The organism is Sphingopyxis sp., assembly GCF_965279725.1.
In the GTDB taxonomy this organism is placed as follows: domain Bacteria; phylum Pseudomonadota; class Alphaproteobacteria; order Sphingomonadales; family Sphingomonadaceae; genus Sphingopyxis.
This window is the reverse complement of the sequence record NZ_CBDIIL010000002.1, coordinates 57,152-172,494: the sequence shown is the minus strand read 5'-3', so window position 1 is coordinate 172,494 and position 115,343 is coordinate 57,152. Positions and strand designations below refer to the sequence as shown.

The 115,343-nt window shown below is 61.6% G+C and carries 98 protein-coding genes, 3 tRNA genes, 2 pseudogenes and 1 riboswitch (2 of these 104 running past the window's edge); of the genes and pseudogenes, 63 read left to right on the top strand and 40 right to left on the bottom strand.

Annotated features, from left to right (window positions below; genetic code table 11):
- The 5 genes and pseudogenes from ACQY6T_RS05190 to ACQY6T_RS05170 form a co-directional block, all read left to right on the top strand.
- A protein-coding gene (locus ACQY6T_RS05190) for a carboxyl transferase domain-containing protein (RefSeq protein WP_428629225.1) crosses the window boundary here: on the top strand, window positions 1–587 show its end. 1,012 nt of this gene lie to the left of the window's left edge; only the last 587 of its 1,599 coding nucleotides appear in the window; its start codon lies off the left edge, out of view; its stop codon occupies window positions 585–587.
- A 76-nt stretch (window positions 588–663) separates the two neighbouring features.
- Complete coding sequence (locus ACQY6T_RS05185) at window positions 664–1,110, top strand: endonuclease domain-containing protein (protein WP_428629223.1); 447 nt, start codon at window positions 664–666, stop codon at window positions 1,108–1,110.
- Window positions 1,107–2,951 (top strand): acetyl/propionyl/methylcrotonyl-CoA carboxylase subunit alpha, encoded by a 1,845-nt coding sequence (locus ACQY6T_RS05180; protein WP_428629221.1) that lies wholly within the window; start codon window positions 1,107–1,109, stop codon window positions 2,949–2,951. Before ACQY6T_RS05185 ends, ACQY6T_RS05180 begins: the two co-directional genes overlap by 4 nt.
- A gap of 131 nt (window positions 2,952–3,082) precedes the next feature.
- Window positions 3,083–3,531: pseudogene (locus tag ACQY6T_RS05175) on the top strand (MaoC family dehydratase).
- Window positions 3,532–3,617: 86 nt separating this feature from the next.
- Window positions 3,618–4,469 (top strand): HpcH/HpaI aldolase/citrate lyase family protein, encoded by an 852-nt coding sequence (locus ACQY6T_RS05170; protein ID WP_428629218.1) that lies wholly within the window; start codon window positions 3,618–3,620, stop codon window positions 4,467–4,469.
- An 8-nt stretch (window positions 4,470–4,477) separates the two neighbouring features.
- Here ACQY6T_RS05170 and ACQY6T_RS05165 read toward each other — a convergent pair whose 3' ends face one another.
- From ACQY6T_RS05165 to hisI, 5 genes are all read right to left on the bottom strand, one after another.
- Entirely contained in the window at window positions 4,478–5,989 is a 1,512-nt protein-coding gene (locus ACQY6T_RS05165) for a phospholipase D-like domain-containing protein (protein WP_428629215.1), read from the bottom strand.
- Between the two features lie 45 nt (window positions 5,990–6,034).
- A complete protein-coding gene (locus ACQY6T_RS05160; RefSeq protein WP_428629212.1) occupies window positions 6,035–7,837 on the bottom strand; it encodes an acyl-CoA dehydrogenase C-terminal domain-containing protein in 1,803 nt (600 codons plus the stop codon).
- A gap of 53 nt (window positions 7,838–7,890) precedes the next feature.
- Window positions 7,891–8,322, bottom strand: coding sequence for a MerR family transcriptional regulator (locus ACQY6T_RS05155; protein WP_428629211.1), 432 nt, complete (start codon window positions 8,320–8,322; stop codon window positions 7,891–7,893).
- Window positions 8,323–8,388: 66 nt separating this feature from the next.
- Entirely contained in the window at window positions 8,389–8,928 is a 540-nt protein-coding gene (locus ACQY6T_RS05150; protein ID WP_428629209.1) for a hypothetical protein, read from the bottom strand.
- Complete coding sequence (hisI, locus tag ACQY6T_RS05145; RefSeq protein WP_428629206.1) at window positions 8,915–9,295, bottom strand: phosphoribosyl-AMP cyclohydrolase; 381 nt, start codon at window positions 9,293–9,295, stop codon at window positions 8,915–8,917. The genes ACQY6T_RS05150 and hisI overlap by 14 nt, the downstream gene beginning before the upstream one ends.
- A gap of 142 nt (window positions 9,296–9,437) precedes the next feature.
- On the opposite strand from hisI, the gene purF reads away from it, so the two are divergent.
- The 3 genes from purF (at window position 9,438) to ACQY6T_RS05130 (ending at window position 12,082) form a co-directional block, all read left to right on the top strand.
- A complete protein-coding gene (gene purF / locus ACQY6T_RS05140; protein ID WP_428629203.1) occupies window positions 9,438–10,895 on the top strand; it encodes an amidophosphoribosyltransferase in 1,458 nt (485 codons plus the stop codon).
- A gap of 4 nt (window positions 10,896–10,899) precedes the next feature.
- Entirely contained in the window at window positions 10,900–11,634 is a 735-nt protein-coding gene (locus tag ACQY6T_RS05135; RefSeq protein ID WP_428629202.1) for an SDR family NAD(P)-dependent oxidoreductase, read from the top strand.
- A gap of 61 nt (window positions 11,635–11,695) precedes the next feature.
- Window positions 11,696–12,082 (top strand): hypothetical protein, encoded by a 387-nt coding sequence (locus ACQY6T_RS05130; protein ID WP_428629199.1) that lies wholly within the window; start codon window positions 11,696–11,698, stop codon window positions 12,080–12,082.
- A 99-nt stretch (window positions 12,083–12,181) separates the two neighbouring features.
- On the opposite strand, the gene ACQY6T_RS05125 is transcribed toward ACQY6T_RS05130, so the two are convergent.
- The 6 genes from ACQY6T_RS05125 to ACQY6T_RS05100 form a co-directional block, all read right to left on the bottom strand.
- A complete protein-coding gene (locus ACQY6T_RS05125; RefSeq protein WP_428629197.1) occupies window positions 12,182–13,357 on the bottom strand; it encodes a serine hydrolase domain-containing protein in 1,176 nt (391 codons plus the stop codon).
- Between the two features lie 20 nt (window positions 13,358–13,377).
- Window positions 13,378–14,658 (bottom strand): class I SAM-dependent methyltransferase, encoded by a 1,281-nt coding sequence (locus ACQY6T_RS05120; protein ID WP_428629194.1) that lies wholly within the window; start codon window positions 14,656–14,658, stop codon window positions 13,378–13,380.
- Window positions 14,659–14,693: 35 nt separating this feature from the next.
- The gene (locus tag ACQY6T_RS05115) at window positions 14,694–16,079 is read right to left on the bottom strand and encodes a cryptochrome/photolyase family protein (protein WP_428629191.1); all 1,386 of its coding nucleotides are present in this window, start codon (window positions 16,077–16,079) and stop codon (window positions 14,694–14,696) included.
- Entirely contained in the window at window positions 16,076–17,035 is a 960-nt protein-coding gene (locus ACQY6T_RS05110; protein ID WP_428629189.1) for a metal-dependent hydrolase, read from the bottom strand. The genes ACQY6T_RS05115 and ACQY6T_RS05110 overlap by 4 nt, the downstream gene beginning before the upstream one ends.
- Window positions 17,036–17,127: 92 nt before the next feature.
- Window positions 17,128–18,165 (bottom strand): 2-oxoacid:ferredoxin oxidoreductase subunit beta, encoded by a 1,038-nt coding sequence (locus tag ACQY6T_RS05105; protein WP_428629186.1) that lies wholly within the window; start codon window positions 18,163–18,165, stop codon window positions 17,128–17,130.
- The gene (locus ACQY6T_RS05100) at window positions 18,162–20,024 is read right to left on the bottom strand and encodes a 2-oxoacid:acceptor oxidoreductase subunit alpha (protein WP_428629183.1); all 1,863 of its coding nucleotides are present in this window, start codon (window positions 20,022–20,024) and stop codon (window positions 18,162–18,164) included. The genes ACQY6T_RS05105 and ACQY6T_RS05100 overlap by 4 nt, the downstream gene beginning before the upstream one ends.
- Window positions 20,025–20,223: 199 nt before the next feature.
- Between ACQY6T_RS05100 and ACQY6T_RS05095 the strand changes: the two genes are divergently transcribed.
- Both ACQY6T_RS05095 and ACQY6T_RS05090 read left to right on the top strand, forming a co-directional pair.
- The gene (locus ACQY6T_RS05095; RefSeq protein ID WP_428629180.1) at window positions 20,224–21,171 is read left to right on the top strand and encodes an alpha/beta hydrolase; all 948 of its coding nucleotides are present in this window, start codon (window positions 20,224–20,226) and stop codon (window positions 21,169–21,171) included.
- Window positions 21,168–21,644: an RNA pyrophosphohydrolase gene (locus ACQY6T_RS05090; protein WP_428629177.1), complete on the top strand. Its 477-nt coding sequence runs from the start codon at window positions 21,168–21,170 to the stop codon at window positions 21,642–21,644. The genes ACQY6T_RS05095 and ACQY6T_RS05090 overlap by 4 nt, the downstream gene beginning before the upstream one ends.
- On the opposite strand, the gene ACQY6T_RS05085 is transcribed toward ACQY6T_RS05090, so the two are convergent.
- Window positions 21,605–22,294: a uracil-DNA glycosylase gene (locus ACQY6T_RS05085; RefSeq protein WP_428629174.1), complete on the bottom strand. Its 690-nt coding sequence runs from the start codon at window positions 22,292–22,294 to the stop codon at window positions 21,605–21,607. The two genes, ACQY6T_RS05090 and ACQY6T_RS05085, sit on opposite strands and share 40 nt — an antisense overlap.
- Window positions 22,295–22,317: 23 nt before the next feature.
- Here ACQY6T_RS05085 and folK point away from each other — a divergent pair, with 23 nt between their 5' ends.
- From folK to galE, 4 genes are all read left to right on the top strand, one after another.
- The gene (gene folK / locus ACQY6T_RS05080; RefSeq protein ID WP_428629173.1) at window positions 22,318–22,839 is read left to right on the top strand and encodes a 2-amino-4-hydroxy-6-hydroxymethyldihydropteridine diphosphokinase; all 522 of its coding nucleotides are present in this window, start codon (window positions 22,318–22,320) and stop codon (window positions 22,837–22,839) included.
- Between the two features lie 43 nt (window positions 22,840–22,882).
- Window positions 22,883–22,958 (top strand) — tRNA-Lys (locus ACQY6T_RS05075).
- A 223-nt stretch (window positions 22,959–23,181) separates the two neighbouring features.
- The gene (locus tag ACQY6T_RS05070) at window positions 23,182–24,198 is read left to right on the top strand and encodes an NAD-dependent epimerase/dehydratase family protein (RefSeq protein ID WP_428629171.1); all 1,017 of its coding nucleotides are present in this window, start codon (window positions 23,182–23,184) and stop codon (window positions 24,196–24,198) included.
- A gap of 35 nt (window positions 24,199–24,233) precedes the next feature.
- The gene (galE, locus tag ACQY6T_RS05065) at window positions 24,234–25,250 is read left to right on the top strand and encodes a UDP-glucose 4-epimerase GalE (RefSeq protein WP_428629169.1); all 1,017 of its coding nucleotides are present in this window, start codon (window positions 24,234–24,236) and stop codon (window positions 25,248–25,250) included.
- Here galE and ACQY6T_RS05060 read toward each other — a convergent pair.
- The 6 genes from ACQY6T_RS05060 to ACQY6T_RS05035 all read right to left on the bottom strand — a co-directional run bounded on the left by ACQY6T_RS05060 (window position 25,247) and on the right by ACQY6T_RS05035 (window position 35,738).
- Entirely contained in the window at window positions 25,247–25,819 is a 573-nt protein-coding gene (locus ACQY6T_RS05060) for a TMEM165/GDT1 family protein (RefSeq protein WP_428629167.1), read from the bottom strand. The two genes, galE and ACQY6T_RS05060, sit on opposite strands and share 4 nt — an antisense overlap.
- Before the next feature lie 16 nt (window positions 25,820–25,835).
- Window positions 25,836–26,012: riboswitch (yybP-ykoY riboswitch) on the bottom strand.
- Entirely contained in the window at window positions 25,991–26,275 is a 285-nt protein-coding gene (locus tag ACQY6T_RS05055; protein ID WP_428629164.1) for a hypothetical protein, read from the bottom strand. Its footprint overlaps the riboswitch before it by 22 nt.
- Window positions 26,275–30,504, bottom strand: a complete 4,230-nt coding sequence (locus ACQY6T_RS05050; RefSeq protein ID WP_428629161.1) for a translocation/assembly module TamB domain-containing protein — start codon at window positions 30,502–30,504, stop codon at window positions 26,275–26,277. The genes ACQY6T_RS05055 and ACQY6T_RS05050 overlap by 1 nt, the downstream gene beginning before the upstream one ends.
- The gene (locus ACQY6T_RS05045) at window positions 30,504–32,795 is read right to left on the bottom strand and encodes a BamA/TamA family outer membrane protein (RefSeq protein ID WP_428629159.1); all 2,292 of its coding nucleotides are present in this window, start codon (window positions 32,793–32,795) and stop codon (window positions 30,504–30,506) included. Before ACQY6T_RS05045 ends, ACQY6T_RS05050 begins: the two co-directional genes overlap by 1 nt.
- Before the next feature lie 197 nt (window positions 32,796–32,992).
- Window positions 32,993–34,177, bottom strand: coding sequence for a nucleotide sugar dehydrogenase (locus ACQY6T_RS05040; RefSeq protein WP_428629156.1), 1,185 nt, complete (start codon window positions 34,175–34,177; stop codon window positions 32,993–32,995).
- Between the two features lie 97 nt (window positions 34,178–34,274).
- Window positions 34,275–35,738 carry a protein adenylyltransferase SelO gene (locus ACQY6T_RS05035; RefSeq protein ID WP_428629154.1) on the bottom strand — a complete coding sequence of 488 codons (1,464 nt, stop codon included), beginning with the start codon at window positions 35,736–35,738 and terminating at the stop codon, window positions 34,275–34,277.
- Window positions 35,739–36,140: 402 nt separating this feature from the next.
- Between ACQY6T_RS05035 and ACQY6T_RS05030 the strand changes: the two genes are divergently transcribed.
- The 18 genes and pseudogenes from ACQY6T_RS05030 to ACQY6T_RS04945 all read left to right on the top strand — a co-directional run bounded on the left by ACQY6T_RS05030 (window position 36,141) and on the right by ACQY6T_RS04945 (window position 56,322).
- The gene (locus tag ACQY6T_RS05030) at window positions 36,141–37,550 is read left to right on the top strand and encodes an O-antigen ligase family protein (protein WP_428629151.1); all 1,410 of its coding nucleotides are present in this window, start codon (window positions 36,141–36,143) and stop codon (window positions 37,548–37,550) included.
- A 51-nt stretch (window positions 37,551–37,601) separates the two neighbouring features.
- Window positions 37,602–38,321, top strand: coding sequence for a polysaccharide biosynthesis/export family protein (locus tag ACQY6T_RS05025; protein ID WP_428629149.1), 720 nt, complete (start codon window positions 37,602–37,604; stop codon window positions 38,319–38,321).
- Between the two features lie 39 nt (window positions 38,322–38,360).
- Window positions 38,361–38,648 (top strand): annotated as a pseudogene (locus ACQY6T_RS05020) (Wzz/FepE/Etk N-terminal domain-containing protein); the annotation flags it as partial.
- 93 nt (window positions 38,649–38,741) lie between these two features.
- Window positions 38,742–40,532 (top strand): GumC family protein, encoded by a 1,791-nt coding sequence (locus ACQY6T_RS05015; protein WP_428630379.1) that lies wholly within the window; start codon window positions 38,742–38,744, stop codon window positions 40,530–40,532.
- A complete protein-coding gene (locus ACQY6T_RS05010; protein WP_428629146.1) occupies window positions 40,513–41,715 on the top strand; it encodes a hypothetical protein in 1,203 nt (400 codons plus the stop codon). Before ACQY6T_RS05015 ends, ACQY6T_RS05010 begins: the two co-directional genes overlap by 20 nt.
- 38 nt (window positions 41,716–41,753) lie before the next feature.
- Window positions 41,754–42,782: an N-acetylneuraminate synthase family protein gene (locus tag ACQY6T_RS05005; RefSeq protein WP_428629144.1), complete on the top strand. Its 1,029-nt coding sequence runs from the start codon at window positions 41,754–41,756 to the stop codon at window positions 42,780–42,782.
- Window positions 42,782–43,300, top strand: coding sequence for a KdsC family phosphatase (locus ACQY6T_RS05000; RefSeq protein ID WP_428629142.1), 519 nt, complete (start codon window positions 42,782–42,784; stop codon window positions 43,298–43,300). Before ACQY6T_RS05005 ends, ACQY6T_RS05000 begins: the two co-directional genes overlap by 1 nt.
- Before the next feature lies 1 nt (window position 43,301).
- Window positions 43,302–44,114 (top strand): SDR family oxidoreductase, encoded by an 813-nt coding sequence (locus ACQY6T_RS04995; RefSeq protein ID WP_428629140.1) that lies wholly within the window; start codon window positions 43,302–43,304, stop codon window positions 44,112–44,114.
- Window positions 44,111–45,568, top strand: a complete 1,458-nt coding sequence (locus ACQY6T_RS04990; RefSeq protein ID WP_428629137.1) for an aldehyde dehydrogenase family protein — start codon at window positions 44,111–44,113, stop codon at window positions 45,566–45,568. Before ACQY6T_RS04995 ends, ACQY6T_RS04990 begins: the two co-directional genes overlap by 4 nt.
- Before the next feature lie 2 nt (window positions 45,569–45,570).
- A complete protein-coding gene (locus ACQY6T_RS04985; protein ID WP_428629134.1) occupies window positions 45,571–46,338 on the top strand; it encodes an acylneuraminate cytidylyltransferase family protein in 768 nt (255 codons plus the stop codon).
- Between the two features lie 7 nt (window positions 46,339–46,345).
- Complete coding sequence (locus ACQY6T_RS04980) at window positions 46,346–48,289, top strand: transketolase C-terminal domain-containing protein (protein ID WP_428629131.1); 1,944 nt, start codon at window positions 46,346–46,348, stop codon at window positions 48,287–48,289.
- Window positions 48,290–48,348: 59 nt separating this feature from the next.
- On the top strand, window positions 48,349–49,644 hold the full coding sequence (locus tag ACQY6T_RS04975; protein ID WP_428629129.1) for a lipopolysaccharide biosynthesis protein: 1,296 nt from the start codon (window positions 48,349–48,351) through the stop codon (window positions 49,642–49,644).
- Window positions 49,574–50,317, top strand: a complete 744-nt coding sequence (locus ACQY6T_RS04970; RefSeq protein ID WP_428629126.1) for a methyltransferase domain-containing protein — start codon at window positions 49,574–49,576, stop codon at window positions 50,315–50,317. Before ACQY6T_RS04975 ends, ACQY6T_RS04970 begins: the two co-directional genes overlap by 71 nt.
- A 43-nt stretch (window positions 50,318–50,360) precedes the next feature.
- Window positions 50,361–51,083 (top strand): class I SAM-dependent methyltransferase, encoded by a 723-nt coding sequence (locus ACQY6T_RS04965; RefSeq protein WP_428629123.1) that lies wholly within the window; start codon window positions 50,361–50,363, stop codon window positions 51,081–51,083.
- 275 nt (window positions 51,084–51,358) lie between these two features.
- Entirely contained in the window at window positions 51,359–52,843 is a 1,485-nt protein-coding gene (locus tag ACQY6T_RS04960; RefSeq protein ID WP_428629120.1) for a hypothetical protein, read from the top strand.
- Window positions 52,836–54,155: an O-antigen ligase family protein gene (locus ACQY6T_RS04955; protein WP_428629118.1), complete on the top strand. Its 1,320-nt coding sequence runs from the start codon at window positions 52,836–52,838 to the stop codon at window positions 54,153–54,155. The genes ACQY6T_RS04960 and ACQY6T_RS04955 overlap by 8 nt, the downstream gene beginning before the upstream one ends.
- A complete protein-coding gene (locus tag ACQY6T_RS04950; RefSeq protein ID WP_428629116.1) occupies window positions 54,152–55,192 on the top strand; it encodes a glycosyltransferase family 4 protein in 1,041 nt (346 codons plus the stop codon). Before ACQY6T_RS04955 ends, ACQY6T_RS04950 begins: the two co-directional genes overlap by 4 nt.
- Window positions 55,189–56,322, top strand: a complete 1,134-nt coding sequence (locus ACQY6T_RS04945; protein ID WP_428629113.1) for a glycosyltransferase family 4 protein — start codon at window positions 55,189–55,191, stop codon at window positions 56,320–56,322. Before ACQY6T_RS04950 ends, ACQY6T_RS04945 begins: the two co-directional genes overlap by 4 nt.
- 17 nt (window positions 56,323–56,339) lie before the next feature.
- Here ACQY6T_RS04945 and ACQY6T_RS04940 read toward each other — a convergent pair whose 3' ends face one another.
- Complete coding sequence (locus tag ACQY6T_RS04940) at window positions 56,340–57,797, bottom strand: exopolysaccharide biosynthesis polyprenyl glycosylphosphotransferase (RefSeq protein WP_428629111.1); 1,458 nt, start codon at window positions 57,795–57,797, stop codon at window positions 56,340–56,342.
- Window positions 57,798–57,991: 194 nt separating this feature from the next.
- Between ACQY6T_RS04940 and gmd the strand changes: the two genes are divergently transcribed.
- Entirely contained in the window at window positions 57,992–59,029 is a 1,038-nt protein-coding gene (gene gmd, locus ACQY6T_RS04935; protein ID WP_428629108.1) for a GDP-mannose 4,6-dehydratase, read from the top strand.
- Window positions 59,029–59,874: a GDP-mannose 4,6-dehydratase gene (locus ACQY6T_RS04930; protein WP_428629105.1), complete on the top strand. Its 846-nt coding sequence runs from the start codon at window positions 59,029–59,031 to the stop codon at window positions 59,872–59,874. Before gmd ends, ACQY6T_RS04930 begins: the two co-directional genes overlap by 1 nt.
- Before the next feature lie 18 nt (window positions 59,875–59,892).
- Here ACQY6T_RS04930 and ACQY6T_RS04925 read toward each other — a convergent pair whose 3' ends face one another.
- On the bottom strand, window positions 59,893–60,657 hold the full coding sequence (locus tag ACQY6T_RS04925) for a metallophosphoesterase family protein (protein ID WP_428629102.1): 765 nt from the start codon (window positions 60,655–60,657) through the stop codon (window positions 59,893–59,895).
- Between the two features lie 127 nt (window positions 60,658–60,784).
- Here ACQY6T_RS04925 and wecB point away from each other — a divergent pair, with 127 nt between their 5' ends.
- The 12 genes from wecB (at window position 60,785) to ACQY6T_RS04865 (ending at window position 72,628) form a co-directional block, all read left to right on the top strand.
- Window positions 60,785–61,921: a non-hydrolyzing UDP-N-acetylglucosamine 2-epimerase gene (gene wecB / locus ACQY6T_RS04920; RefSeq protein WP_428629099.1), complete on the top strand. Its 1,137-nt coding sequence runs from the start codon at window positions 60,785–60,787 to the stop codon at window positions 61,919–61,921.
- Window positions 61,911–63,206, top strand: a complete 1,296-nt coding sequence (gene wecC / locus ACQY6T_RS04915; protein WP_428629096.1) for a UDP-N-acetyl-D-mannosamine dehydrogenase — start codon at window positions 61,911–61,913, stop codon at window positions 63,204–63,206. The genes wecB and wecC overlap by 11 nt, the downstream gene beginning before the upstream one ends.
- 45 nt (window positions 63,207–63,251) lie before the next feature.
- Window positions 63,252–64,058: a class I mannose-6-phosphate isomerase gene (locus tag ACQY6T_RS04910; protein WP_428629094.1), complete on the top strand. Its 807-nt coding sequence runs from the start codon at window positions 63,252–63,254 to the stop codon at window positions 64,056–64,058.
- A gap of 46 nt (window positions 64,059–64,104) precedes the next feature.
- Window positions 64,105–64,671, top strand: coding sequence for an ATP-dependent protease subunit HslV (gene hslV / locus ACQY6T_RS04905; RefSeq protein ID WP_428629091.1), 567 nt, complete (start codon window positions 64,105–64,107; stop codon window positions 64,669–64,671).
- A gap of 4 nt (window positions 64,672–64,675) precedes the next feature.
- Window positions 64,676–65,977, top strand: coding sequence for an ATP-dependent protease ATPase subunit HslU (gene hslU, locus ACQY6T_RS04900; protein WP_428629089.1), 1,302 nt, complete (start codon window positions 64,676–64,678; stop codon window positions 65,975–65,977).
- Between the two features lie 143 nt (window positions 65,978–66,120).
- A complete protein-coding gene (locus ACQY6T_RS04895; RefSeq protein WP_428629086.1) occupies window positions 66,121–66,987 on the top strand; it encodes a helix-turn-helix domain-containing protein in 867 nt (288 codons plus the stop codon).
- Window positions 66,988–67,102: 115 nt separating this feature from the next.
- Window positions 67,103–68,047 (top strand): tetratricopeptide repeat protein, encoded by a 945-nt coding sequence (locus ACQY6T_RS04890; RefSeq protein ID WP_428630378.1) that lies wholly within the window; start codon window positions 67,103–67,105, stop codon window positions 68,045–68,047.
- Window positions 68,001–69,005 (top strand): tRNA lysidine(34) synthetase TilS, encoded by a 1,005-nt coding sequence (gene tilS / locus ACQY6T_RS04885; protein ID WP_428629083.1) that lies wholly within the window; start codon window positions 68,001–68,003, stop codon window positions 69,003–69,005. The genes ACQY6T_RS04890 and tilS overlap by 47 nt, the downstream gene beginning before the upstream one ends.
- Before the next feature lie 81 nt (window positions 69,006–69,086).
- Entirely contained in the window at window positions 69,087–71,033 is a 1,947-nt protein-coding gene (ftsH, locus tag ACQY6T_RS04880; protein ID WP_428629080.1) for an ATP-dependent zinc metalloprotease FtsH, read from the top strand.
- A 126-nt stretch (window positions 71,034–71,159) separates the two neighbouring features.
- Window positions 71,160–71,483 (top strand): hypothetical protein, encoded by a 324-nt coding sequence (locus ACQY6T_RS04875; protein ID WP_428629079.1) that lies wholly within the window; start codon window positions 71,160–71,162, stop codon window positions 71,481–71,483.
- Between the two features lie 33 nt (window positions 71,484–71,516).
- Entirely contained in the window at window positions 71,517–72,002 is a 486-nt protein-coding gene (locus ACQY6T_RS04870; protein WP_428629077.1) for a hypothetical protein, read from the top strand.
- A 65-nt stretch (window positions 72,003–72,067) separates the two neighbouring features.
- Window positions 72,068–72,628: a DUF3800 domain-containing protein gene (locus ACQY6T_RS04865; RefSeq protein WP_428629075.1), complete on the top strand. Its 561-nt coding sequence runs from the start codon at window positions 72,068–72,070 to the stop codon at window positions 72,626–72,628.
- 52 nt (window positions 72,629–72,680) lie between these two features.
- On the opposite strand, the gene rpoZ is transcribed toward ACQY6T_RS04865, so the two are convergent.
- Window positions 72,681–73,025, bottom strand: coding sequence for a DNA-directed RNA polymerase subunit omega (gene rpoZ, locus ACQY6T_RS04860; protein WP_428629073.1), 345 nt, complete (start codon window positions 73,023–73,025; stop codon window positions 72,681–72,683).
- 139 nt (window positions 73,026–73,164) lie between these two features.
- Between rpoZ and ACQY6T_RS04855 the strand changes: the two genes are divergently transcribed.
- The gene (locus ACQY6T_RS04855; RefSeq protein ID WP_428629071.1) at window positions 73,165–74,361 is read left to right on the top strand and encodes a phospholipase D-like domain-containing protein; all 1,197 of its coding nucleotides are present in this window, start codon (window positions 73,165–73,167) and stop codon (window positions 74,359–74,361) included.
- On the opposite strand, the gene ACQY6T_RS04850 is transcribed toward ACQY6T_RS04855, so the two are convergent.
- Window positions 74,358–74,996, bottom strand: a complete 639-nt coding sequence (locus ACQY6T_RS04850) for a class I SAM-dependent methyltransferase (RefSeq protein ID WP_428630377.1) — start codon at window positions 74,994–74,996, stop codon at window positions 74,358–74,360. The genes ACQY6T_RS04855 and ACQY6T_RS04850 overlap by 4 nt on opposite strands.
- A gap of 189 nt (window positions 74,997–75,185) precedes the next feature.
- Here ACQY6T_RS04850 and ACQY6T_RS04845 point away from each other — a divergent pair, with 189 nt between their 5' ends.
- Window positions 75,186–76,460: an MFS transporter gene (locus tag ACQY6T_RS04845; RefSeq protein ID WP_428629069.1), complete on the top strand. Its 1,275-nt coding sequence runs from the start codon at window positions 75,186–75,188 to the stop codon at window positions 76,458–76,460.
- Here the strand turns inward: ACQY6T_RS04845 and ACQY6T_RS04840 are convergent.
- Window positions 76,457–78,784 (bottom strand): CDC48 family AAA ATPase, encoded by a 2,328-nt coding sequence (locus ACQY6T_RS04840; protein WP_428629066.1) that lies wholly within the window; start codon window positions 78,782–78,784, stop codon window positions 76,457–76,459. The genes ACQY6T_RS04845 and ACQY6T_RS04840 overlap by 4 nt on opposite strands.
- A gap of 142 nt (window positions 78,785–78,926) precedes the next feature.
- On the opposite strand from ACQY6T_RS04840, the gene ACQY6T_RS04835 reads away from it, so the two are divergent.
- Together ACQY6T_RS04835 and ACQY6T_RS04830 are read left to right on the top strand one after the other, a co-directional pair.
- Window positions 78,927–79,805 carry a LysR substrate-binding domain-containing protein gene (locus ACQY6T_RS04835; protein WP_428629063.1) on the top strand — a complete coding sequence of 293 codons (879 nt, stop codon included), beginning with the start codon at window positions 78,927–78,929 and terminating at the stop codon, window positions 79,803–79,805.
- Window positions 79,806–79,904: 99 nt separating this feature from the next.
- Window positions 79,905–80,612 carry a class I SAM-dependent methyltransferase gene (locus tag ACQY6T_RS04830; protein ID WP_428629061.1) on the top strand — a complete coding sequence of 236 codons (708 nt, stop codon included), beginning with the start codon at window positions 79,905–79,907 and terminating at the stop codon, window positions 80,610–80,612.
- 115 nt (window positions 80,613–80,727) lie between these two features.
- Here the strand turns inward: ACQY6T_RS04830 and ACQY6T_RS04825 are convergent.
- Window positions 80,728–80,802, bottom strand: a tRNA-Thr gene (locus tag ACQY6T_RS04825).
- Window positions 80,803–80,920: 118 nt separating this feature from the next.
- Here ACQY6T_RS04825 and ACQY6T_RS04820 point away from each other — a divergent pair.
- Window positions 80,921–81,049 carry a hypothetical protein gene (locus ACQY6T_RS04820; protein WP_428629058.1) on the top strand — a complete coding sequence of 43 codons (129 nt, stop codon included), beginning with the start codon at window positions 80,921–80,923 and terminating at the stop codon, window positions 81,047–81,049.
- Here the strand turns inward: ACQY6T_RS04820 and ACQY6T_RS04815 are convergent.
- Together ACQY6T_RS04815 and ACQY6T_RS04810 are read right to left on the bottom strand one after the other, a co-directional pair.
- Window positions 81,039–81,353, bottom strand: a complete 315-nt coding sequence (locus ACQY6T_RS04815) for a DUF1905 domain-containing protein (RefSeq protein WP_428629055.1) — start codon at window positions 81,351–81,353, stop codon at window positions 81,039–81,041. The two genes, ACQY6T_RS04820 and ACQY6T_RS04815, sit on opposite strands and share 11 nt — an antisense overlap.
- Before the next feature lie 2 nt (window positions 81,354–81,355).
- Entirely contained in the window at window positions 81,356–82,294 is a 939-nt protein-coding gene (locus ACQY6T_RS04810) for a peptidylprolyl isomerase (protein ID WP_428629052.1), read from the bottom strand.
- A gap of 74 nt (window positions 82,295–82,368) precedes the next feature.
- Here ACQY6T_RS04810 and ACQY6T_RS04805 point away from each other — a divergent pair.
- Window positions 82,369–82,459 (top strand) — tRNA-Ser (locus ACQY6T_RS04805).
- A gap of 25 nt (window positions 82,460–82,484) precedes the next feature.
- Here the strand turns inward: ACQY6T_RS04805 and ACQY6T_RS04800 are convergent.
- Window positions 82,485–83,576, bottom strand: a complete 1,092-nt coding sequence (locus ACQY6T_RS04800) for a flavin reductase (RefSeq protein WP_428629049.1) — start codon at window positions 83,574–83,576, stop codon at window positions 82,485–82,487.
- 118 nt (window positions 83,577–83,694) lie between these two features.
- Entirely contained in the window at window positions 83,695–84,675 is a 981-nt protein-coding gene (locus ACQY6T_RS04795; protein ID WP_428629046.1) for an NAD(P)H-dependent flavin oxidoreductase, read from the bottom strand.
- A 195-nt stretch (window positions 84,676–84,870) separates the two neighbouring features.
- On the opposite strand from ACQY6T_RS04795, the gene ACQY6T_RS04790 reads away from it, so the two are divergent.
- The 6 genes from ACQY6T_RS04790 (at window position 84,871) to ACQY6T_RS04765 (ending at window position 91,663) form a co-directional block, all read left to right on the top strand.
- Window positions 84,871–86,040 carry an acyl-CoA dehydrogenase family protein gene (locus ACQY6T_RS04790; RefSeq protein ID WP_428629044.1) on the top strand — a complete coding sequence of 390 codons (1,170 nt, stop codon included), beginning with the start codon at window positions 84,871–84,873 and terminating at the stop codon, window positions 86,038–86,040.
- Between the two features lie 106 nt (window positions 86,041–86,146).
- Window positions 86,147–87,241 carry an acyl-CoA dehydrogenase family protein gene (locus tag ACQY6T_RS04785; protein WP_428629042.1) on the top strand — a complete coding sequence of 365 codons (1,095 nt, stop codon included), beginning with the start codon at window positions 86,147–86,149 and terminating at the stop codon, window positions 87,239–87,241.
- Entirely contained in the window at window positions 87,238–88,443 is a 1,206-nt protein-coding gene (locus tag ACQY6T_RS04780) for an acyl-CoA dehydrogenase family protein (RefSeq protein ID WP_428629039.1), read from the top strand. Before ACQY6T_RS04785 ends, ACQY6T_RS04780 begins: the two co-directional genes overlap by 4 nt.
- A gap of 13 nt (window positions 88,444–88,456) precedes the next feature.
- Complete coding sequence (locus ACQY6T_RS04775) at window positions 88,457–89,239, top strand: SDR family NAD(P)-dependent oxidoreductase (RefSeq protein WP_428629037.1); 783 nt, start codon at window positions 88,457–88,459, stop codon at window positions 89,237–89,239.
- A gap of 28 nt (window positions 89,240–89,267) precedes the next feature.
- Complete coding sequence (locus ACQY6T_RS04770; RefSeq protein ID WP_428629034.1) at window positions 89,268–90,518, top strand: acetyl-CoA C-acetyltransferase; 1,251 nt, start codon at window positions 89,268–89,270, stop codon at window positions 90,516–90,518.
- Between the two features lie 14 nt (window positions 90,519–90,532).
- The gene (locus ACQY6T_RS04765) at window positions 90,533–91,663 is read left to right on the top strand and encodes a CaiB/BaiF CoA transferase family protein (protein ID WP_428629033.1); all 1,131 of its coding nucleotides are present in this window, start codon (window positions 90,533–90,535) and stop codon (window positions 91,661–91,663) included.
- Between the two features lie 4 nt (window positions 91,664–91,667).
- Here ACQY6T_RS04765 and ACQY6T_RS04760 read toward each other — a convergent pair whose 3' ends face one another.
- Both ACQY6T_RS04760 and ACQY6T_RS04755 read right to left on the bottom strand, forming a co-directional pair.
- On the bottom strand, window positions 91,668–92,378 hold the full coding sequence (locus ACQY6T_RS04760) for an acyl-CoA dehydrogenase family protein (RefSeq protein WP_428629032.1): 711 nt from the start codon (window positions 92,376–92,378) through the stop codon (window positions 91,668–91,670).
- Window positions 92,375–93,514: an acyl-CoA dehydrogenase family protein gene (locus tag ACQY6T_RS04755; RefSeq protein ID WP_428629029.1), complete on the bottom strand. Its 1,140-nt coding sequence runs from the start codon at window positions 93,512–93,514 to the stop codon at window positions 92,375–92,377. Before ACQY6T_RS04755 ends, ACQY6T_RS04760 begins: the two co-directional genes overlap by 4 nt.
- A gap of 51 nt (window positions 93,515–93,565) precedes the next feature.
- On the opposite strand from ACQY6T_RS04755, the gene ACQY6T_RS04750 reads away from it, so the two are divergent.
- Window positions 93,566–94,369, top strand: a complete 804-nt coding sequence (locus ACQY6T_RS04750; protein ID WP_428629027.1) for a crotonase/enoyl-CoA hydratase family protein — start codon at window positions 93,566–93,568, stop codon at window positions 94,367–94,369.
- Window positions 94,370–94,371: 2 nt separating this feature from the next.
- Window positions 94,372–95,154, top strand: coding sequence for a tyrosine-protein phosphatase (locus ACQY6T_RS04745; RefSeq protein WP_428629024.1), 783 nt, complete (start codon window positions 94,372–94,374; stop codon window positions 95,152–95,154).
- A 5-nt stretch (window positions 95,155–95,159) separates the two neighbouring features.
- Here the strand turns inward: ACQY6T_RS04745 and ACQY6T_RS04740 are convergent, their stop codons facing one another.
- The 7 genes from ACQY6T_RS04740 to ACQY6T_RS04710 all read right to left on the bottom strand — a co-directional run bounded on the left by ACQY6T_RS04740 (window position 95,160) and on the right by ACQY6T_RS04710 (window position 102,492).
- Complete coding sequence (locus tag ACQY6T_RS04740) at window positions 95,160–96,494, bottom strand: amidohydrolase family protein (RefSeq protein ID WP_428629022.1); 1,335 nt, start codon at window positions 96,492–96,494, stop codon at window positions 95,160–95,162.
- Between the two features lie 53 nt (window positions 96,495–96,547).
- Complete coding sequence (locus tag ACQY6T_RS04735) at window positions 96,548–97,279, bottom strand: HAD family hydrolase (protein WP_428629020.1); 732 nt, start codon at window positions 97,277–97,279, stop codon at window positions 96,548–96,550.
- Between the two features lie 103 nt (window positions 97,280–97,382).
- Window positions 97,383–98,303: an aminotransferase class IV gene (locus ACQY6T_RS04730; protein WP_428629017.1), complete on the bottom strand. Its 921-nt coding sequence runs from the start codon at window positions 98,301–98,303 to the stop codon at window positions 97,383–97,385.
- 48 nt (window positions 98,304–98,351) lie between these two features.
- On the bottom strand, window positions 98,352–98,780 hold the full coding sequence (locus ACQY6T_RS04725) for a hypothetical protein (RefSeq protein WP_428629015.1): 429 nt from the start codon (window positions 98,778–98,780) through the stop codon (window positions 98,352–98,354).
- A 46-nt stretch (window positions 98,781–98,826) separates the two neighbouring features.
- Entirely contained in the window at window positions 98,827–99,456 is a 630-nt protein-coding gene (locus ACQY6T_RS04720) for a phosphatase PAP2 family protein (protein ID WP_428629012.1), read from the bottom strand.
- Window positions 99,457–99,551: 95 nt separating this feature from the next.
- On the bottom strand, window positions 99,552–100,949 hold the full coding sequence (gene lpdA, locus ACQY6T_RS04715; RefSeq protein ID WP_428629009.1) for a dihydrolipoyl dehydrogenase: 1,398 nt from the start codon (window positions 100,947–100,949) through the stop codon (window positions 99,552–99,554).
- 208 nt (window positions 100,950–101,157) lie between these two features.
- Window positions 101,158–102,492: a pyruvate dehydrogenase complex dihydrolipoamide acetyltransferase gene (locus ACQY6T_RS04710; RefSeq protein WP_428629008.1), complete on the bottom strand. Its 1,335-nt coding sequence runs from the start codon at window positions 102,490–102,492 to the stop codon at window positions 101,158–101,160.
- Between the two features lie 161 nt (window positions 102,493–102,653).
- On the opposite strand from ACQY6T_RS04710, the gene ACQY6T_RS04705 reads away from it, so the two are divergent.
- Entirely contained in the window at window positions 102,654–103,109 is a 456-nt protein-coding gene (locus ACQY6T_RS04705; protein WP_428629005.1) for a universal stress protein, read from the top strand.
- Window positions 103,110–103,218: 109 nt separating this feature from the next.
- Here the strand turns inward: ACQY6T_RS04705 and ACQY6T_RS04700 are convergent, their stop codons facing one another.
- Genes ACQY6T_RS04700 through phaR form a run of 3 tightly spaced genes read right to left on the bottom strand, consistent with a single transcriptional unit; the run spans window position 103,219 to window position 107,632 of the window.
- Window positions 103,219–105,519: a ribonuclease R family protein gene (locus tag ACQY6T_RS04700; RefSeq protein ID WP_428629002.1), complete on the bottom strand. Its 2,301-nt coding sequence runs from the start codon at window positions 105,517–105,519 to the stop codon at window positions 103,219–103,221.
- Window positions 105,520–107,046 carry a proline--tRNA ligase gene (gene proS / locus ACQY6T_RS04695; RefSeq protein ID WP_428629000.1) on the bottom strand — a complete coding sequence of 509 codons (1,527 nt, stop codon included), beginning with the start codon at window positions 107,044–107,046 and terminating at the stop codon, window positions 105,520–105,522.
- Window positions 107,047–107,095: 49 nt separating this feature from the next.
- On the bottom strand, window positions 107,096–107,632 hold the full coding sequence (gene phaR / locus ACQY6T_RS04690; RefSeq protein WP_428628999.1) for a polyhydroxyalkanoate synthesis repressor PhaR: 537 nt from the start codon (window positions 107,630–107,632) through the stop codon (window positions 107,096–107,098).
- Window positions 107,633–108,113: 481 nt separating this feature from the next.
- On the opposite strand from phaR, the gene ACQY6T_RS04685 reads away from it, so the two are divergent.
- Both ACQY6T_RS04685 and ACQY6T_RS04680 read left to right on the top strand, forming a co-directional pair.
- A complete protein-coding gene (locus ACQY6T_RS04685) occupies window positions 108,114–111,347 on the top strand; it encodes a TonB-dependent receptor domain-containing protein (RefSeq protein ID WP_428628996.1) in 3,234 nt (1,077 codons plus the stop codon).
- A 909-nt stretch (window positions 111,348–112,256) separates the two neighbouring features.
- Window positions 112,257–115,343, top strand: partial view of a TonB-dependent receptor domain-containing protein gene (locus ACQY6T_RS04680; RefSeq protein ID WP_428628993.1) — the 5' portion only. The gene runs 147 nt beyond the window's last position; the window shows 3,087 of its 3,234 coding nt (coding positions 1–3,087); the start codon lies at window positions 112,257–112,259; the stop codon falls past the right edge of the window.

The window sequence follows — 115,343 nt, the reverse complement described above, 5'->3', positions numbered from 1 at the left end:
GCATCCCGGTCGCGATCCTCGCCAACAATGGGGTTTTGTTCAGCGAATCCGCGGTCAAGGGCGCGCATTTTATCGAACTCGCCCAGCAACGCCGCATCCCCCTGCTCTTCCTCCAGAACATCAGCGGCTTCATGGTCGGGGGCAAATATGAGGCCGAGGGGATCGCCAAGCATGGCGCGAAGCTGGTCACCGCAGTCGCGACCGCGACGGTTCCCAAGATCACCGTGCTGATCGGCGGCAGCTTCGGCGCGGGCAACTACGGCATGTGCGGCCGCGCCTACTCGCCGCGTTTCTTGTTCAGCTGGCCTAACAGCCGGATCAGCGTGATGGGCGGCGAGCAAGCCGCATCGGTGCTGGCAACCGTCCACCGCGATGCGGACAAATGGACGCCCGAGGAAGCTGAAGCGTTCAAGGCGCCGATCCGTCAGAAATATGAGGATGAAGGAAATCCTTATCACGCCACCGCGCGCCTGTGGGACGACGGCATCATCGACCCCGCCCAGACGCGCGACGTGCTCGGGCTGGCCTTTGCCGCAACGCTGAACGCCCCGATCGAGGATCGCGGCTTCGGCGTGTTCCGGATGTAATGATGCGGCGGCGTCTCTCGGTCCTCCCCGGCACGGGGAGGGGGACCATGCGAAGCATGGTGGAGGGGCACCCTCGGTGATCACCGGCCCGCGCGACACGCTCAAACGCGCACGCAAACTGCGTAGCGAGATGAGTTTGCCCGAGACGATACTCTGGCGTGCGTTGCGGCACAGGCCAGGCGGCTTCAAATATCGCCGGCAACATCCGGCGGGCATTTATGTCCTCGACTTCTACTGCGCCGCCGTTCGGCTGGCGATTGAGGTCGATGGGCAAACACATGACGGCGCGGTCGCAAAGAAGAGCGATGCAGCGCGAACCGAATTTTTACGTTCGCAGCATGTAGCGGTGCTGCGAGTTCCCGCGACTGCGGTTTTGAATGACTTGGAGGCAGTGGTGACACGAATTGTCGAGATTTGTACGGAGCGAGCGGTGAAGATCGCGCAGCGTAAAGGCAATACGCCTGTACCCCTCCACCATCCTGCGGATGGTCCCCCTCCCCGTGCCGGGGAGGATCGTCCATGATCACCTCCCTCCTCATCGCCAATCGCGGCGAAATCGCTTGTCGCATCATTCGTACCGCGCGCGAGATGGGCATTCGCACCGTTGCGGTCTATTCGGACGCCGATGCCAAGGCGCTGCATGTGCGGCAGGCCGACGAGGCGGTGCATATCGGGCCGTCGCCGGCGCGCGAATCCTATCTGGTTGGCGAAAAGATCATTGCTGCCGCGAAGGCGACCGGCGCCGAGGCGATCCATCCGGGTTACGGCTTCCTGTCGGAGAATGCCGCGTTGGCGCAGGCGGTGATCGACGCCGGGTTGATATGGGTCGGCCCCGACCCCTCGTCGATCACCGCGATGGGTGTGAAAGACGCCGCCAAGAAATTGATGGCCGAAGCCGGAGTGCCGGTGACCCCTGGCTATATGGGTGAAAATCAGGATCCCGCTTTCCTCGCCGAACAAGCCGCCGAGATCGGCTACCCCGTCCTGATCAAGGCGGTCGCGGGCGGCGGCGGCAAAGGCATGCGCAAGGTCGATGACCCCGCGGATTTCATCGACGCGCTCGCCTCGTGCCAGCGCGAGGCCGCGGCGTCGTTCGGCAACGACCATGTGCTGATCGAGAAATATATCCTGACCCCGCGCCATATCGAGGTGCAGGTGTTCGGCGACACCCACGGCAATGTCGTCCACCTTTTCGAGCGCGACTGCTCACTGCAACGCCGCCACCAGAAGGTGATCGAGGAAGCCCCGGCCCCCGGCATGGACGAGATCACCCGCGAGGCGCTGTGCGCCGCCGCGGTGCGCGCGGCGCAGGCGGTCGACTATGTCGGCGCCGGAACGATCGAATTCATCGCCGACGCCAGCGAAGGCCTGCGCGCCGATCGCATCTGGTTCATGGAAATGAACACGCGCTTGCAGGTTGAGCATCCGGTGACCGAGGAGATTACCGGAGTCGATCTGGTCGAATGGCAGTTGCGCGTGGCTAGCGGTGAGCCGTTGCCGCTGCGGCAGGGTGAGCTCAGCATCGACGGCTGGGCGATGGAGGCGCGGTTATATGCCGAGGATCCGGCGAAGGGCTTCCTGCCCTCGATCGGCACGCTCGAACTGTTTCAGCTGTCCGAGGCGGATGGCGGGCGCATCGACACCGGCGTCTATGAAGGCGCCGAGGTCTCGCCTTTCTACGATCCCATGATCGCCAAAGTCATCGCCTATGGCGAGGATCGCGAGGAAGCACGGCTGACATTGTCGGAGATGCTCGAGGACTGCGCGATCTGGCCGGTGAAGACCAATTCGGCTTTCTTGATCAATGCGCTCGACCATCCCGATTTCATCGCGGGCACCGTCGATACCGGCCTGATCGGCCGCGACGGTGACGCAATGACCGCCGAACCTGTGCCGTCGGAGCAAGCCCTGACCAATGCCGCGATGGCAATGATGCCGCGCTCGCTGCAATCGGGCTTCCGCCTCAATGCGCCCGATGTTCGGTCGGCGTCCTTCCTGCTCGACGGCAAGCGCATCGAGGTCGAACTGCATGGCCCGGGTGCCGAACAGCCGGCGCCGGCGATGCTCGTCGCTGAGGGTGGTTCGGTCTGGCAACTCGCGCCGTGGCGCGCCAATGCCAGCGCGGGCGCCGCCGCCGGCGACGGCGCGATCCTCTCGCCGATGCCCGGCAAGGTCATCGCGGTCGAGGTCGCGGCCGGGGACAAGGTGACCAAGGGCCAGAAACTGCTCACCCTTGAAGCCATGAAGATGGAGCATAGCCTGACCGCGCCGTTCGACGGCGTCGTGGCCGAGCTTAATGCGAAACCGGGCGCGCAGGTGCAGGTTGAGGCGCTGCTGGTGCGGATTGAGGCGGCGAGCGAATAGTCCCTATTCTTCGTCACCCTGAACTTGTTTCAGGGTCTATGGCCCAGCGTCAAAATAGACTCAGCGCCAGACGAGAGAACAGGCGATGGATGCTGAAACAAGTTCAGCACGACATATTTCGGAGTTGAGAGATGGCTGGCAAATATTTCGATGAATGGACCATCGGCGACACGCTGACCCACGAAATCCGCCGTACCGTGACCGAGACCGACAATCTGCTGTTCACGGTGATGACGCATAATCCGCAGCCGCTGCACCTCGACGTCGAAGCGGCGAAGGCGTCGGAGTTCGGCCAGATCCTCGTCAACGGCACCTTCACCTTCAGCCTGATGGTCGGGCTGTCGGTCGGCGACACGACGTTGGGGACGCTTGTCGCCAACCTCGGCTATGACAAGCTGGTGATGCCGAAGCCGGTGTTTATCGGCGACACGCTGCGCGCGACGAGCGAGGTCATCGGGCTGAAAGAATCGAAATCGCGGCCCAATGCCGGGATCGTCACCTCCTCCACCGCTGTATCAACCAGCGCGATGAACTTGTCTGCCAGTGCGAGCGTTCGACGCTGGTTCAACGAAAACCATAAATCCGCGTTCGGTTCGAGCGAAGTCGAGAACCGTTTGCCCCTTCCGTGTCTCGACTTCGCTCGACACGACCGGCATAGTTGAACCTATGAGACTACGTTCCCTCCTTTTCGTCCCCGGCGACCGGCCCGAACGCTTTGCCAAGGCAGCCGCGTCGGGCGCCGATGCGATCATCCTCGACCTCGAGGATTCGGTGTCGCTGGCGAACAAGGATATGGCGCGCCATGCGATCGCCGATTATCTGGGGGGAACACGCGAAGTGGTCACGCTGGTGCGGGTCAATCCGCTCGACGGCCACCTGACCGCCGCCGATATCGCCGCGATCATCGCCGCGCAGCCCGACGCGATCATGTTGCCCAAGGCGGAAGGCGCGCCGAGTATCGCGCAGCTCGACCTGATTCTGCGCAGCGAAGGCGCCGCCGAAGCGTCGCTGCCTCCCATTCTGCCGATCGCTACCGAAACTGCCGCGGCAATCTTCACCCTTGGCAGCTACCGCGAGGCGAAAGACCGCCTGCTTGGACTGACATGGGGCGCCGAAGACTTACCCGCCGCCATTGGCGCTACCACCAGCCGCGAAGCCGATGGCAGCTATACCGCGCCCTATGACGTCGCCCGCGCGCTAACGCTATTCGCTGCGCATGCAGCGGGCGTCGCCGCGATCGACACGGTATTTCCGGCGATCAAGGATGAGGCTGGCCTTGCCGCCTACGCCGCCCGCGCCCGACGTGACGGCTTTACCGGGATGATGGCGATCCATCCCTCGCAGGTCGAACCGATCAACGCCGCCTTCACGCCCAGCGCCGAAGAAACGGCGCGCGCGCAGGCGATCGTCGATGCGTTCGCCGCCAATCCGGGCGTCGGGGTGCTTCAGGTCGATGGCAAGATGGTCGATGCGCCGCATCTGAAACAGGCGAAGCACATACTGTCGCTGGCGGACTGACTTGATCGTCAGCCGACGTTGCGCCGAAACGGCCGGTGGCGTTTCATCCAGTCGCGCCCGCGATGCCAACTTTTCTTCAAGCCGCGCTCGGCAAAGCCTTCGAACATTGCATCGGGGCTTGTCGGGTCGAGCACTTCATTTTCGGCAATGAATTCATCGAGCGGTCCGGGGGCAACCAGATCGAGCAGTTCGAGAGAACGCCCGTCACCGCGTAGCGCCTCGATCGTGCCGATCAACGATCCCGTCTGTTCGAACGTCGCCGCGACGTCGGCGTCGGCCACGTCCAGATGCTCGGCGATCAACGATTCACGAAGGCGGGCGATGGTCGGCTCGACGCCTTTATTGGCCGGAAGCGCGGCGTCGATGGTGACGTCGCATTCGCTATCGAGTCCCATCGAGCGATTGTTCAGGTTCGACGATCCGATGCGCAGCAGCCGGTCGTCGACGATCGCGGTTTTGGCGTGCACATAGATTGGTGCGCCGCCTTTCGTGTGCGGCACATACACCTTCAGACGATCGCCGTGCCGGGATTTCGCGATGCTACGGACCAATTGCACCCGCGCCGCGTCCATCGCCATTTGTTCGAGCCAACCATCGGCGGTGATCGGCATCACCATCACGAATTCAGGCGGGTCGTCCTCTTCGAGCCGAGCCGCAATCGCCGCAGCAATGGCGCCGCTCGTGAAATATTGGTTTTCGAAATAAATGAAACGCTGCGCCGCGGCGATCATGTCGAGATATAATTGCTCATTCTCGCGCACTTCGGCCCGGCCATCATAAGCCGCGCTGGTGCGCGAAACAGCCACATCGACATTGGTGAAATCAGCGGCAAGATCGTCGGGCCAATTCTCGCCTGTACCGCTCAGATCGCGCAGCGGCTTATGTGTCGCGCGCTGCCAACGTTCGTTGCCAAGATCGGCCAGCGCCGCCCCGATCGGACCCGACAGGATCATCGTAGAATCATGCCATGGCATATAGCGTTTGCCACTGGGACCGGTGCGCCGCGGATCATCGTCAACATGATCGCGGGTATCCCATCGCGCCGAACTGACGTCGATGCCCCCACAAACCGCCAGATGATCGTCGAAAACCGCTACCTTTTGATGGTGACTGCATCCCACCGGATGCGCGCTATCGAGACGGAAGCTGATCGATTTCGTCATTTTCCAGCGAAGGACCATGCCGACGATCGACGGGACAAAAAAATGCTTCAACCCACCGAAGTTCCAGCGCAGAATATCGATGTCGCGATCGGGCTTCTCTTTCGCGAGGCGGAGCAGATAATCGCCCAGCGGTTCGCCCTTGCCCGTTTTGTCAGGGGTCAGCGCAATGCGCGGATCGAAATCCCAGCCGATGAGGAGGATGCGCTGCTTGGCATCCGCCATCAACTGTTCGAGCAGCTTATAGTAATCAGCAGCATCGACGATCATCCGTGCCTTGTCGGCACGCTCGATCCGCCAGCAATTGCGCCCTTCGACGACGATCGGGACCGAATTGCTTTTGCTTGCGGGCTTACTCATCGCCGCCGACACCTAGGGCGGCGACGATGGTTGCACAAGGCAAGATCAAGCTGCGTAAAATTGCTCGGGCGTCAGCGCCATCATCGCCTCGCTGCCCGCTTCGATCTTGCGGCGCAGTGAGCCCGCATCGGGTAGAAAACGCTCGCCGAAATGACGCGCGGTGACCAGCTTGGCTTCGAGGAACGCCTTGTTGCCGCGCTCTTCGTCGAGCGCCTTCCCTGCCGCCTCGGCCATCATCAGCCACATCGAACCCAGCGCAACGATGCCCATGATGTGCATATAATGATGCGCGCCGGCGCCGATATTGTTCGGGTTCGCTATACCGTTCTGCATGAACCACATCGTCGCGGCCTTGAGTTCTCCATTCGCCTTTTCGAGGCGACCGGCGAAATCCGCCAGCGCCTCATTGCTTTTGGCGCGCGCGCATTCTTCGTCGATGATGCCAAAGAAAGCCTGGACGGCGCGGCCGCCATTCTGCGCGAGCTTGCGGCCGACCAGATCCATCGCCTGAACGCCGTTCGCGCCTTCATAGATCATCGTGATGCGGGCATCGCGGACATATTGCGACATGCCCGTTTCCTCGATGTAGCCATGACCGCCGAACACCTGCTGCGCGTTGGTCGCGACGTCATACCCCTTGTCGGTGCCATAGCCTTTGATCACGGGAGTGAGCAGGCTGACCAGATCGTCGGCGCGCTGACGTTCTTCTTCGGTTTCGGCGACGTGGGCCAGATCGACCTGCAAGGCGCCCCACAGACACAGCGCGCGCAGCCCCTCGACGGTCGCCTTGGCGTCCATCAACATGCGACGCACATCGGGATGAACGAACAGCGGGTCGGCCTTTTCCTGCGGATCGGCGGGGCCGGTCAGCGCGCGGCCCTGGCGGCGGTCCTGGGCGTAGGCGACCGCGTTCTGGAACGCGATGTCGGCCTGCCCCAATCCCTGGATACCAACGCCGAGACGCGCGGCGTTCATCATCACGAACATCGCGGCAAGTCCTTTGTTCTCCTCGCCGACCATCCAGCCCTTGGCGCCATCATAATTCATCACGCAGGTCGAATTGGCGTGGATGCCCATCTTGTGTTCGATCGAGCCGCATTGCAGCGTGTTGTGATCGCCGAGCGACCGGTCTTCGTTCACCAGATATTTCGGCACGATGAAGAGGGAGATACCCTTGACGCTGTCGGGCGCATCGGGAGTCTTCGCGAGAACGAGGTGAATGATGTTGTCGGTGAGGTCATGCTCGCCCGACGAAATGAAAATCTTGGTACCGGTGATTCCATAGCTGCCATCGCCGTTCGGCACCGCGCGGGTGCGGATGAGGCCCAGATCGGTGCCGCAATGCGGCTCAGTCAGGTTCATCGTCCCGCCCCATTCGCCCGAAATCATCTTGGGCGCATAGAGCGCTTTTTGCTCGTCCGAGCCCTTGACGAGAATCGCCGCGACCGCGGCTTGGGTCAGCCCCGGATACATGGCGAAGGCCTGGTTCGCGGCCATCCGATATTCCTCGACCGGGAAACCGACGACATGGGGCAACGCCTGCCCGCCGAATTCTTCGGGCTGGGTCAGCAAGGTCCAGCCGGCATCGCAATAGGCCTTATACGCTTCCTTGAAACCGGCTGGCGTCGTGACGCTGCCGTCCTCGTTACGGGTACAACCTTCCAGATCACCCGACTGGTTGATCGGGAACAGCACTTCTTCACAAAATTTGCCGGCCTCGGTCAGCACCGCCTCGACCATGTCCGGGCTCGCATTGGCAAAACCGGGCAGGTTCGCATAGCGCTCGATCCCCAACACGTCGTTGAGGAGGAAAAGGCTGTCTTGCACGGGAGCGCGATAGACGGGCATGGGGTATCCTTCTGAAAATCAGTTTCGCAATGTCAACTTGCCTGGGGAGAGGCTCAACCGACCTTTTGGCCGGCGTCGACTTTCTTCACCATATCGATGAACCGCGACAATTCTTCGACAGCGCTATCAATATCGTCGCGCTGACGCCGCAACAAGCCGATACGCTGTTCACATTTCTCGATCGTGACTTGGCGCTGCGTCTTGCGCCCGTCGCCCACGTCGTAAAGGTCGATCATCTCGCGAATATCGGCAAGGCTGAAGCCCGTCCTCTTCGCGCGCAGAATCCACGCCAGTCGCGCGCGGTCGCGTTTTGAATAGATACGCGACAGCCCCTTGCGCGACGGGCTGATCAGCCCTTCATCTTCATAGAAACGCAGCGCACGCGCGGTGACGCCGAACTCGGTCGACAAGTCGGTGATGCTGAATTGCTCGCGCCCCAGATGATCGGGCGTATCGATATGGGCGTGGCCATATGGTTCGGTCATGTCGATGAAACTAGTTTCCGTTGACGTGAACGTCAATACCGGCAAATCAGCCTATATTCGGGCCAGTCAGACCCCGCAGGGCTGTTGCATGTTGCCCTGTCGATCGCGGATCTGCAAGCGTCGCGCATCGTCGGCCGACCAACTGGCGCGCGGCAGGCGCAAACCCGACAGCGAAGCCCGGGCGGGGCACAGGCGATCGCATTGCGACGGCAGGTTTCCGGGCAGACGCAGCTCGTCCTCATGCTCGTCCACCCGCGCTTCGCAATCCTCGACACCTGCGAAACGCAGCCGCCAGCCGCTGTCCTCGCGCGTCATCGTCCCGCGCGCAGTGCATGAAAGTCCGGGACCATAAGCGGCGGTGACGGCAAAACGCCACTGCCCGGCGCCATCGGGGACGACACACATCGCGTCGCGGCCCAGATCGTGGGTGCGTTCGAATACGCCGACCGGCGTCGTCGCGTCGGGCCGCACAACACCGCGTTCGCGCGCCGCCTGTTCGAGCGGATTGTCGGCGTCCACCCCCTGTCCGTTTTCGACGGTAGCCGGTCGGTCGCATCCGGCGAACAGCAACGCCGCGAGCGCCAGCGCCGCGCTAGCCCTGCGCATCGTCGGCCAGAAAGGTCAGACGGCCGTCGATCTCAACGCGGCGATAGAAGCAGGTTCGGCGCCCGGTGTGGCACGCGGGCCCGGCGGGCGTTACACACAGCAGCAGCGCGTCCTGATCGCAATCGACGCGCATTTCGACCAGCGCCAACCCGTTGCCCGAGGTCTCGCCCTTGCGCCACAGCGCCGACCGCGAGCGCGACCAGAAATGCGCCTGCCCGGTAGCCTGGGTCCGTTCGATCGCTTCGGCGTTCATATGCGCGACCATCAGCAGCACGCCGGTGTCGGCATCGGTGACGATGGCCGTCACCAATCCGGCGGCGTCGAAACGCGGGAGAAATCGGTCGGTCGTGTCGCGCTGATCTTCCATGACGCGCACTTTAGAGCAGAAGCCGGACCCCTGTCATCCCGTCGTTCGTGTGCTGGATGACAATATCGTGAATATGGGGGGCGACATTTGCGATTACCGACCCTATATGCGCGCCAGTCACTGCCCTCGCTGCTGGACCATCATGCTCACCACAAACCCTTTTGACGACGACAAACTCCGCGAGGAGTGCGGCGTCTTTGGTATTCATGGCGCCGACAGCGCCGCGGCGGTTGTCGCGCTCGGCCTGCACGCCCTGCAGCACCGGGGACAGGAAGCCGCAGGCATCACCGCCTTCGACGGCAAGGAATTCCATACCCACCGCGCGATGGGCCATGTCGCGGGCAATTTCGATCGCGACGAGATCATGCGCCAGTTGCAGGGCGGGTCGTCGGTCGGCCATGTCCGCTATTCGACGACCGGCGAGACTGCGCTGCGCAACGTCCAGCCGCTGTTCGCCGATCTTTCCACCGGCGGCTTTGCGGTGGCGCATAACGGCAATATTTCCAACGCGACGGCGCTTAAGAAGGTGCTCGTCCGCCGCGGTTCGATCTTTCAATCGACCAGCGATACCGAGGTCATCATTCACCTCGTCGCAACGTCTAGCTATCGATCGCTGATCGACCGTTTCATCGACGCGCTGAAGCAGGTCGAGGGCGCCTATTCGCTCATCTGCCTGACCGCCGAAGGCATGATCGGTTGCCGTGATCCGCTCGGCATCCGCCCGCTCGTGATCGGCAAGCTCGGCGATGCGCATATTCTGGCGTCGGAAACCGTCGCTCTTGACGTCGTCGGCGCTGAGTTTGTCCGTTCGGTCGAACCCGGCGAGCTTGTCATCATCCGCGATGGCCAGCTGACCTCGCATCGCCCCTTCGCCGCGCAGTCGGCGCGCCCCTGCATCTTCGAATATGTCTATTTCTCGCGCCCCGATTCGATCGTCGACGGCACCAGCGTCTATTCGGTGCGCAAGGCCATCGGTGCCGAGCTGGCACGCGAAAATCCGGTCGACGCCGACCTGATCATCCCCGTCCCCGATTCGGGTACGCCCGCTGCGATCGGTTACGCGCAGGAATCGGGCATCCCGTTCGAACTCGGGATCATCCGCTCGCATTATGTCGGCCGCACCTTCATCCAGCCGGGCGACAAGGTTCGCCATCTGGGCGTCAAGCTGAAGCACAACGCCAACCGCGCCCTGATCGCGGGCAAACGGGTCGTGCTGATCGACGATTCGATTGTGCGCGGCACCACCAGCCTGAAGATCGTGCAGATGATGCGCGATGCCGGCGCCGCCGAAGTGCATATGCGCATCGCCAGCCCGCCGACGCAGCACAGCTGCTTTTACGGCGTCGATACCCCCGAACGCGCCAAGCTGCTCGCCGCGCAGATGACCGTCGGTCAGATGGCAAATTTCATCAATGCGGACAGTCTGTCTTTCGTGACGATCGACGGTCTCTATCGTGCGCTGGGCGAAGCGAAGCGCAGCGACGATGCGCCGCAATATTGCGACGCCTGCTTTACCGGCGATTATCCGACCACGCTCACCGATTTCGATGAGCATGGTCTGGAGGATCAATTTTCGCTGCTTGCCGAACGGGTTGTCTGACACCATGACTATCAAGACTGAAGAACTGGCGGGCCAGGTTGCGCTCGTCACCGGGGCGAGCCGTGGCATCGGCGAAGCGATTGCCGAGGCATTAGCGGCGCGCGGCGCGCATGTCGTGATCACCGCGCGCACCGCGGGCGGACTCGAAGCGCTCGAAGACCGTATCCACGCTGCAGGCGGCGGCGCGACGATCGCCCCGCTAGACCTGACCGACGGCGACAGCATTGCGCGGCTCGCCAGCGCGATGGCCGAACGCTGGCAGCAACTCGACATGATCGTGCTCAACGCCGCGATGCTCGGGACGTTGACACCCGTGGCGGCGATCGACGGCAAGGAATTCAACAAGCTGCTGACGCTCAACCTGATCGCACAGCAGGCGCTGATTGCTAATTTCGACCCGTTGCTCCGCCGCGCCGCGAACGGCCGCCTGCTCGCCTTGTCGAGCGGCGTCGCCCGCGAACCCCGCGCCTATTGGGGAGCCTATGCCGCATCAAAAGCGGCGTTCGAAACGCTGGTAACCAGCTACGGCGCCGAGATGCGCAATATTTCGACCGTCCGCACCGCGATCCTCGATCCGGGCGGCACCCGCACCCAGATGCGCGCCCGCGCCTATCCCGGCGAAGACGCAAAGAGCATCAAGGAGCCTGCGGCAGTCGGCGAGTTTGTCGCCAGGCTGATGGTCGACGGCTTCGACAGCACCGCCTTCCACGCTTTGCCCAAGGTCATGGAAAAGGCTTAACGCCATCTTTGTTTTCCTGCACTAAGGCAGCCAGACAAGACGGGTTTGCAAGGGCGCTGGAATGACCAAGGATATTTTGCGATCGGCGATCGCGACGGTGATCGGTATCGTCGTAGCATTCGGGTTGATCTGGCTGGCGCAATATGCCGGTAGCGAAATCTCTCCCGCCGAATTTGATCTCGACACCGGCGAAATCTTGATTCCAATCGGGTCGACGATCGCGTTGATTGTCGGCTGGTTCGTCGGCACCTTCGCAGGCGGCTGGCTCGCGATGCGGATATCGGCAGGAACCGGTGCTGGCTGGATAGTGGCAGGGTCGGTGATCGGCGCCGCGCTCTATCGCGCTGTGACACTCGCCGACACTTGGTGGATCATGGTGCTTGGCGTCGCAGTGCCGCTCGCCGCGGTTTGGCTAGCCCAGCGCGCGACGGCGATCATCGCCGACTAAATGGCCGTCGTCCCCGCCCAGGCGGGGGTCGCTAGCGGCCTTTTCTTGCATCGCTGCGCAAACCTCCAGTGACCCCCGCCTTTGCGGGGGCGACGGTACTTACTTCGCCGCTTCCTTATCCACCGCCGTCTGCACGCTCTTGTAAAACGCTTCGCGCGCCGCGCCGACACCCTCGGGGTCGGTCGCCGTCGGCCAGTTGCCGTTGGACGCGATCACCAGCTTGCGCTTCGGATCGATGAAGATCCCCTGGCCAAAAATGCCCTGCGCCGCAAAGCTGCCGTCGTCGTTCGTCCACCACTGATAGCCATAGCCGCGCCCGGGCAGGTCGATGCTCGCCTGTTTCGTCGTTGCGGCGGGCAGCCAGTCGTCAGGCAATACCTTCTTCCCGCCTGCGACGCCCCCATTCAGGATGAACTGACCGAACCTCGCATAATCCTTGAGGCTGGCCGACATGCAACAACCACTGATCTCGTGACCTGTAGCGCCGAGCATCCAAACCGCGTCCTGCTTCATGCCGAACGGCTGCCAGACCTTTTCGGACAGATATTGCGACAGCGTTTTGCCAGTGGCGCTGGATACCAGCACGCCGATCAAATTGGTCTCGCCAGTCTTATAAACCCACTTCGATCCCGCAGGCGCTTCGCGCGGCAGGGTCTTCATATAACTGACGGTAATGTCTTCGCCGGCGACGGGTTTCTGCATGTTGAACTGCGCCACATCCGATTTGGGATCGGTATAATCCTCGTTCCATTTGACCCCGGAAGTCATCGTCAGCAACTGCCGGACGCTGACATCATCGTAGGCGGAACCCTTCAGCCCGGGGATATAGATGGTGACCTTGTCGTCCAGGCTCTTGATAAAGCCGTCCTTGACCGCAGCGCCGACGAGCGTCGCGGTAAAGCTTTTGGCTACCGAAAAGCTGGTCCAGCGACCCGCTGCGCCATAACCGAGCGCATATTTTTCAAGGCGAATCTTGCCGTCCTGGACGATGATGAGGCCCGCGTTGCGCTGCTTCGCCATATAGGCGTCCACTTCGCTACCAAGGTCGATCGGCTGCCCCTGCGGCAGCGGATAGACGGCATCGCCCGCTTCGACCGTGTTGACCACCACCTTGGGCACGGTTTCCATCGTGCGAAACGCCGCGTCGCGTTGATCCTGAGTCCAGAACAGCACATTCATATCCTTTGGCAGCGTGTCAGTGGTTTGGGTGGCATCGGATGCATTGCACCCCGCTGCTGCGGCGCACACGAGCACCGCCGCCAAATATCGTCGCATAGACTTCCTCTCCCCTGTTCTCAGGCCGTTTTTTCAAGCGTGACTTGGGCAACGTCGATGCCGCCGCCGCGAAAACCGCCTTCGCAATATTGCAGATAATAACGCCAGAGCCGGACAAAACGGTCATCAAAACCCGACGGCAACTGGTCGGCGGCAACCGCCGCATCAAAGCGCTCGCGCCACTGGCGCAGCGTTTCGGCATAATCGTCGCCAAATCGGTGGACGTCGCCCCACGCCAGCCCCCGCGCCTCGGCTAGCGCCCGAAAACGGCTTTCGGACATCAGACAGCCGCCGGGAAAAATATACGCCTGGATAAAGTCGCTGCTGGCCGCATAGCGTTCGAACAGCGCGTCATTGATCAGAATATACTGGATCGCGGCCTTACCACCCGGGCGCAGCAATTGCGCGATCGCGTCAAGATAGGCGGGCCAATAGGCCTCCCCCACCGCTTCGACCATCTCGACGCTCGCGATCGCGTCATATGGGCCTTGCGCGTCGCGGTAATCGCATATTTCGATATGCGAGCGCCCCGACAGGTCGATGGCGGCCAAGCGGGCGTCAGCGACTTCGGCTTGCGACGGCGACAGCGTAATCCCGGTGTAAAGCACGTCGTGGCGCTCGACCGCGCGCTCAGCGAGCGCCCCCCAGCCGCAACCTATTTCCAGCAAGCGGCTACCCGACCTAAGGTCAAGCCGATCAAGGATCGCGTCGATTTTTGTCGCTTGCGCCTGGTCGAGCGACTGGGCCGGATCCGCGAACAGTGCACTCGAATAATTCATCGCCTGATCGAGCCACAAGCGATAGAAATCATTGCCTAAATCATAATGGGCATGGATGTTTCTTTTGGCACCGCGACGGTCATTGCGATTCAGCACATGGGCGAGCTTGTTCAGCCAGCGCAATGGCCCACGCGCGCGCGCCACATCGCCGAGCGATTCGCCGTTACGCATGAAAAGGTCGAACAGCGGCACCGGATCGGGCGAGGTCCACTCGCCCGCGTCCCAAGCGCGATACCAGCCCACCGATCCCGACATCGCCAGCCGCGCCAACGAGGCCCAGCTGTGCAGGTGGACGATCGCCACCGGCCCCGCGCCGCGACCACCCAGCAGACGCACGCTACCGTCGGGCAAATGCGCCTCGATCGTGCCGAGTGCGAGCCCGAGATCGATCCGGTCGAGCAGGCGGTGAAACAGTCCCGCGGGCGCGAACGCCAGCAGCCGTGCCAAAGCTCCACCGCTGCGGTAGGCGCGATCGGCGCGAAGCAATTGCTTGCCGCGACGCGGGCTGACATGCGTGTTCATAGCGTCTTCCTGCCCCAAAGTCCGGCGTCTGACAATCAGGTGCCGTGCGCCTTCATGACGTCATATGCGGTCAGCGCCCGTTCACGGGCTTCGCGGTGGCCGATGATCTTGCCAGGATAAGATCGTGGGCGCTGTCCGAAGGTTTCAGGATCGTGGATCGCGGGTTCGGTCAGCTCAGCAAGCTCAGGCACCCATTGGCGAATATAGCCCGCAGCATCGAACTTCTCCGACTGCGTGAGCGGCGCCATGATGCGCGGGAACATATTGCTGTCGACGCCGCTGCCCGCCACCCATTGCCAGTTTACCGCGTTCGACGCGTAGTCGGCATCGACCAGCGTATCCCAAAACCATTGCTCGCCGCGGCGCCAATCGATCAGCAGATGTTTAATCAGAAAACTCGCCGCGATCATCCGCACCCGATTGTGCATCCAGCCGGTCGCCCACAACTGGCGCATCCCGGCATCAACGATGGGATAGCCGGTCTGGCCCTGCTGCCATGCGGCGAGATCGGCATCGGCCCCCGCGTCGTCGCGCCACGGCAGATGGTCAAAGGCGCCGCGCGCACTTTGGCCGCCATAGTCGGGAAATTGCAGGATGATGTTCTGCGCATAGTCGCGCCAGCCGATCTCGCCCAGAAACACGTCGACCGAGCCCCCGGCATCGGCGGTGCAGTGCCACACAGCGGCGGGCGATATTTCGCCGAAATGCAGATGCGGCGACAGGCGCGAACTGCCCTCTTCCGACGGCAGGTTACGGCGGCGATCATAATCCGACGCCGTATCGATGAAGTCTGCAACACGTCGGCGCGCGCCTGCTTCGCCCGGCTGCCATTCGGCGGCGAAGCCCGTCGCCCAATCGGGCTTGGTCTGCAGCAAACCCCAATCGCCCAGCGCATCCGAAGCCGGCCATTGTTCCGGCGCGGCAATGTCGCGTGGGCAATTTGACGGGTTGGGCGGCGGCATCCGCTCTTTCAGCGCGCGCCAAAAGGGGGTGTAAATCTTGTACGGTGTGCCGCCACCGGTCGTCAGCGTCCCGAGGGGCAACAGATAATTGCCATTATGGCAAATCAGTTCGAGCCGTTTCGCAACGGCCTTTTCGGCATTGCGCCACCACGGTTCATGGTGGCGGAGGCAATGCACCACCTTCGCACCCGTTTCCTCAGCAATTATCGCCAGTTGATCTTCACACTTGCCGCGGCGCAAGATCAGGCGAGACCCCTTTTCGCGCAGACGGGAGTCGAGGCTTGCCAAGCTATGATGCAGCCACCAACGCGACGCAGCGCCCATCCGGCGATGCTTGGGCGTCTCATCGTCGAGGATGAAGACCGGGATGACCGGACCATCGGCCGCCGCCGCGATCAACGCTGCCTGATCCGACAGGCGCAAGTCGCGGCGGAACCACAGGATGACAGGCGCCGTCATTCTTCGTGGGTTGCGGTGTCGGGCGCGGTCAACCGGACCTGGAACCGGTCCTGCGACAGCGGATGCATGAAACGCTGGTCGCGCAGCAGGATCGCATCGCCGTCGGCCTGCCCCACCGGCATTCGCGACCAGAACAGGAACGCGCGGGCATCGGGATCGCCCATCAACCATGTCTTGAGACGCGGATCGTCCATACCCGTAGTTAATCCGCTAATATCCAGCGTCCCGCCCATACCGGGCGTGAAACTGCCGCTCCCATAGCGCTCGGTGGTGCGCCAGAAGATATCGCGTTGCCAAAACGCCAACGGCGGCGGGCTGGCGACGACCAGCGCGTCGAGGTGTCCGCTCGCCGCCAGCGCGCTAGCGGTCGTCCGTTCAGCAGCGCCCGTGATCAAGCCATTGGCAAAAATATAAGCGCAAACCGCTGTGAAACCGATCCACGCCGGTCGCTGCCAGTTCGCCGCCCCGCCCCGCTCGCGGCGCAGCGAAATCCACACCGACAGGCCCAACGCAATCCATATCCACAAATCGATGATGAACAGCGTGTCGCCGTAAAACCAGCGATGGCTGAACGGTTCGAGCAGGCGGATGCCATAATTGTTGAGCCAGTCGAGCGCCGGATGGCTGAGGCAGCCGATGTACGCCAGCGCCAGCAGCCAACCCTTGTCGATCGGTAAGCGCCCCGCCGGCCTTTTGCCGCGCCGATCCTGCCAGCGATCGAACGCCAGCATCGCCGCCCAGAGCAGAATAGGCAGGACAATCAGCGCGATCGGGCCATGCGTAATTCCGCGGCGAAAGCCCAGGTGCTGAATGCCGTCGAGCCAGGCCAGACACGCAGCATCGATGTCGGGCACGTTTGCCGCCAGAATCAGCGTCGGGATTGCCAGCCCGGTCTTCTTCTTGAGCCCCATTTGGCCGAGTACCGCGCCGACAAGGCTGTGCGTTAGATTGTCCATTGCAGCTTGGTGGCGCGGATCCGGTGCCTTTGCAACGCGTTATGCGGACCGGTTCACGGTTTCACGCCATGGCCACCGAACCCTCGCCGCGACTACAGCTCGGGGCCGCCTTCGGTCACCGTCCAGGTCTGCCCTTTTTTCAACAGGCTTTGCAGGTCCGCGGTCTTGCCTTCGCGCGCCGCTGCATTCTGACGCCAAACGTCGGCCTCAAAGGTTGGACGCGGATCGTCGTATAGGACGCCCAGAGCCATGGGGAACTCGCCAAACGGCATTTCGACGAGCATATGCGCGACGCTGCGGTTGGTGACGTCATGGACGATCACCCCCGCGGCCTGCCAGTCGCCATCGACGACATCGACGGTTTTAAGGTGCAGCGCCTCGGCGTCGAGCGCGATCCCCTTGGTGCCTTTTGCGAACAGCATGGGCTCGCCATTCTCGAGCCATAGTTGGCGATCCTCGGCGCCCTTCGGCGCAGCAAAATCCTCGAACACGTCCTTGTTATAGACGATACAGTTCTGGAAAATTTCGATAAAGGCCGCACCCTTGTGCGCATGAGCGGCCTTCAACACTTCCGGCAGTTTCTTCGATATGTCGAATCCGCGCGCCACGAAGCGAGACCCCGCACCGAGCGCAAACGCGGCAGGCTGCGCCGGACGATCGACCGACCCATAGGGTGTCGACGGGCTGGTCGTCCCAACCCGGCTCGTCGGCGAATATTGCCCCTTGGTCAGGCCGTAAATCTCGTTGTTGAACAGCATGATCTGGCAATCGAGATTGCGGCGGATCAGGTGCATCGTATGATTGCCGCCAATCGACAGCCCGTCACCATCGCCGGTGACGATCCACACGTCGAGGTTCGGATTGGCGAGCTTCAGCCCCGTCGCGAATGCGGGCGCGCGCCCGTGGATCGTATGGAAGCCATAGGTTTCCATATAATAGGGAAAGCGCGACGAGCAGCCGATGCCGCTGATAAACACGGTGTTTTCGGGCGCGGTGCCGATTTCGGGCATCGTGCGCTGCACCGCCTTCAGTATCGCATAGTCGCCGCACCCGGGGCACCAGCGCACTTCCTGGTCGGTTTCCCAATCCTTGAGCGTCGTGGTGCGGGCGATCGTCGTCATCTCGTTCATGCTAGTGCCTCCTCGATGGCGGCTTCGATCTCTGCAATCGTGAAAGGCTGTCCTGACACCTTATTCACCGGCTTGGCATCGACCAGATACTGGTCGCGCAGCACGGTCTTCAATTGGCCGGTGTTCATTTCGGGAACGATGACCTTGTCATAGCTTTTGAGCAGCTCGCCCAGATTGGCGGGCAGCGGCCAGATGTGGCGGATGTGGATATGGCTGACGTCGAGACCCTCAGCGCGCTTGCGGCGCACTGCCTGATGGATCGGGCCAAAGGTCGAGCCCCACCCGACGACCGCGAGCTTGCCGCTCTCGGCGCCGAGTTCGACGATCTGATCGGGAACCTTGATGCCATCGATCTTCGCCTTGCGGATGTCGGTCATCGCCTGATGGTTCGACGCCTCATAATTGATGTGGCCGGTGTCGAGTTCCTTCTCGATCCCGCCGATGCGGTGGAGCAAGCCAGGCGTGCCCGGCTTGACCCACGGACGCTTGAGATTTTCATCGCGGCCATAAGGCTTGAACCCGCCTTCGGGCACTTCGGTCAGGAATTCGACCGGGAACGCCTCGTAAGTCGTCAGGTCAGGCACCGCCCACGGCTCGGCCGCATTGGCGATATAGCCGTCGGTCAGCAGGATCACCGGGGTCATATATTGCACCGCGATGCGGACCGCCTCGATTGCGCAATCAAATGCGTCGCCGGGCGAGCGTGCCGAGATCACCGGCATCGGCGCGTCGCCGTTGCGGCCGTAAACCGCCTGATACAGATCCGACTGCTCGGTTTTGGTCGGCAGGCCGGTCGATGGACCGCCGCGCTGCGAATTGACGATGACGAGCGGCAGTTCGGTCATGATCGCGAGGCCCATCGCCTCGCCCTTCAGCGCGATGCCGGGGCCGGACGAGGAAGTGACGCCGAGCGAACCGCCATAGCTGGCGCCGATCGCCGAACAGATCGCGGCAATTTCGTCCTCGGCCTGAAAGGTCGTGACGTCATATTCTTTGAGCCGCGACAAATGGTGCAGAATCGCCGACGCGGGCGTGATCGGATAACCGCCGAAAAACATCGGCAGCTTGGCAAGCTGCGCCCCCGCGACCAACCCGAGCGCGATGCCCTCGGCGCCGGTCAGCGTACGGTAGAGGCCGGGCGCGGCAGGCGCCGGATCGACATGATGCTGCTTGAGCGGCCCGGCCAGTTCGGCGGTTTCGCCATAAGCATGGCCAGCATTGAGCGCGGCGATATTGGCGGCGGCGAGATCCGGCGACTTGGCGAACTTCGCGTTTAGCCAATCGACCAGCGGCGCACGGTCCCGATCGAACATCCAGAGCGCAAGCCCCAGCGTCCACATATTCTTGCAGCGCAGCGCTTCCTTGTTGCCAAGGCCGAACGGCTTCACCGCATCCATCGTCAGCTGGCTGATGTTGAGTTTCAGCAACTGCCATTTGGCCAGGCTGCCGTCGTCGAGCGGATTAGCGTCATATTTCGCCTTGGCGAGGTTGCGGTCGTTGAACTCGCCCTCGTCAGCGATGATCAGGCCGCCCTGCTTCAGCGACGGGACATTTGTCTTTAGTGCCGCCGGGTTCATCGCGACCAGCACGTCCGGGGCATCGCCCGCGGTTTCGATCGCCGACGATCCGAAATTGATCTGGAATGCCGAGACTCCGAATAATGTACCCTGCGGAGCGCGGATTTCGGCAGGAAAATCGGGGAAGGTGGCGAAATCATTGCCCGCCAGCGCCGAAGACAGCGTGAACTGACCACCGGTCAACTGCATCCCGTCGCCGCTGTCGCCTGCAAACCTGACTACCACTGCATCCGAAAGGGGGGACGGCCGTTTGTCGGTTTCGTCCACTACCGCTGTCGCCATTTTATCTTCTGCCTCAATTTTTGCGAACCTGTGACAAGGGCCTAGGCCGCTCTATCGCAAGCCGCAATTCAGAAAAAATTGTGCGCCGCAAACTTCAAACGCTCGAATCGGTTGCCAATTGCCATTGAATTATCCTCCGCGATGCCGAATAGCTGCGCGAACAAGATGCCGCACAAGCGGTTAAGAGGGGACGAGCAGGATGACCGACGGCACCACCCATTATACGCGCCCCGACGTGGCGGCGTTCCTCGCGTTACTGAACGCGCAGGAAGGCCCGAAGATGGAGGAGTTGCCCGCAGAGGCGGCGCGCGAGATGTTCCGGATGATGGGCCAGATGGCCGACGTCCCTCGCGGCGAGATCGCCAAGGTCGAGGATCGGACAATCCCGGGGCCAGCAGGCGACATCGCGATCCGTATCTATGACAATCGTCCGGACCGCGAGCCGGGGCCGGTGATGGTGTTTTATCACGGCGGCGGCTGGGTGATCGGCGACCTCGACACGCACGACGCCTTTTGCGCTGAAGCCGCGCGCTTGCTCGACATGCCGGTCATTGCGGTTGATTATCGCCTTGCTCCCGAACACCCCTTCCCCGCCGCACCGATCGATTGCGAGGCGGCGACGCGCTGGGTCGCGGATCATTTCCCCTGCACCGGACTGGTGCTGTCGGGCGAAAGCGCCGGCGGCAACCTGACCATCGCAACCGCGCTGACCCTGCGCGATCAGCCTGCGTCAAAGCCGGTGATCGCGATGCACCCGATCTACCCCGCCGTCACGACGCATGACGATTGGCAAAGCTATCGCGACTTCGGCGAAGGCCATCTGCTGACCACCGGCAGCATGACCTGGTTCGGCAATCATTATGCGGCCGACCCGGCGGATTATCGCGCCGCGCCGCTCGCTTTCCCGGCAGAAGGTCTTCCCCCGACGCTGCTGATCACCGCGGGCCTCGACCCGCTACGCGATCAAGGCCGCGCCTATGCTGCCAAGCTGATCGAAGCGGGAGTGCCGACAAGCTACCGCGAAGCGACGGGCAGCATCCATGGTTATATCAACCTGGCGCAAGGTATCCCAAGCGCGAAGGACGATATCCGCGGCGCGTTGACGGTCTTGAAAGCGATCGTCGCTGAAGCTAGCGGGACCGCATGATCGACCCTGCCACCCTCCCTTATCGCCCCTGCGCCGGGGTGATGCTCGCCAATCGCGATGGGCGGATATTCGTCGGTCAGCGACTCGATACGTCGAGCGAGGCGTGGCAGATGCCGCAAGGTGGAATCGACCCCGGCGAAGATGCTGAAATGGCGGCGATCCGCGAGTTGGGCGAGGAAACCGGCATCCATGGCGGGTTAGTCGAAATCATTGCGCGCAGCCGCGAGGAATATTTCTATGACTTGCCGGACGCTCTGGTCGGCAAAATGTGGGGCGGCAAATATCGCGGCCAGCGCCAGCACTGGTTCCTGATGCGCTTCATGGGCGACGACAGCGATGTGAACATCGCGACTAAGCATCAGGAGTTTCGGGCCTGGAAATGGGCCGAACTGAACGAGATCGAAAAGTTGATCGTGCCGTTCAAGCGGGTCCTCTACCGTGGGCTGGTCGAGGAATTTGGTCCGCTGGTCTGATCGCGCAGCGCCAGCGCTGTACGAAACACATTGCCGAACATCTGCGGTGTCAGACGCCCGGTGTTCGTGTTGTAACGCGAGCAATGATAGCTATCGATCAGTTGGCGTCCGTCAGCCAGCGCGTGAACCGCGCCGTGCGTGAACGGGTGCATCGCCAGCCGTTCATTTGCCGAACGCAGCACGGCATCATGCGCGATCCGGCCCAGCGCGATGATCACGCGAACACCGCGCAGCGCTGCAAGCTGCTGCTCGAAGAAGGTGCGGCAGGCAGCAATCTCCTGCGACGTCGGCTTGTTCTGCGGCGGCAGGCATTTGACGCTGTTGAGAATGATCGCGCCGTCGAGCCTCAGCCCGTCGCCGCTCCGGCGATCGTACTGCCCCTCGCTCAGACCGAATTCGGCGAGCGTCGCGAACAGCAGATCGCCAGCATAGTCGCCGGTGAAGGGACGCCCGGTGCGATTGGCGCCATGCTTGCCGGGGGCGAGTCCCACCAAAGCCAGCCACGCGCCCGGATCGCCAAACGCATGGACCGGCGCGTTCCACCAATCAGGATATTCGGCACGGCACGCGGCGCGAAACGCCACGAGCCGCGGGCAGCGTGGGCAATCGGGCGAAGGCTCCGTGCCGGGCAATGGACTTACAATTTCCACACAGCTGGGATAGGCGCGGGGTCATGACCAGCGCAATGCCGATCCCCCTTTACGCCATCGGCCTCGGGTCGAACCGGCGCCATGCGCGCTTTGGTGATCCGCGCGCCGTGTTGCTTGCGGCGCTCGCGGCGCTCGAAAGCGACGATATCGAAGCGGTCGATGCCAGCCCGATCATCGCCAGCGATCCGCTCGGCCCCTCGCGTCGGCGGTATGCGAACGCCGTCGCGCTCGTCGCCTCGATGCTGCGCCCGCCCGAAATGCTTGACCGTCTGCAGGCCATTGAAGCGAGCTTCGGACGCCGTACTGGCCAGCGCTGGAGCGCGCGAACGCTCGACCTCGATATTCTGCTGTGGTCGGGCGGCATCTGGTCCGACGGCACGCTGACCATCCCGCATCGGGCGATAGAACAACGCGCCTTTGTCCTCGGCCCGCTGCGCGCAATCGTCCCCGAATGGCAGCACCCGCTCCACGGTCGCAGCATTCGGCAACTCGCAGCACGGCTTGCACGTCCAAAGCCGGTTGACCGGGGCGCAGCGGCGCACTAGGGCGACGGCTCACTTTCGCACGCTGCCTTTGCAGCGCCGCGATGGGCCCTTAGCTCAGTCGGTAGAGCAACTGACTTTTAATCAGTAGGTCGCTGGTTCGAACCCAGCAGGGCTCACCATATTTCCAATCCTTAACGACGGCCGCGCCAAGCGGCGGCGCCCACATCGGTCGCAGCGGGCGCTCATGACCTGCGGTTGGACTCCGTCAATAATCTTGCTGCTGTTACCCGTGAATTTACCGCTTACCTTGATAAAGGCTGCAGCGGCTGCTCAATCGTAACCGCGATGGCGACACTCGTGCGGGAACAACGCGCCGGTCGGGATTCGAAACGGGGACGGAATTTGACGACACTCATCACCGGCGCTGCTGGCTTTATCGGAATGCATGTGGCGGCGACGTTACTGGGACGCGGCGAGCGCGTCGTCGGCATCGACAATTTCACACCCTATTATTCGCTCGATCTCAAACGCGCGCGCGTCACACGGCTTCGGGAAATCGGTGGTGAGCAATTCACTTTTCTGAATGTCGATTTCGGCGACGCAAGCGCCCTCTCGCAAGCGTTGTCCAACGTGGAAATCGATCGGATCGTCCATCTTGGTGCGCAGCCCGGGGTGCGCTATTCGCTCGAAAATCCTGCCGCCTACATCCATTCCAACGTCGCGGGGCATGTGAATATTTTGGAGCTCGCGCGCCATAGAGCGATCGCGCATCTCGTCTATGCCTCATCATCGTCCGTATATGGCATGCGGTCGGATACACCGTTTCGCGTGGCCGATCGCGCCGATACGCCGATTTCGCTTTATGCTGCGACGAAGCGCGCCGACGAGTTGATGAGCGAAACCTACGCCCATCTTTTTCGCCTGCCGCAGACCGGCCTGCGCTTCTTTACCGTATATGGCCCGTGGGGCCGCCCCGACATGGCGGTATGGAGGTTTACCGAAGCGGTTTTGCAGGGTCGACCGATCGACGTTTACAATCACGGCGACATGCTCCGCGATTTCACCTTCATCGATGATATCGTCAACGGCGTTGTGCTTGCGCTCGACAACCCGCCGCGGGACGATGGCGTCGAGAAGCCGGGGGGCTTCACGACCCCGCACCGACTGTACAACATCGGTAACAATAAACCGGAGCAGCTGACCGACCTGATCCACGCGATCGAAGACGCATGCGGTCGCAAAGCCCCAATCAATTTGTTGCCCATGCAGGACGGCGACGTTTATCAGACTTTTGCCGACATTGACGATATCAGCCGAGATCTGGGCTTTGCGCCATCAACGCCGATGTCTTTGGGTATCCCGGCTTTCGTGACATGGTATCGCGACGAATGGACAACGCGCCCGGTCGGCAACCCATAAACGCAGCAAATATCCGCATGGAGGCGGGACGATCGATGAAGATACTTTTGACCGGCGGCACGGGGTATATCGGCAGCCACGTAGCGGCCGCGTTGGTTTCCTCGGGACACGAAGTTGTCTGTTTCGACAATCTCGCGAATAGCGACGCCGACGTGATCGACCGGCTCGAAGCGATCACCGGTACCGTCATCCCGCTCGTTGTCGGCGACATCCGCGACGGCGGCGCGGTTCGCCAAGCCATCGCTGATCACGGCGTCGAGGCGGTCGTTCATTTTGCCGGTTTGAAAGCCGTCGGCGAATCGGTCGCCGAGCCGATCAAATATTATGACAACAATGTCCGCGGTACCTTGTCGCTGATCGAAGCGATGGCCGACTGCGGGGCCAAGACGCTGGTCTTCTCATCAAGCGCGACGGTCTATGGCCAGCCGCAATATCTGCCACTCGACGAGAGCCATCCCACCTCTGCGACCAATCCCTATGGCCGCACAAAGTTGATGATCGAGGAAATGCTTGCCGACATCGCGGCGTCGGATCCTTCGTGGCGGATCGCGACGCTGCGTTATTTCAACCCGGTCGGCGCGCACGACAGCGGCCTGATCGGCGAGAATCCCAATGGCATTCCGAACAATCTGATGCCCTTCATCAGCCGCGTTGCCGCCGGACGCCTTGGCGAACTGTCGGTGTTCGGCAATGACTATGACACCCCCGACGGCACCGGGGTGCGCGACTATATCCATGTCGTCGACCTCGCCGACGGCCATGTCGCGGCGCTGGATACCATCACCAGGATCGAACCGGCGCTGTCGACATGGAACCTCGGCACCGGCCAGGGCTATTCGGTGCTCGATATGGTGCAGACGTTTGAACGGGTAAACGGCGTCAGCATCCCGTATCGCATCGCCCCGCGCCGCGACGGCGATGTGGCGAGCTGTTACGCGAGCCCCGAACGCGCTGCGCAAGAACTTGGCTGGACCGCGCGGCGCGATCTAGACGCCATGTGTGCGTCGAGCTGGAGCTTTGAACGCACGCTCGCGATGCGCAATTCGGGCTAGCCAAGCCAGCCGGCGGTTTGCGCAAGCACCCACAATCCGATCAGCAGGAACAGCGTCGCGGCGACCATCCGAACTTTTGCCAGATCGACCCGCTTCAGCAGTTCATGCCCCAAGAAGATGGCGGGTACATTGGCGATCATCATGCCCAGCGTCGTCCCCGCAGTGACCGCCACGACATCATGATATTGCGCACCGAGCGCGATCGTCGCGATCTGCGTCTTGTCGCCCATCTCGACGAGGAAGAACGCGACCAATGTCGTCAGGAAAGCACCGAAGCGCGGCTTGGGCGCGTCATCGTCTTCGAATTTATCGGGGATCAGTGTCCACGCCGCCATCGCGATGAACGACAGGCCAATGGCATAGCGGAAGATCGGGCTGTCGAGGAACGCGGCGGCCTGTGAGCCCAGCAACGCGGCAAGGGCATGGTTCGCGATGGTGGCCACCAAAATGCCGAGGATGATCGGTACCGGTCGGTTGAACCGTGTCGCGAGCAGAATCGCGAGCAGCTGCGTCTTGTCGCCGATTTCAGCGAGTGCGACGACCGCGGTTGAGGTGAATAAGGCTTCCATGGCTTGCTCCGGGGCCGAGCGGTTCGCGATTCCAACGGACATCGAACCCACCGCCCGGCCCGGACGAAGGTCGATGCCATTGGTCTCGCCCAAGCGGTGTCCCGCTTCCACCGCACCACGACCTCTCGGCCGAGTATGTTGACACGGTGGCCCGTCCGACTGGACGGCTGGCTACTCCCCAGATGACGGGGGCGGGTTAGTCGGGTTCGCGGAGTCTGGCAAGGGTTCCGGCGCCACGCGGGAAATTTTTCCACCAGGCTCGATTCCTCGAGTGGGCGCGGTTTCTGTGACATCAGCAGCTTCTGCCGCGACTTCGGAATCGGCGATGTCGGCGTCCATCGTTTTTGCGCGCGTTTCGATTTCCTCGGCCGCCTTGTCGTAACGCGCCTCGAAACTGGGCTCGTCCTTGCACCCGGCCAGCAGCAGTAAAGGAAGCAGGACCATCGCGGCGCGCATTAATAATCCTTGCGGTAGCGGATGCTGAGGTTCGACTGGCCCGACCCCCCGGCCTGACTGAGCAGCGACAGCGCGCGCGTCAGGCTGATCTCGAGCTGCGTCGCGGTGTAGCCACGCGCGTCGGTGATGACCTCCAGATAAATGTCCTTGGTGATATATTGGCCCGCGGCGAGCGCAGTGCCGCGCCCGACGGTGTCGTCCGGGCCAAGCACCCGCAGTCTGTCTATCCCGGTCGCCGACTGAAGCGCGCCGAGCGGGCTCAGTCCCCCGCCCCCACTGCTGAGCGTGTTGAGCGACGAGGCAAGCTGGACCGCCTGAAGCGGGGACAGCGTCGTGATCGAATCGCCGAACAGGATGCGCGAGACAATCTCGTCCTGCGGCAAGCCGGGGATGCTGGAAAACGCAATTTGTGGATTGCTGGCGCGGCCTGACACGGCGACGTTCAACGTTACGGTATCGATCGTATCGCTCGCGAGCAGTCGTATCGCCGGGTCATAAGCGTCGCCGGTAGGGAAGGTTACGCGGCCTTCCTGCAGCTCGAATGACCGCCCCGCAAATCCCAGTGTACCGCGCACCAGTTCGATTTCACCGGTTACGCGCGGCGCCAGAGTCGTCCCGCGCAGGACAATGTCGGCCATCCACTCCGATTCGAGCCCCATGCCGCTGACATAGATTTCATCAGACGCCTTCAGCGCGATATCCAGACGAATGAGGTCGAACAGGCTACCGCCAACCGCCGCCAGCCCGTCGCCGCTGATCCGCTGGCGCCCCGCGGCAGGTTTACGCCGTATCCCGGTCAACACCGGCACCTGCGCCGCGCCCTCGCGCACAATTTTGTAGCGTGTTTCGGGAAGCCGAAGACTCCCAGAAAGCAACGCAGCCTGCCCCACAACTTTCTCAAGAGTCAGATTGCCCGTCGCGCGCGCCGCAATATTCTCGCTGCGCGCAAGTCGCGCATTATCGAGCGTCATGGCGATGTTCATCGGATAACCGTCGGCTTGCGCCAGACTGATATAGCCCTTGGCCTCGACCTTGCCGTCACCCGCAGTCGCCGTCAGCTGATCGATTTCGAGCCGGTTGCCGGTGAAGCGACCATTGACCACCATGCTGGTCAGCCGCGTACCATAGGTCTGGTTTTCATAGATCATGTCCTTGCCGCGCACGACACCGTTGAGGCACGGATCAGCAACGCTACAGCTGAAATCTGCAGCAACCGCGATCGGTCCCGACACATGCTGGTCGGCGGGGCCAAAGAAGGAATAGAGCGTGTCGGCCGGGCCGTTGTAACGGATGCCACCACCCAGCGGCGCCGCTTGCAAGCGCGTCATCCAGTCACCCGCGCCGGGACCGAGCGGCCGCAGCGAAGCCTGCACACGGCCGATAACGCTGCCACGCTTGCGCATCACGGCGCGCGCTTCGCCGCCGTCGCTGAGCAGCTTGCCGGCAAAATTGACATCGACCGGCTGGCTGACCGATGCCGCTGTGGTGCGGGTAAAGCCGGTAATCGACAGCCGCGCGTCAGCGCGCGGGAAGCTGTCCGCGTTGGTCTGCTCGAAATCGAGACTGCCCGTCGCGCGACCGCCCAGCCCCATGTCGGGATAAACAGCATTGAGGATCGCCATGTTGACGCGCTCGAGGCGGCTCTGGATCATGATGCCGTCGCCAAATCGGCCGGCGACCCGCGCGCTGCTGCCGCGGCCCAGATTGACCGTCGTCGGCAGCAATTCATAGCCGTCGGCGCCGGGAATGATCCGGGCCGGTGAGGTCGTCCGGAAATTGATCCCCGTCGCGCGGCCCTGCACCGATGCGCGCCACAGTTCGGGCGTGAGGTCGGCATTGGCCGCGATGCGGAACGGGACACCGCTCGTCCCCTCGACCAGCGCCTGCGCCTTGCCGCGTCCGTCACGATAGTCGATCTTCACCCGCCCGACGGCGATGTCATATTCGCGGATCCGCGTCTGGGCAATCTGGATGTCGGCGACGACATGCGGGGTGTCGTAGAGCGTGACATCCGCATCAACGATCGCCGATCCGACCGCGAGCTTCGCGGGTCCGGGCAGCACGACATCGTTGGCGCGGACGTTGATCGCGGCCGCCTGATACTGGCCCGAAGCGCTCAACCGGACCAGCCCGCCCAGTCCCTGCCCCGATGCGGTCAGCTGCCCAACGAAAGGCCCAGCGCTGCTTTGGACCAACCGTCCGTTGAACCCGATGCCCGACAGGTCGCCGCGCGCGATGTCGATGGTCAATGGTCCCGCCGCGGTCAGCAAGACCACGTCGGCGGACAGCGGGCCGTAATCGGTGTCGCCCGTCGCGGCGAGACGATAGCCGTTTGGCGCGCCGTTGATCCGCGCCACCAGATTGGCAAGGCCGATACCCAAGCCCGGACGCTCAGCCGTCACGACAGCGCGCGGGTCGCTGATCGTACCCGCCAGTTGGACCCCGACGGGGCCATAGTCGGTCGAGTTGGCGCGCGCGGTCAGCTGGATTTGGCCGTTGGGCGCATAGCTCCCCTGCCCGCCACTAACGCGCAACCGTGGGGCCGACAGGCGGAGGCCCGAGAACCGCACAACGCCGTCGGTGCCATAGCGCACGTCGCTCGACGCGGTCGCATTGCCGCCCAGGAAATCGCGCACCCCCGAATTGAACAATTTGGTTGAACGCGCGCGGACACGGCCGACGATTTCGAAGCCGCCGCGCGGCGCGGTCTTCAGATCGGCATCGGTTTCGATATCGAAAATGCCGACGCTTTCGACGCGGTAATCGTTGATCCGCCCGTCGATCGCCCCGGTATAAAACCCCTTGTTCAGGTCGGCGATGACGATCGCTTTAGCATCGATGCGCGGCGAGCGCAGCCGCAGATTGTCGCTGAGGATGCGGCCATTGCTATACGCCAGATCGCCATCGAGCCGTACCGCCACCAATGTCCCGCCGGCGACCGTATCGAGGCCGCGGATGCGCGTGGCCCGGCCCGCGACGGGGATGACGATCTGATCGGCATCGACGCGCGCCTTGCCGGCGAGCGCCAGCCCTTCGATTATGATGTCGTTGACTGCAAGGCTGGCCGCATTGGCTTGGTAATCAACCGTCGGCAGTGCGAATGCGCCATCGAGCGTGGCCGTCGCGCGAAGTCCGTTGGCGCGCACCGCGGGTGCGATCGCGCTGGGGCGAAGAATGTTGATCGCGATTTGCAGCGCTTCATAGCGATTGCTGCCCAAATCGACGCCGCCGCTGATCCCCACCCGCGCGGCATCCGACGCAAAGCGTCCGTCGATCGCCGCCTTACGGTTGTCGAGCCGCGCCGTCAGGTCGATCGCCGTCTCGGTTCCCAGCATTTCGGCCGCAGGACCGGTCAAGAGCCGCGACGCCTGCGCGGTCCCTTTCGCGGCGAAGACCCCATCACGGGCCGTCAGCGCGACGCGCGCCAGCGGCGCAACGCCCAAGTTCGCGGACAGGTTGCCATTCCATGCTTTCCAGTCACCGCGCCCTTCCAGCTTTGCCGTCATCGGTTCCTTGAACCCGCCCATTGCGGCGAGCACGCCTCCTTGCGGCGCCGTCACATCGACCGTCATCGCCAGCCTGTTTTGCTCGGGCACCGCATCGAGCAACAGCGCCACCGTATCGCCCTTGGCATTCGCACCGATCGTTTCGGCGTTGGCCGTCACCTGAGCGCGGCGATCGGCGATCGCAACCTTGCCCGTCAGCCGCGCTTCCTGCCGTTCCCCCGCCACCGTGGGTTCAAAAATGAATCGATCAACGCGCAGCGCGCCGACATCGATATCGAGATCGGGCAGCAAGGGTTCGCCGGTATCAGGGACGACTTTGAACGCGGGCATTTTCCGCATCGTCATCGTCGCGGCGGTCGCCGATCGGACATCCACATGGTTCGCCAGATACCGGATCGGCCGCCAATCGACCCGCACTTCGGGCGATTCCAGGAACACCCCTTTGGGATCGGACAACGTGAAATTGCGGATGACCATCCGGCCGTACAGCGATCCATCCAGCCGACCGATGCCGATCTTCATCCCGTTTTCGAACTCATATTTCTCGATCTGGGTGACAACGAAGCGCCGCCCCGCATCGCTGTTCAGACCAATCATGAACAGGGCGAACAACAGGATCAGCCCCAGCAGCGACAGGCCGATCCAGCGCAGAATCGTCATCGGCCAGTTGCGCCTCTTTGCCGTCGTCGTGACTTCGGCGGTCTCGGGCGCGGCGTCGGCCATCAAAAAGCCTGTCCGATCGACACATACACGCTCACCAGCGCTTCGCCCGGCTTTCGACCGATCGGCGTCGCCACATCCAGGCGTATCGGACCGAAGTTGGTGTAATAGCGCGCGCCGATGCCCGCGCCAAAGCGCAGGTTAGAAAAGGTCGGCGTCGACCCGCGATAGACTTGTCCCGCATCGACAAAACCGACGACGCCAAAATTGCCGAAACGGTAGCGGCCCTCGAACGCCGCCTCGGCGACGCTGCGTCCACCGATCGGGTCAAGATCGGGATCCTTGGGGCCCAGCTCCTGATAGCCAAAACCGCGCACCGAACCGCCGCCGCCGGCATAGAAACGCCGCGATGGCGCCAGCCGTTCGCGCGCGGCGCCCAGGATCGACCCGGCGCGCACCCGTCCTGCCAGCACGATATTGTCGGCAACCGGATAATAGCCGCTGAGGTCGAGCCGCGCCCGCGCATAAGGCGAGAATCGTCCCGCGAGCGATCCCTCGGGTTGGATGAGCGCAGTCACGCGAAAACCCTTGGTCGGATCGAGCAGACTGTCGGTGCGGTCCATGCCGACCTGTCCGGTCAGGCCAAAAATTGTGTAGAAATCGCGGTTCCGCTCGGCGCGGACGAAATCATAATCATCTTCGCTCGTCGCGATCAACTCGACGCCATAGGCATAGGTAAACTTCTTCTGCCAGATCGGGGTGGAATCAAAGCTCACCCGGGCCGCGACGCGGCCGGTGATTGCGTTGAAGGCGTTATAATCGCTCCGCGTCGCTTCGGTGACGATCTCGAAGGTGCGGTCGCGGCGCCCCGCGTTCGAACGGCGCAGCGTCGCACCGATGCCCTGCTCCTGCGTCCCCAGCACCCCCCGAAAGATCAGCGCACCCTCGGGCGGCAGCAGATTGCGATGCGTCCAGCTGCCTTCCAGCCTGATGCCTTCACCGGTGCCATAGCCGGCACTAGCGGCCAACGTCCGCGGCGGCCCCGCTTGCTGCGTAACCAGCATCGTCACATATTCAGTATCGTCGCCCGCGCTTTCGCCGGTTGGCTGCGGCTCGGCGGCGACCGTGGCAAACAATCCGGTCGCGACCAGCGCTTGCCGCAGGTCATCGACCTTTCGGCTGTCGTAAAGATCACCACGTTTGAAGCGCGCCAGCACGTTGACATGCTCGGCGTCGAAAGCGAGCTCACCCGTCGTTTCGATCCCGCCAAAACGCGACCGCTGCCCGATTTTGACTGGCAGCGTGTAAACGCCATCGCCGGTGGCACTGTCGAGCAAAATGTCGCGCTGTCCCACCTCGGCAAAGGGATAGCCCTCCTCGGGCAGCTTGAGCGCAATTGCGGCCTCGGCACCCTGAACGCGCTGCGCAACGATCGGTTCGCCAACGCTGAGCGGGAAATTGTCAGCGATCAGCGTCAAAGGAACGGTCGGATCAGCCTTAAGAATTATCTCGGCCAGCTTATATTGCGTCCCAGGCTTTACATCGATGACCGTGGTGATCGGGCGGCGCGGGCGCGGTTGGCCCTCCTGCCCTTCTTCGCGTTCACCGCGGTCGATCCGGGTATCGACCACCGCATCATAATAGCCCTCGGACGCCAGAATGCGCTGCATCAACTCGCCGTCAGCCGTCAGACGCGCGCGCACCATCGCAGCATTTTCGGCCTTACCGTCGCCGTCGTAAAGGGCCGACAGGTCACCGAACAGGTCGGCCAGATCGACGTCGGTGCTGTCGTCGGCCGGTACGAGTCCATTGACCTGGACCGTGTAGGCAACGCTGACATTCTCGCGGTCGGTTTCGGCTTCTGCAAACTCTACCGGTTCGACATTGAAACTTTCGAGCGGCGGCAGCGGTGCGGCCAGTTCGCTGTCGCTGATCGGCGCATCGCCGATCAGTTCGGCGTTATCGCCGTCGGCCAGCGCCGGGATCGCCGCGCCGCCGGCCACCGGCGTTGCCGCATCTACAGTTGTATCGTCGGCTTTTGCCGCTTCGGTGGTCTGCCGCTTTTCAAAGTCAGCGATGGATTCAAGCGGCTGGTCGAGCTCGGGATCATCTTCGGCCGCGATTGGCGGGATCGCCTTCTCGAACTCCTCATCCTCGATAATCGGCGCAACCTCGGGCAATTGAATGTCGGACGGCGGCGGCGACGGGACGGCAATGGAAGGGTTGGAAGCGGGTTCTACGGTCGGCTGGACCGGCGGGGGCTCCACTTGCTGGGCCGCAGCGGTGGTCGCCCAGGCGAGACAGCATGCCGAAGCTGACGCGATCAACAGCCGTCGCGCGCGCAGCAATCGCATCAGGTGATAATCACGGGAAGTTTCAGGGTTTTGCATTGATCAGCCGTCGACACGGCATCTCTGGCCGGCGCGCGCCGCTGGCGCAACCCGTTTCTACGCCGCCAAAGCCCCGATTCACGCTCATTTCGTCGCATTTTCCCGCGCAATACGCCGATCACCGACGACCAACGACCCGAACGGGCGGCAGGTTCCACCGATCAGGAATCGACGCCGAACAGATCGCGGCTGTACACCTTGTCTTCGACGTCCTCTAATTCGGCGGTTACCCGGTTGGCGATGATCACATCAGCCTCCGCCTTGAAAGCCGCCAGATCGCGCACCACCCTGGAATTGAACAACCGCTCATCGTCGATCAACGGCTCATAAACGATCACCTCGACCCCCTTGGCCTTGATCCGTTTCATCACCCCCAAAATGCTGCTGGCGCGGAAATTGTCCGATCCCGCCTTCATCGCCAGCCGGTGAATACCAACGACGCGCGGTCGGCGTTTCAGGACTTCAGAGGCGACAAAATCCTTGCGCGTGGTGTTCGAAGACACGATCGCCTGGATCAGGTTCTGCGGGACTTCGCTGTAGTTCGCCAGCATCTGCTTGGTGTCTTTGGGCAAGCAATAGCCGCCATAACCGAACGACGGGTTGTTGTAGAACTGGCCGATCCGCGGGTCGAGGCAAACACCCTCGATGATCTGCCGCGAATCCGCGCCGTGCATCGCGGCATAGGTGTCGAGTTCGTTGAAAAAAGCCACCCGCATCGCAAGATAGGTGTTGGCGAACAGTTTGATCGCTTCGGCCTCGGTGTTGCCGGTCTGGAGAACCTCTGCCTCGGGTTTCAGCGATGCGCTGAGCAACAGGTTGGCGAAATCCGCGGCGCGCGGATGCGTGTTGCCGACGATGATCCGCGAGGGGTGCAGATTGTCATACAGCGCCCGCCCTTCACGCAGAAACTCGGGCGAAAAGACGATCGCGTCATTGCCGTGCTTGGCGCGCATCCGGTCGGTAAAGCCGACGGGCACTGTCGATTTGACGACGATCAACGCATCGGGCGCCATCGCCAACGCATCGGCGATGACCGATTCGACCGATCCTGTGTTGAAATAATTGGTGTCGGGATCATAATCGGTCGGCGTCGCGACGACGACAAAATCGGCGCCTTCGTAAGCCGTATTCTTGTCGACGGTAGCGGTCAGGTCGAGCGTATGGTTCGCCAGATAATCCTCGATCTCCGGATCGCTGATCGGCGATCGACGCGCGTTGATCTCGTCAACCTTGCGGCTGTCGATGTCCAGCGCCACGACCTGGTTGTACTGCGCGAGCAGCACCGCGTTGGAAACACCAACATAACCCGTGCCGACGACTGTGACTTTAACCCGGGCGTTCGGCACTGGCGCTGTTCCTCTGTGATGCTACGCCGCTCCCTAACAGGCGCGGCTGGATCGCTCAACTGGCGCCCGCCGGTCTGGCGTCGGCATGATGGCGCGATCAGGTTCCGCAAAACGTCCTATAGGTGTCGGCATCAACTGGCGCCGGGTGAGCGAACGCGTCCCATTCGGCGCGAGCGACATAGGGGTTCTGAACGACCTCCAGAAGCGCGGTCCAAGGCGCCATATCCCCTGACTCCGCGGCCACCAGCGCTGCCTCGACTTGATGATTGCGCGGAATATAGAGCGGGTTCACCGCGTCCATCGCGTCGGCACGCTCGAGCGGCGCGATCGCCTCGCGTTCAAGTTGCGCCCACCAATCGGCGATCCAGGGTGCCATCGCCTCGGCGTCGGGCAAAAGCGTTTGCAGCATGTCTCCGTCGCCGCGAAGCAGCTGTGCCAAAGCGCGAAAGAAGGACGTGAAATCGACGCCATGCTGCTCCAACTCGCCAAACAGCGCGTCAATCAGCTGCTCGTCGGCCTTGTCCGCCCGCCCCAACCCAAGCTTCGCGCGCATTCGGTCGAACCATATAACGCGGAATCGCTCCGGAATCGCATCGACCAGCGCCTTGGCCGCGTCAACGCCAGCAGGATCGACGGCATGGATCGCGGGCAACATGGCTTCGGCAAAACGCGCCATGTTCCAGTGTGTAATTTGCGGCTGACGGCCGTAAGCATAACGGCCGTTCGCATCGATCGAACTGAACACCGTATTCAAAGCAAAGCGATCCATGAAGGCACAGGGCCCATAATCGAGCGTCTCACCGCTAATCGCGACATTGTCGGTGTTCATCACGCCATGGACGAAACCGACGCCCATCCAGCGCGCCACAAGCTCGCATTGCAGCCCGATGACGCGGTCGAGCAGCGCGAGGTGCGGGTTGGCAGCCTCAGCCAAGTCGGGGAAATGCCGATTGATCGTGTAATCGGACAGTTGGACGACATGATCCGCGCCGAAATGCGCGGCAAAGAATTGGAATGTGCCGACGCGGATATGGCTGCTCGCAACGCGCGTCAGCACCGCGCCAGGATGCGACCGCTCGCGCTGCACCCGGTCACCCGTCGCGACAGCGGCGAGCGACCGCGTCGTTGGCACCCCCATGGCGGCCATTGCCTCTGATACCAGATACTCGCGCAAGACCGGCCCGATCGCAGCCTTGCCGTCACCGTTGCGTGAAAAGGCGGTGGGGCCGGATCCTTTGAGCTGGATGTCGAACCGCGCCCCATCGGGCGCCAAGGTTTCCCCGAGCAACAGCGCGCGCCCGTCGCCCAGCTGCGACGAAAAATGGCCAAACTGGTGGCCGGCATAAGCAAATGCGAGCGGCTCCGCGCCAGCAGCCAGCTCATCGCCAGAAAAAATCCGGGCAAGCCGCGCATCGTTTGTCCCGTCGCCGGTCAGACCCAGTTGCAAAGCTAGCGCAGTATTGAACGTCAGCAGAGTGGGCACCGAAGGCTGCGCAGCTTCGGCTGGCGCATAAAAACCCTCCATCATACCGTGGAAACTATTGTCGAATGCGAAATTCATGTCTGCTCCTGACATCCGCTATGTCTGATCTTGTGCGACCGATTGCAAGTTCGGAGCGGGCGCCGTGGGGATTTTGGACCAACGATGATCATAGGTACGATGCCGTTGATCGGCCTCGGTTTGCAGCAGTAGAACAGGAGGGCCGACGCAATAGAGACGATGCAAAATACCTCGCCAATAGAGATGGCGATATTTGCCTGACGTTCGCTGACATTGACGCGGCGGGCTAAGAACTGGGCGAAGCTGCACCGACGAATATCGACGGCAGGTCTCCCACTGCTAACATCGTGAAAGGCGTTTTCCAACCTGGCAGCCGGGTTGTAACCCTGTCGCCGCGAGCTTATTGAGGCTCCCTTTTGTCATTGGCGGCAGCGTGATTGCTCGCCTTTATGGAGCTTCAAAATGCCGCGCCATCGCCGCCGTCCTCAGTCTGCCCGTATGCGAACGCCGCTATTTTTCGATTCACAGTCTTGGCTCGTTGGCCTTGCGGTGTGCACGCTCGTGAGTTTTCTTTTGTTCGGCGGCGGTCCGAACAGCGCTGGCCTGCGGGTAGGGATCATGCTGGCGATGGGCGCAGCCTGCATCCTGGCCTTTGGTTCGCTGGGCGGTCTGCGGCGACTGAGGCAACTGCCGCTTTTAGAGACGCTTTGCTGGGCGGCGCTGGTCGCGGTCCCGCTACTTCAGCTCATACCGCTGCCGCCCGGCGTCTGGACTTCGCTTCCCGGACGCGGAACGGAAACGCAGATTCTAACCTTGGCGGACCAAGCCTCCGCGTGGCTACCGATCACTTTAAATCGTGCGGCAACGCTGTCGGCTCTTGCGATGACCCTCGCCCTCGGCGGCATCCTGCTCGCCGGGATTACACTGCCTGAAAAGGGAGTTCGCCATCTGTTGGTTGCCGTCGTTGCCTGCGTCGCGCTGTCGTTCATCATCGGCGCGATCCAGCTGAGCTCGTCGGGACGGTTGCTGACCTTTTATCCCACGTCGCATAAAGGATTGTTGCTGGGGTTCTTTTCGAACCGGAACCATCAGGCGTTGCTGATCGCAATCAGCATTCTTGTCGCCGGATATCTGATCAGCACGTCTCGCGTCCCACCCCGCCAGCGCTTGGCGCTTTTCGGCTTCTATGCCTTCGTGGCCTTGGCCGGGGCATTCGGAACGGCGTCACGCATGGGACTGGCGCTATGCATCGCAGCCTCCTTTGCCGCTCCATTCCTCTTTCTGGGCGCCAACATGGCGCGAAAAACATATCTCGTTGCTGGCGGCGGCGGCCTTGTGGTCGTCCTCGGCGGACTTGCCACCCTCAGCGGGACGGCCGGGCGCGCGCTCGATCGATATGGCGACGTCGGCGGCGATTATCGCTGGACGATTTGGGAACGCAGCATTGATCTGATCGGTGACTACTTCCCATTCGGAACGGGGCTTGGCAGTTTTTCTGATGTTTATCAGAAGTATGAGCGCCTTGAATGGCTGCTTCCAAATTATGTCAATGACGCCCACAACGACTATATTCAGCTGGTTATCGAGGCCGGGGTACCCGGCCTGATCCTTCTATTGCTGGTGCTCGCGGTGCTCGTCCGCGCGGCGATGTTCGCCGTATCAAAAGACGACATTCGCCGTCCCGACCAGGCCGGTCTGGCCAAACTGGGAATAGCGATTATCCTGTTGATACTGGCGCATTCCGTCGTCGATTATCCGCTTCGCCGCCCCGCCATCGCAGTGGTCTTCACCTTTGCGCTTGCCCTGATTTTCCGCCAGTATCGGCGCAACGGCACAGGCCCTCACAAAGTCCCTGATCCAACAATGGCATAAGAGTTTCGCATTGCCTTTGATGACGTTATTGCTAAGAGCGCAACTCGATTTTTGTGGGAAGTTTTCTTGATGCGCCTTTGGTTTAAGGCTCCAGCCTTGATTGCCGCCTGTCTGGCAATCGCCGCCTGTGGTCAAAAGACAATTAACCTGCCATCGGACAGTGCAGCCTATGCGCAGTTGGCAACGGCGGCGGCGCCGTTGGAGGGACAGGCGTATCGGATTGGCGACGGCGACGCCCTGAGGATCAATGTTTTTCAAGAACCCGACCTGTCGCTTTCGGAAGCCGTAGTAGACGTGAATGGTAATGTGACATTGCCACTGGTCGGTGACGTGTCCGCGGTGAGCTTGACCAGCTCCGAGTTGGCAACCGAATTGACGGGGCAGCTGCGCCGCTATCTCGTAAATCCCCAGGTGACGGTCGCGATCACACGTTCTGTCGCCAAGCGGATTTTCGTGGAGGGCGACGTGAAAAAGGCGGGCGTATTCCCGCTGGAGGGCGATGTCACGTTGCTCGGCGCGCTAGCGATGGCCGAAGGAACGTCCGAGATTGCCGATACCAAACAGGTCCTCGTTTTTCGGACGGTCGGAGGCCAGCGTTACGGCGCCAAGTTCGACATCGATGCGATCCGCGGCGGGACCGCCGAAGATCCGCGTCTCGCTCCGCAAGATCTGGTCGTCGTCGGCGTGTCGTCGAGCAAGCAATGGGTTCGAAACCTGATCCAACTCTCCCCTGTCTTTGGCTCGATCTTCATCGCGCTGAATCAGAATTGATACCAGACCAAGGCTGCTTGGCATTTTACCGGACACAGCATGCGCTATAGTGATACTTCAATGACGTCTGACACTGATCTCGGGATCAAGCCCGAGACGGGATTCTCGATCAATTTTGCGCAAATATGGGCGGCCGTTTACCGGTCCCGCTTCATTGCCGCAGGCATTTTGATCGGTTGCCTTGCTATCGGCGTCGCTGTCACCTTTCTGACGACGCCGATTTATCGTGCGCAAACGACGATACAGATCGATCAGGAAGCCGCCAAAGTTCTGGGCACCGAACAGACCGATTCGTCGACATCGATCCAGGATGCCGAACGGTTTCTGGAAACCCAGATCGGCATCATGCAGAGCCGTTCGGTTGCCTTGTCGGTCGTTCGCGACCTGCGACTGACGGCCGACGATCGTTTCCTGTTGGCGATGGACGTCGATCCGCAACTGGCGGCCAATTCCGAACTTCCGTTGGCGGAGGCGCGGCAGGATCTCGTCTTGAAGACGCTCGCCGAGAATCTTACCGTGTCGTTGCCGCGCGTATCGCGCCTGGCGGCGATCTCGTTCGACAGCCCCGATGCCGAGCTGTCGGCACGCATCGCCAATGCCTTTGCGGAGAATTTCATCCGCAATAATCTGCAACGCAAGTTCGAGGCCTCGGCCTATGCACGCGAATTTTTGAGCGATCAGCTCAAACAAGCGCAGGAGCGACTTGAAGAATCGGAACGTGCGGCAGTCAATTTCGCGAGAGAAACGGGCATTATTGATGCCAGCAAGGGTATTTCGCGCGGCGGCGAGGATTCGGCGCAGTCGCTGACCACTTCCACGCTGGTTCAGCTCAACCAAGCGCATGCCGAAGCGCTGGCGAAACGCTCGCAGGCAGAGCGCAAGTGGCAAGCAGTCAGTGCGGCGCCGGTGTTGAGCTTGCCGGAAGTCATAACCAACCCGGCGGTTCAGCAATTGTCGGTCATGCGGGCTGACTTGCAAGCCAGGGTTCAGGAAGAGCAGGAGCGCCGCACCGCCGAGCATCCCGCAGTCCGTCAATTGCAGCAGCGCCTGCAAGAGATCGAAAACCAGCAGATAGCCGTCGCGCGACGGATTCGCGACAGCGTCAAGACCGAGCGTGATATCGCCGCTTCGCAAGAATCCGCGATCAAGCGGCAGGTAGATCAGTTCAAGGGCTCGACGCTGACCGAACAAACCCAGGCTGTCCAGCTGTCCATTCTGCGGCGTGAGGCCAATACGAGCCGCCAGCAATATGAAGCCCTGCTGCAACGATATAATCAGTTGAATGCCGAAGCCGGCGTCCAAAGCAACAATGTGTCGGTTGTTGACAAGGCCGCTGTGCCGCCCGAACCGACTTGGCCGAAGCTGCCGCTGAATCTGGCTTTGGCTTTGTTCATGGGGATCGGCCTGTCGGCTGCTACAATTCTGGCGCGCGAACAGCTGTTCGCAAGGCTGATCTCTCCCGACGACGTCAAGGACCGACTGGGCCTGCCGGTCTTGGGGGCTATTCCGTTGTGGCGTTCTGACAAGAGCTTGGTCGAGCTGCTCGCCGATCCCAAATCGGAGGTGTCCGAGGCATATAACAGCGTCCGATCCTCGCTTTCGCTGTCGTCAGGAAGCGGATTGCCGCGGTCGATCGCCTTCGTCAGCACTCAGGCGAGCGAAGGCAAGTCGTCAGCGTGTCTCGCCACTGCGTTGAGCGTCAGCAAGCTCAAAAAGAACTGCGTGATGGTCGATCTCGATCTGCGCCGGCCCAATCTGCATCGGTTGCTGAGCATGTCCAACAACGTCGGTGCCAGCAACATCTTTGCTGGCGAAACGGCGGTTGCGGCGGCGATTCAACCAACCAAATTCCCCGGTTTGAGCATCATCACGGGCGGGCCCACACCGCCCAATCCGGCGGAGTTGCTGACCGACGACAATATCACCGGCCTGCTTCAAGAGCTGGCGAAAACCTATGACGTGATCTTTGTCGACAGCGCACCGATCCTGGCGCTGGCCGACGCCATCACGGTCAATAACAATTGCGAGGCGACGGTCTATATCGTCGAAGCAGGACGCAACAGCCCGAACGCGGTCCTACGCGCCATCAGCCGTCTGCAGGAAAGCCGTTCGAAGATCGTCGGCGTCATCCTGTCGCGTTTCGATGCCGGACGGATGGGTTATGGCTATGAATACGCCTATGGTTACACATATGAATCACGCGACGCATAAACACGGCGGGGATTGGTCGACACATGGCTTCGTCATATCGGTTGGGCTCGCTGTAGCGGTCGCCTTAACCGGCTATCAAACCATCGCGACCGAGCGCGATTTTGATAGCGCCGACCGGACCGCTCCGATTGTGTTCAATGATCCTAAGGCAAAGACGCTTGACGCGGCAAAGCTCGTCGCCGCGCAAAAGCATCAACTTGCCTGGCGTCCGCTTTCGCAGGATGCACTCAATCGCCTGTTGGTCGCCGCGCGGCTTGATGGTCGGCCCGCTCTGGAGAAGAAGGCTGCGGACGCGATGCGCGTTTTTGCCTGGCGCACCGCGCCCGGCCAGTTGAACCTGATCACCATTGCCTTGGAGCAACGCAAATTCGATCAGGTTTTCCAACACGCCGATGCACTTTCGCGCCGCGGAAAAGCGACCGAAGAAATCCTCAACCTCTTTGCTCTTTACGAGCTGATGCCCGAAAAGCGCCAATATCTGGTGACGGCGCTGAAGAAATCTCCGCCGTGGCGACAGGCTTTTCTCGCGAGCGCGGAGCGTCTCAAATCCTCCCAACAGGTCAACGCGCGTTATGAAACGATCGCTGCCCTGCTTGGCACAGGCGTCGTGCAACGCGACGAACTATCCTCTTTGCTCGGGCGCATGGTGGCCACGGGCTCGGCGCCGCAGGCCTATGGCCTGTGGGTCAAGACACAGCGCCCGGCTGTCAAACCCAACAGCCTGTTTGACGGCGATTTTGAGCAGGCAGGAGAGCTGCAAAAATCGGGCGTATCGAATCGCTTTCCCTTCGAATGGCAGCTAGATTCGGGCCGCAATGCGGGCACGCAATTGGTTCAACGCGGTGGCAGCAACGAGCTTCAGCTTTATTGGAACGGCCAAGGTGTGCCAATATTTGCCAAGCAGATCGTGCAGGCCCGCCCCGCGGTTTATAAAGTGACCCTTCACGGCGTCGAAGCCAGCAAGACGGGGCGCAAGGTCATCGCGGTCGAATTGCTGTGTCCGGGGCAACCGGCGATCCGTCTCGAACCGGTCGCGGCTGCGACGCAGAACGATCTAGCCTTTGCCGCAGATCTAGCGACCCGATGTAACTATCCCGAAATCCGCCTGTTCGGGCGCCCAGACGCTAATGGGGCGGATTTCGAAATGTCACTAACCGGCATCAATCTTGCCGTATCAAGCTGACCGGCTCGCCGGGTGGAAACCAAGTTTCGGAGATTATTATGTTTCGCGCAGATGAACTAAACGACGGCGCTTTCGTCATTGCCGAGGTGGGCCAGAACCATCAGGGAAATCTGGAGAAAGCGCTCGAGTATATCAAGATCTACGCCGCTGCCGGCGCCGATGCAGTCAAATTTCAGACGCGCAACAACCGCTATCTGTTCTCCGATGAATCCTATGCGGCGCCTTACGCCAGTGAAAATGCCTTTGCCGAGACCTATGGCGCGCACCGCGAAGCGCTGGAACTCGATGTTGAAGTCCTACCGATCATCAAACAGGCTTGCCTCGACAGCAAGACCGCCTTCATGTCGACGCCGTTCGATGAGCCCAGCTTGGAACTGCTTGTCGATCTCGATGTCGACATTCTGAAAATCGCATCATTCGACTTAGGGAATTTGCCGCTGATCAACCGCATGGCGAAAACCGGCAAGCCCGTTGTAATCAGCGTGGGCGGTGGCAAAATTGACCAGATACGCAGCAGTGTCGCAACGCTGCTCGAAGGTGGCGGCGAAGTCGCCGTGCTGCACTGCGTTTCCGAATACCCGTGTGAATACAACCGCCTTGGCCTCGACAACATCAAGACGCTGATCGAAGAGTTTCCCGACTGCGTGATCGGGTCTTCCGATCATTTCAACGGCACATTGTCGGGACCGGTCGCCTATCTTCAAGGTGCGCGCGTTTTCGAAAAGCATGTCACGCTTAACCGCGCATGGCGCGGGACCGATCACAGTTTTGCGTTGGAGGCCGAAGGCTTTCGCAAATTCGTTCGCGACATTCGGCGCGTCCGCCACATGCTGCCGCCCAAGCCGGTCGATGAACTGGGCACCGAGGCGGTGTTCAAAAAACTGGGCAAGTCACTCGTCGCCTATCACGACATCGCGGCGGGCGAGACGATCACCATCGACAGTCTTTCGGGGCGAATCTTCCCCGATCAGATCATTCCGGTGCGCGAGTCCAACCGCGTGATCGGACAGGTTGCGGCGCGGGCGATCGCCAAGGGCGAAGCGATTCGATACGACGATTTCGGCTGATGGCAGCGACCGATCTGTCGCGGCTCGACGCGCTGCGGCGCGTTGAGCTGGTTATTTTCGACTTCGATGGCGTCTTTACCGACAACAGCGTCCTGGTATCGTCCGAAGGGATCGAGTCCGTGCGGTGCTGGCGCAGTGACGGGCTCGGGCTCGCGCGGCTGGGCGAACTTGGTGTCGCGACCTTGATCGTTTCGACCGAAAAGAACCCGGTGGTTTCGAAACGCGCAGAAAAGCTGAAGATCGAATGCCGACAGGCGATCGACGACAAGGCGGAATGCGTGACCATCCTGTGCGCGGAACGGGGAATCCCGCTTGATCGCGTCGCGTTCGTCGGCAACGACATCAACGATATCCCAGCGCTAAAGATTGTCGGCTTGTCGGTCGTCGTTGCCGACGCCTATCCCGAAGCGGCCGAACATGCCGACCTGCAATTGTCGCGAAACGGCGGTTATGGTGCGGTTCGCGAACTTTGCGACATGGTTTGGGCCGCCCGCACGACCGCCCAAGAGAAAGTGTAAAATGAGCGCCGATCCCCTTTTCGACGTCAGCAACGATATTGTCGTGATCACCGGCACGTCGGGTACGCTCGGCGCAAATTATGCGGCGGCTTTTCTCGCCCGCGGCGCCAAGGTAGCGGGGCTCGACCGTGGGCCCTCGGCACGCTCCGACCAGCTCGCAGAGCGATTTGGAGCGCGGTTCGTCCACATCGACGTCGATGTCACGGCAAAAGCGACGCTTCAGGCGGCATTGGCCGCCGTCGAGACGAGGTTTGGCACGCCGACGGTGTTGATCAACAACGCCGCGCTCGATTCTCCGCCCTCCGCGCCGATCGAGGAGAACGGACCGTTCGAAACCTATCCGGAAGAAAGCTGGGACAGGGTCATAGACGTCAATCTGAAGGGTGTCTTTCTTTGCTGCCAGGTCTTTGGGGCGGCAATGGCGGCGGCTGGCAAGGGGTCGATCATCAACGTGGCGTCGATCTATGGCCTCGTGTCGCCTGACCAGTCGATTTATGATTATCGGCGCCAACGCGGTGAGGTATTTTTCAAGCCCGTCGCCTATTCGGCGTCCAAATCGGGAATCTATAATCTGAGCCGCTATCTGGCCCAATATTGGGCTGGCAAGCAGGTGCGCGTCAATTCGCTGACCATCGCCGGTGTGTCTGCGGGTCAGGAACAGGCGTTCCTCGACGCCTATTGCGCCCGTATCCCGGCCGGGCGCATGGCCGAACCCACCGAATATGATGGCGCCGTGCTGTTCCTGGCCAGCGATGCGGCGCGCTATATGACCGGCGCGAACCTAGTCGTTGACGGTGGCTGGACGGCAATATGAGCATCGACGTCCACAATTGGATCGGCGCCGCGGAGCGGCCGTCGCCCGGTACGCCGCGCATCGAGCGGCACAGTCCCCACGATGGACGCTTGCTTTCCACGATGCCCGATTCGTCCGTTGCCGATGTCGAACGGGCCGTCCAAAGCGCGGTCGATGCGCTTACTGCCTGGTCGGCGGTAACGCCGGTCCAGCGCGGCAACCTTATTTATGGCTTTGCAGCGGCACTCCGCCGGGAGGCCGAAACGCTGGCGGCGATCGTGGCCGAAGAAACGGGTAAGCCCATCCAGGATGCGCGCGGCGAAGTGGGCGGTGCGATTCAGCTCGCCGATTTCTTCGCCGGTGAAGGGATGCGGCTCTATGCTCGGACCTTGACCTCAGGGATGCCTGGCAAGACCAGCCACACCGTCCGGCAACCGATTGGCGTCGCGGGCCTGATCGTCCCCGCCAACACGCCGATCGCCAACATCGCGTGGAAAACGTTCCCGGCGCTGATTTGCGGCAATACCGTCGTGCTGAAGGCATCGGAAGACGCCCCGCGAACGGCCGATTTCTTCGCGAAGTTGGCGTCCGCGTCGGGCATTGTCGGCGGCGTGTTAAACGTCATTTACGGGTCTGGCGCGACGACGGGTACCGCTCTGGTCGCCGATGCGCGCGTCGGCGTCGTCAGTTTTACCGGATCGACCGGCGTCGGCCGCAAAATTGCCGAAGTCATGGGCCGCCGCTTGGGCCGACTGTCGCTCGAACTCGGCGGCAAGAACCCGATGGTTGTGTGCGACGATGCCGATCTCGACCGCGCCGTGCATTGGGCGGCGCTTTCGGCCTTCAGCAACGCCGGCCAGCGCTGCGCCGCTGGCAGCCGCATCATTGTCATGGACGCCATTTACGACCGCTTCCGCGAGGCACTCGTCGCGCGCGCGCGGTCGCTGACGCTGGGCGTTCACGAAGGCGCCGACCTTGGCCCCGTCATGCACAAGCGGCAGCAGGCGACCATCCTCGCGGCGATCGCGCGCGCCAATGACGATGGTGCGACCATTTTGTGCGGTGGCAGCAGCGCACCGACGGACCAACCTGCCGACGGCGCCTATGTCGCGCCAACCCTGGTCGAGGTGCCTTCGCATGATCTCGATATTGCGCAGCGCGAATTATTCGGTCCGGTCGCGACGCTGCATCGCGTCGGCGATCTCGCGGAAGCATTGGAACTCGCGAACAGTACCGAATATGGGCTGACCGCGGCGATCCACACGCGCGACGTCGACCGCGCCAATTGGTTCGCGCACCGCGTGCGGGCGGGTGTGGTCAACGTCAATATCGGAACTTATGGCAGCGAACCGCACATGCCTTTCGGCGGCTTTGGCGCCTCGGGCAATGGAACACGTGAGCCGGGGGTTGAGGCGCTGGATGTCTATTCGGAACTGAAGAATATTTCTTTCCTCACGCGCAGCGAGCTTATTTGACTATGCCGCCGAAAGCCGTCGCCCTTATCCCTGCCCGTGGCGGATCAAAGCGGGTCGCCAACAAAAATATCCGGCCGCTTGGCGGACATCCGTTGATGGCATATTCGATCCGTGCCGCAATCGACAGCGGCGTGTTCGCGTCTGTGGTCTGCGCCACCGATAATGATGAATATGCCGAAATTGCGCGCTATTATGGTGCCCAAGTTCCGGCGTTACGGCCCGCGGAAATGTCGGGTGACAAATCGCCCGATATCGAATGGATCCGCTGGATCCTAGACCTTCTCGACCAGCAGGGTGACAAGGTCGACGTGTTCAGCATTCTGCGTCCGACCAGCCCGTTTCGCCGCGCCGAAACGATCCGCCGCGCCTGGGACATGTTTCTGGCCAACCCCGGTGCCGATTCGCTGCGCGCCGTCGAAAAATGCCGCCAGCACCCGGGCAAGATGTGGGTGATCCGCGGCGACCGCATGTTGCCACTGATGCCGTTCTCGAACGGCACGACGCCGTGGCATAGCAGTCAATATGCCGCGCTGCCCGAAATCTATGCGCAGGACGCAAGTCTTGAGATCGCCTGGGCGCGCGTCGCACGCCAAGGCGATAGCATCGCCGGCGACGCAATCATTCCTTTCGTCAGCGAAGGGCTCGACGGATTCGACATCAACGAGCCCGAGGACTGGCTTTTGGCCGAACAATATGTGACGGGCGGCGCGGTGACGTTGCAATCGATCGGACACGCCCCCTACCCCAGCCCGTCCCAACTAGGAGCATAAACAAGCCATGGGTGATCTCATTGGTACCGCTGTGGGCGGAACCCTCTATTATGTCGCGAAGTCGGAGTTCGATCGTGTGCTCGCCCTGCCCGTGCCCGACGCGCAGCGGGTCGGCATCTTTGCGACACTTGCCCGGATCAACACGCTCTACATGATTGCCCGGGCGGGATCGGGGCATATCGGCAGCAGCTTTAGTAGCCTCGACATGATGGCCTGGATCGAATTGCGCGGTCGTCGCCGCAACGCCGATGGCCAATCAGACGATCTGTTCTTTTCGTCGAAAGGGCATGATGCACCGGGGCTTTATAATGTCCTGATCGCGACAGGCGCGCTCGATTTCGATTCAATCCATAAGCTTCGCCGCCTCGGCGGCCTGCCCGGCCATCCTGATGTCCACGTTCCCGGCATGGCGTTCAACACCGGGTCACTCGGCATGGGCGTATCCAAGGCCAAAGGATTTCTGACCGCGAACCGCCTGTTACATCGCGATGGCCGGGTTTTCGTGCTGACCGGCGACGGCGAGTTGCAGGAAGGTCAGTTCTGGGAATCGCTGATTTCGGCAGCCAACGGCAAGATGGACAACCTTGTCGTCATCATCGATCATAACAAGTTACAGTCGGACACGCTCGTCGCCCAGGTCAGCGACCTCGGCGACCTGGAAGCCAAGCTCAAGGCGTTCGGCTGGCATGTCGCACGGTGCGACGGCAATGATCTGGCCGCGTTTTCCGCCACGCTTGACGATTGCTTTGCAGTCACCGGCCAGCCCCAAATCATCATCGCCGACACCGTGAAAGGTAAAGGCGTGTCCTTCATGGAGCATACGTCGATCGATTCCGACGTCGAACTGTACAAATTCCATAGCGGCGCCCCCAGCGCCGAAGCCTATGTCGCCGGCGCGCAGGAGCTGATCGACCTTGCCAATCGCCAGCTCACCAACGCCGGTGCGGACGCCCTGCTGCTGGAAATCGAGGAGCGCCCGCAAGCGGCCGCGCCGCCGCCGGGCCAGCAGCGGCTGGTCCCCGCCTATAGCGATGCCCTGCTCGCGCAGGCGGCCAAACATCCCAATCTGGTCGCGCTCGACGCGGACCTTGTGCTCGATACCGGACTTATCCCGTTCCGTGATGCACATCCCGATCGCTTTATCGAATGCGGCATTGCCGAACAGGATATGGTGTCGCAGGCCGGCGGCATGGCGCGGGGCGGCTTGTTGCCCATCGTCCATTCTTTTGCCTGTTTCCTGTCGGCGCGGCCGAACGAGCAGATTTACAACAATGCGACAGAAGGTTCGAAAATCGTCTATGTCGCGTCGCTGGCCGGCGTGCTGCCCGGGGGGCCGGGCCATTCGCATCAGGCGGTGCGCGACATTTCGTCGCTCGCGGGCGTGCCCGGACTGACTATGGTCGAACCGTCGTGCGAGGCCGAGGTTGGCGCCCTGCTCGACTGGGCCATCGACGAAAATGACGCGAGCACCTACATCCGGCTCGTTTCCACACCCTGCGACATCACCTATGCTTTGCCGCAGAACTATACTCCCCGCCCGGGCATCGGCGTCACGCTGGTCGATGGCAAGGATGTGGTCGTGATCGCTTATGGCCCAACGATGCTGCCCGTCGCGATCGACGCCGCCGAAAGCTTGGCGAGCGACGGCATTCAGGCGGGCGTTGTCAACCTGCCCTGGCTCAATATCGTCGATCGCGACTGGTTGGCAGGCGTGGTCAAGGGCGCCGGTGCCATGGTATCGATCGACAATCATTATGTCGTCGGTGGCCAAGGTGACCGGATCGCCGACGCCTTGGCGACGATCGCCGATGCGCCACCGCTGATTCGGCTGGGGCTTCGCGCGGTCCCGCCGAGCGGGCAAAATGCCGAAGTGCTGGACGCCGTCGGATTGGACGCCGCAACCATCGCAGCGACCATAAGCGCTGCCCTGGCAGCGGCACGCAAAGAGTGACCGGTACTATGATCGCAGAACTGCAACATGCTATCGCCGAGCGATTCTGACGCGAGTATATGACCGAGAAAAATATCTCGTTCGGTTCGGCAGCTCTGGAAAGTCTGTTTGTTCAAGGGCTTGTCATGGCGCTTGGATTGCTGTCGCTTTTCTTTGTAGCCCGGATTCTGCCGCCGAGCGACGTAGGCGTCTATCTGGTAGCCTTCACGATCGCCAATGCCGCCGTGGTTCTGTTCGCGTTTGGGCTGCCGCACGCGTTTGCCGTTCGCGCCGTTGAATTCGGGCGCCAACGCCTTGCATCCAGCGCGATTGTCGCGTCACTCGCTCTCGCCGCGCTGGCGGGCGCCGTGATATGGGGCGTCCTTAAACTTTCCTGGCACGACGCGGATCTCGTCATGAAGGGTATTCCGCTTGTCCCGATTCTGACTATTGCCTCCTTTCTGAATATCATGGGTGCCAGCCTTCTGCGTTCGATGCTCGCGTTCCGCTGGGCCAATCTGCTTTCGGTGCTTCCTAACGTCCTATTCAATGCCGAAATGAGCTATATTTTTGCACAGGGCGGCGCGATCGACGCCGCTCAGTGCCTGGCGCTGTTGCTACTGCCTCAGATCGCCATGCTGCCCTTGCTGGGCATCGCGCTGTTTCGCAAAGTTGGACCGGTTTGGTTGCCCCCGATCAACGACGACATGCGGGCCTTGTTCCGGTTCGGCGGCACGGTGCATATCGGCAATGTTTTGAAGGAAGTGATGTACAGATCCAGCCTGATCATCGTGCAGATTCTGATGGGACCAGTGGCGGCTGCAACATTTGGCCTAGTGTCGCGCTTGATCGACGCAATTACCAAATTCGTCGACGCAATATGTCTGAACCTCGTGCCGTTCATCGCCAGCAGCGATCGCGATGCTGGGCGTGCGATGCTCTATTTGACGCTCGATTTCGTCATTGCGATTTTTATGCCGGGCACAATAATCGTCGCAATTCTATCGACAAGATTGGTGCCTTGGGTATTCGGGGCGGGTTATTCGGAATCGGCGGGGCTGCTACAATACGCGATTTTTGCCATCCTGCCGCTCGCCGTATGGAAAATTCTGGCCAACGAGGCGATCGCGCGCGTCGATCTGAAAGTATATCTCGCGTCCGCAGCAACCGGAGCAGGGGCGATGGTGGCGTTGAATTTCGCGCTAATACCGCAGCTTGGCCTTTCCGGGACAGTAGCGGCGATGCTAATAGCCTATTGCTTTGCCGTCGGCGTGATGCTGACCAAACAGAATTCGATAAGCAATTATGTTCCGCTTCGTGCGGTTTCTAAAATCGTGCGAGCACGATGGAAAAAAGGAGTCCGGACTAGTGAGTGATTGGAGTAAATTTCTGGAAGGATCGGACCGATCGCTGTTCAGCCAATCAAGGACGCACGCGATGCTACTCGAGCGTGTTATGATAGAAATACCGAAAAATGGTCGCGTTTTGGAAGCTGGCTGTGGCTTGGCGTTCTTGTCCAAATTGCTGTCCGATGCCGGATATGATGTTACCGCGGGCGACATCGACGATGACGTGCTTGCCGCGGCAGAACGGCTCGGACTTAAGGCGCCCGATCTGTCGTACCGGAAGGCCGATCTGTTCTGCCTCGCCGACGGACATGCGGGACGCGATTATGACGCCATAATTCACTCGGGCGTTCTCGAACATTTCGAGGACGATCAGATCGTCCTTGCCTTTGAACAGCAGCGGGCGATCACCCGAAAGGTCGTTTTCAAGATTCCCAACATCCGCACAACGATGACCCCGGCGCATTTTGGTAACGAGCGGTTCCTGTCGAACCAAAAGTGGGTTGAACTCGCGAAAGCCGGTGGCTTTGGCCACGTCGCCGTTTATGGGGGTGATTCCCTTCCTCACTGGACGCAATTGCTACCGTCGGCCCTGCACCAATATCCGCGCGCCGGACAAAAAGAAAAACGGCAGCGCTTGTTCGAAACGTTGTCGGGCTGGCGTCGATTTGTCAGCCGGCATAGTATTTTTGTATGCAGCTGAAGTCCCTCCCTTCCTCTCCCACAACAAATCTCAGGAAACACCGATGACCACAGAAGCACTGGCAGACGTGTCCCCGGACAAAGCATTTTACGACGCCGAAGCCATTGCAACCGGCGACGAGCACGTCATGTTCGTTGACGAGATTTCATCCTATTTCGCGTCATATTCAGCGCGGCTCGAGCGCGATCTGCAGGGCACCGCCGGCGTCGTGGTCGAACTTGGCGCTGGCAGCTGTGCTTTGTCCTGCAATGTCTCGCGCCTTGCCAACGCCAATCGGATCGTCGCCGCCGATATTAGCTCGAAGCGCATGTCACTCGCCATCGATCGATCGGCGGAGATATTGAAGGCAGAGCGTGAAAAAATCAGTACGGTGGAATGCGACTTTAACGGTCGCTTGCCGTTCGACGATGCGACGGTTGATGCGATTCTATTCGATGCGGCGTTGCATCACGCACGCAACATCTGGAATCTTCTAACCGAGTGCAGCCGCATTCTGCGCCCGGGCGGGAAACTTATCGCGCAGCGCGAATCCTACCTCAGCGCGCTGCGGGCCGATAAGCAGATCGGTGTCCTGCTGAAGACCCCTGAAGTGTCCGCGCAAGTTTCGGAAAACATGTACCTCAAGGCACAATATGAATATTATTTGAAGGTCAACGGATTCAGCGTCGACTTCATCCCCTATACTAATTCTCGATTAAAGCGGATCTTGGGATTCGCTAATGGCTGGCTATTCGTCGACGGATCGCTTTATTGCAGCAAGGTTTAAGCACCCTTTTGTCATCTCCACGCATTTTGAAGAATTTGACCGTAATGTCGTTTACCAGCGTTCGCCAAACCGCCCTGAAACTGATCCGGCTCATGCCCAGTCTTGACGCCAGATTGATGCGGTTGCGTCGGAAAATTCTGGCCAAAGGCAACGGCTATCCTGCGTGGGCGGCAATTGTCATGGCGGAAGGTCAGCCTTCCGCCAAAGTCGGCCCAGCCGACAGGTGCAAGGTGTTGATCGCCACGAGCATCGGATCACATCTGCCAGCGATGCAGATGGAAACAACATTGGCGGCCGCGCTTGCTCTGCGCGGCGCTGACGTCGATGCGCTGCTCTGCGATGCAATGCTTCCGGCCTGCCAGATGTGTGAGCCGCGCTTCTTTGCGGTGCCGGCAGAACTTGCGAAAAACGGACCACAACCAACGCTTTGCGGCGACTGCTTCGTCCCTGGCAAGCGCGTCTATGGCGAACTCGGTATTCCGGTCCACAGCTATTCCGACAATATCATTGCCGACGAACGCGCAACCGCGCGGCGCCTCGCCAGCGAATTGTCCATCGCCGCTATTGAAGACTTCGTGTTGGATGGTCTGCAAGTGGGCGAACACGCCAAGGCGGGAGCGCTGCGTTTTTACGCCAGCGCGTCGATCGGCCATGAACCCGATGCCGATACGATCGTTCGCCGTTATTTCGAGGCGGCGCTGCTGACCGTCTATGCCGCGGACCGGTTGATGAAGCGCGAGCAATATGACGTCGCGGTGTTTCACCACGGCATTTATGTGCCGCAGGGATTGATCGGCGAAGTCGCAAGGCGCAACGGGGTGCGGGTGGTCAACTGGAACCCGGCATATCGGCGCAATTGTTTCCTTTTCAGCCATCATGATACCTATCATCACACGTTGATGGTCGAACCGGTCGAAACCTGGGACGCGATGCCCTGGCCTGAGGCACGATCCGACAATATCCGCCGCTATCTGCGTAGCCGCTGGGAAGGCAGTAACGACTGGATTCGCTTTCACGGCGATCCCGTGTTCGGCCGCGAGCGGATTCTGCACGAAATCGGCTGCGATCCGTCGAAGCCGATCATCGCTTGCCTGACCAATGTCATGTGGGACGCGCAATTGCATTATCCAGCCAATGCGTTTGCCGATATGCTCGAATGGCTGCTCCATACGATCCGCTATTTTGCCACGCGACCCGATATCCAGTTGGTAATCCGGGTGCATCCGGCCGAGATTACGGGAACTGTGCCAACCCGGCAGCCGGTGGTCGAGGTGCTGAAGGAACATTTCAGCGCGTTGCCCGCCAATGTCTTTATTGTTCCGCCGGAAAGCGACATCAGCACCTATGTCCTGGCCGAAATGTCAGATTCGGCGATCATCTACGGGACCAAAACGGGCGTCGAACTGGCCGCCGTCGGGATCCCTGTAATCGTTGCCGGTGAAGCATGGATCCGCGGCAAGGGCTTGACCCGCGACGCGACCAGCCCTGAGAATTACGACGAGATTCTGTCGCAACTGCCGATCGGAAACCGGATGGACGACGCTGAAAGAGAACGCGCATTGAAATATGCCCACCATTTCTTTTTCCGGCGCATGATTCCTGTGCAGTGCTTTGACCAAGGGCCGGGGTGGCCACCGTTTCAATTTTCGGGGACGTCGTTCGCTGGATTGAGGGCCGGGGTTGACAGTGGGCTGGACTGTATCTGTAATGGCATATTGTCTGGAACTCCGTTCGTGTACGACGAGGTTATCCATGCATAGCGCGGCGCGAACCAGGCTGGCGTCGCGCGGCGGCGCGACCGGCGGCAAGGGAACGCCCGCTTATATTCTCCTATTGGGCCTGGGTTTCCTATTTTTACCGTTTACCAAAGCGCTGACCGTGGACATCGGCTTTCCGCTTAAAATCTACGAGCTCCTGTTCGCTGCTGCGCTGCCGACTTTCCTGCTCTCCCGTCATCCTGTCCACCTCAAGCAAAAATGGCCGTTGCTCCGTCCACTCATCTTCGCTTGGTTGGTCGCCGTTGGCTCATTTTTCGCGTTCTCCTACGCCGATGTCGGGCACCTCGGGATGGATTTTCGCGGTGGCGCGACGCTTGATGGCTTGGCCCGGGTGGCTTATCTGTTGCTCAACCTGGGCATCTTTTTCGTCATCATCGCCAGGCCATCTCTTTCAGCGTCGTCGTTCCTGGTCAACTGCTGGCTGATCGGCTGTGCGATTTCTGTATCCTATTCGGTTTATTGCGTTTTTTCCTACCTTATTTTTGGCGAAGCGTTCTTGCTTCCGGGTCTCGAACGGCACCAGTTGGGAAATTTGGGACCAATACTGGTCTCCCGTTCAGGCACGTTCGAGGAAGGAAATTTTGGCGGGCTATATTTTCTGGTCAGCGCGGCTCTCGCGCTGCATCTGCGCCGCCCGATTTTTGCGGCGATCGCGATCGTCGGTCTGATCCTGACCCAATCGACCGCGGCTTATTTCGGCCTGATCATGCTGGTCGGCGCCTATTACCTCCTCGCAAACCGCAATTTGTTCGCCTTGATCCCTTATTTTGTCGCCGCGTGCGTCGCTGCGTTCGGATTGTTCGTCTATTTCGCCGAACAAGGTAAATTCGAGGCCACCGGCAGCGCATCGGGCGCCGTCCGCTTCAACGAAGCCATGACGGGCATCAATATATGGCTGACCAGCCCGATCTATGGCGTCGGCCTAGGTCAATATGGCTTTCATTATTTCCGCAACGTCTGGGACATGTCTCTCGCCGAAGCCGTGACGTCCGAACGCCATATCGCGGCGGTCGTCTATGTCGAAATTCTCTCGGAACTTGGCATTCTCGGGCTGCTTGCTTTCGCGCTGTTCTGGACGCGCTGGGCACGGGCCATCAAGGTCGGGCATCGCAATGGGAATATCCTCTACGCCTCCACATTTGCCATTCTCGTTTCTTTCCTAGCCTACCCCACATTTAACATCGCTTTCATTTGGTGCTATTTCGGAATGGCACTGGTGCTGGTGCACTATCATATTGATGGTTCGCGCATTGCTGATGTTGGACTCTCTAAAAACAGGGCGCGTTTAAATTGATCGCCTGGAACGGACGTAATCTCAACAACCCGATGACCGGGGTGCAACGATATACAAGCGAGATCGTCTCGCGCTTGCCCCGCGATCAGTTGCTGGGCATCGCGCCCAGCGATGCGTGGTCGTCGGGCCTGCGCGGACATATGTGGGAACAGATAAGCCTGCCCTCACAGCTCGGCGGGCGCCTCTTGTGGAGCCCTGCAAATACCGGTCCTCTGGCCACCGAAAAACAGGTTCTGTCGGTTATGGACATGTCGCCGCTCGACAATCCCGAACGCTTGAGTTCAAACTTCGCCGCATGGTATGGCTTTCTGCTGCCCAAGCTTTTGCGCCGCGTCCGTGCGGTATTGACGATTTCCGAATTTTCGCGCGACCGTATCCTACATCATATCCCAGAAATCGCCGATCGCATTCGCGTCACGCCGCTGGCCGCCGATCCACGCTTCAAACGTGCCGACGCCGCACGGGTGGATATGGTTCGCCGCAAGTTCGGCATACCCACGCCGCATTATCTCATCGGGCTGGGATCGCTCGAACCGCGCAAGAATCTGCCGCGACTAATCGAGGCGTGGCGGATCGCTCAGCAGCAGCTTCCCGACGATATTTCGCTCGTCATTGCGGGAGGAGCCGGCAAGTCGATCGTCTTCGGCAATCACGATGTCGGCGAATTGCCCCGCAAGACCATTTTGACGGGCCGCGTTGACGATGACGACCTGCCAGCGCTGTACAGCGGCGCGATCGCGTCGATCTATGTCTCGCTCTACGAAGGCTTTGGCCTTCCGCCGCTTGAATCCATGTCATGTGGGACGCCGGTGATTGCATCAAATGCCGGCGCGATACCCGAGGTTGTTGGTGACAGCGCCATTCAGGTCGACCCGCTGGATCCCGAATCGATCGCTGACGGCGTTATAAGGATGATCGGCGATACCGCGATGCATCAGAATTTGTGCGAACTTGCATTGAAACGAGCGACGTTGTTCAATTGGGACGAGACCGCCCGGCTCACATGGGCGGGCATGCAAGAGGCATCTTGGTCATGAAAATCGCCATCGTGCACGATTGGCTGACGGTCTATGCCGGCGCCGAGCGCTGCCTTGAACAAATGCTCGAATGTTTTCCCGATGCCGACCTTTTCGCGTTGATCGACTCTGTGCCCGAAAAGGATCGCGCTTTCCTGAAGGGCAAGACGCCGAAAACATCCTTCCTTCAAAAGTTGCCCTTCGCAAAGACCAAATATCGAGCCTATTTGCCGCTGATGCCCTTTGCGATCGAGCAGTTCGACCTGTCGGACTATGATGTCGTGCTGACCAGCAGCCACGCCGTCGCCAAGGGCGTCCTAACCGGCCCCGACCAGCTGCATATCAGCTATACCTATTCGCCAATACGCTATGCCTGGGATCTCCAGTTCCAATATCTGACGGAGGCGGGCTTGTCGCGCGGGCTGCGATCCGTGTTAGTTCGGTGGCTGCTCCACAGGATCCGCATCTGGGATGCTCGTACATCCGCCGGCGTCGATCATTTCGTTGCGATTTCGCACTTCATCGGTCGCCGCATCCGCAAGGTGTATCGGCGCGATGCCGACGTGATTTATCCGCCGGTTGATCTCGATCATTTCGACATCGGCAACGTGAAAAGCAATTTTTACGTTACGGCGGGGCGCATGGTGCCGTACAAAAAGGTCCCTTTGATCATCGAAGCCTTTGCGACGATGCCGGACAAGGAACTGATCGTGATCGGCACCGGGCCCGAGTGGGAGAAATGCAGGGCCGCCGCAGGGTCAAATGTGACGCTGCTGGGCTGGCAATCGTCGGAATCACTGCGCGATCATCTTCAGCGCGCCAAGGCCTTTGTCTTTGCTGCAGAAGAGGATTTCGGCATCGCGCCGCTCGAAGCTCAGGCCTGCGGCACCCCGGTCATCGCGTTTAACAAGGGCGGCGCCACTGAAACATTGCGCGGTCTGGACGCGACACAGCCGACCGCGACATTTTTCGATGCGCAAACACCGGCGGCGATTTGCAGCGCGGTCGAACAGTTCGAGGCGAACGCAGGGCGAATGACGGCTCAATTCTGCCGCGAGAATGCCATGCGCTTTTCCGTCGAGCGGTTCCGCAATGAGCTGGTCGCGTTCGTTCAGACCCGGTGGGCTGCCTATAACGACGGCGCACGATAAAGACGTCCGCAGGCGAACTAGAATGCGTTTCGGTGAACCAATACCGACGCCGTGCTGATCAGAATACGCACGTCGCCTAACAAGCTCCAATTCACCACATATTCAAGATCCGCGCGCAGCCGGTTGATAAGATCAGATTTCACTAGCGTGCTGCCGCGAAACCCCCTGATCTGCGCCAGTCCGGTCAGGCCGGGTTTCACCGTGTGCCGGTACCAATAGCGCTCGTCGATATCCCAGAACAGCATTTCCTCGGCACGCGAACTGCTGGCATGCGGACGCGGGCCGACCAGACTCATGCTGCCGCGGACGACATTCAGCAGTTGCGGAATTTCGTCGATGCTGGTGCGGCGCAGAAAGTCGCCGACGCGGGTGACGCGATTGTCGCTGCGGGCCGTCGATACGGCGCCCGAGAAATCGGATGCTTCGGTCCGCATCGAGCGGAACTTCCAAATCTTGAACACCCGGTTACCCAGGCCAATTCGATCCTGGCGAAAAAACACAGGCCCGGGGCTGTCGATCTTGATCGCAATCGCGACGATGAGGAACAACGGCGCGCTAAGCGTAATCAGAATTACACTGACCACGAGGTCGAATATGCGCTTTCCGATGCGCTGATTCCAATTGAGATGACCGCTGTTCAGCAGCAACGAAGCGCGGCCATACGGATCAGTGCGTAACGATAACGCGCCCATCGCATCGAGTTCCGGCATGACGATTTCGCACGGCACGTCGAGCGTTTTGAGCGCCGCCGCCCAGTCCTGTCGCCGATCGGGAGCGCAATGAACGACGATCCGATCCATGCCCTCGGCGAGCTTGCCGAGCCGGGCGATCGCCGCAGCGTCGGTCAGATCGGGGATGATACCCATCGCCTTGGCATTCACGCCGGAAAGCCCCGCAGCCTTGTTCTGACGCACCCCGTCGAAAATCGAAAGATTGGCATAGAGATTGTCCATCCCACTGGCGCGACGGCGATTGACAACGATCAACCGCGATATGCTGATCATCGCCGCGGCGAGAAAACAGCCCAGACCGAACACCAAGCGCGAATAGTTGGCGCTGACCTTGAAGAAGAATAGAATAAGCGCCAGCGCAACGGTGGCCATTGCCAGCGCAGACAGGCCACGGCGAATGCTCGCGAGATAATTTTCGCTCAGTTCCGGGTGGTGGGCATTGTTGTAAATCGAAAAAACAAGATAAAGCGGAACCAAGACGAACAGAAAATCGCGCACGGACTCGAATCCGTAATCACCGGTGCGGAACAGCGCGGCGATGACAAAAGCCGCGACGATTGAGGTAAAATCGCCCGCGACCAGCGCGAAGGCGATCTTCCGACGGATAGCAGCACGGTTAGACGTCGGCCGCTCGCCCTCTTGGTCTAACGACTTTTCCACATGCTCCGGCATCGCATGTAATTTGAGCTCCTGCTCGGTCGTTGTAACGTCAATAATTTTCTGGACCATCGTCCACCATTTCATTCTCAGGGATGTTGCCAGCCTGAACGATATGGCGACAACTAGGGTATTTTGCGCCCGATAACAGAAATTCTGCGACAAACGACTGAATGTTGAACCACTTCGCCGAAATTTCCGCAACGCACAATCCCGCCTTGCCACTGCCGGAGGCACTCGACTAGAAGCGCCGCTCCCCTTTCCATCGCTCGGACTAAATCATGACAAAGACCGCCATCGTAACTGGCATCAGCGGCCAGGATGGAGCCTATCTGGCCGAAAACCTCCTTAATCGCGGTTATACTGTTTACGGAACTTATCGCCGGACAAGCTCGGTCAACTTCTGGCGTATCGAAGAACTGGGCATCGCCGACCACCCTAATCTCAAACTGGCCGAGTTCGATCTGACCGATCCCGGCGTCGCCATTCGCCTGCTCGACAAATCACAGGCGACCGAGATTTATAATCTCGCCGCTCAGAGCTTTGTCGGCGTCTCGTTCGAACAGCCGATCGCAACCGGGCAAATTACCGGCATCGGCCCGATCATGCTGCTCGAAGCGATTCGGATCGTGAATCCCGCCGTCCGGTTTTACCAAGCATCGACCTCCGAAATGTTCGGCAAGGTGCAAGCCATTCCGCAGGTCGAAAACACGCCCTTCTATCCGCGTAGCCCCTATGGCATCGCAAAGCTTTACGCCCACTGGATGACGATAAACTATCGCGAGAGCTATGGTATTTTTGGAACAAGCGGAATCCTGTTCAATCATGAATCGCCCCTTCGCGGTCGCGAATTTGTGACGAGAAAGATCACCGATACCGTTGCAAAGATCCAACTCGGCAAGGCCGAATTGCTCGAACTCGGCAACTTGGATGCCAAGCGCGACTGGGGGTTTGCCAAAGATTATGTCGAAGGCATGCGCCTTATGCTGCAGCATGACCAGCCCGATACCTTCGTGCTGGCCACCAATCGGACCGAAACCGTCCGCCACTTCGTGGAACTCGCGTTCAAGGCGGTCGGCGTGACGATCGCCTGGTCGGGCGAAGCGGAAGCTGAGGAAGGACGCGATTCCGCGACCGGAAAATTGCGGATCCGGATCAACCCCGATTTCTACCGCCCCGCCGAGGTGGAGTTGTTGATCGGAGACGCGAGCAAAGCGGCGGAGCAGCTCGGATGGCGGCCGCAAACCTCTCTTGAGGAACTGTGCGCACTAATGGTCGACGCCGATCTGTCGCGAAACAAGGCGGGCTGGTCCTTCTGATGCGGATCGCCGTCACCGGACTGGACGGCTTTACCGGTCGCTATGTTGAGGCGATCCTGAAGGGCATGGGCATCGAGCATGTGTCCCTTGATGCCGATCTCACCGACAGCAAGGCTGTCGAACGGGCTGTCGCCGAGACCGAATTCGATCGCCTGATCCACTTGGCCGCTATTGCATTTGCCGGGGGCGCCGACTGGCGCGCCTTTTATGATGTCAATCAATTGGGCACGGTGACCCTGCTCGAAGCCGTCGCGCGTCATCGCAAGGGCGCCCGCTGCATTCTGGCCAGTTCAGCACAAGTCTATGGGCCGGGCGCCGAGGGACTGGTGAGCGAAACTCATATCTGTAACCCCGTCGGACACTATGCGATCAGCAAATATGCGATGGAACTCGCAGCTCCCCTTTTCTCTTCATCGCTTGAGATCGTCATTGCCCGACCTTTCAATTACACCGGGGTTGGACAAGAGGCGCGCTATCTGGTGCCGAAGATCGTCGATCATTTCCGCCGCCGCACCCCGGAGATCGAACTCGGCAACCTGTTCATCCGGCGCGACTTCGGCGACGTGCGTGCGGTCGCTGAATTTTACTGCATGCTCGCGCTGACCGACACGCCGCCGTCGCACGTCAACGTGGGGACGGGCGCGCTCCATTCGATTCAGGACATCGTGGACGTCCTGACCAGCATGACAGGACATCATCCACAGCTGCGCACCAACCCGGCCTTTGTCCGCGCGAATGACGTACCGACGCTGGGGGCCGACATCAGCCTTGCAAAACAGGCATTGCCCAGCTGGGCGCCGCGGCCGATAGAGGATACGTTAGGCTGGATGCTGCGGGCTGAATGACCAATCTCTCGACGCAATTTACGTCGATAGAAACCACTGGTCCGTTCCTTCAAGGCCAACGGCGGTCAATGTCCCCGACGCATAGGCACCGGTGTCAATCCCGATGCGGTTGGCGCCAAAATCGACCGCTTCGGTAATCGTATGGCCATGGACGACCGTCCCCGGCCATCCGCCGTCGGAATTCAGGAAATCATCCCGAATCCAGCGCAAATCGGATCGGCGCTGCCGTTCAAGGATCGTCCCGGGACGCACACCGGCATGCACGAAAACATAGTCGCCGATGCGGATCATATCCTCTCCGCGGCGAATAAAATCGATATGTTCGGGCGGAACCCGCGCCGCAAGTCCCTCGGCCAATTCATCGAAACAGGCCGCGTCATAGCCCGGATCGTCACCCCAATAGCTACGAATGGTGGTGTCGCCGCCGATCCGAAAGAAATAACGAACCCGGCTGCGATCGCCGCTCAGCGCCGCGAGAAAGCATTCCTCGTGATTGCCAATCAGCAGGCGCACCGCGTCAAAAGGCGCACCCAAGCCCATCGCCCGTTCGACCACGGCGGCTGAATGCGGACCGCGATCGACCAGATCGCCCAGCAGGACCAGCGTGGTGCGCGCGGGTTCGCGGCAGGCATTGTCTGCGGCTATCTTTGCCAGCAAGGCGGCGAAAAGGTCGTCGCAGCCATGTATATCGCCAATCGCATAGGCCCGTTCGCCAGCAGGAATGCGGGGCAAAGCTGGCGAATCTTGAACGGGGCGGCGCTTGAACAGACTGAAAAGAGACATGGCGATGCGCGGGTGCCTTACCCCGGAGCAATGGTCAAGTTCGAACCGTTCGCGCCCGGCCGAGCCGAATTAAGCCGTCGGCAACTGCTTTTACGCTAATGATCCTAAAACCATCGAAGAGATTGCCATGAACGCTACCGCAAGCCCTCCCCGCATCGTTACTGTTTTCGGAACGCGCCCCGAAGCCATCAAGATGTTCCCCGTCGTTCACGCGCTGCGCGAGCAGCCGGAGATCGACGCCCGCGTTTACGTCACCGCACAGCATCGGGAGATGCTTGACCAAGTATTAGATATCGCGCGCATCATACCGGATATCGACCTTAACGTCATGCAGACTAACCAGACACTCGACGCGCTGCTTGCGCGCCTGGTTACTGGCCTCGGCGAGGCATTCGACGCCGAAAAGCCCGACCGCATCCTCGTCCATGGTGATACCCTCACCACGATGGCAGCCACCCTCGCCGCTTATTTCCGCAAAATCCCGGTCGGCCATGTCGAGGCGGGATTGCGCAGCGGTGACATCTATCACCCATGGCCCGAGGAAGTGAACCGCAAGGTCACCGGCGCGGTGGCCGACCTTCATTTCGCGCCGACGCAGACCGCCGCGAATGCGCTTCTCGCCGAGAATGTGCCCGCCGATCGTATCCATATTACGGGAAACACGGTGATCGACGCCTTGCTCGCCACCAAGGCACGAATCGACGAGGAATCCTCCCTGGCAGCCGGGCTCGATCCGCTTGTCGCACGCTTCGCCGGCAAAAGGATCATTGCCGTCACCTCGCACCGGCGCGAGAATTTCGGCGAGGGGATGAACGCCATTGCCGAATCGATCGCTGCCATCGCGGCGCGCCCGGATGTTGCGGTGGTATTTCCGGTCCATCCGAATCCGCATGTCCGTAGCGCTATGGAGCCGATCCTCGGCAACCTGGCCAATGTCGCGTTAATCGATCCGCTTGATTATCCGCATTTTGTGCGCTTGCTCGCGACGTCCGACCTGGTGCTGACCGACAGCGGCGGGGTCCAGGAGGAAGCGCCCGCGCTTGGCAAGCCCGTGCTCGTCATGCGCGAGACGACCGAGCGGCCCGAAGGTATAGAAGCGGGCACCGCCAAGCTTGTCGGAACCGACAAGGCGCGCATCGTTTCCGAAATTTTCAAGCTTTTGGACGACAAGGACGCCTATAACGCCATGGCGCGTGCCCATAATCCCTTTGGTGACGGCACGGCGGCAAAGCAGATTGCGGAGGTTGTTGCGCGTGCCCATTGATACCGAACAGAAGGTGACGGTCCTCGGACTCGGCTATATAGGCCTGCCCACCGCGGCGCTGATCGCGCGCTCCGGCTGCAAAGTCACCGGCGTCGATGTCAGCCAGTCGGTCGTCGATACCGTCAACAACGGCAAAGTGCATATCGAGGAAGTCGATCTCGACGGCCTTGTTCAGGGTGTGGTCTCTCGCGGCGCGCTCAGGGCATCGATCGAGGTCGTCGCAGCCGACACCTTTGTCATCGCGGTTCCCACCCCGCACGACGACGAGCATCGCCCCGACATCAGCCACGTCCTCTTGGCCGCGCGCGCGATCGCACCGCAGCTCGAACCGGGCAATCTCGTGATTCTCGAATCGACATCGCCGGTTGGGACGACCGAAAAACTTGCCGAGTTGATCGCCCAACTGCGCCCTGACCTCAAGGTCCCCGGCACCTGCACCGGTGCCGCCGACATCTTCATCGCCTATTGCCCCGAGCGCGTGCTGCCGGGCCGCATCCTCGTCGAACTGGTCGACAATGATCGCTGCATCGGCGGTATCACCCCGCGTTGCGCCCGCCGGGCGATGACCTTTTACCGCCAGTTCGTGCGCGGTGCCTGCGTCACCACCTCGGCGCGCGCCGCCGAAATGGTCAAGTTGGTCGAGAACAGCTACCGCGACGTCAACATCGCCTTCGCAAACGAGCTGTCGATGATGGCCGAAGAAATGGGTGTCGATGTGTGGGAAGTCATCCGCCTCGCCAACCGGCATCCGCGCGTCAACATCCTCCAGCCCGGGCCCGGCGTCGGCGGCCATTGCATCGCGGTCGACCCGTGGTTCCTCGTCCATGGTGCACCCAACCACAGCCGCCTGATCCGCACCGCGCGTGAGGTCAATCTGGCCAAGACCGCACATGTCATCGGCGCCGCCGAAATGCTGGTGTCGCAGCATCCCGACGCGCGCGTCGCCTGTCTCGGTCTCGCCTTCAAACCTAATATCGACGATTTCCGCGAAAGTCCGGCGGTCGAAGTCGCGGCGGCGCTAGCCCGCCGCTTCGGCAAGCGGATCGAGATCGTCGAACCCTATGCGCGCGGCCTGCCGACGGAATTTGCAGGGACCGGCGCCGAACTGATCGATCTCGATACCGCGCTGGCCGCCTGCGACCTGCTGATCGTCCTCGTCGATCACGAACTGTTCAAATCGATCCCGATCGAGGAACGCGCCGACAAGATCGTCTATGACACGCGCGGGCTTTGGTTGGATCAGCCGAACGCCAGCGGACCCAGCCGCCTGCACCGCGCGGCCTGACGCGCAAGACTTGACGCGCCAGCCAGGTCAGCACAGGACTGGCGAATGCTGACACGGCTTCCAACACTTGTCGTCGAAAAGCCTTGGGGCCGCACCGATATCCCGAGTGACTTCGGTGACTTCGGCGACCGGCGGATCGGTGAAATCTGGTTCGCCAACCCCGATGGCGACGATGCGCCGATCATGGTCAAATTCCTGTTCACGTCGGAACGCCTTTCGATTCAGGTCCACCCCGACGATCAGGCTGCGCAAGCCGCCGGCTTCCCGCGCGGCAAGGAAGAATGCTGGCTGGTATTGAACGCCGACGAAGGCGCTGAACTCGGCGTGGGCTTGACCGCAGAAACGACCCGCGGAAAACTGTACGATGCCGCGCTTGACGGATCGATCGTCGACATGATCGACTGGCGCCAGGCGGCAGTGAACGACTTCGTCTATAACCGCGCCGGGACGATCCATGCGATCGGCGGCGGGCTGACCGTCGTCGAGGTGCAGCAGAATGTGGACTGCACCTATCGCCTCTATGACTATGGCCGCCCGCGCGAACTGCATCTGGACGCAGGATTGAAGGTCTCCACCCCCGGCCCCGTCCATGACCCGCGCGACACCGTCGTCGATCCGGAAACCAGTCGCATGCTGGTCGATGGACCGCATTTCTACCTCGCCCAACTGGCCAGCCCCATCGATACGGCGCTGCTCGGTCGGGCGAGCGGCGAACTCACTTTCGTACCGCTCTCGGCAGGCTGTTCGGTAGCGGGCGAAACCGTCGCGTTGGGTGAAGCGGTGCTGCTCACTTATGCCGCGCAAATCGAACTCGGCAACGGCGCCCGCGCCCTTCTGACCTGGCCCGCCTGACCTCTTCCCCTTGCGGCCCTGCCGCCTGTCTCCCATATCCCCCGCCATGAGCGAAACATCTGCGCACCGTGCCGCGCCTTGGCACGGAACCACCATCCTCTCCGCCCGTACCTCCGACAAGGTCGTCGTCATCGGCGACGGCCAGGTGTCGATGGGTCAGACGGTAATGAAGCCCAACGCGCGCAAGGTCCGTCGCCTCCACGACGGTAGCGTCATCGGGGGCTTTGCCGGTGCGACCGCCGATGCATTCACGCTGTTCGAACGGCTCGAGGCCAAGCTGGAACGCCACAATGGCCAGCTGCTGCGCGCCGCGGTCGAACTGGCGAAGGACTGGCGCACCGACAAATATCTGCGCAATCTGGAGGCGATGATGATCGTTGCCGACAAGGATGTAACGTTGGTGATCACTGGCAACGGCGACGTGCTGGAGCCGAAGGGTGGCATCGCGGCGATCGGATCGGGCGGCAATTACGCCCTGGCCGCCGCGACCGCGCTCGCCGAATATGAACAGGATGCCGAAGTGCTGGTGCGCAAGGCGATGCAGGTCGCGGCCGATATCTGCGTCTATACCAACGACCAGTTCACCCAAGAAACCATTGAAATTCAGGCGTAAACACATGAACAAAGACCTGACGCCAAAGGCGATCGTCGCCGCACTGGACACGCATATCATCGGTCAGACCAACGCCAAGAAGGCGGTGGCCGTGGCGCTGCGTAACCGCTGGCGCCGCCAGCAACTGTCCGCCGACCTACGCGATGAAGTGACCCCGAAAAATATCTTGATGATCGGCCCCACCGGCTGCGGAAAAACCGAGATATCGCGCCGGCTTGCCAAGCTGGTCGATGCCCCCTTCATCAAGGTCGAGGCGACGAAGTTCACCGAGGTCGGCTATGTCGGCCGCGACGTCGAACAAATCGCGCGCGATCTGGTCGAAGAAGCCGTGCGGCTGGAAAAGGACCGCCGCCGCGAAGCGGTGCGCGCCGCCGCCGAGGAAGCCGCGATGGAACGGCTGCTCGATGCGCTCACCGGCAAAGGCGCGAGCGAGGCAACGCGCCAGAGTTTTCGCCAGCGCATCCGCGAAGGGCATCTTGACGATAGCGAGGTCGAGATCGAGGTGGCCGACGCCCCGGCCATGCCATTCGAACTGCCCGGTCAACCGGGTCAGATGGGGATGATAAACCTGTCCGACATGCTGGGCAAAGCGATGGGCGGCGCCCCCAAAAAGCGCCGCAAGCTGAAAGTCATCGAAGCCGCCACGCGTCTGATCGAGGAAGAGCAGGATAAACGGCTCGATCAGGATGACGTCGCCCGTATCGCGCTCGCCGATGCCGAAGCCAATGGCATCGTCTTTCTCGACGAAATCGACAAGATCGCGGTCAGCGATGTGCGCGGCGGTTCGGTCAGCCGCGAAGGCGTTCAGCGCGACCTACTGCCGCTGATCGAAGGAACGACCGTTGCGACCAAATATGGTCCGATGAAAACCGACCATATCCTGTTCATCGCATCGGGCGCCTTCCATGTTGCCAAACCGAGCGATCTGCTGCCCGAGCTTCAGGGCCGTCTGCCGATCCGCGTTGAACTGAACGCGCTGACCGAGGATGATTTCGTCCGCATCCTCAGCGAAACCAAGGCTGGATTGCCCGAACAATATGTGGCGTTGCTCGGTACCGAAGGTGTCACCCTGTCCTTCACCGAAGATGCGATTGCGCGCGTCGCCAAGTTGGCGGCCGAGGTCAACGAACGGGTCGAGAATATCGGCGCGCGGCGGCTCCAGACGATCATGGAGCGGCTGGTCGAAGAGGTCAGCTTTGGAGCGGAAGACATGTCGGGCACCACGCTCGCCATCGATGCTGCTTATGTCGAAAACCAGCTTTCGGAAATCGTCGGCGATACCGACCTCAGCAAATATGTGCTCTAGAGTGTGAACGTTCGGACGAACGTAATAGGGCTTCTTTTCAGCCTTTCGTTCGCCGAACTTCATTTGACTTTTTCGGTCCGTCAATGCGATAATTGGTGCGACACGGTCACAACGGGTTGCAACCGACCGGCGCGGAGACAGTAATGACAGACGAGGAAGTCGCCCCGGAACAGGGCGAGCTGGCGATTACGCGTACCGGCGACCGGCTTCGGCTGGCGCGGGAGGCTGCGGGATTGTCGCTTGCCGATGTCGCGACCCGGACGCGGATCACCCAGCGGCATCTGGCTGCTATCGAAAAATCCGATTTTTCAGAACTCCCGGGGCGGACCTATGTCACCGGGTTCGCGCGGGCCTACGCCCGTGCAGTCGACCTGCCGGAGGCCGAAGTCGGCGCCGCACTCCGCCGCGAACTCGAAGAGGACGCTTATGGCGCGCGGCCACTTTACGAAGCCTATGAACCCACCGATCCAGCGCGCCTGCCCACGGCCCGGATGACCTGGACACTGGTGATCGTCGCGTTGCTCCTGGCGTCGGCCTATGGCGTATGGCGCTTCCTGTCGGTCGAACCTGGCGAAGCGCTGATCGCCGCGCAGAATCGAGCCGCCGATGCATCCGAGGCGCCGCAAAGCGATGCCGCTGCGCCCCCGACAAGCAAAGCCGGCGCCGCGCCATCGGCGATCGCCGCCAACGCGCCGGTGGTGCTGACGGGCATTTCAGAGGTTTGGATCGGGTTCGATGATGCGGCGGGCAAGACCGAAAATTGGCGCACCCTCGATCCGGGCGAAACCTATCAGGTGCCGCCCGAATATATCGAGCAGTTCACGCTCCGCACGAGCATTCCGCAGGCGCTGAAGGTGACCGTCGGCGGCCGCGACGTCGGGGCGATCGGCCCCGCCGACACGCTGGTAAAGGGCGTTTCGCTCAAGCCCGGCGATCTGGTCGGACGCGCTGAAGGAAATGGCGCACCCAGCGCCGCGGTGCCCGGCGCGCGGGCGCAGCCAAAGGGCTGAATCGGCAATCTTTCGGGCCGACGCGAGCGGCAGCGTACCGAATTGGGTTTGCGCTGGCGCGCGTTGCCGCGTTATGTACGGTGAGATGGTTAATTGGGTGGGGGCCGAACGGCAAATGAAGATGCGTCAGATTACCTTCCTCGGAGCGGCTTCCGTCGCGCTGATGGCGACGATGCCTGCCTATGCGCAGGACGGCGCGATCGACAAGCGAGTGGAGCGTCTGGAAAAGGAAATGCGGGCGGTCCAGCGTTCGGTTTTTCCAGGCGGCAGTCCGACTTTTTTTGAAGGCGAGATCGCACCGGACAATACGCCGGGCGAACGCGCCCGCAGCAACGCGCCGGTCATCGACCTGACCGCGCGCGTCGATGCGCTCGAAAACCAGCTTCAGACGCTGACCGGGCAGACGGAACAGAACGCCTTCCATCTCCGCGAGCTGGAGAAACAGTTCACCGCGTATAAAACCGAAATGGACAAGCGTTTTGCCGATCCTGCGGCTATCGCAACCCCCGCCAGCGTTATCGCGGCCCCGGCAGTCAGACCGCCCGCTACGGCATCGACAGTCGCCGCTGCACCGACGAAAAAACCGGCGACGCCCGCCGCGAAGCCCGCCGGAACGGCGCCCGACGCAGCACGGCTCGCGCTGGTCAAGAAAGTCGAGATTCCGGCGACGGGCAATGAAACCAAAGACGCTTATGATTACGGCTACCGCCTGTGGGAAGCGAAGCTCTATCCCGAAGCGCAGGTCCAGCTGAAACAGGTGGTGACCAAATGGCCGAGCAGCAGTCAGGCCAGCTTTGCCCAAAACCTGCTTGGCCGGGCGTATTTGGACGAGGGCAAGCCCAGCCTTGCCGCGGTGGCTTTTTATAACAATTACAAGGATCGCCCCAGCAGCGCCCGCGCGCCACACAGCCTGATGTACATGGGTGTCGCGCTCGACAAGCTGGGCCGCAAGGCCGACGCCTGCAAAGCGTTCCGCGAGCTCGATGAAGTCTATGGTGATAAAGCGCCGCAGGATGTTCGTACCGATGCAGCCGCCGCAAAAACAAAAGCAGGTTGCTGACCGCGACAGCGCCGACCGGCTGGCGGGCGACCTTCGCGCGCTCGCTGGATCCGACTGGCACCGCTTCCATTACGGCGTGGCGGTGTCGGGCGGTCCCGACAGCATGGCGCTGCTCTGGTTGATGGCAACGCTGCTGCCCGGACAGGTCTGGGCGGCGACGGTCGATCATGGCCTTCGCAAAGGATCCGATGAAGAAGCGCGCATGGTGGCCAGCTTCTGCAATCGCGAACATATCCCTCATTCGACGTTGCGACCTGCCGTACCGATCACGGGGTCATTACAGGCCGCAGCGCGCGCGGAGCGATATCATCTGCTCGATCAGTGGCGTGGTGCCAACGCTCTCGACCATATTGTCACCGCGCATCATGCCGACGATCAGCTTGAAACGATCGTCATGCGGCTCAATCGCAGCAGCGGCGTCAGCGGCCTCGCTGCAATCCGCGCCCGCAATGGCGTCGTGATCCGACCACTGTTACAATGGCGGCGCAGCGATCTGGTTCACCTTGCGCTCGAAAACGACCTGCCATTTGTCGAGGATCCGTCGAACAGCAATAATCGCTTTGATCGGGCCCGTCTTCGGCTGGCGCTCAAATCGCAAACCGTGCTCGATCCTGCGGCTGCGGCGCGTTCGGCCGGCTGGCTCGCCGAGGCCGACGAAGCGATCGATTGGGCCGTCGAGCGCTTGATCGCGTCCTGGCCGGACGCCTCGGATATCGCCGTTATCCGCAACGAAACCTATCCTCCGGAGGTATTTCGCCGCATCGTCGCGCAACGGCTGCGCGCCAATGCGCCGCAGCTCGCGGTGCGCGGTGCATCACTCGACGGCGTTATCGCCGCGATGCATCAGGGGAAACGCGCGATGGTCGGTGCGCTGCTGATCGACGCCGTCCGCGGCTTTGAAGGGACGATTTGGCGCATTTCTGCTGCACCGCGCCGGAAACTGCCCAAAAAGGCCTGATTGGCTCATTGTCATTTAACGCGATTATCCTATCTTGTGGAGATAGGAGCGCGCTGCCGCGCCGATTAGGAAAGATTCCGCATGCAGGACGACAAGGAACCGCAGGGCAATCCCTGGATGAAGAGCGTGATGATCTGGAGCGGCATTTTGCTCGCCATGCTCCTCGTCGCCTCAATGTTCGGCGGAACGGCGCAGCCTGCGGGCGGTACGCTTGCCTATTCGGAATTCCGTCAAAAGATCGAGGAAGGTGCCGTCAAGGATGTCGTCCTGTCCGAAGACAAGGTGACCGGGACGCTTTCGAACGGCGACCGTTTCACCGCCAATGTCGTGCGCGATCCCGAACTGCTCAAAATGCTCAACGACAACAACGTCAAATATGACGGCAAGGCTAACGAAGCGCCCAATTTCTGGATGTATATGCTCATCCAGTCGCTGCCGTTTCTGCTGATCCTCGGCATCGCTTTCTTCGTGTTCCGCCAGGTGCAGAAGAACAATGGCTCGGGAGCGATGGGTTTTGGCAAATCGCGCGCCAAGATGCTGACCGAAAAGCAGGGCAAGGTGACCTTCGACGACGTCGCGGGTATCGACGAAGCCCGCGAAGAACTCGAGGAAATCGTTGAATTTCTGCGCGATCCGACCAAATTTTCCCGACTTGGCGGCCAGATTCCAAAGGGCGCGCTGCTGGTCGGCTCGCCAGGCACCGGCAAGACCCTGCTCGCCCGCGCCATCGCGGGTGAAGCGGGCGTCCCCTTCTTCACCATTTCGGGTTCGGACTTCGTCGAAATGTTCGTCGGCGTCGGCGCCAGCCGCGTCCGCGACATGTTCGAACAGGCCAAGCGCAACGCGCCCTGCATCGTGTTCATCGATGAAATCGACGCCGTCGGTCGCCATCGTGGTGCCGGGCTTGGCAACGGCAATGACGAGCGCGAACAGACACTTAACCAGCTTCTCGTCGAAATGGACGGCTTCGAGGCGAACGAAGGCATCATCATCGTCGCCGCAACCAACCGCCCCGACGTGCTCGATCCCGCCCTGCTGCGTCCGGGCCGCTTCGATCGCCAGGTCGTCGTTCCGCGCCCCGACATCGAAGGCCGCCAGAAGATCCTGGAAGTCCACACCCGCAAAAAGCCGCTCGCCCCCGACGTCGACCTGCGCCGCGTCGCGCGCGGAACGCCGGGCTTCTCGGGCGCCGATCTGGCTAATCTTTGCAACGAAGCGGCCTTGCTCGCAGCGCGCAAAGGCAAGCGCCTGATCGCCAATGACGAGTTCGAAGAGGCCAAGGACAAGGTCATGATGGGCGCCGAACGCCGATCGATGGTGATGACCGAGGACGAAAAGAAATCGACGGCGTATCACGAAGCCGGGCACGCCCTCGTTTCACTGCACGTCGAAGGCTGCGATCCGCTGCACAAGGTCACGATCATCCCACGCGGCCGCGCGCTGGGCGTGACGTGGAACCTGCCGGAACGCGATCGCTATTCGATGAGCATGAAGCAGATGAAGGCGCGTCTCGCGCTCTGCTTCGGCGGCCGCATCGCCGAACAGCTGATCTATGGCAAGGACGAGCTCAACACGGGCGCGTCGAACGACATCCAGCAGGCCACCGAAATGGCCCGCTCGATGGTCATGGAATATGGCATGTCGGACAAGCTTGGCTGGCTGCGCTATCGCGACAATCAGGACGAAGTGTTCCTGGGCCACAGCGTGTCGCGCGCGCAGAATATGTCGGAAGACACCGCGCGCCTCATCGACGCCGAAGTGCGCCGTCTGGTCGAAGAAGGCGAGAATGTCGCGCGCAAGGTTCTGACCGACAACCTCGACGAGCTCCATCTGCTCGCCGGTGCGCTGCTTGAATATGAAACGCTTTCGGGTGACGAGTCGAAGCGAGCGATCAAGGGTGAGGATATTGGCCGCGAGGACGATGCTGACAAGCGCGGCACACCGGTTTCAGGCCACGCCGGCTCGCTGCCGCAGATCAAGCGCAAACCGCGCCGTCCGCTGGGCGACGCCAATCCCCAGGGCGCTTAGGCCGCTCGGCCTAACGCTTTTCGATTCAGGCATTATTCATTGGCTGAGGGCAATTTGCGGGGCATGACCGTGCGGAAACAAGCTCGCATCTTGCCTGTCCTGGTTGCTGTTCCGTTGCTTTGCGCGATGGCGCCGGGCGACATGAGCGTGGCGGCTTTTCTGTCGCGAGCGGACGCGCTCGCGCCGCTCGGCCCGCTCGCACTGGCGACGCCGCAGGGCAATCAATTGAAAGGCGAGGTGGTCGCCGCGGGCAAACGCTACAAGACCCGCATCGACGCCGATCGCCGTGCGGGTCGGAAAACGACCAGTTGTCCTCCTGACTCGGGGACGCTGACCCCCGATCAGTGGCTGGCGCACCTGCGATCCTACCCCGCCGCCGTCCGCAGGACCGTCAGCGTCAACGCGGCCTTCGAGAGCTTGATGAAGAAACGCTACCCCTGCCCCGCCTGATGCGCCATGGAGCGATCGACAAAGGAGACGGCGATGACCGGTAAATCGTGGAAAACTATCGCGCTGGCGGCCGTTCTGGCGATGGGGACACAGCCTGCGGCGGCGCAGGGCACGGGCGTGCTGACGAACAAGGTGGAACTGGAAAAACTGACTCCCGCGGCCGATGGGCGCGAAGCCACAAAAACCTATACTTCGCCCGAGGTCGTTGTTCCCGGCGATCGGATTCGCCTCACGCTAATTTTCACGAACAATGGGGCTGCTCCGGCAGCGGGCGTCAACCTGACCAACCCCATTCCCGCCGCGTTGATATTCGATGGAACGAGCGACACAGCGGGATTCTCTGTCTCCGTCGATGGCGGGAAGACGTTCGGCGCGCTTGCTTCGTTGACCATCCCCATTACTGGCGCGGCACCGCGTCCCGCCGTCGCGGCCGATGTCACGCATGTTCGCTGGCTATGGCCCGACCCCGTGGCACCCGCACAAAGCCGATCGGTCGCGTTTTTCGGGCGCGTCCGGTGATCCAACGGCGGCGCTAGCCGATGACGATTTATTGCGATGAATCAGGTGGACTCAACGCGGGCGCCATGACCTTTTCGGCGGTGATGCTCACCCCGCAGGCGGCCGCCGATATCCATGCACGGTTTCGCAGCGTGACCGGGCTCCGCGGTGAACTCAAGGGCAGCCGAATTAGTGTCGTCGAGCGCGCCTATCTGCTCGAGCTGTTCGACCGCGCTGGCGGGCGCGCCTGGGTTGCCGTCGCCGAGCGCGACAAGCTGGCACAGAACCCGGGCGGAACGCTGCCCAGCGACCTCGCCCTTTACACCGCGCTGCTCAATCTTGCGATTGGACGTTGGCTACCCGAAACGGGCGGCGTCTGCACCGACGTCGTGATCGACGAGGGCCGTTACGATCCGAAGATCCTTGCGCATGTCCGCGAAGAAATACAGGCGGGGCTTGGCGCATGGGGCCGCGCGTCGCTGGCCGACAGCAAGAGAAGCGACGGGGTCCAGATCGCTGATGTGATCGCCAACAGCTTGTTCAATATCACTATAGGCTCGCAGCGGGCGCATCGCATTCAGCGAATTCTCGACCCGATGCTGGCGTCGAAAGCCATTCGCGTCGCCGAACTGACGCAGCTTCCATGAAGAAAGGGCCGCAGTTTCCTGCGGCCCCCCTGGTCTCGAAGAATCGCTATGCTTATTCGAAGTCGTTGCCACCACCCGCGGGGCTGCGCGGCGGCGCGGCAGCGGTCAGGCGAAGCGCTTCGGCCGAGCGGCTGATCGAGCTGATCTCATCCGGCGTATCATCATCGTCGACGACAACCTTCTGCAGCGACGTCGTCAGCGTTTCCTTCAGGTCCTTCGGGCGCACGGTCTGTTCGGCGATTTCGCGCAGCGCGACGACGGGGTTCTTGTCGCGGTCACGATCGACGGTCAGTTCCGAGCCGCCCGAAATTTCGCGCGCACGGTGCGCGGAAAGCAGGACCAGGTCGAAGCGGTTGGGAATCTTGTCGACGCAATCCTCGACGGTAACGCGGGCCATGTTATTTCCTTAGATATAGGAGAGACCAGCCTTTTTAGGAGGCGTGGCGGCAAGCGCTGCGCGCTAGCAGCAAGGCCCGTCCCTGTCAATCTAAGCGCCGCCCTTGCGGGTCTTGCGACGCCCCGCCTATGAGCAAGCCATGACCGAAGCGCCCCGCCCCGCCCGCGATCCCGATACGCTGACCGCTGACGTCGCCGGGCACCGACTGGAAGTCATCGTCGACGGCGACCAGCGCCTGAAACGCATTCTTGCGCTACTCGCCGGCGCCATCCGCAGCATCGACATCGTCATGTATATCTTCGAGCATGATGCCGCCGGGACGCGCGTCCTCGATGCAATGACAGCAGCCGCGCGACGCGGCGTCCGGGTGCGCGCGGTGATCGACAGCTTCGGTTCGTCGGATATATCCGACAGTATCTTCGGGTCGCTGCGCGCCGCCGGCGGCAGCGTGACGTTTTTCTCGCGGCGCTGGCGTTCAAGCTATTTGATCCGCAACCACCAGAAATTGCTGTTGATCGACGACGACGTGGCGGTGACCGGCGGGTTCAACATCGCGACCCCCTATCTTGGCACGCATCCGGACAATTGCTGGTTCGACCTGGGCGTCGTCGTGCGCGGGCCGTCGGTGGCGCGGATGGTCGCCTGGTTCGAGGAAATCCACGATTACACCGTGAACAACGACGGCAAGCTGTTGATGCTCCGCCGCCTGATCCGCGAATGGCCCGTCGAGGCGGGACCGGTGACCTGGCTGGTCGGCGGACCGACCCAGCGGCTGTCGCCCTGGGCGCGCGCGGTGCGGACCGACCTAAAGAGCGCGCGCCAGCTCGATATGGTGATGGCCTATTTCTCGCCAGGTCAGGGCATGCTGCGTAGGTTGGGTCGTGTCGCGCGGCAGGGCCGGGCGCGCTTCATCATGGCGGCAAAGTCCGACAACGCCGCGACGATCGGTGCCTCGCGCCTGCTCTATGGCTATCTCCTGCGCAAACACGCGCAGATATGGGAATATCGCCCATGCAAGCTGCATATGAAGCTGATCGTCATCGACGATATTGTCTATGTCGGCACCGCCAACTTCGACATGCGTAGCCTGTTCGTGAATGTCGAAGTGATGCTGCGCGTGGTCGATGCAGGTTTCGCCGAACGGATGCGCGGCTTCATAGCGGCGCAGCAGTACGACTGCGACGACATCACCCCTGCCGAGCACAAAGCGCGCGCTGGCTGGCTCACCCGGCTGCGCTGGACGCTGGCTTGGCTCGTTGTGGGTGCGGCGGACTATACGGTTTCGCGGCGGCTCAATTTCGGGCTCGGCGAGACCGACCCTGATCTGGAAGTTTAGTCTTTCCAGCCCCAGAACAGGAAGCAAGGCGGCACGTTGACCCATTCGAACGCATTGTCGATGCGGGCGAAGTACGGCGCGAGGAAATCGCGGGCGCGGGCGCGGAACTGATAGACAAGGAACGCGCCGCCGGGGCGCAGCACACGATGAGTGGCCGCCGCGATCGCGGGGCCAACCCCGGCAGGAAGCGTCGAAAACGGCAAGCCCGACAACACATAGTCGGCCTTTTCAAAGCCGTGCGCCGCGATGATCGCCTCGACGTCGGACGCCGACCCATGAACCGGGATAAAGCGGCTGTCGCGGATGTCCTTGCGCAGATAGTCGATAAAATCTTCGTTGGTGTCGATCGCGATCAGCGTGGCATCGCCCGCCATACGCTCGAGTACCGGGCGGCAAAAGGTGCCGACCCCCGGGCCATATTCCACGAACAGCCTGGTGTTTTTCCAATCGACCGGTCGCAGCATGTGGCGGATCAGCGTCGGCGACGACGGTACGATCGATCCCACCATGACGGGATGCTTGATAAAACCGCGGACAAACATGCCCCATGGTCCGAAAAAGCGCTTCAGCCTCCCGCGAAACCGACGGGCCAGCGGAACTTTCGTTTCTTGGGCCTGCGCCCGCGGATTGGTCATGTTGGCTTTCGCGTTGTTTCGGTTGCCCATGGCGTGGCAAAAACGGGGCGATGGCGCAAGGAAAGAGTCGGTCTTGACTCTGGACAGTCCGATCCTCGCGTGTAGGGAAAGGCAGCATTACCGACAATGAACGGCAAAAAGGGGGCATCCGGCATGGTGACAGAATCCCGCTCGATCCCCGCGGATCGCATGACGGTTCTGTTTGCGGTCATGCTGGTTGCCGCTGCCGGCAATACGGCGATGCAGTCGATCCTCCCGGCGATCGGCGCCAAATTGCATATTCCCGATGTCTGGGTCAGCCTCGCGTTCAGCTGGTCTGCGCTCCTATGGGTTCTGACTGCCCCCCATTGGGCGCGGCAGTCCGACAAGCGTGGCCGCAAGGCGCTGATGGCGATGGGAGTTATCGGCTTCATGTCGTCCATGGCGCTGTGCGGGCTGACGCTCTGGGCCGGTCTTCAGGGCTATCTGGCAGCCGGCGTCACCTTCGTTATCTTTGCCGTATTCCGTAGTCTTTATGGTGGTTTCGGCTCGGCGTCGCCGCCCGCGGTGCAGGCCTATGTCGCCGCCCGCACCGAACCTGCCGAGCGTACCCAGGCGCTGTCGCTCGTTTCATCGTCGTTCGGGCTTGGCACGGTCATCGGCCCCGCGATCGCGCCCTTCTTCATTCTCCCGTTTGTCGGTCTGGCCGGTCCATTGCTGGTCTTTGCGCTGATCGGGTTGATCGTGCTGGTTCTGCTGCGCTGGCGATTGCCCGACGACGTGCCGCGCTTCGCGGCGCGCGGTTCCATCGCCGCCTATCCGACATCTGCCGGATCACCCGAGGCCGCGACCGATGACAGCGACGACGAGGTCGTCGATCCGAGCGCCGCCGCCGCGCCGCCGTTGCGGTGGACCGACCCGCGCGTCCGGCCTTGGCTACTGGCCGGGCTATTTGGCGGCCAGGCCCAAGCGATGATGCTGGGAGTGATCGGCTTTCTTATCCTCGATCGCCTGCATCTTCGCCCACGCCCCGATGAAGGCGCAGCAATGACCGGCATCGTGCTGATGGCCGGCGCGTTCGCGACCTTGCTGTCGCAATGGGGGCTGATCCCGCTGCTCAAGCTGTCGGCGCGGACCGCGGTACTGGTCGGTGCGGCGCTGGGCGGCGCGGGACTGATCATGACCGGGCTGTCGCAGGAACTCCACGGGATCATCATCGGCTTTGCCCTCGCCTCGCTGGGCTTCGGGCTGTTCCGTCCGGGTTTCACCGCCGGCGCCTCGCTGTCGGTGCCGCGACGCGACCAAGGCAGCGTCGCGGGCATGACCGCGTCGATCAATGGGTCGGCCTATATCATATCCCCAGCGGTCGGAGTACTGCTATACAATTGGCACCCGATGGTCGCTTACGGCCTGATGTCCGGATTTTGTGGCTGGCTGGTCCTGTGGGGGTGGAAAGCCCTCCGCCAGAACCAGCCAACCGCCTAATCCTTCACGTCGTCGCCGTCGTGCTTTCGCTCGCGAACCGGCTTCAGCATGCCTGGCGCAAAAAAGCCGATCGGATCGACGCTCATGGCGTTCTGCTTGATCTCGCCCTGAATCTTTTCATAATCCTTTTCCATTGCTTCGGTCACCGACGCGCGCGTGTCTTCCAGCGCCGCTTCGAAATCGGCCATCGTCACGATATCGCTGTTAATCGACCGTTTGAGCGCTGCCAGTCCGGCGCGGCGCGTCAAATCTTCAAGGTCCGCCCCGGTAAACCGATCCGACTTTTCGGCCAGCACGGCAAGATCGACATCGTCAGCCAGCGGCATCTTCCCGGTCTGGATTTCCAGGATGCGACGCCGCCCTTCCTTGTCGGGCACCGCGACATAGATCAGCTCGTCGAGCCGTCCGGGACGCAGCAGCGCCGGGTCGATCAGGTTCGGGCGGTTGGTCGCACCAATCACGACGACTGACTGCATCTCCTCAATGCCGTCCATCTCGGCCAGGATCGTGTTGACGACGCGTTCGGTCACCTGCGGCTCGCCCGACGTCCCGCTGCCGCGCGCCGGCACCAGACTGTCGAGTTCGTCGATGAATATGATCGTCGGCGCAACCGCACGCGCGCGCGCAAACAAGCGCGCGATCTGTTGCTCGCTTTCGCCATACCATTTTGACAGCAAATCCGACGACTTGATCGAAATGAAATTGGCATCGGATTCGCGCGCCGCCGCTTTCGCCAGCAACGTCTTGCCGGTACCTGGCGGCCCATAGAGCAGGAACCCCTTGGCGGGCCGAATACCCAGACGTCGGAATGCCTCGGGATGCTTCAATGGCAGCTCGATCCCCTCGATCAGCTTCTCGCGCGCCGCATCCAGCCCGCCGATGTCGCTCCACCGCGTCGTCGGCGCCTGCACCATAACTTCGCGCATCGCCGACGGCTGCACCCGCTTCAGGGCGTTACTGAAATCGTCGCGCGTCACGCGCAATTCTTCCAGCACTTCGGGTGGGATCGTGCCTTCCGCCAGATCGAGTTTGGGCATGATCCGCCGTACCGCTTCGATCGCCGCCTCGCGCGTCAACGCCGCCATATCAGCGCCGACAAAACCAAAGGTCGTGCGCGCGAGCTCGGCCAGATCGACATCGGCGGACAGCGGCATTCCGCGCGTGTGGATGCCCAGAATCTCCCGCCGTCCGCTTTCGTCGGGTACGCCGATGATGATTTCACGATCGAACCGGCCCGGACGACGCAGCGCTTCGTCAATCGCATCGGGGCGATTGGTTGCGGCAATGACGACCAGATTGGTGCGAGGTTCAAGCCCGTCCATCAGCGTCAGCAACTGCGCGACAAGCCGCTTTTCGGCTTCGCCCGTCACCTGTCCGCGTTTGGGCGCAATCGAATCGATCTCATCGATGAACAGGATCGACGGCGCCGCCTTGGCGGCCGCCTCGAACACGTCGCGCAGGCGTTTTTCGGATTCGCCATAAGCGCTGCCCATGATTTCGGGGCCGTTGATCAGGAAGAACTGCGCGTCGCTCTCGTTGGCGACCGCGCGCGCCAGTCGGGTTTTGCCGGTTCCCGGCGGGCCGTGCAGCAACACGCCGCGGGGCGGATCGACGCCCAGACGCTGAAACAGTTCGGGATAGCGCAGCGGCAATTCGACCATCTCGCGCAGCTGATCGATCGTCTCGCCGAGCCCGCCGAGATCGTCATAGGTCACGTCGGTGCGGCGCGCGTCCTGCGGCTCCTGATATTCGGGCAGCAATTCGATTTCGGTATTCTCGTCGATGAACACGACGCCCTTTGGCGCTGCCGACACCACGATCAGCCGAACCTCGGCCAGCGCATAGGCGGGGGCGTTGAGCATCTGGCGCAGCTGCGGCGGCATATCGCCCGACGGCAAACGCTGCTGGCCAGCCGTTGCGACCGTATCGCCCGCGACCAGTGGCCGACCGAAAAAGCTACGCTTCAGCGCGTTCGCCGATCCTTGCAGACGCAGATTTTCCTGCGCCGGGGCGAACACGACCCGTGTCGCCGGACGCGTCTCGACACGGCTGAGCATCACCATATCGCCCGCGCCCGCGCCGGCATTGGCGCGCTGCAAACCGTCGAGGCGAATGACCTCCAGCCCTTCATCTTCGGCATAGGGAAGAACCACGCGCGACGCGGTTTGCCGCTTGCCGCTGATCTGGATAATATCGCCTTCGGTGACGCCCAGTTCGGCCATTGCGGAGCGTGGAATACGCGCGATGGCGCCGCCGCTTTCCTCGGCGCGCGAATTCGCCACCTGCAATTTTACCTGTTTTTCATTTACCGCGGCGTCGGCCAAGGCGCATCTCCCTCAAAAAGGTCAGAATGCCGAAGATAGGGTGGTCGTTCCCGATTTGCGACCCCCGCCCTGTGCCGACTTATGACGCAGTGCACAAAATTGTGGCAAGTCGCGCGGGGTCATGTCATCATTGCATCCGCATATGCCCCGCCTACCTCCCCTCAGCAGCATGGAGGCCTTTCTGGAGGTCGCCCGCTACGGCACGGTCAAGGCCGCCGCGATCGAGCTTGGCCTGTCCATGCCCGCACTGTCGCGTCGCATCCAGACGCTTGAGCATTCGGTCGGGCGTCCGTTGTTTAATCGCCATCACCATGGGCTCAGCCTGACCGAAGCTGGACGCACCTTGCAGGGACAGCTGTCGCCTATCCTCGATGAACTCAGGACCGTGATCGGCCAGATCGGCAGTCCCGACGCGTCGCTACGGCTCCACCTCAACGTTCTGCCGCTATTTGCCCAGCAGCGCCTGTTTCCGCGACTCCCGGAACTGCGCCGGGCCCATCCCGAACTGCACATCGACATCGACACGATGTCGCATGCCGAAGCTCGGTTGGGTGACGGCATCGACGCCGCGATCGCGCTCGCGCGAACGATCGACCCCGCGCTCTATGCGGCGCGGCTCGATCAGGATAAGGTCTTCCCGATCGCTGCCAAGACGCTGGCGGATGGCGACCGTCCGTTTGTCGTACCGGAACAGTTGCAACGGATGACCGTCCTCCTGCACCGAGAAATGCCCGAGACCTTCAGCGAGTGGAAAAAGGCGGTCGGCATGCCGTATCTCGAACCGGCGGGGATCGACTATTTCGATTCGGGACCGCTCATGCTAGAGGCCGCCGCGCAGGGTATCGGTGTCGCGTTCATGCACGGTCATCATTTCGACGACGCCCATGACGCCAGGCTGATACGGCTCTTCGATTTCGACGTCGACAGCCCGTACAGCTATTGGTTCGTCTGCCGCCCGCGCGCGCTGCGCCAGCCGGCGGTAAAATTATTTCACGACTGGCTGCTGGCGGCAAAGATCTAGCCGTTTTGTAATCGCATATCCTCACCAGGCTATTCGTTAACGTTTGCAGTCTGCGACGGGGATGAGCTATGCTTTCATCCAGTTTTTGCGAGGGACAATATGGCAATCGATAACGATAAATATTTTCCGGCAGCGTTCAACGATTACCTTCAAACGCTGACGGACCTGATCCGCCAATATCCCGATGCCAAGATTCTTGAGTTGGGGGGCGGAAGGCTGCCCTCATTCAAGCTGCATCAATTGCCGTCGAGTATCTCCACTTACACGGTCAACGATATTGACCCGGCCGAGCTTGCAATGACAAGTGACGATTATGACAAGGCATGCTTCGATGTTGTTGGCGATGTCTCGCAGTTCAAAGGCCAGTTTGATGTCATTTTTTCCAGGACGCTGATTGAACACGTCAAAGACGGTGTAAAAATGCATGAAAATGTCGTCTCGCTTTTGAAACCCGGCGGGGTCGCTTTCCATCTTGCGCCCACGCTCTATTCGCCACCTTTTGTGATGAACAAGTTGCTACCCGAGAGACTTTCGCAGCGGCTCCTCTACACGTTTTTTCCCAAGCGCGGAGCGCACAAGGACAAGTTTCCTGCCTATTACTCGTGGTGTTTTGGTAACCGAGCTAAAATGACCGCCATGCTGTTAAAGGCAGGTTTCGCAGATGCGACAATTCGATCCTTTTATGGCCACGATTATTTTCGTAAAATTCCGATCGTTCGGCAGGTGGACGGTGCCTTCTCGGCGCTTGCCGCAAAACATGACTGGTCGAGTTTCGGATCTTACGCCCACATCATCGCGCGGCGTTGAGCGCTAACGACACACTTCCTTTTTCTCTTACAATGCTGCTACGCCGCCGTAGCGCCGATGGCGAATGCCGCAGATTAGCGACGCTGCAGGAATCAAAGGATTGTCTTAGGACGAATGGTGCTGCTGGGGAGGATTGAACTCCCGACCTCGTCATTACCAATGACGCGCTCTACCACTGAGCTACAGCAGCCACCGAAACACCCGCAAACGCCTGTTCGCTGGGCAGGCGCGGCCTATGGCGGGGTGCCCTTCGCCTGTCAAGGTGCGAGGGTTGACGATACAGTAATTTCACGCGCATGGGTTGCCGCGTGAGCAAGACGCCCTCCCCCGCCGACATCGAACGCCAGCAGCGTCTAGCCGAAGCGCTGCGCGCCAACCTGCGCAAACGCAAGGTGCAGGCCCGCGAAACGAAAACTGAAGCCGACGTTAAAGGCTGACCGTCACGGTCACCGCATCGCCCTCGGCCAGTCCCTCGGCTTTGCGAACCGCTGCTTTTACGGGCAGAATCCAGCCGCCGCTCTCCTTGTGCGGAAAGACCGACGTCTTCCAGCTCGTCTCGCCGATTATGACCGCGACCCGCGCCGATCCGAACCCCTTGCGCCCATCGAGCCATTGCCCGCTGATCGCCGCCAACCGAATGCCGTCGGCCGCGTCGCCCGCGATCGTGAGGAAAAACCACGCCGCGGGCGCGTTAGCGGACTGCCAGCGCCAGAGCGGGGTGATGACGGTGAATTCCTCCAACGCTATTTCGCGGCGATCGAACGCACCGGCACCGGGATATTGCAGATATCCGCGCCGCCCGCAGGCTTGATGAAGAACGGATCGCGTCGGTTGGCGCGAGCATCGGCGTAGCGCGCGAAGCTGTCGCTTTCGGTCGACAGATATTCGAACTTCGGCTGCGCGGCGGCAGGCAAAGTGTCGGCGAGCCGGATCGAGGCGATCGGCACGCGCTCTTTGTCGTCCTCATAGAAACCGAGTGCGCCGGTGCCGCGCGGCAGGCTGGACAGATGTTCGATCCCGCTGATCACGCGACCGACGACGGCGATATTGCGGTCGAGATGGCGCGGCGCGTGGCCGATGACGGCGTAAAGTTCAGCGCCGCTGCCCGTGTCTGGCGACAGGTTGCGGCCGACACCCACCGTTCCATAGCAATGGACGGGCCACAGCTCTCCATTATTACCGCGGCCAACTGGCCAGCCCCAAAGCGCTTGGCTCGACGCATAGGGATCGGCAATGATCGGCGCCGAGCGCCGCATTGCCCGAGCAGCATCCCATCCCGCAGCGCCAGCTCGGCTTACGACATAATCGCCCTCCGGCACCGGCACCAATCCCTTCGGCAGTGCCTTTTTCTCGGTCGCATCGCCCCATTGCGCGACATAATTGTCCTGCACCCGGTTGACGCTGGTACCGTCCCACCAATGCGCAGCGGCGAGTTTGCGGATATTGCCGATCCACCCTTGGGCAAAAGGTGCGGGCATCAACTGGATCACGACCCTGCGCGCCTTGCCTTGAGCGTCGGGCGCCAGGTCCATCACCAGCAGATCAGACGCGGCGATCGCGATCCAGTCGCTGGCGGGCGCCGCCGCCGCAATCTCTCCGGGCGACGGAATCGGTGTCGGCTCCTGGGCGGTGACCGGAAAGGCGAGCGAAGCGGCAGCGGCGGCAAGAAGCAGATGTTTCATGCTCCCATGTCTGCCATGCTCATGCGACTTGCGAAAGCCCCGTCCAGCGATTAGGGCGCGCCTTCCATGCATGCGGAGCGGTGGCCGAGTGGTCGAAGGCGCTCGCCTGGAAAGTGAGTATAGGTCAAAAGCCTATCGTGGGTTCGAATCCCACCCGCTCCGCCATCGGACCCTCGGGTCCGATCTCCCGTCAGGCGAAATGGAGCCGGCGATATTTCCCGCGAAAATAGAGCAGCGGATCGCGGTGCGGTTCGAACTGCGCGCGCACGACGCGGCCGACCAGGATGAAATGGTCGCCCGCTTCATGGAGCGATTCGCGCTCGCATTCGAACGACACCAGCGAACTGCCGAGCAGCGGCACTCCTGTCTGCCCCGGCGCCCACGGCAGGTTGGCAAACCGATCCTCGCCGCGCGTGGCAAAGCGGTTTGACGCGGGTTGCTGGCCGATTTGCAGCACATTGACCCCAAAATGCACCGCCTCGCGCAACACGGGCGCGGTGCCGGACGAATTGGCGATGCACACGAGCAAGAGCGGTGGATCGAGCGAGACCGATGTGAAGCTGTTCGCGGTCAGCCCCACTGGCACCCCCGCTGAGTCGAGCGCGGTGACGATGGTGACGCCCGTCGCGAAACATCCCATCGCATCGCGCAGCGTTCGCGGGTCTGATCCCGCCTGAAATTCAGTCGCCTCGCGCGGCTGGCGGCGTTCGAGAAATTCGAGCAGCTGGCCCAGCAAAGCTTCGGTCCGATCGGCCTCGAGAATCAGATCTGCCGCGTCGATGGCCGCGATTTCGCCGACCGGCAGCGCGGCACTGAACGCATCGCCTGCGGCGCTGGCCTGGACCGCAGTAAAGCCGCCGCGAACCACCAGCGTCGGCAGCGCCTGACGCGCCGCGAGCCCGCTGGCGATAGCGTCGGCATCTTCGGGCATATCGACCAGCACGAGCCCGCCCGCCAGCAACACACCGTCGATCGCCAGGGCGCGCGTCGCTATCCAGCCACCATGCCGCCCGGCGACAACGACGGGACGCGACCCCATTTGTGCGAGGACCAAGCGCAAATCCTCAATATGGGCCGCCAGTTGGTCAGCTCCACCGGCAGCACGAAGGTCAAGGTTCACGACCCGACGGCCTGACAGCGCCAGTCCATCGGCCACCACGCGCCATGCGCTGCGCGGCTGCCCGATGTCGGGAATCAGCAGCACGGCAGGGTCATTGTCATCGCCCAGCACATCCGCGAGCAGGGAGACGCCCCCGAAACCCTTATATTCGATGACGCTCAAATATCCCCCCTGGCGCACCGGCGGGCGATAACGCCGTGGGCAACGAACTGATCAAATTGCGAAGAATCGGATCATATCGGATGCGCGCGCGCCACGCCAGCATATCGGCACGCGCGGCCTAGCGCCGTAGCGAGGCCAGCCGCTGGTCGACGATCGCATCCGCCTCGGCGATAATCCGGTCAATCAGTTGCTGACAGGTCGGGATGTCGTGGATCAGCCCTTGAACCATCCCGGCCCAGAACACGCCCTTCGACAGGTCGCCAGTTTGCAGCAGTTCGCGTCCCGCCTGACCATTCACCAGCTCAGCAACGTCAGCAAACGTCGCGTCGGGCTTTGCCAGACGGCGAACCACCTCTTCGCTGACTTCGCTCTTGCCGACGCGGGCGGTGTTCTTGAGGCTGCGAAAGATCAGATAGGAGCCGCGCTCGTCGTTATCGACATAGGCCTGTTTCACATTGTCGTGGATCGGCGCCTCGACGGTTGCGCAAAAGCGGGTACCCATGTTGATCCCCTCGGCCCCCAGCGCGAGCGCCGAAACCAGCCCGCGGCCATCGCCAAAACCGCCCGACGCGAGCATCGGGATCTTGACCTTGTCGGCGGCCGCCGGGATCAGGATCAGGCCGGGAATATCGTCCTCGCCAGGGTGGCCCGCACATTCAAAACCGTCGATCGAAATGATGTCGCACCCGGCGCGTTCGGCCGACAACGCGTGGCGTACCGCCGTGCACTTGTGGAGGATGGCGATGCCATGCGGCTTGAGCATCTCCCAGATTTCGCGCACCGCCGGTGTGCCCGCGGTCTCGACGATCTTGACGCCACCGTCGATGATCGCCTGCGCGTAGGCCTTGTAATCGGGGGCATTGATCGTTGGAAAAACCGTCATGTTCACGCCAAACGGCTTGTCGGTCATCGAGCGGCACTTCTCGATTTCAGCGCTCAGCGCCGCGGGGGTTGGCTGGGTCAGCGCGGTGATGATGCCCAAGCCGCCCGCGTTCGATACGGCGCTCGCCAGTTCGGCATAGCCGACGCTCTGCATCCCGCCCTGAACTATGGGATGTTCGATCCCCAGCATCTCCGTTATCCGTGTCTTGAATGCCATGCCGCTTTCCTTCTCTTCCCAAGCTTACCTTACGGCAGCGATGATTTTTGCCCTGAATTGACTTGACGCTTACGTCAACGTCCGGTCTCTTAGCAAGATAGTTAAAACGCCAACATGGAGTCGGGCGCGCATGAATATGGACGGACAATTGCTGACGCCCTCGTTGACCCGTCCGGGTTGCGACAGGCCCGTATCGTGACGATTTCGGATCGCGCCGTGGCCATTGCGGCGAAGGTCGAAAGCTTTGTCCGCGAATTTGTCGTGCCTTATGAAAAGGATTCCCGCCGCGACCATCATGGCGCCCCCACTGACGAACTCGTTATGGAAATGCGCGAGCACGCGCGCGCCGCGGGGGTTCTGACGCCACATATCCTGGGCGACGGCGATCATCTGAACCAGCGAGAAACCGCCATTGTGCTCATCAAGAGCGGCTTGTCACCGCTCGGCCCGCTCGCCTGCAACACCATGGCGCCGGACGAGGGTAATATGTATCTGCTCGGTAAGGAAGGCAGCCCCGAACTCAAGGATCGCTTCCTGAAGCCAATGGTCGAAGGCCGCGTCCGTTCGGCTTTCTTCATGACCGAGCCTGCCGAGGAAGGCGGCGCCGGGTCCGACCCGTCGATGATGAAGACGACTTGCCATCTCGACGGCAATCACTGGGTCGTCAACGGCCGCAAGACCTTCATCACCGGGGCACAGGGTGCGCGCGTCGGCATTGTGATGGCAAAGTCGGAACAGGGCGCATGCATGTTCCTGATCGACCTGCCCGACCCGGCCATCCGCATCGACGAGGTGCCGAACACGATCGACAGTTCGATGCCCGGCGGCCATGCGACGCTGACGATCGATAATCTGCGTATCCCTGCCGACCAGATGCTCGGCGAGGCGGGCGAGGGGTTTCGATACGCGCAAGTGCGCCTGTCCCCTGCCCGCCTGTCGCACTGTATGCGCTGGCTGGGCGCGTGTATCCGCGCGCACGAAATTGCGACCGATTATGCCAATCGCCGCGAAGCCTTTGGCAAGCCGCTGATCGACCATGAGGGCGTCGGCTTCATGCTGGCCGAGAATATGATCGACCTGAAACAGGCCGAACTGATGATCGACTGGTGCGCAGACGTGCTCGATACCGGTTCGCTTGGCACGGTCGAAAGCTCGATGGCCAAGGTTGCGGTGTCCGAAGCGCTGATGCGCATCGCGGACCGCTGCGTCCAGGTGATGGGCGGCACCGGCGTCACTGACAAGACGATCGTCGAACAGGTGTTCCGCGAAGTCCGGGCCTTCCGCATCTATGACGGCCCGACCGAGGTTCACAAATGGAGCCTCGCCAAAAAGATCCGGCGCGACTGGAAAGCCGGGCTAGTCTGAAGGCCGTCCGTGGCGCCTGGAAAGCGCGGCGTCAAAATACTTGACGTTTACGTCAACGTCCGGTCCATTGGCTGGACAACATAATGGGAGAAGAACGGGTGCGCGCATGACCATCCTCTACGACGAAGGCCAGCAGGCGATCGCGACCGAATCGCGGCGCGTCCTCGAAGCACGAATCGGCAAGGACGCTCTGCTGCCCCTGCTCGAATCGGTCGGCGATTATCATCATCCTTTCTGGGAGACCGCGAAGGAACAGGGATGGACGGCGCTCGCGCTTCCCGAAAGCGATGGCGGCCTGGGCCTGGGCCTCGTTGAACTAGGATTGATCGCGCATCAGGCGGGACGCAGCATCAGCGGCGCTCCGTTCCTGACCTCCAGCTTCGGCGTGGCCAAGGCGATCGAGCTTTACGGGTCGGACGCGCAAAAGGCACAATGGCTGCCCGCGCTCGCATCGGGCGAAATCGTCGGCGTTATCGCCTTTGCGGCCGGTCCCGACACGCTACCGGCTCGGCCCGACATGACCTTTGCGGATGACAGGCTCGACGGCACTGGCCGCGGAGTGTCCGGCGGACTGGCCGCCGATGTCGCGGTCGTGCTGGCCGATGGGCAAGGCATGCCTGTCCTCGCGCTGGTCGATTTGAAGGGTGTCGACCGCACCCCTGTGCCAAGTTTCGACAACAGCCGCTGCGTCGCCAACCTGAACTTTTCCGCCGCGCCGGCCGAAACGCTCGCCGTGGGCACCTCGGCCCACGATGCAGCGCTGCATATTCTGGCGCTCCAGGCCGTCGTCACCGCGCATGAGCAGACCGGCGGCGCGGAGGTGCTGATGGAAATCGCGCGCGATTACGCCCTGACCCGCCGTGCCTTTGGTCAGCCGATCGGGGCTTTCCAATCGGTGAAGCATCGCATCGCTGAGCTCTACGGGCTCGTCGAACTCGCACGCGCCAACTGCATCCACGCAGCCGCACGCGAAGGCGCTGCCGATTTCGTCACCGCAGCCGCAGCCGCGCGCTTATCCGCGACGGAAGCCTATGACACCGCGGCGCGCGACTGCGTCCAGATCCATGGAGGCATCGGCGTGACTTGGGAAATCGGGCTCCATCTCCATATGCGCCGGGCGCGCAGCCTCGCGATAGAACAGGGGAGCAGTCTGTTCTGGGAAGATGTTCTCGTCGACCGGCTGACGGGAGGAGCGGCATGAGCGATCTGGAAATTTATCGTGCCGACGCCGCAGCCTGGCTCGAATCGATGGCACCGGCTTTTGGTCGAGACGCGCGTGAAGGCTTGACCGAAGCTGACGACCTTGCGCTCGGTCGCCGCTATCAAAAGGCGAAGTTCGACGCAGGTTATGCGGGGATCAACTGGCCGACCGAATATGGCGGCCAAGGGCTCGGCCATCTCGAAAAAGTCACGTTCGACGCCGAAGAAATGAAGCACGGTTTCCCGAATTTCTATTTCGGCATCTCGCTCGGCATGCCGGTGCCGGTGTTGATGCAGTTCGGCAGCGACAAGGCGTTCGTCAAGGAACGCGTGCTGAAGGCGCTACAGGGCGAAGAAATCTGGTGTCAGCTGTTTTCCGAACCGTCAGGCGGTTCCGACCTTGCGGGCCTGCGTACCAAGGCCGAGCCCGACGGCAACGGATGGAAGATAAACGGGCAAAAAGTATGGACCAGCTGGGCGCATTACAGCGACTATGGCGTCATCGTCGTCCGCACCGACCCCACTGTCCCGAAACACAAGGGGCTCACCTATTTCTGGGTCGACATGAAGGCGCCGGGTGTCACCGTGCGCCCGATCAGGCTCGCGGGCGGCGATAGCCATGTCAACGAGGTGTTCTTCGACGATGTGAAGATTACCGACGATCATCGCATGTCGCCCGTTGGCGGCGGCTTTGCGGTCGCGATCGCGACGTTGATGATCGAACGCTATGTCGCCACCGACAGCGCGGGCTTCGGTCCACATCTCGATCTGTTCGTCGATCTGGCAAAGGGCATCCGACTGAACGGACGCGCGGCAATCGAGGATGGCCGTATCCGGCAACAGATCGCACGCAACTATGCCATGCGGTCGGGTCTCGATTCGATCAACGTGCGCGCTCGTTTGATGATGCAGGCAGGGATGATCCCAGGCGCCGAGGGTTCGCTCAACAAGCTGATCGCGGTACGATCGCGCCAGAAGCTGTCGGAGCTGGCGATCGATTTGCAAGGAACGGACGGCTTCACGTTCGACGAACACGCCTCGCAAAAAGAAGATTGGGCGTCGAGCTGGATCAACGCCCCGACCGGCCGCATCGCCGGCGGATCGGACGAAACCCTGCTCAACACCATTGCCGAAAAAGTCCTCGGCCTGCCGCAGGATCATCGCCCCGACAAGGGCATCCCGTTCAACCAGATTCCAGCCTGAGGAGGCTCACGTAATGAAATTCGATTCGACCACCGCAGCCGTGGTGACCGGCGGTGCCTCGGGCCTGGGCCGCGCGACCGCCGAAGCGCTCGCGGCGGCCGGCGTGAAGGTCGCGATTTTCGATATCAACGAAGCATTGGGCGAAGAGGTCGCGGCATCGATCGGCGGCCTGTTCTGCAAGGTCGACATCACCGACGAACAATCGGTCCTCGATGGCTACGCGAAAGCGCGCGCCGCGCACGGACAGGAACGGATTTGCGTCCATTGCGCCATGACCTCGCGGCGCGGCAAGACGCTGTCCTACAACAAGGACACCGGCACATTCCGTCGGACGCCGACCGAGGATTATGCCTATGGCGTGGCCGGGATATTGACCGCCAGCTATCGCATCGCGTCGATCTCGGCAGAGGGCATGTCATCGTTGCCCGAAATGGAAGACGGCGAGCGCGGCGCGATCATTCTGACCGCCTCGGTCGCGGCGCAGGACGCCCAGATCGGTCAAGTCATCTATGGATCGGCTAAGGCGGGGGTGAACGGCCTGGTGCTGCCGATGGCACGCGACCTGATGGACTTGGGCATTCGCGTGAACGCGATCATGCCCGGCGTATTCGGCACGCCCTTGCTGGGCAATATGAACCCCAAGGTGAAAGAGAGCCTCGAAGCCTCGGTCCCCTTCCCCAAACGGCTCGGCAAGGCCGAGGAATATGCGAGCCTGGCGATGGAGATGGTTCGCAACACCTATTTCAACGGCCAAGCGGTCCGCCTCGATGGCGCGATAAGAATGGCCCCTCGTTAATCCACTCCCCGACCAGAAGGAATTCATCATGGCTGAAGCCTATATTATCGACGCCGTCCGCACGCCGCGCGGAGTTGGCAAGCCCGGCAAGGGCGCGCTGTCACACCTCCACCCGCAACATCTCGCGTCCACCGTCCTGAAGGCGATCAAGGATCGTAACGATCTCGACACTGCGACGGTCGATGACATCATCTGGTCGACGTCGAGCCAGAACGGCAAGCAGGGCGGCGACCTGGGCCGTATGGCGGCGCTTTCGGCCGGTTATGACACGAAAGCCAGCGGCACGACGCTCGACCGCTTCTGCGGCGGCGGCATCACCTCGGTCAATCTGGCCGCGGCCAGCGTCATGAGCGGCATGGAAGATTGCGTCATTGCCGGTGGCACCGAGATGATGAGCTATACCTCCACTTTTGCCGCCGAACAGGCGAACGCCGGGCTGCCCCCGCGCTTCATGGGATCGGGCCACGAAGCGCTCGACGAACTGCACCCGCAATCGAACCAGGGCGTCTGCGGCGATGCGATCGCGACGATCGAGGGAATCAGCCGCGAGGCGCTCGACGCGCTCGCGCTCGTCAGTCAGCAGCGCGCCGACCGCGCGATCAAGGAAGGCCGCTTCGACAAGTCGGTCGTTCCGGTGCTGAACCCCGACGGCAGCGTCGCGCTCGACCATGAAGAGTTCCCGCGGCCCGAAACGACCGCCGAAGGCCTCGCCGCGCTGAAACCGAGCTTCGCCGCGCTCGCCGATTTCGACCTTGGCGGCGGGGTTACCTTCCGCAAACAGGTCAACCGTCGCTACCCCGACCTTGAAATCCAGCATTTTCATCACGCCGGCAACTCTTCGGGCGTCGTGGACGGCGCCGCCGCGATCCTGTTGGCGTCAAAGGACTATGCCGACAAGCACGGCCTGAAACCCCGCGCCCGCGTCGTCGCTTACGCCAACATCGGCGACGATCCGACGCTGATGCTCAACGCTCCGGTGCCTGCTGCAAAGAAGGTGCTGGAAAAGGCCGGTCTGACCAAGGACGACATCGACGTCTGGGAAATCAACGAAGCCTTCTCGGTCGTCGCCGAGAAATTCATCCGCGACCTCGATCTCGACCGGGAAAAGGTCAACATCAACGGCGGCTCGATGGCGCTCGGCCATCCGATCGGCGCGACCGGATCGATCCTGATCGGCACCGCGCTCGACGAACTCGAACGGTCGGGCGGTCGCTATGGCCTGGTAACCATGTGCGCCGCGGGCGGCATGGCGCCAGCGATCATCATCGAACGTATCTGAGGGGGGACGCGGACATGACGGGACCGCTCCAAGGCATCCGGATCATCGAATTCGCCGGGATCGGTCCCGGCCCCTTTTGCGGCATGATGCTTGCCGATCATGGCGCCGAGGTGATCCGTATCGATCGCCCCGGCGGTTTCATGGACCCGCGCGATCCGCTGAGCCGCAACCGCACCTCGATCATGCTCGATATGAAAAACCCGCAAGCGGTTCAGATTGCGCGCGATCTTTGTAAAAGCGCCGACGGGATCATCGAAGGCTATCGTCCGGGCGTGATGGAACGGCTGGGCCTCGGTCCCGAGGTGCTGATCGGCGACAACCCCAAGCTCGTCTATGGCCGGATGACCGGCTGGGGCCAGTTCGGCCCCTATGCGCAGGCTGCGGGCCACGACATCAACTATATCTCGTTGTCGGGCGTTCTCCACGGCATCGGCCGCGCGGGCGAAAAGCCGGTGCCTCCGGTCAACTATGTAGGCGACTTCGGCGGCGGCGGCATGATGCTGGCTTTCGGCATGTCGAGCGCGCTGCTTCACGCGGCAAAGACCGGCGAAGGTCAGGTGATCGATTGCGCTATGACCGATGGATCGGCGCTGCTCGCGGGCATGAGCTGGTGGTTCCACGCCGCCGGAATGATCAAGGACGAGGCGGGCGTGAACCGGCTGGACGGCGGCGCTCCCTATTACGATACCTACACTTGCAGCGACGGCAAGTTCATCTCGATCGGGTCGATCGAACCGCAATTCTACGCGCTGTTACGGGCGAAGACCGGGCTCGACGCCGATCCCGATTTCGATGTGCAGGACGATATGGAAAACTGGCCGACCCAAAAAGCGAAGGTGACCGCGCTGTTCGCAACCAAGACCCGCGACGAATGGTGCGAGTTGATGGAAATGACCGACGTCTGCTTCGCGCCGATCCTGTCGTTGAGCGAAGCACCACAACATCCGCACAATGTCGCGCGCGAAACCTTTGTCACCGTCGCCGGCGTCCCGCATCCCGCCCCCGCACCGCGCTACTCGGCAACGGTAAACGACACACCGCGGCAGGCTCCCGCGGTCGGCGGCGATGGCGATGCGGTGCTTGAAAACCTTGGCTATGATGCAGGCAAAATCGCATCGCTCCGCGAGGGCGGCGCGGTGCGCTGACTGGTCAATCGGCGCGCGCGGTCATCGCTTCCCACAGGCCGCGCCCGCCGAAACCCGCCACCTGACGGCCGAGTCGCTGCGCCCAATAGGCATCGTTGCCGTGGACACCCCGCCAGCGCATCAAAGGGATCGTCACCCGGTTAAGATCATATTCGCGCGTGAAGCCAATCGCGCCATGGACCTGATGCGCGATTGATGTGACGACGCCGACCGCGCGATTGGCGCGCAGCTTGGCTGCTGCGATCTCGAAATCTGCCGCCGCGGCATCGAAATCCACAGCATCGAGCCGCATCGCCATGGCAGCCGCCGCCGCCTCGACGGCACGGACCTCGCACGCCATGACCGCAAGCGATTGCTGCACTGCCTGAAACTTTGCGAGCGGACGGCCGAATTGCTGGCGCGTGTTCACATGGTCGATCGACAGAGCGAGTGCCTGCCCCATAGCGCCGGCCATCAAGCTCACCGATGCGGCTGCGTGTAGCGCGTCGTCGCGGCCCGCGAGCATCAGCTCGGCAACAGGCAGTTCGGGTATCAAAACGCCGGCGATCTGCAGGACGGCAGAGAGATCACCCCAGTCGCCGCCGAATCCCCCTTGGTCTTCGGAAACCAGCAACAGCGCAAAGCCGGCGTCCTCCACAGGCGCCAAGCCGCCTGTCGCCGCCTCGGCGAACACCGCCCGCGCTGTGTCGCACAGCATGTCGCGCGCCGCGCTCATCGCAGGCCCAATCCGCGCGCGATGATCCCGCGGATCACCTCACGCGTTCCACCGCGCAGCGAGAAGCTGGGGGAGGCAATGAGCAGCGCGCGGAGCAGGCGTGCCAGATCGTCCGCGTCGTCCCAGCCGCAGTCGACGATCGCCTGCACCCGGCGCGGCATGTCCTGCTCGAACGCATTCCCCAATTCCTTGACCACTGACGCCTCGACCATCGGATCCTCGCCCGCCGCCAACTTGGCCGCGGTCGACATCGACAGCTGGCGCAGCGTCCACATCTCGGCCGCCAGCTCACCAATCAGCGCTGCGACCGCCGGGTCGGGATCGGCTCCCGCCGCGTCGATCAGCGCGGCGAACAGTGCGTGACTGGAAAGATACCGCTCCGGCCCCGATCGTTCGAGCCCCAGCTCGGCGGTGACCTGCCGCCACCCCTGCCCGCGCTCACCAACCAGCGCGCCGTGCGGAACGAGCACCTCGTCAAAAAACACCTCGTTGAAATCATGATGCCCCGCCATGTCGATGATCGGGCGGATCGTGATGCCGGGGGTGTCGAGGTCGATCAGCAGCTGGCTCAACCCCGCATTGCGCTCGCTGCCCTCCTCGGTACGGACGAGCGCCAGCATGATATGCGAAAAATGCGCCCCGGTGGTCCAGATTTTCTGGCCGGTGATGCGCCAACCTTCAGCAGTTTCGCGCGCCGACGTCCGCACTGCTGCCAGATCGGACCCTGCGCCGGGTTCCGACAGGCCGATGCACGCATAAAGCTCACCGCGCACGATTCCCGGCAGATAGCGCTCGCACTGCTCCTCGCTGCCGTACCGCACGATCAGCGGCCCGGTCTGGCGGTCGGCGATCCAGTGCGCTCCGACCGGCGCACCCGCCGCGAGCAGTTCCTCGATCACCACATAGCGTTCCAGCGGATCCCGGTCGCCGCCGCCGTAGCGTGTCGGCAACGTCTTTCCGATGTAACCGGCAGCGCCGAGCGCGCGGCTGAAATCGGCATCGAAGCTGGCCCAGCAATTCGCCCGGGCAACGACGTCGCCCTGCGGCTGGTTCACCGCAAGCCAAGCCCGCAAATCGGCGCGCAGTGCCGCAACGTCGCCGGGTGGATCGAAGGGATAGAGCGCAAAGCCTTGCATGTCCCGACAGCCATGCAATAGCTTTTGCAGAGCAGCAAAGGATTATTGGCGATGGGTGAGTTTCTGAGTGTCGATCGGCGGGGCAAGATCGCGATCCTGACCATGATCAAACCCGAAAGTATGAATGCGATCGGCACCCATGAAGATTGCCAAGATATCATCGACACGCTCCGCACCCTTGGCGACGACCGCGGCGTCAGCGCAATCATCCTGACCGGTAGCGGCAAGGCATTCAGCGCCGGCGGGAACCTGAAAGGCATGCAGGACCGCACCGGCATCGGAGTTCTCGATCAGCCCGATTCGACCCGCGCCAATTATCGCAAGGGCGTGCAGGCGGTGATCCGCGCGCTGATGGACTGCGAGGTACCGATGATCGCTGCGGTCAACGGCCACGCCATCGGGCTCGGGGCCGATCTTGCCTGCACCTGCGACATTCGCATCGCGGCGGAGAGTGCGAAATTCGCCTGCAGCTTCATCAAGGTCGGGATCGTTCCCGGCGACGGCGGGGCCTGGCTGCTGCAGAAGATACTCGGCTATCCCCGCGCCGCCGAACTCTTCCTGACCGGCGACCGTTTTGACGCGGCGCAGGCAAAGGAATATGGTCTGGTCACGGACGTCGTGCCCGACGCGGAACTGCTCGACCGCGCCATCGCGATTGCCGAACGGATCGTGTGCAATCCGCCGCGCGCGCTGCGGCTGACCAAAAGGCTGCTGCGTGAGGCGCAGCACAGCCGGATGAGCGACATATTGGAGCTCAGCGCCGCCTATCAGGCGATCGTCCACGAGACCGCCGATAACCGGGAGGCGATCAACGCCTTCGTCGAAAAACGCCCACCGGTGTTTACAGGAGACTGATCATGAGTGCCGACCGCGTCCTGCCTTTGGCGGGCATCCACAACTTCCGCGATTATGGCGGCTACGCGGTCGAAGGCGGCGGTCGGTTGCGCAGCGGCATGTTGTGGCGATCGGCGCACCATCAGGATGCGACATCGGCCGATCTGACTGCCGTCGACAAACTGGGGATCGAGACGATCGTCGATCTGCGCGGCGATGACGAGCGCGCGGCGCATCCCTGCAAACGATCCGACAATTTTTCGGCAAGGGTGCTGTTCGCCGACGGCAACACCGCGGGTCTCGCACCTCATCTTCAGGCGGCGCAGGGCACGATCGACAACGAAACGGCGCGGGCCCGGATGATCGATACTTATGCCGGCATGCCATATCGCCCGGTTTTGGTGGCGACCCTTCGCCTCTACCTGTCAGCGCTGGCCGAATATGATGCGCCCAGCCTGGTGCATTGCGTCGCCGGCAAGGATCGCACCGGCTTTGCTGTCGCTGTCGTTCACCGTCTGCTGGGGGTGCATGAGGACGATCTGATGCACGATTATCTGCTGACCAATAGCGCCGGCAAGATCGAGGAACGCATCGTCCAGGGCGGAGACGTCATCCGGGCGCGCTACAACGCCGACATCCACGACGATGCGATCCGGACCTTGATGTCGGTGAACCCGATCTTCCTCGACGCCGCCCTGGCAACGGTTCGGCGCGATCATGGCGACGTTGCCACCTATGCCGAATCCGTGCTGAACTTTACGCCAGAGATGCGCGACGCGATCGTGGACAAGCTGGTCGTGTACTGACGGGCTTACTCGCCCTTCACCAGTACGCCGCCCTTGACCACAGCATCGACATCCTCAAGCTGACGCACGTCGGTTAGCGGATTGCCGTCGACAGCGACGATGTCGGCATAACGCCCAACCGCGATCGCCCCCACATCCTTTTCGCGGCCCAGCGCCTCGGCGGCGTTTTTGGTCGCGGCCTGGATGGCCTGCAACGGCGTCATCCCATATTCGACCATGACCCGAAACTGGCCGCCGACCAGCCCATGCGGTATGACCCCGGCGTCCGAGCCGAATACCATTCGCACCCCGGCCTTGTGAGCCTTGCGGAAATTGTCACGCTGGATTTGTGCAATCTCTCGATCCTTGCGCAGATTATCTTCAAGGACGCCATTCTTGGCGCCCTCGGCCTGGGTATATTCGGTGTTGAAGATATCCATCGAGAACCACACGGGCCGCTTGCGCGCGACCGCCATCCGGATGCCCTCGTCATCGACCAGGCTGGCATGTTCGATGGTGTCGATCCCGCCCGCGATCGCGGCGCGGATGCCGTCGGCACCATGCGCGTGCGCGGCGACGCGCAAACCCCATTGATGCGCCTCGTCGGCAATCGCGCGCAGTTCGATTTCCGAAACCTGCAACTGACCGGGTTCGGTGTTGCGTGAAAAAACGCCGCCGGTCGCACAGACCTTGATCACCTCGGCGCCATATTTGCGCTGGCGGCGGACTTGGTAGCGCAGCTCGTCGGGCGTATCGCCGATGCCTTCCTTTTTCGAATCTTCCTTTTCAAAGCTGGGGGGAAAGAAGGTCGAATCGCAATGGCCACCGGTGGCGCCGAGCGCGTAGCCGGCAGGCACGATCCGCGGGCCGATCGCATAGCCGGCTTCGATCGCCTGTTTCAGCCCGATGTCGTTGCGATCGGCCGATCCGACGTTGCGCACGGTGGTAAAACCCGCGTCGAGCATGTCGCGCGCGTTTTTGACCGCGGTCATGCCCCAGAAACTGTCGGTGAATTCCAGTCCGCGATACCCGCCAATATCCGCGGGTCCGTCGAGATGGACGTGCATGTCGATCAGGCCGGGCAGCAGCGTCTTGCCGCCCAGGTCGATATGTTTGACCCCGCTGCCCCATTTGATCACCCGTGCGTCGGCGATATTGGTGATCCGTCCATCGGGTCCGACAAAGATCGCCGGATATTCGATCGTCTTGCCGGTCAGCACATCGACATAGCGCGCGGCGGTGATGACAGTTTGGCCGGTCGCTTCCTGCGCGAATGCCGGCGTCGCCGACGCCGCGACGAGCGCAGGAATGCCAAAAGCGATTCCCCGCAGAAAACTGCCGAACTTTACACTGAATTGCATGTCTGACCCGCCTGTTGTTGATGCCCGTCCGATTGATGGCAAAGGTGGGGAATTTAGGACAGCGGAATCTTGTGCTGCGCCAGATGGTCGTAATCGGCGCGGCATGCGTCGACGACCGCCTGCTCCTCGCTCGTCAGGTCGGGCGGCGGCTTATCGGGGGCGCCAAAGCCGGTGCTCGACGCAACCGCATCATACCAGTGCGACGCCCATATGCCATCGGTCGGGTGCAAACCCGCTTGCCAATGCAGCATCGCCGGATCCCATGCGATGCCCAGCGCCGCGCATAATTTCTGCAGCATCGCGAACGGATCGCGCAGAATATCGGCGCTATCCATCACCGGCGGCGCGTGGCCCAGCCGATCGGCTTCGCGGTCGAAAAATTCGACCTGTTTGGCGGTACCGAGATGATCGGGGCGCACCGCGACGCGCTTGGCGGCATAGCTGGCAACGACGCGCGCTGGATCGCGGATCAGGAAGGCGTGGCGCAGCCCCGGCAAATCGTCATGCGCGATCGGGCCGACCATATGGTGCGCCATATGCTTCTGGTACCAGATCGGCGTATCCGCCGGGTTCGGCCCCGCCATGCTGCGCGCAACGCCGTGCCATTCGCAGTCCATCGACGCCATCACATCGTCCGCCATCGGCTGCGGATCATTGGTTTCTTTCAGATACGCGCCGTAGAAAGGCTCATCCGTGACATGGGTATCGGTGCGGCTGCCAAAGCTGCGCATCATCGCGGTCGACAGGTTGCGCGGCCCCGACCACATCGCGATGCGGATTGTCACCTTGTCACCACCCCTTCCGTTCGCGTCGAGCGAAGTCGAGACGCCCATCCCGACTGCACGGTGTCTCGACTTCGCTCGACACGAACGGGAGGGAAGCATCCGCTCAACGCCGACTACGCCCCGCAATATCCCGTTCGATCAATGCCTTGTACATTCTTTGCAACCGCTCGACCATCGGCCCGCGCCCCTCGGTCAACACGCGCCCGTCGATCGTGTGCGCCGGGACGACCCCGGCAAAGGTGCCGGTCACAAATGCCTCGTCGGCGCCATGAACCTCGGTCAGCGAGAAATTCTTTTCGAACACCGGAATATCATTGTCGCGGCAGATGCGGATGACATTGCTGCGCGTGATGCCGGCGAGGCAATAATCGCCGCTCGATGTCCACACCTCACCCTTGCGGACGATGAAGAAATGGGTCGAATTGCACGTCGCGACAAAGCCGTGCGGGTCGAGCATCAGCGCCTCGTCGGCGCCCGCCTGCGCCGCCTGAATACATGCGGTGATGCAGTTGAGCTTGGAATGCGAATTGAGCTTGGGATCCTGCACCGCCGGATCTCCGCGCCGGACATGCACGGTAAACAGCGACAGCCCCTTTTCGACCGTTGCGGGCAGTGGATCCTTATGTTCGGCGATGATCACGATCGTGGCGGGCGAAATCACGACGCGCGGGTCCTGATAGGGGGTCGAGCGGATGCCGCGGGTCACCATCAGCCGGATGTGACAGGCGTCCATGCCATTGCCGTCGATGGTGTCGTAAAGCCGCCGGGTGAGCGCCGCGCGGTCGATGCCGATGTCCATCGCGATCGCCTTGGCGCCTTCCCACAATCGGTCGAGATGCTGGTCAAGGAACGCCATGCGGCCCTTGTGAACGCGGATGCCTTCCCACACGCCGTCGCCGAGCATGAAGCCGCTGTCGAACACCGACACGCTGGCCTGCGCGCGCGGTATCAGCGCGCCATTGACGTTGATCAGGATCGCGTCGTTGCGCGGATCAGGGACGAAATCGTGGGTTCCTTGTGCCATGCGGCAATCGTAGCCGCTGGCACGCGCCTGTCGAGAGCGAAGCGGCGGCTAAGTCGCCTTACGGCCGAATCCCGACGTACGCGGTGGGAAAGGCGTTGGCGGCTCGTTGTAGGCGGAACCCGCCGGCACTTCATCCACAGAGCCCGCTTCGCGCCTGCGCATATAATTAGCGAACGCCGCATCGGGATCGAACTCCGGTTCGACCACCACCTCGCCGGGTTTGAGCTTCGCGTCAAAGCTGGCGCCCGGGACACGGTTCACTCCCGTCGCCGCGCGCAGCAATTTGATGATTATCGGCAGCGCGAAGAGTAGGCCGACGACTGTCAGACCGATCACTGTCGGGCCAAGGCCGATACTCGCTACGCCCTCGGCGCTGTCACCGCCGACACCGACAAAATGGCGGAGCATCCATCCGATATAGATGATCGGAATGAGCCCGCCGATTATACCCAGTATTTTGCCAAGGGAAGTGTGCATCCTGAAAGCCCCTCATAATTCAGCGGGCCGCCATAACAGCGAGAGTTTACGATTCCCTTAGTGCGCGCCCCCGGCGCGCCCACCACGCCCCAAAAAGCGCAAAGCCGGCGCCGAGCAGCGTGCCACCGATGACGTCGCTTGCCCAATGTACCCCCAACATGATGCGCGACACCCCGTTGAGCAGGATCATCGCCCCGGCGAGGCTCCACGCCGTGCGGCGCCAGCGCGGCGGGACCAGCCAGGCAAGCAGCAGATAAACCACCGCAGCGCTGGTCGCATGGCCACTGGGGTAAGAGAAGCTCGTTTGATGATCGAGGTGTGGGATGACGTCGGGACGCGTGACGCCAAAGCCAAGCTTGAGCAGGCTCGAAGCGAGGTTCGCCAGCAGCGACGCGGCGCCGAGCGCGATGGCGCAGCGCGGACCACACCAATGCCAGACGAGCCAGCATAGGACGATGACGATGATCCAGCGCGGTGTCCCACCACCAATCCAGCTTGCCGCTTGCATAAACCCGATAAAAGCAGGATCGCTGTGACCTACGTGCAGCACCAAGTCGGTCGAAATGCGCAAATCCACCGCCTGCGTCCAGCCCGCGACGACCGCGAAACCGAGCAGGATCGTGGTGAGGAACAGGCCGGCGGCGGCGATGAGGAGACGCTTGGATAGGCTGTTCACAACGTTCCCTTCGTCATTGCCGCGCAAGCGGGAACCCGACGAGCCGATGCCCCGACCAGGTTCCCGCTTTCGCCGGAATGACGACATAATTGAAATCAAATATGCAACGGCCGTCCGAATGCCGCGAGCACGCCCTCGTGCATCGTTTCGCTCAGCGTCGGATGCGGGAAGACGGTGCCGATGAAATCATCCTCGACCAGCTCGGCGGTCTTGCCGATCGTATAGCCCTGTATCAGCTCGGTAACCTCGGCGCCGATCATGTGGGCGCCGAGCAATTCGCCGGTCTTGGCGTCGAACACGGTCTTGGTGAAGCCTTCGGCCTCGCCCAGCGCGATCGCCTTGCCGTTGCCGATGAAGGGGAAAGTTCCGGCCTTGACCTCATACCCCAGCTCCTTCGCCTTTGCTTCGGTCAGGCCGACGCTGGCGATCTGCGGGCGGCAATAGGTGCAGCCGGGGATGTTGCGCGGGTCCATCGCGTGCGGGTGGTTGCCCGCGATCGCCTCGACCGAAATGACCGATTCGTGCATCGCCTTGTGCGCGAGCCACGGCGGCGCGGTGACGTCGCCGATCGCCCACAGGCCGGGGACGTTGGTGCGGCACATCGCGTCGGTGTCGATATGACCCTTGGTCGTCTTCACGCCCAATGCTTCGAGCCCGATATTCTCGGTATTCGGAACGATACCGATTGCGACGATGGCATGGCTGAACTCGGCGCTTTCGGTCTTGCCGTCCTTCGTCTTGATCTTGGCGATGACGCCATTGGCGGTCGCCTTGAGTTCCTCGACCCCGGCGCCGGTGAAGATCGTCATGCCCTGTTTCTTGAGCTGCTTTTCCAGGAAGGCCGACACATCGGCATCCTCGACCGGGACAACACGGTCGAGCATTTCGACGACGGTCACATCGGCGCCCATGTCGCTGTAGAAGCTGGCGAACTCGATCCCGATCGCGCCCGATCCGATGACGAGCAATTTCTTGGGCATCTCGGGCGGAACGAGCGCGTGGCGATAGGTCCAGATGCGCTTGCCGTCGGCGGGCGCGAACGGCAGGTCGCGGGCGCGGGCGCCGGTCGCGACGATGATATTCTTTGCGGTCAGGGCTTCGGTCCCTTTCTCGCCTTTGACTTCCAGCTTGCCCGGCGCAGTCAGCTTGCCCTCGCCCATATGGACGGTGATCTTGTGCTTCTTCATCAAGAAGGCGACGCCTTGGCTCAGCTGCTTGGCGACCCCGCGGCTGCGCTTCACCACCGCATCGATGTCGGCGCTGATCTGCTGCGCGATCAGCCCGTAATCGCCCGCATGCTGCATATAATGATAGATTTCGGCCGAGCGCAGCAGCGCCTTGGTCGGGATGCAGCCCCAGTTGAGGCAGATGCCACCCAGATTCTCGCGCTCGACGATCGCGGTTTTCAGGCCGAGTTGGGCCGCACGGATCGCGGCGACATAGCCGCCGGGGCCCGAGCCGAGGACGATGAGGTCGTAGTTGGTGTCGGCCACAATATTCTCCTTATTCGCCAGGCCTCTTGCGGAGCATGACGATCAGCTCGCGGACTGCGAGCAAAGCCATGACCACATAGGCGGCGATCCAAATCCAGTGCGAAGCGGCGGGCCAGATCCAACTAGCGGCAGCCGCGACGAATGCCGTCGCAAGAAACCCGACCAACAAATGAAGCAAGTGCCGGACGAAACGCATCGCTGTTTCCGATCAGGCGACCAGCCCCAGCGGGTTCTCCACCAAGTCCTTGAATGTCTTCATCAGCAGCGCGCCGTCGGCGCCGTCGATCGCGCGGTGATCGAAGCTGCCGGTTGCCGACATGACAGTTGCGATCGCGAGCGCGTCGTCGACGATATAAGGCCGCTTCTCGCCCGCGCCGATCGCCATGATCATCGCCTGCGGCGGGTTGATCACTGCGGTGAATTGCTTGATTCCCATCATGCCCATGTTCGATATGCTGGCGGTGCCGCCCTGATATTCGCTGGGCTGGAGCTTGCCTTCCTTCGCCTTCGCCGCGAGCTCACTCATCTCGGTCGAGATTTTCGACATCGACTTGCTGCCGGCATCGGTGATGATCGGGGTGATCAGCCCGCCCGGGATGCTGACCGCGACCGAGATGTCGGCGCGGCTGTACTGGCGCATCACATCGCCGCCGAACGACACGTTGCACGCCGGCACGCGTTCGAGCGCGACCGCGAGCGCCTTGATCAGCAGGTCGTTGACGCTGAGCTTGACGCCGCGCCCTTCGAGGCTGGCGTTGAGTTCACCGCGCAGCTTGAGCAGCGCGTCGAGGCGGATGTCGACGGTCAGGTAGATGTGCGGCGATTGCTGCATCGATTCGGTCAGGCGACGCGCAATCGTCTTGCGCATGCCGCTGAGCTTGGTGTCCTCGTGCGGGATACCGAAATCGGGGATCGCGCCGGACGCGGCGGGCGCCGCTGCCGGTGCAGGAGCGGCACCGGCGGGTGCGGCAGCGCTCGGCGCAGCAGCCGGAGCAACGGCGGCACCTGCGGGTGCGCCGTCGAGGTCATCCTTGACGATGCGGCCACCCGGGCCGGTGCCCTTGATTGTTGCCAGGTCGATGCCGCGTTCGGCGGCGAGACGCTTGGCGAGCGGGCTGGCTTTGATGCGGTCGCCTTTTTCCGTCGTCCCAGCGGAAGCTGGGACCGCTGGCGTGGGTGCGCTGACGGGAGCGGCCCCAGCTTCCGCTGGGGCGACGCCTTTGGCTGGCGCAGGCGCTTCGGCCTTTGGCTCAGCCGCGGCAGGTGTAGGCGCCGGAGCCGCCTTCGCGCCCGCATCCTCGCCCTCACCCGTAATCACCGCGATCACGGTGCCAACCTTTACCCCATCGGTCCCCTCGGCTACCAGGATCTGGCTGACCACACCTTCATCGATCGCCTCGAACTCCATCGTCGCCTTGTCGGTCTCGATTTCGGCCAGCAGGTCGCCCGATTTGACGGTGTCGCCTTCCTTGACCAGCCATTTGGCCAGCGTGCCTTCCTCCATCGTCGGCGAGAGGGCGGGCATTTTCAATTCGATTGGCATGGTGAGGCATGTTCCCTGTCAGTCTTGCAGGCGATGCCTGCCGCTACGGCTTGTTCCTCACCTTTACCATTGTGGCCGTCAAGGTCCAGCGGGCCAAACTTGCCTTTCATACGAATGTGACGCACTCTTGCCTCCAAGCAAAAACACGAGGGGTCGGGGCGATGCGGACATATCTGGTAGTAATCGACGACAGTCCCGAGGCTTCGCTGGCGCTGCGCTTTGCGGCGCGGCGCGCGGCGCGAACCGGCGGCGGCGTCACGGTGTTGGCGATTATCCCGCCGCAGGATTTCGTCGCTTTCGGCGGGGTTCAGGCGACGATCGAGGCCGAGGCGCGCGAACATGCCGAAGAACTGGTCGCCGCCGCCGCCGACGCGGTGGTGCAGGAGGCCGGGGTGACGCCGCAGATCATGGTGAAATCGGGTAAACCCGCCGATGTCGTGCGCGAGGTGATCAATGCCAGCGACGAGATCGCGGCGCTGGTGCTGGCGACTGCAGCCAACGGTGCTCCGGGGCCGCTGGTGGCGCATTTCACCGGACAGGACGCCGGTACATTGCCCTGCCCGGTGATGATCGTGCCGGGCGGGATCGACCTCGCCCGGCTCGATGCGCTGAGTTAAATCTCAGCCCTATTTTCTGTTCGTCATTGCGAGCGCAGCGCAGCAATCTCCAGCTATCGTTCATCAACGACGGGTCGCGGGAGATTGCCGCGTCGCCATGCCGAGCTGCCTAGCGCCGCCGCCCCTTGTGCTTGATATTTGCCGGTCGTCCGCGCTGGCCGACCATATGCTTGCCGTCCTTGCCCTTGCCGTCACGCCGCGGCGGACGATTGCGATAGCCACCTTCAGGAGCATCAGGCAGTTCGAAGCGCAGCGACCCACTGATCGGATTGGCATCCATCAGCCGGAGGTCGAGGCGCTGGCCCGTGGTGAAGCTGACCCGGCCATGCTCGCTGTCGAGCGTCCGCGCCTTCTCATCATAATGGAAGCGCTCACTGCCCAGCGTCGACACCGGAACCAGCCCGTCACCGCCCAGCCCGTCGACCGTCGCGAAGAACCCGAACGGCTGGACGCCGGTGATCCGCGCCTGGACGATTTCGCCCTTCTTGTGCGACAGATAGGCCGCGACATACCGATCGATCGTCTCGCGTTCGGCCTCCATCGCGCGGCGTTCGAGCGCGCTGATCGCCTCGCCGATGCGCGACAGCCCCTTGGCGTCGGCTTCGCCCAGTCCGGTGCGTTCGGGCAGGCCTTTGGGCTTGCCGGGAACTTCCAGCTTGTAGCTATCGACGAGCGCGCGGTGGACGATCAGATCGGCATAGCGCCGGATCGGCGAGGTGAAATGCGCGTAGCTGCCGAGCGCGAGCCCGAAATGACCGGCGTTAGCGGGGCCATAATAGGCCTGCGTCTGGCTGCGCAGGATCGCCTGCATGATCTCGGGCAACCGGTCGTCTTGTGAAAAGCCGTCGATCAGCCGGTTGAAGACCGCGGGGGTGATGACCTGACCCAGCGCGAAACTCTGTTCGAAGGTTTCGAGATAATCTTTCAGGCTGACGAGCTTTTCGCGGCTCGGCGGTTCGTGGATGCGATACATCACCGGCGATTTCTTCGCCTCGAGTGCCTTCGCGGCGGCAACGTTCGCGGCGATCATATAATCCTCGATCAGCCGCATCGAATCGAGCCGGTCGCGAACGCGGATTTCGGCGATGGCGCCCTTTTCGTCGAGGATCACCTGCCGTTCGGGCAGGTCGAGATCGAGCGGCGCGCGGGCGGCGCGGGCTTTGGAGAGCAGTGCCCAGCACGCCCATAGATTCTTGAGCCCCGGTAGCACATCGGCGTCCCACTCGCCCCGCGGCGCATCGGCGTCATAGGCCGCTTGGGCATGCTCATAGGCGATGTTCGCGCGCAGCCGGACGAGCGCGCGCGTGAAACGCCATGACGTCACCTTGCCGTGCCTGTCGATGACCAGATGGCACGCCATCGCGGCGCGGTCTTGCCCCGCTTTCAGCGAGCAGACACCCGCCGACAGCGTTTCAGGCAGCATCGGGACAACCTGGTCGGGAAAATAGACGCTGTTGCCGCGCCGCCGCGCCTCGCGGTCGATCTCCCCGTCAGGACGGACATAAAAACTGACGTCGGCAATTGCTACAATCGCCCGAAACCCGCCCTGGTTCGCCATATCCTCGTCGGGCGCGGCCCACACGGCATCGTCATGGTCGCGCGCGTCGATCGGGTCGATCGCGACGATCGGCAGATCGCGCAGATCCTCGCGGCCGTCGGGGGTCAGCGGCAGCTTGGCGGCGATGTCGGCCTCGGCAAGCGTGTCAGCGCCGAAAACATGCGGAATCTCGTGCCGCGCAATTGCAATCATGCTCAGCGCGCGCGGCGCAAAGGGGTCACCCAGGCGCTCGACGACCTTCGCCTTGATCGCCGGGCCGCGGCCCGTGAGTTCGGCGCGGACGAGGTCGCCGATATTGGCATCGCCCTTGTCGGCCACGGCGAAGTCGTAGCGCGCGCGCTTGTCGGCAGGGCGCAGCCAGAGAAGCGGCTTGCCGCCCGGCCCCACATCCTCGACCAGCACCCCGATCACGGTTTCGCCACCGGCCTGCAGTCTCTTCATCGGGTGCGCGACATGGCCGCTACCGCGTTCCTCGGTGCGCGCGAGAATACGGTCGCCAACGCCTAGTGCGCCCTTGCGCCCCTGTTCCATGACGCGCAAGCGCGGTGCGGGTCCGGCGGCTTCCCAATGTTCGGGGACCGCCCAGACATTGCTGCCCTCGATCGCCGCCACGCGCAGCACGATGACGCGCGGCAGCCCCCCATGTTTGTGAAAGGCACGTCCCCCCGCAAGGTCGACGAGTCCCTCGTCGGTCATATCCTTGAGCAACGCCTTCAACGCGATCTTTTCCGCACCGTGCAGCGCAAAATGCTTGGCGATCTCGCGCTTGCCGACCGCCTCGTTGCTCGTTTCGATAAAGCGCAGGATCTGGTCCGGGCTGGGCAGACCAGCGGGCTTTTGCGCTTTAGCCAATTAATAGGTCCGCCCGATAAGCACGCGTTCGACGGCAGGCTCGCCAGTAAAGAAGCAGACGCCATCGGCGGGCGTGGCGTCGAGCGGGGTGTTGCGCATCGTGAGCTTCAGCGCCTTCAACTGCTCGACGATCTTGTCGAGCGCCGCGCCGGTCGGGCGCGACCATTGGACCTCGACCCAGCCGACGAATTTGTCGTCGCCGGCATAATGCGCGGCAAGGTCGGTGACGTCGCGGCGGATATTGGCGTGGAGCCGCTCCTTTGCCTCGGCATAGAGATTGTCCTGAATCTCGCCAAGCGTCGCAACCGCGGCCGCTACGAAATCGCCCTTGGCTACGAACGCGGTGTTGAGCTTGCCGTCGTCCTTGTAGAGCCGGTCGCGGCGGATCACCGCGACATTGCCGCCAGCGACGTCGCGCGGGCCGATTTCGAGGATGATCGGTGCGCCTTTCTTGACCCAGCCCCAGCGCTTCGTCTGCGCCTTGTTGGCGCCGGCGTCGAGATGGACGCGCAGCGGCTCGCGAAACGCGTCGAGCGTCTTCAGCTCGGCCTGTAACGACGCGCAATAGTCAAGGATCGCCTGATCCTCCTCATTATCGCGCAACATCGGCACGATGACGATCTGATGCGGCGCGATGCGCGGCGGACAGCGCAGGCCATCGTCGTCGCCATGCGTCATGATAACGGCGCCGATCGTGCGGGTCGAAAAGCCCCAGCTGACCGTGTGGCACAGGCTGTGGCCGCCGTCCTTGTCCTGAAAGCGGATGTTCGCCGCCTCGGCAAAACCGGTACCGAGATAATGCGAGGTGCCGGCCTGCAATGCCTTGCCGTCCTGCATCATCGCTTCGATCGAATAGGTCGCGGCGGCGCCCGGAAAACGCTCGTTCTCGGGCTTTTCGCCAGCGATCACCGGCAGCGCGAGCGCTTCTTCGGCCACCGTGCGGTATAATTCGAGCGCGCGCATCGTTTCCGCAACTGCGTCTTCTTTGCTGTCGTGCGCGCTATGCCCTTCTTGCCACAGAAACTCGGCGGTGCGCAGGAACATGCGGGTGCGCATTTCCCAGCGCACGACGTTCGCCCACTGATTGACGCGCAGTGGCAGGTCGCGCCACGACTGGACCCAACGGCTCATCGCCGCACCGATCACCGTTTCCGACGTCGGGCGGACGATCAGCGGTTCTTCCAGCTTCGCCGCAGGATCGGGAATCAGCTTGCCATTGCCGTCCTGAATCAGACGGTGGTGGGTGACGACCGCCATTTCTTTTGCAAAACCATCGACATGGTCGGCTTCTTTTTCAAAGAAGCTCAAGGGAATGAACAGCGGAAAATAGCAATTCTGGACGCCCATGTCCTTGATACCGGCGTCCATGATCGACTGGATACGCTCCCAAATACCATAGCCCCATGGCTTGATCACCATGCAACCGCGAACGCCCGATTCCTCGGCGAGGTCGGCTTCGGCAATGACATCCTGATACCAGGCCGCAAAGTCGGCCTGCCGGGTTACGCTGAGCGCATGTTTGACCATGAAATTTCCGTATTTCTGTGGCTGGGGGCGGAGAGGCGCCCCGATCCAGTTATTTGTTGGCGAGTTCTGCTTTGAGCGCGGCCACTTCAGCTTTGAGCGCCGCGATTTCCGCATCTTTCGCCTTGGCACCGCCCACGCCCGGGATAAGCACGCCTGCCGCTTGCTGGAACATCTCCATATTCCGGCGTGTCAATTCGGCGAGTGGGTTCGATCCCAGCACCCCGTCGAACGCTGTGCGGACGTCCTGCTGGTTCTTGCGGAACGCGGCCATCGAAGCTTCCAGATATTGCGGTACCATCGACTGCATCTTGTCGCCGTACATGCCGATCAGATGGCGCAAGAAATTGACCGGCAGCAAAGTTTCGCCGCGCGTTTCCTCGTCCATGATGATCTGCGTCAGAACATTGTGCGTGATGTCATCACCGCTCTTGGCATCAACAACGCGGAATTCGCGGCCGTCGCGCACCATCGTGCCGAGATCTTCGAGGGTGATGTAGCAGCTGCGCTCGGTATCATAGAGCCGCCGGTTGGCGTATTTCTTGATTGTGACGACGCCGTCGTCCGCCGTCGTCCTGGACTTCGCCATCTTGACCCGCGCTCCCTATCATCCCGCGCAGCGCGAGATGTTTAACCGCAACGGCAATAGCATCAAATTATGATGCATCGCAACATGCGGTCAGCGGACGCAGCCGATCGGGACATGGACCATGATCCACCGCGATTGTGACACCCAAACCAGTCGATTGCGACAGCGTTGGATTTTTCACCCTCTCCTAAGTCAACGCGATCCATCGCATCTGCGCCCGCTGAAGAGGAATTTTCCAAAACAGTCTGCAGCTAGATGCAATTTCTCATAATAAATTCAGTATTTTATTTTCCTACCCGTAGATCTCTACCACTTATGAAAATACGATCGAACAAAGCGCTTCGCCGTCGCCCGAATGATCTGACCTAAAGTGTGCTAGTACTGATTACAGCGCCCCGCGGGCTTGCGCCGTTTCAACATTTGGTCATTTCATTACGCGCTCTGTTTCAGTGCTCGCTGAACAGTAAACCGGGGAAAAACTATGAAAAAAACTAGCCTGCTGGTCCGTGGCTCGACGCTGTGCGTCGCCCTGTTCAGCGCCATGCCTGCTATCGCTCAAGTCGATCCGATCGCTGCGGACGCGGAAACGGTCGAAGGCGCGGCGGATTCTGGTACGATTGTCGTTACCGGGTCGCGCATCCGCCGCCCGAACGTGGAGTCTAACCTTCCTGTCACATCGGTCAGCGGTGAAGAGTTTTTCCAGCAGGGTCAGAATAATATAGGCGACACGCTGAATGATTTGCCCCAGCTTCGCAGTACTTTCGCGCAGCAAAACCCGGGAGCAGGTGTCGGAATCGCCGGCTTGAACCTGCTTGATCTCCGAGGCCTAGGTACTGTCCGTACGCTAGTGCTTGTAAACGGTCGCCGCCATGTTGCAGCCGATATTCTGAACAATGCAGCGTCACCCGACGTCAACACGATCCCGAACGATCTGATTGAGCGCGTTGACATAGTGACCGGCGGCAATTCGGCCGTTTACGGTTCAGACGCAATTGCAGGCGTCGTCAACTTCATCTTGCGCCGCGATTTCGACGGCATCCAGATTCGCGGCACCGCGGGGATTTCCGAAGGAGGCTTCGGTGGCAATCAATATGCGTCGATCATGGCCGGCCATAATTTTGCCGATGGGCGCGGAAACATAACCGCTCACGCAGAATATGCCCACCAAACGCGTGTTTACGCCTCGGACATCCCCGGCTTTGATCGAGTCGACGGTTTTGCTACGGTGGATGTCGATAGCGGTGGCCTGCCTTCCGCGAGTGACGGGTTCCCCGATGCGACATTTTTCCGCGATCTCCGAAGCGCCGCTAATCACCGTTTCGGCCTGGTTGCGATTCCGCAGCAACAAGGTGCGGGACGATGCGGTGCCGGGACGCTGGCGAACAACGGACCGACGAACACTTCCGGCACTTCGTTTCATTGCAACTATATCTTCAATGAAGCCGGTCGCCTTGTGCCACAGACTGGAACACGTTTCGGGACCGGTCCCGGTGGAACCTTTGTCGGCGGCAACGGCCAGACTGGCCGCGAGGGCACGCTACTTTCTATCCTTCCCTATATGGAACGGTACAACGGCAACCTCCTGGCGCGTTTTGAGGTTAGCAAAGCTTTGGAGCTTTTCGCCGAGGCAAAGCTCGTACGGATCAATGCCGTCGGCAACGCGCTTGGCCCGACGTTCCTGAACAACACGACGGGATCGCTCGGAAACGATAGCCGAATAGCGCCGCGTCTGGACAACCCGTTTCTCAACCCTGCGGACCGCGCGACGATCGCGAACGCGATCACCGCTTCGAACTGCGGCTATGCGCTTGGGACATCGCTTGCGACTGTCACCTGTACAGTCGGCACACCTGCCGCGCAGGCGGCCCGTGCAACCGCCGTTGCTAATGGAAGCTACCGTTTCCTCTTCGCTCGCACTTTCACGGACCTGGTCGATCGCGACGAAATTTTCCGACGCACGACATATCGCGTAGTTGTCGGTGCTCGCGGCGAATTCAACGATGATTGGAACTACGAAATCTCTGCGAACTACGGCAAGATGAAAGAGCGAACGAACATGAAAGGGTTCGTCAATCGCCAGCGCTTTCTGCTGTCGCTTGATGCCGGAATCGATCCGCTTAATCCCGGCGCCGGAATTCAGTGCCGTTCCAAGTTCGACGCCGCGGCTCGGGTTGGTGCGCCGGGCTATGCCAACTCGGCGGCCACTTTAGCTGCGGACATTGCAGCGTGCGTTCCATATAACCCCTTCGGCGCCGGTGATAATCGGGCGGCGGCGGGCTATTTCAGTCTGCCGATCGAGAATAATTCCTCGATTGACCAACTGAACCTTCAGGGATTTGTGTCGGGTGACTTGAGCCAGTTGTTCGAATTGCCTGGCGGGCCAATACGGTTCGCTATCGGGACCGAATACCGCCGGGAAAAAGCTTTTAACGATAGCGACGAGGCCGCCGATACGGGCATCAGCAACTCGGTGTTTTTAGGTGACGTTCTGGACGCACCCGCGCTTGTCGTGAAAGAAGCATATGGCGAAATCCAGATCCCGCTGCTCAAGGATTTGCCACTCGCTCATGAGCTTACGATCACCGGCGCGGGGCGCCTGTCGGATTACAACACCTCAACCGGCACGATCTACGCATATAACGCCGGCATCGAATGGGCACCGATCGAAGATATCCGTTTCCGTGCCAACTATGGTCGCGCGGTGCGCGCTCCGAATATCACCGAAACGGGTTTTCCGAACGTGCCGAACTTCGCCAACCAGTTCATCGATCCCTGTAATGCAAACGCGATCGGTCTCAATCCCATCAGAAATACGAACTGCACGGCCCAGCTTAGCGCGGCACAGATCGCCAACCTTCCGCTCGCTGGCTATTCGCTCGGCATCATTAGCGGAAGTAATCCCAATGTGACGGAAGAAACATCGGATTCATATACGGCCGGCGTCGTGATCCAGCCGCGCTTTATACCTGGCCTGTCTATCACGGCCGATTATTATAAAATCACGGTGAATAACGTTATCGTCTCGTTGCCGGCACAGACCATCGTTAACGCATGCTATGATTCGCCCAACCTGAGCAGCCCGCTTTGTAGTGCCTTCGCGCGGAACTTTCAGGGATCTCCCGGCCCAGCTGGCGAATTGCCGGGTCAGATTTTGTTCAATTCGACCGTCCAAGGTCCGAACAATTTCGCAAAACGGGTGCGTCGGGGTGTGGATGTTGAAGTGGCATATCGCACCGAGCTCAGCGCAAATACAAAGCTGTCGACACGGTTGATTTATTCGCACCAACTCCAGAACAGCAACTTTGAGAATCCGTCAGACCCAACTTTTGAAAACCGACTGCTCAGTGAACTGGGTGATCCGAAAGATGAATTCCGCTGGAACGTAGATCTGAATACGGGCCCGTTCACATTTGGCTACGAGATGCGTTACATCGGTCCGATGCTCACGAGCACATATGAAAACTTCTATTCCTTGAATGGATTGGCGCCGTTGAACTCGGATGCATTCGACATTCGCCAGTTTGATGCCGTTTTTTATCACGATGTCCGGATGGACGTCGCTGTCGGTACGGACAAAGCCGTCAACTTCTTCGTTGGTGTTGATAATATTTTGGGAACACAGCCGCCGCTAGGTTCCACCGCGACCGGCGTCGGTAGCGCGATCTATAATATTCGCGGTCGTAATTTCTACGCCGGGTTCAAAGCGCGATTCTAATAACCGGCGAGCGAGAAAATTCTGAGGCCGGAGACTAACCTCTCCGGCCTTTGTTTTGGAGCTTTGCGATCGGCGCCACCTTGCCGACGGCGACATGCTGCGAGTAGTGGCCATGATGCTCATCCTTCAGCCCATGACCCGGTGTGACGATCGATGTCTTCATTGAACCCATCTCGATGGCGCTTAACGCAACAGTGATCTGACCGAGGTCGTTCGTCGCAACAATTCTGCGACGTCAAGCGCTACGCCCGCCCGCATCTCGGCCACATCTTCTGCCCAACGGACGGTGCAAACCATCAAGCCGCGAGACAGGCATCCGACATCACAAGAGCGGAATGAATTTTTGGCGTCGACTATCCCAATGCCTCGTAAGGGCATCAAATTTCAACCGATACGGCTCCCACATTTCTCGCCGACGAAGAGTCTCGCCAGCCTATCCAAAGCCGTCGCTGCCCTGACATTTTTCCTCGGCGACCGTCCGTCGGCGATGCACCGGTACCCGTAAACGCGAGACGTTGATTCGCTATCCATATATACGAAGATCGAAGCGCCTCTTCCCGCCTGGCGCGGTCACTCGCAGATGCGATGCGATCGGGTTCCAAGACCTGGCCCACTCATAGCCATCAGACTCGTTTATCATTTACAATCGCGATTGGCCGAATCGACGTTCTTTTATTCCGTTCCAAGCCTTCTCAACATAGCGCAACGCCACCGCCGCAAAATTTTCTTACTTTCGCCAGATAATCCGGGGCCTTGGCTGACTGTTGCCAAAATGGCACAGCGTCGCGGCATTGACGCTGAACTTCCCCAAAAATGTCATACGGGGCTTGTACTAGTACATCTTTATCGGCTTTCTTGCGGGCAACCCGTTCACTCCACCTTTTTGAACGGCAACCGGGGAAACACATCATGAAGAAGACTAGCCTGCTGGTGCGGGGCTCTGCCCTGTCTCTCGCTTTGTTCAGTGCAATGCCGGCGATGGCCCAGGACGACACCGTTCCTGCGGAAGAAGCAGCCGACGTTGCTGCCGAGGGCTCTATCGTCGTCACCGGGTCGCGCATCCGCCGCCCGAACCTCGAATCGACCGTGCCGATCACTTCGATCAGCGGCGAAACCTTCTTTCAGCAGGGCCAGACCAACATCGGCGACACCCTGAACGACCTGCCGCAGCTGCGCAGCACCTTCGCTCAGCAGAATCCGGGTCTCGGCATCGGCATCGCTGGTCTGAACCTGCTCGATCTTCGCGGTCTTGGCACCCAGCGTACGCTGGTGCTGGTCAACGGCCGCCGTCACGTTCCTGCGGACATCCTGAACAACGCTGTTTCGGTTGACGTCAACACCATCCCGAACGATCTGATCGAGCGCGTCGATATTGTTACCGGCGGCAACTCGGCCATTTACGGCTCGGACGCGATCGCCGGCGTCGTCAACTTCGTCCTGCGCCGCGACTATGAAGGTATCCAGCTGCGCGCCCAGGCCGGCGTCACTGGCGAAGGCTTTGGCGCCAACCAGTTTATTTCGGGAATGGTCGGCAAGAACTTTGCCGAAGACCGCGGCAACATCACGCTGCACGCTGAATATGCTCGCACCGACCGCGTATTCGCGTCGGACGTTCCGGCATTCCGAACCAACGACAACTTTGCCATCATCGATGCCGATGGTGGTGCGGGTATCGTGAACGGTGGAGACGGTTTTCCCGATCGCCAGTTCTTCCGCGGCCTCAGCTCAACGACCATCCATTTCAACGGTCTGATCCCGATCAACCAGCGTGCGAACGACACAGCGACCCCTGCTTTCGAAGGCGGCGCTTGCGGCAACGCGACGACTGCCAACAATGGCGGCACAAACAGCGTTGGCGTGCCGTTCAGCTGCACCTACATCTTCAACGACGCCGGCCGTTTGGTCCAGCAGACCGGCGCCCGCTTCGGCACCGGTATCAACAGCGGCATTGTCGGCGGCAATGGCCAGACCGGCCGCGAGGGCAAGACGGTATCGATCCTGCCGTTCACCGAACGCTATAACTTCAACCTTCTGTCGCGCTTCGAATTCTCGCCGGCGGCAGAGCTGTTCGTCGAAGGCAAGTGGAACCGCGTCAACGCGCTCGGCAACAACGCCGGACCGTCGTTCAACCAAGGTACCGGCGGCACGGCCGACTTTCGCGAGCGGGTACGTCTTGATAACCCGTTCCTCAATCCGGCCGATCGCACCACGCTCGCTAACCTGATCCTGGCGTCGGGTTGCCGTAGTGATCTTCAGGTCGCCTGCCCTGCGGCTGGCAACCTGACGGCGACCGATATTGCGAACATCGCCAACGGCAGCTTCCGCGTCGTGAATGCGCGCAACCTGCTCGACGTGGGCCTGCGCGACGAAAAGTTCCAGCGTGACACGTGGCGCGTTGTTGGCGGCCTGCGCGGCACGTTCAACGATGACTGGAGCTACGAAATCTCCGGCAACTACGGCAAGTTCCGCGAAAGCATCACGACCGACGGCTATATCGATCGTCAGCGCTTTGCCTTGGCAATGGACGCCGGTCGCAACCCGGTCACTGGCGCGATCCAGTGCCGTTCGCAGTTCGACCCCGCATCGGCTGTGCCGCTCGTCGGCTTCACGCCCACCCCGGCCACCGCAAACGCCGCTCGTTTGGCGGCCGACATCGCGGCTTGCGTTCCCTACAACCCCTTCGGTTCGCCCGACAATTCGGCGTCGGTGAATTATTTCTCGAACGAATTCACGGTCAAATCGGGTCTGTCGCAGTTCGTCGCTTCGGGCTTTGTCTCGGGTGACACCAGCGGCTTCTTCAACCTCCCGGGCGGCCCGGTCCGCTTCGCAGTTGGCGCCGAATATCGCGAGGAAAAGGCATTTTACGAACAGGACCCGTTCGTGACCAATGGCTTTACCAATGGCGTTTCGATCCCGAGCTTCCGTCCCGACACGTTCAAGGTCAAGGAAGCTTACGGCGAAATCCAGATCCCGCTGCTCAAGGAAATGCCGTTTGCGCATGAACTGACCGTCAGCGGTGCCGGACGCGTTGCCAAATATCAGGGTGAAGTCGGCACGGTGTATTCTTACAACGCTGGTCTCGATTATGCGCCTGTTGAGGATGTGCGGTTCCGTGCAAACTACAGCCGTGCGGTGCGTGCACCGAACGTCTCGGAAACCGGCTTCCCGCTCGTTCCGAACTTCTTCAACAACTTCACCGATCCGTGTAACCCGGCGGTCATCGGCACGGGCGTTCGCGCCGCAAACTGCGCAGCTGATCTGGGACCGTTGCTGGCCAACCTGACCAACATCACCCAGTCGCTGCCGATCGTCAGCGGTTCGAACCCGAACCTGACTGCCGAAACGTCGGACAGCTACACCTATGGCGTCGTCCTTCAGCCCCGTTTCATTCCGGGTCTGAATGTGTCGGTCGACTATTACGACATCACGGTGAACAACATCATCGGGACCGTCGGGGTGCAGACGATCGTCAACCAGTGCTATGACTCGCCGACGCTGGACAATGTGTTCTGTAGCCAGTTTACGCGTTATCGTGGCACGGGTCCCGGTCCGCTCGGCGAAGTTCCGGGTCGCATTCTCGGCAACTCGCTGATCAATGCTCCGCTGAACTTTGCCAAGCGTGTGCGCCGCGGCATCGACGTGAACGCTTCCTATCGCCGCGACATCGGCGAAATCGCCTTCAACACCAACTTGATCTACACCCACGCTCTGGAGAACAGCAACTTCCAGGATCCGACCAATCCGAACTTCGAAACCCGGATCCTCGGCCAGCTGGGCGATCCGAAAGACGAGTTCCGCTGGGACTTCGACTTTGGCGTCGGGCCGGTGACCTTCGGATATCGCATGCGTTACATCGGGCCGATGTACTACAACGCCTATGCGACGCTGTTCCCGCTCAACGGTCAGGTTCCGACGGACATCGATGCCTTCCCGGACACGAAGTTTAACTCGGTCATGTATCACGACCTGCGCGTCGACTTCGACGTCGATAACAAT

Coding starts and splice junctions, on each gene's coding strand:
- ACQY6T_RS04850 (WP_428630377.1), bottom strand. CDS start 74,996: ATGACCAATCCGCGGGCGCAGGCCCAAGAAACGAAAGTTCCGCTGGCC.
- ACQY6T_RS04750 (WP_428629027.1), top strand. CDS start 93,566: ATGGGTGAGTTTCTGAGTGTCGATCGGCGGGGCAAGATCGCGATCCTG.
- ACQY6T_RS04995 (WP_428629140.1), top strand. CDS start 43,302: ATGAGCGCCGATCCCCTTTTCGACGTCAGCAACGATATTGTCGTGATC.
- hslU (WP_428629089.1), top strand. CDS start 64,676: ATGAACAAAGACCTGACGCCAAAGGCGATCGTCGCCGCACTGGACACG.
- ACQY6T_RS05150 (WP_428629209.1), bottom strand. CDS start 8,928: ATGCGCAGGGCTAGCGCGGCGCTGGCGCTCGCGGCGTTGCTGTTCGCC.
- rpoZ (WP_428629073.1), bottom strand. CDS start 73,025: ATGGCCCGCGTTACCGTCGAGGATTGCGTCGACAAGATTCCCAACCGC.
- ACQY6T_RS04755 (WP_428629029.1), bottom strand. CDS start 93,514: ATGCAAGGCTTTGCGCTCTATCCCTTCGATCCACCCGGCGACGTTGCG.
- ACQY6T_RS05160 (WP_428629212.1), bottom strand. CDS start 7,837: ATGCCCGTCTATCGCGCTCCCGTGCAAGACAGCCTTTTCCTCCTCAAC.
- ACQY6T_RS04845 (WP_428629069.1), top strand. CDS start 75,186: ATGACGGTTCTGTTTGCGGTCATGCTGGTTGCCGCTGCCGGCAATACG.
- ACQY6T_RS05045 (WP_428629159.1), bottom strand. CDS start 32,795: ATGCGATTGCTGCGCGCGCGACGGCTGTTGATCGCGTCAGCTTCGGCA.
- ACQY6T_RS04890 (WP_428630378.1), top strand. CDS start 67,103: ATGAAGATGCGTCAGATTACCTTCCTCGGAGCGGCTTCCGTCGCGCTG.
- ACQY6T_RS05050 (WP_428629161.1), bottom strand. CDS start 30,504: ATGGCCGACGCCGCGCCCGAGACCGCCGAAGTCACGACGACGGCAAAG.
- ACQY6T_RS04785 (WP_428629042.1), top strand. CDS start 86,147: ATGACCATCCTCTACGACGAAGGCCAGCAGGCGATCGCGACCGAATCG.
- gmd (WP_428629108.1), top strand. CDS start 57,992: ATGACAAAGACCGCCATCGTAACTGGCATCAGCGGCCAGGATGGAGCC.
- ACQY6T_RS05100 (WP_428629183.1), bottom strand. CDS start 20,024: ATGGCGACAGCGGTAGTGGACGAAACCGACAAACGGCCGTCCCCCCTT.
- ACQY6T_RS04990 (WP_428629137.1), top strand. CDS start 44,111: ATGAGCATCGACGTCCACAATTGGATCGGCGCCGCGGAGCGGCCGTCG.
- ACQY6T_RS04710 (WP_428629008.1), bottom strand. CDS start 102,492: ATGCCAATCGAATTGAAAATGCCCGCCCTCTCGCCGACGATGGAGGAA.
- ACQY6T_RS04780 (WP_428629039.1), top strand. CDS start 87,238: ATGAGCGATCTGGAAATTTATCGTGCCGACGCCGCAGCCTGGCTCGAA.
- ACQY6T_RS05170 (WP_428629218.1), top strand. CDS start 3,618: ATGAGACTACGTTCCCTCCTTTTCGTCCCCGGCGACCGGCCCGAACGC.
- ACQY6T_RS04910 (WP_428629094.1), top strand. CDS start 63,252: ATGCTGACACGGCTTCCAACACTTGTCGTCGAAAAGCCTTGGGGCCGC.
- ACQY6T_RS04775 (WP_428629037.1), top strand. CDS start 88,457: ATGAAATTCGATTCGACCACCGCAGCCGTGGTGACCGGCGGTGCCTCG.
- ACQY6T_RS05110 (WP_428629189.1), bottom strand. CDS start 17,035: ATGGACAATCTAACGCACAGCCTTGTCGGCGCGGTACTCGGCCAAATG.
- ACQY6T_RS04760 (WP_428629032.1), bottom strand. CDS start 92,378: ATGAGCGCGGCGCGCGACATGCTGTGCGACACAGCGCGGGCGGTGTTC.
- folK (WP_428629173.1), top strand. CDS start 22,318: ATGACCAGCGCAATGCCGATCCCCCTTTACGCCATCGGCCTCGGGTCG.
- ACQY6T_RS04925 (WP_428629102.1), bottom strand. CDS start 60,657: ATGTCTCTTTTCAGTCTGTTCAAGCGCCGCCCCGTTCAAGATTCGCCA.
- ACQY6T_RS04745 (WP_428629024.1), top strand. CDS start 94,372: ATGAGTGCCGACCGCGTCCTGCCTTTGGCGGGCATCCACAACTTCCGC.
- ACQY6T_RS05155 (WP_428629211.1), bottom strand. CDS start 8,322: ATGACCGAACCATATGGCCACGCCCATATCGATACGCCCGATCATCTG.
- ACQY6T_RS04940 (WP_428629111.1), bottom strand. CDS start 57,797: ATGAAATGGTGGACGATGGTCCAGAAAATTATTGACGTTACAACGACC.
- ACQY6T_RS04960 (WP_428629120.1), top strand. CDS start 51,359: ATGGAAACAACATTGGCGGCCGCGCTTGCTCTGCGCGGCGCTGACGTC.
- ACQY6T_RS05115 (WP_428629191.1), bottom strand. CDS start 16,079: ATGACGGCGCCTGTCATCCTGTGGTTCCGCCGCGACTTGCGCCTGTCG.
- ACQY6T_RS04930 (WP_428629105.1), top strand. CDS start 59,029: ATGCGGATCGCCGTCACCGGACTGGACGGCTTTACCGGTCGCTATGTT.
- ACQY6T_RS05010 (WP_428629146.1), top strand. CDS start 40,513: ATGAATCACGCGACGCATAAACACGGCGGGGATTGGTCGACACATGGC.
- ACQY6T_RS04855 (WP_428629071.1), top strand. CDS start 73,165: ATGACCGAAGCGCCCCGCCCCGCCCGCGATCCCGATACGCTGACCGCT.
- ACQY6T_RS04865 (WP_428629075.1), top strand. CDS start 72,068: ATGACCTTTTCGGCGGTGATGCTCACCCCGCAGGCGGCCGCCGATATC.
- hslV (WP_428629091.1), top strand. CDS start 64,105: ATGAGCGAAACATCTGCGCACCGTGCCGCGCCTTGGCACGGAACCACC.
- ACQY6T_RS05055 (WP_428629164.1), bottom strand. CDS start 26,275: ATGCGCGCCGCGATGGTCCTGCTTCCTTTACTGCTGCTGGCCGGGTGC.
- ACQY6T_RS04895 (WP_428629086.1), top strand. CDS start 66,121: ATGACAGACGAGGAAGTCGCCCCGGAACAGGGCGAGCTGGCGATTACG.
- ftsH (WP_428629080.1), top strand. CDS start 69,087: ATGCAGGACGACAAGGAACCGCAGGGCAATCCCTGGATGAAGAGCGTG.
- ACQY6T_RS05135 (WP_428629202.1), top strand. CDS start 10,900: ATGACTATCAAGACTGAAGAACTGGCGGGCCAGGTTGCGCTCGTCACC.
- wecB (WP_428629099.1), top strand. CDS start 60,785: ATGAACGCTACCGCAAGCCCTCCCCGCATCGTTACTGTTTTCGGAACG.
- purF (WP_428629203.1), top strand. CDS start 9,438: ATGCTCACCACAAACCCTTTTGACGACGACAAACTCCGCGAGGAGTGC.
- ACQY6T_RS04810 (WP_428629052.1), bottom strand. CDS start 82,294: ATGAAACATCTGCTTCTTGCCGCCGCTGCCGCTTCGCTCGCCTTTCCG.
- ACQY6T_RS04765 (WP_428629033.1), top strand. CDS start 90,533: ATGACGGGACCGCTCCAAGGCATCCGGATCATCGAATTCGCCGGGATC.
- ACQY6T_RS04685 (WP_428628996.1), top strand. CDS start 108,114: ATGAAAAAAACTAGCCTGCTGGTCCGTGGCTCGACGCTGTGCGTCGCC.
- ACQY6T_RS05180 (WP_428629221.1), top strand. CDS start 1,107: ATGATCACCTCCCTCCTCATCGCCAATCGCGGCGAAATCGCTTGTCGC.
- ACQY6T_RS04795 (WP_428629046.1), bottom strand. CDS start 84,675: ATGGCATTCAAGACACGGATAACGGAGATGCTGGGGATCGAACATCCC.
- ACQY6T_RS05165 (WP_428629215.1), bottom strand. CDS start 5,989: ATGAGTAAGCCCGCAAGCAAAAGCAATTCGGTCCCGATCGTCGTCGAA.
- ACQY6T_RS04705 (WP_428629005.1), top strand. CDS start 102,654: ATGCGGACATATCTGGTAGTAATCGACGACAGTCCCGAGGCTTCGCTG.
- ACQY6T_RS04985 (WP_428629134.1), top strand. CDS start 45,571: ATGCCGCCGAAAGCCGTCGCCCTTATCCCTGCCCGTGGCGGATCAAAG.
- ACQY6T_RS05015 (WP_428630379.1), top strand. CDS start 38,742: ATGGACGTCGATCCGCAACTGGCGGCCAATTCCGAACTTCCGTTGGCG.
- ACQY6T_RS04830 (WP_428629061.1), top strand. CDS start 79,905: ATGGCAATCGATAACGATAAATATTTTCCGGCAGCGTTCAACGATTAC.
- ACQY6T_RS05090 (WP_428629177.1), top strand. CDS start 21,168: ATGATCGACCCTGCCACCCTCCCTTATCGCCCCTGCGCCGGGGTGATG.
- ACQY6T_RS04945 (WP_428629113.1), top strand. CDS start 55,189: ATGAAAATCGCCATCGTGCACGATTGGCTGACGGTCTATGCCGGCGCC.
- ACQY6T_RS04870 (WP_428629077.1), top strand. CDS start 71,517: ATGACCGGTAAATCGTGGAAAACTATCGCGCTGGCGGCCGTTCTGGCG.
- proS (WP_428629000.1), bottom strand. CDS start 107,046: ATGGTCAAACATGCGCTCAGCGTAACCCGGCAGGCCGACTTTGCGGCC.
- ACQY6T_RS05060 (WP_428629167.1), bottom strand. CDS start 25,819: ATGGAAGCCTTATTCACCTCAACCGCGGTCGTCGCACTCGCTGAAATC.
- ACQY6T_RS04965 (WP_428629123.1), top strand. CDS start 50,361: ATGACCACAGAAGCACTGGCAGACGTGTCCCCGGACAAAGCATTTTAC.
- ACQY6T_RS05000 (WP_428629142.1), top strand. CDS start 42,782: ATGGCAGCGACCGATCTGTCGCGGCTCGACGCGCTGCGGCGCGTTGAG.
- ACQY6T_RS05120 (WP_428629194.1), bottom strand. CDS start 14,658: ATGAACACGCATGTCAGCCCGCGTCGCGGCAAGCAATTGCTTCGCGCC.
- ACQY6T_RS04835 (WP_428629063.1), top strand. CDS start 78,927: ATGCCCCGCCTACCTCCCCTCAGCAGCATGGAGGCCTTTCTGGAGGTC.
- ACQY6T_RS05105 (WP_428629186.1), bottom strand. CDS start 18,165: ATGAACGAGATGACGACGATCGCCCGCACCACGACGCTCAAGGATTGG.
- ACQY6T_RS04740 (WP_428629022.1), bottom strand. CDS start 96,494: ATGCAATTCAGTGTAAAGTTCGGCAGTTTTCTGCGGGGAATCGCTTTT.
- ACQY6T_RS04770 (WP_428629034.1), top strand. CDS start 89,268: ATGGCTGAAGCCTATATTATCGACGCCGTCCGCACGCCGCGCGGAGTT.
- phaR (WP_428628999.1), bottom strand. CDS start 107,632: ATGGCGAAGTCCAGGACGACGGCGGACGACGGCGTCGTCACAATCAAG.
- galE (WP_428629169.1), top strand. CDS start 24,234: ATGAAGATACTTTTGACCGGCGGCACGGGGTATATCGGCAGCCACGTA.
- ACQY6T_RS04875 (WP_428629079.1), top strand. CDS start 71,160: ATGGCGCCGGGCGACATGAGCGTGGCGGCTTTTCTGTCGCGAGCGGAC.
- ACQY6T_RS04725 (WP_428629015.1), bottom strand. CDS start 98,780: ATGCACACTTCCCTTGGCAAAATACTGGGTATAATCGGCGGGCTCATT.
- ACQY6T_RS04975 (WP_428629129.1), top strand. CDS start 48,349: ATGACCGAGAAAAATATCTCGTTCGGTTCGGCAGCTCTGGAAAGTCTG.
- ACQY6T_RS05030 (WP_428629151.1), top strand. CDS start 36,141: ATGCCGCGCCATCGCCGCCGTCCTCAGTCTGCCCGTATGCGAACGCCG.
- ACQY6T_RS04730 (WP_428629017.1), bottom strand. CDS start 98,303: ATGGCACAAGGAACCCACGATTTCGTCCCTGATCCGCGCAACGACGCG.
- ACQY6T_RS04955 (WP_428629118.1), top strand. CDS start 52,836: ATGCATAGCGCGGCGCGAACCAGGCTGGCGTCGCGCGGCGGCGCGACC.
- ACQY6T_RS05005 (WP_428629144.1), top strand. CDS start 41,754: ATGTTTCGCGCAGATGAACTAAACGACGGCGCTTTCGTCATTGCCGAG.
- ACQY6T_RS05125 (WP_428629197.1), bottom strand. CDS start 13,357: ATGCGACGATATTTGGCGGCGGTGCTCGTGTGCGCCGCAGCAGCGGGG.
- ACQY6T_RS04980 (WP_428629131.1), top strand. CDS start 46,346: ATGGGTGATCTCATTGGTACCGCTGTGGGCGGAACCCTCTATTATGTC.
- ACQY6T_RS04970 (WP_428629126.1), top strand. CDS start 49,574: ATGTTCCGCTTCGTGCGGTTTCTAAAATCGTGCGAGCACGATGGAAAA.
- tilS (WP_428629083.1), top strand. CDS start 68,001: ATGTTCGTACCGATGCAGCCGCCGCAAAAACAAAAGCAGGTTGCTGAC.
- hisI (WP_428629206.1), bottom strand. CDS start 9,295: ATGGAAGATCAGCGCGACACGACCGACCGATTTCTCCCGCGTTTCGAC.
- ACQY6T_RS05035 (WP_428629154.1), bottom strand. CDS start 35,738: ATGAATTTCGCATTCGACAATAGTTTCCACGGTATGATGGAGGGTTTT.
- ACQY6T_RS05130 (WP_428629199.1), top strand. CDS start 11,696: ATGACCAAGGATATTTTGCGATCGGCGATCGCGACGGTGATCGGTATC.
- ACQY6T_RS05095 (WP_428629180.1), top strand. CDS start 20,224: ATGACCGACGGCACCACCCATTATACGCGCCCCGACGTGGCGGCGTTC.